Source organism: Nocardioides panacisoli, assembly GCF_019448235.1.
Taxonomy (GTDB): Bacteria; Actinomycetota; Actinomycetes; order Propionibacteriales; family Nocardioidaceae; genus Nocardioides; species Nocardioides panacisoli_A.
Genome location: NZ_CP080409.1, coordinates 1921690 through 2033169, shown reverse-complemented (window position 1 = coordinate 2033169; position 111480 = coordinate 1921690). Strand labels below are relative to the sequence as shown.

The following is a 111480-nucleotide window of genomic DNA, read 5'->3' as shown; positions in this document are numbered from 1 at the left end:
CATCCGTGGCCGCTCGCTGCACGACTCCTTCGTCATCGTCGACGAGGCGCAGTCCCTGGAGCGCAACGTGCTGCTCACGGTGCTCTCCCGGATCGGCGCCAACTCCAAGGTGGTGCTCACCCACGACGTCGCCCAGCGCGACAACCTCCGGGTGGGCCGCCACGACGGTGTCGTGGCCGTGGTGGACAAGCTGAAGGGACACCCGCTGTTCGGCCACGTGACGCTGCACCGCTCGGAGCGCTCGCCGATCGCCGCCCTGGTCACCGAGATGCTGGAGCATTCCGGCGTTTGAGGGCAGCGGGGCCGGACGATGACGTAGGTTGGCCCGATGCTTCGTCGTTCGGCCCCCCTGCTCGCCCTTGCGCTGTTGGCCGCGCTGTTCACGGCGCCGGCCTCGGCCGACCACGCCGGACCGGCACCCGGCCCCACCGCGGCGTACAACACCTACGGGTGGTGGCAGCACGGCTCGCTGCGCTGGCGCGAGGAGTTCCACGGCGCGCTGGGGTCGGACTGGAAGGCCAGCGGTGCCGGCCTGCGCCACGGCGGCAACGTCCGCAACCAGAACGGCATGCTGACCCTCAACACCGGCGACCGGGGCACGGTCCGGGCCACGCTGAAGCGCGGCGGGGCGGCCTACGGCCGGTGGGAGACCAGGCTGCGGCTGCGCCGCTACGGCAACGCCGCCGACAACTACTCCGTGGTCACCGAACTGGTGCCCGAGGTGGGCCGCAACCAGTGGTGCGGAGCCCGCAACGTGGCGCTGGAGAAGTACCGGATCCGGTGGAACGCGGTGCGCACCTACGCCCGCACCCGCAAGGACAACGAGTTCCGCGACAAGCACCCGCTGCGGATCGGCAACGACGAGTGGCACACCTTCGGTGTGGAGATCACTCCCGACCGGATCACCTGGTTCATCGACGCCCACATCGTCGGGATCGAGGAGCGACCCGAGGCCATCTCGGGCACGCCGCTGACCATCCGGTTCAAGATGCAGGCCCAGAACGGCAAGCAGATGAACCGCAGCCGCATGCAGATGGACTGGGTCCGCTCCTGGAACCTCAACGGCACCCGTGGTGAGGCGTCGGAGCCCAACGCCCACGACCGCAACGAGGGGATCAGCACTCCCTCGGCCGGCACGTACCCGTTGGGCCTGCAACTGGGCGGGGGAGCGCTACCACTGAGCCTCACCTCACACCGCGCGGAATCGTGGTTCCGCCCGGCCCCTGCGTAGTGTGCTTGCAGCAGCTAGCACGACCATGTCCCCGACCCCCGGATCCTGATCGCATGTCATCTGCACCGCACCGCAGCTCCCACGGAGCCCGACGGCGCGCGGCGAAGCCTGCCCGGCCGGCCTGGTTGGCCAAGGCGGGCCTGGGCGCCGCCGCTGCCCTGATCACCGGCAGCGCCGTCGGGGTCGGCGTCCTCGGTCAGCCCGGCGCCGGCAGCGTCTCCGGCGACCTCGGCGCCGTGGTGGACCTGCAGGCCGTGGAGACCACGCCCGACGTCGAGCGGCAGGCGGTGGTCTCCCGCAGTGACCGCCGCGAGCCCGCGGACCCGGAGAAGTCGGCCCGACTCGACCCGGGCAAGCCGCAGGCCGAGACCCGCACCGAGTCGCTGGAGGGCTCCGACCCGCGCACGATCGCCCGTGCCCTGATGGGCGACTTCGGCTTCAGCGCCAGCCAGTTCGGCTGCCTCGACAGCTTGTGGCAGAAGGAGTCGGGCTGGAACCCGGCAGCCCGCAACCCGTCCTCGGGTGCCCACGGCATCCCGCAGGCACTGCCCGGCTCGAAGATGGCCTCGGCGGGATCGGACTGGGCGACCAACCCGCGCACCCAGATCACCTGGGGGCTGGGCTACATCCAGGACCGCTACGGCTCGCCGTGCGCGGCGTGGGGCCACAGCCAGCGCGTCAACTGGTACTGAGGCGCACCGATCGGGAGGCGCGGCACGGTGTCTAGGGTGAGGCCATGAACGCGATCATCCAGTTGCTCGGCTTCCTCCTCATCGGCGTGGTCATCGGCTACGTCGCCCGCGTGGTCAAGCCCGGACGCGACAAGCTCGGCTTCAAGCTCACCGCCGTCCTCGGCATGGCCGGGGCACTGGTCGGCGGCGTCGCGGCGAGCCTGATCGGCAAGGGCTCGATCACCGAGCTCAACTTCTGGGGATTCGTGTTCGCCGTCATCGCCGCGATCGCCCTGCTGGCCTTCGCGCCGGTGTTCGCCGGCGACCGGAAGTGAGCGACGTCCTCAGCCCGGCCCGCGTCCCGTCGTGGGGTCGGCGACGTCGTCGCGCGTGAAGGACGGGTAGAGGTAGCGCACCAGCGCGTACGCCGCTGCGCCACCGACGACCTGCATGGCCAGGAACACCGGCACCGATGCCGGGTCGATGCCCGCGAAGGTGTCGGAGAAGATCCGCCCGATCGTGACCGCGGGATTGGCGAACGAGGTGGACGCGGTGAACCAGTAGGCGGCGGCGATGTAGCCACTGACCGCGAACGCCACCGTCTCGGTGCGGCCGGTGCGGATCCCGCCGAAGACGATGAGCGCGAGTCCCAGGGTCGCCACGACCTCGGCCAGCCAGAGCCCGCCGCCGGTCCGGTCGGTGGTCGCGAAGCTGACCGCGTCGAGGTCGAACATCAGGTTGGCCGCCACCGAGCCGGTGATCCCGCCGGCGACCTGGGCCGTCGAGAGCGCCGCCGCCTCGCGCCACGAGATGGCACCCAGTGCCGCCTCGATGCCGGTGATGACGGGGTTGAACGAGGCCGAGACCGGCTGCAGCGTGAGGATCAGCGCCACCAGGATCGCCCCCGTCGCGATGCTGTTCTGCAGCAGCTGCAGGCCGACGTCGTCGGGGGAGAGGCGGGTGGCCATGATCCCGGAGCCGACGACGCCGGCGACCAGGAACGCGGTGCCGACGAACTCGGCGGTCGCCCTGCGCGGCAGGTCCCGCGCCGGGGCGCTCATGCCTGACCCCCGATGAGGGCGCCGAGGTGGGTCAGCACGTCACGGCGTACGGCGTAGTAGACCCAGGTGCCGCGCTTGGTGCGGGTGAGCAGCCCGGCGTCGTGCAGCACCTTGAGGTGGTGGCTGATGGTGGGCTGGGAGAGGTCGAAGGCCTCCAGCAGGTCGCACACGCACGCCTCGGCGTCGGCGTGCGACGCGACGAGCGAGAGCAGTCGCAGTCGGACCGGGTCGGCCAGCGCCTTCATCATCGGCGCGATGGTGCGGGCCTGGTCCGCGGTCAGTGGCGTCGCGACCAGCGGTGCACAGCACGCGACGGTCTCGGTCGGGGTCATCTCCAAAGGCATCGACACGCGTGAATATTGACATAGGTCGATATGGACCGCCACTCGGGGCGGGACGCGGAGCGGTGTCGCTCAGTCGCTGTTGGTCATCGACGCCACGTCGAGGGCGGCGTCGAGCTGCTCCTCGGTGAGCACGCCGCGCTCGACGTAGCCCATCGCGAGCACCGTCTCGCGGATCGTCGCGCCGTCCGCGAGCGCCTGCTTGGCGACCTTCGCGGCCTCCTCGTAGCCGATGTGGGCGTTGAGGGGGGTCACCACCGACGGCGAGGACTGGGCGTAGCGGCGCATGCGCTCCGCATCGGGCTCGATGCCGTCGATGCAGCGCTCGGCCAGGGTGCGCATGCTGGTCGAGAGCAGGCGCACCGACTCCAGCACGTTGCGTGCCATCACCGGCATCGCCACGTTGAGCTCGAAGTTGCCGCTCGCGCCGGCCGCCGTGACGGTCGCGTCGTTGCCCACGACCTGCATGCACGCCATCACGGTCGCCTCGGGCAGCACAGGATTGACCTTGCCCGGCATGATCGAGGAGCCGGGCTGGAGGTCGGGCAGCCGGATCTCGGCCAGACCGGTCGTCGGGCCCGACCCCATCCACCGCAGGTCGTTGCAGATCTTGGTCAGCCCTACCGCGAGCGTCTTCAGCACGCCGCTCAGCTCGACCAGCGAGTCGCGCCCACCCTGGGCCTCGAAGTGGTTGCGGGCCTCGGTGAACTCCTGGCCCGTCGCCTCCCCGAGGGCAGCGATCGCCGCCGGGGCGAACCCGTCGGGGGTGTTGATCCCGGTGCCGACGGCGGTGCCGCCCAGCGGCAGCTCGCGGACCCGGGGGAGGACCCCCTCGAGCCGCTCTGCGGCGTGGCGGACGGTGGCGGCGTACCCGCCGAACTCCTGGCCGAGCATGACCGGCGTCGCGTCCATCAGGTGGGTGCGACCGGACTTCACCAGCCCGGCGAACTCGGTGGCCTTCGCCTCGAGCGAGGTGGCCAGCACGTCCAGTGCCGGGAGGAGGTCGGCGACCACGGCCATCGTGGCGGCGACGTGGATCGCGGTGGGGAAGGTGTCGTTGCTGGACTGGCTGGCGTTGACGTGGTCGTTGGGGTGCGCCTCGACGTCGCCGGCCGCCGCTACCAGGGAGGCGATGACCTCGTTGGCGTTCATGTTCGAGCTCGTGCCCGACCCGGTCTGGAAGACGTCGATGGGGAACTGGTCGTCGTGCTCACCCGCCGCGACGGCCCCCGCGGCGGCGACGATCGCGTCGGCCATCGGACCCTCCAGCACCCCCAGGTCGGCGTTCGCGCGCGCCGCGGCCGCCTTGACGTGGCCGAGTGCGTGGATCAGCGCCGGCTCGATCGGGGTCCCGCTGATGGGGAAGTTCTCCACGGCGCGCTGGGTCTGGGCCCGCCACAGCGCGTCGGCCGGGACGCGGACCTCGCCCATGGAGTCGTGCTCGATGCGGTAGTCGTTCTCACTCACCCTCCCGACGCTACTCGCGCGCCCGTCGCGTGGGCCAGTGACCGTTCCGTGACCAACCCGTGCGGCCCCGGCGGGCCGCCGTTGCCGAAACGTTGTCGATGCGGCGAGGGCCGGGGATGGAGTTCTCGGTGTGATCTGCCTAACGTTCGCGACATGCAACGGAGCATTCGATCGGTCGCTGTCCTCGGGATCGGCACCGTCGGCGAACTCGTCGTCGACATGCTGACGGAATCCGGATTCGACGTCGTCGCGTATGACGCCGCGCCACCTCCGGGAACGGAGGTGAGGCCGCTGGACGTCACCGACGGCGACGCGCTCGCCGAGGCGCTCGGCGCCGTCGACGCGCTGGTGTCCTGCCTGCCGTACGCCCTGAACGTCGCGGTCGCCGAGGCCGCCGCGAAGGTGGGCACCCACTACTTCGACCTCACCGAGGACGTGCCCACCACCAACCGGGTGATGGAACTCGCCGAGCAGCACCCCGGCACGGTCTTCGCGCCGCAGTGCGGCCTCGCGCCCGGCCTGATCGGGATCGTCGGCTCCTCGCTGGCCGCCACCTTCGAGGAGATCCGCTCGGTCGAGCTGCGCGTCGGCGCGCTGCCCCGCCACCCCGCGGGCCTGCTGGGCTACGCCTTCAACTGGTCCCCCGAGGGCGTGGTCAACGAGTACCTCAACGACTGCGAGGTGCTCCGCGGCGGCCGCCGTACGTGGCTGCCGGCGATGTCGGAGACCGAGCGGATCGTGCTCGGCGGCGTCGAGTTCGAGGCCGCCTTGACCTCCGGCGGGCTCGGCACCATGTGCCGCACCCTCGAGGGGCGCGCCCAGCGGCTGGACTACAAGTCGCTGCGCTACCCGGGGCACTTCCAGCAGATGCGGTTCCTCTTCGACGAGCTCGGCCTGCGGTCCGACTTCGACCTCGCCTGCCGACTGCTCACCACCGCCAAGCCGCCGGTCACCCACGACATCGTGTTCTTCTACGCCGCCGTCGACGGCACCCGCGACGGGCGACCCCACCGCGAGGACTTCGTCCGCGGCTACCTGCCGCTCGAGATCGGGGGCCGCACCTGGCGGGCGATCTCGTGGACCACCGCCTGCTCGGTCACCGGCGTCGTGGAGATGGTCGCCGACGGCACCCTGCCGGCGTCTGGTTTCATCCGGCAGGAGGACATCGCATTCGACGACCTGACCGCGACGCGCGCCGGGAAGCGCTTCGCCGTCGAGGGGAGGATCTGACATGACCGCACAGGACGCGCGTACGCCGGCCGCCGTGGCCCGCGGCGCCCTCGAGCGCATCGGGGCGGGCGACCCCTTCACCAGTGACGGCGAGCTCGTCTGCCGCTCACCCATCGACGGCTCCGAGCTGGGACGGTTGCCGGCCCACCGGCCGGTCGACGTCCACGACGCCGTGGCCACCGCCGGTGCGGCGTTCGAGCAGTGGCGCACCACGCCGGCGCCGGTCCGCGGCCAGCTGGTTCGCGAGCTCGGCAACCTGCTGCGCGAGCACAAGGAGGACCTCGGCGCGCTGGTGACCGTCGAGGCCGGCAAGATCCGCTCAGAGGGCCTGGGCGAGGTCCAGGAGATGATCGACATCTGCGACTTCGCCGTCGGGCTGTCCCGCCAGCTCCACGGCCTCACCATCGCCAGCGAGCGGCCCGGCCACCGCATGATGGAGCAGTGGCACCCGCTCGGCGTGGTCGGCGTGATCACCGCCTTCAACTTCCCGGTGGCCGTGTGGTCCTGGAACACCGCCGTCGCGCTGGCGTGCGGTGACCCCGTGGTGTGGAAGCCCTCGGAGAAGTCGCTGCTCACCGCCCTGGCCTGCCAGGCGCTGCTGGAGGAGGCCGCGCGTCGCGTCGACGCCCCGGCCGGGCTCTCCCAGGTGCTGCTCGGCGGCGCCGATGTCGGCGAGGCGCTCGTGGACCACCGCGACGTCGCGCTGCTCTCCGCCACCGGGTCGACCCGGATGGGTCGCCAGGTCGCCCCCCGCGTCGCCGGTCGGCTCGGCCGCTACCTGCTCGAGCTCGGCGGCAACAACGCCGCGATCGTGACCCCGTCGGCCGACCTCGACCTCACGGTCCGCGGCATCGTCTTCTCCGCCGTCGGCACCGCCGGCCAGCGGTGTACGTCGCTGCGCCGCCTGATCGTGCACCACTCCATCCGCGACGAGGTCGTCCAGCGGCTGCGGGCGGCGTACGAGACGTTGCCGATCGGTTCGCCGCTGGAGGAGGGCACGCTCGTCGGTCCGCTGATCGACGAGGCGTCCGCCACGGCGTTCGGAGCCGCACTGGAGGCCGCGCGTGCGGACGGTGGCAAGGTGGTGACCGGCGGCGGGGCGCACGACGGCGTCGCCGGCGACGGGCACTACGTCCAGCCGGCGGTGGTCGACATGCCCGAGCAGACCGAGATCGTCCGCGCCGAGACCTTCGCGCCGATCCTCTACGTGATGGGCTATGACGACCTCGACGAGGCGATCGCGCTGCACAACGGCGTCGAGCAGGGCCTGTCCGCCTCGATCTTCACCCGCGACGTGCGGGAGGCGGAGCGGTTCCTGTCCGCCGCGGGCTCCGACTGCGGCATCAGCAACGTCAACATCGGCCCGTCCGGTGCCGAGATCGGCGGCGCGTTCGGCGGTGAGAAGGCGACCGGCGGTGGCCGGGAGTCCGGCTCGGACGCCTGGAAGGCCTACATGCGCCGCGCGACCAACACGGTCAACTACTCCGACGAGCTGCCGCTGGCACAGGGAGTCGAGTTCGGATGAGGGTCGGCCCGACCGAGTTGCGGGCCCGCTTCGCCCGCAGCCTCTCCGACCTCTACGGCACCGAGGTGCCGGCGTACACGACGCTGGTGGAGGTCAGTGAGGAGGTCAACGCCGAGGTGCTCGAGCGCCTGGGCGAGGAGGCCGAGCGGCTCGGCACCATCGACCGGGTGACCGCCGAGCGTCACGGCGCGATCCGGGTCGGGACCGCCGAGGAGCTGGCCCAGGTGGCGCGGGTCTTCGGGGCGTGCGGCATGCACCCGGTGGGCTTCTACGACCTGCGGGAGGCCACCGTGCCGATCCCGGTCGTCTCGACGGCGTTCCGCCCGACCGAGGTCGACGAGCTCGCGGCCAACCCGTTCCGGGTCTTCACCTCGGTGCTGGTGGCCGACGACCGCCGTTTCTTCGACGAGTCGCTGACCGCGGAGCTGGGGGAGCGACTGGCCGCCCGCGAGCTGTTCGCGCCCGAGCTGCTCGCGCTCGCCGACCGTGCCGAGGCCGAGGGCGGACTCGCCGAGGACGACGCCGACCGCTTCCTCGAGCTCGCCACCGCCGCCTTCGCGCTCTCGCCCGAGCCGATCGACCGGGCGTGGTACGACCGGCTGGAGGAGGTCTCCAGTGTCGCGGCCGACATCGGCGGCGTGACCTCGACCCACATCAACCACCTCACGCCCCGCGTGCTGGACATCGATGAGCTCTACGCCCGGATGACCGACCGCGGCATCACGATGATCGATGCCATCCAGGGCCCGCCGCGGACCGATCGCCCCGACGTGTTGCTGCGCCAGACCTCCTTCCGTGCCCTGGCCGAGCCGCGCACCTTCCGCGAGCCCGACGGCACCCTGGGGGAGGGGGCGCTGCGGGTCCGGTTCGGCGAGGTCGAGGCGCGCGGCGTCGCGCTGACCCCCGCCGGCCGGGCGTTGTACGACGACCACGGGATCGAGGCGTTCCCCGCCACCGAGGCGGAGCTCCACGAGGCCGACCTGGCCTACTACGTGCCCGACGGTGCGGGCGGTCTCCGACCGATCGTGTACGAGGACTTCCTGCCGCGCTCGGCGGCCGGCATCTTCGCCTCCAACCTGGACCGGGAGACGGCGGCCGACGCCGGGCAGGCAGCCGCGACGCGCGACGCGCACTGGATGCGGGAGGCCCTCGGCCGGCCGCTCGCCGACCCCTACGACCTCTACGAGGAGCAGCGCGCGTCCCACCGCTGACCGGCTACCCCGGGGGCAGTGGGACGCCCCGGGCCAGGTGGTCGGTCAACGCGCGCCGGCAGATCGCCTCGGCGGTGCGCAGCAACCGCTCGGTCGGCGAGGCGTCCTGCTGCAGCCGGTCGGTCACCCCGGCCACCAGTGAGGCGACGTCGGCGGCCGGCACCGCGCCGGCGTACTCCGCCGTCAGGCGCGCCCGCAGCGACTCCTCCCCGGTGGACTCACTCGCCGCCGGTGCGGCGAGGGCGCCGTCGGGTGCGAGCGCGCTGCTCGGCGCCGCCCCCGCGACCAGGGTCGCGGCGGTGAGGGCGAGGGCGGCCGCGGCACGCCTGCCGCGGGTGCGCCACGAGGCCGACGGGTGTCGGCGGGTGCGGTGACGGGGCTGGGCGGCCATGTCCGCAGCATGGGCCGCGAACCTGTCCGGACGCCGTGGACCCGCTGTGGGGCGGTCGTCAGCCGACGAGGCCGGCCACGGCGTCGGCGATCGCGGCGTCGTCGCCGTACCCCGTGCGCAGCACTTCCTCACCGCCGTCGTCGAGGACCACGAAGGAGGACTGCTCGGTGATGCCGAAGTGCCGGTAGAGGGCGCCGTCGGGGTCGCTGAGGTGGGTCGGCCCGGGTGCGTCCTCGGCGAAGGAGGCGATCGCGTCGCCGCCGTCGAGTGACCCGACGCCGACGAACGCGACCTGGTCGCCGTACTGCTGCGACAGGTCGGTCACCTCCTCGGCCTGGCCCCGGCACACCGGGCACCACGGAGCCCAGAACCACACCACCACGGGCTGGCCGGCCAGGGAGGCGCCCTCGAAGGAGCGCCCGCCCACGGTGGTCGCCTCGAACTCGAGGACCTCGGGGACCGGCGCCTCGGCCGTCGGCGTGGCGGTCGCCGGCTCCGCGGAGCCTTCGGTGGCCGCATCGTCGTCGGCGGGGGTCGGGTCCTCCGGCGCCGACGGCGTGGCGGAGGCGGTGCTGCTCGCGGTGGGCTCGGCCTCGCCGGAGCAGGCGGCCAGGCCCAGCACGAGGCCGGTCGCGAGGATCGGTCGCGCCAGCGCGCGGAGTGCGGTGCGGGTCATCGGGGTTCCTCGGGGGGTCGTGGTCGGTGCTGCGCGGGGTCGTACTCCGGGTCGTCCGGGTGGTCGCCGCGCACGGCTCGGGCCCCCACCACGCGTACGACCACGAGTACGACGGCCGCGATCGAGATCAGCGCGAGCAGGAGTACGACGGCCTCGCCCGACATCAGCATGTCCATCATGACGATCACATCCTTGCCCCGAGGGTAGGCCGTCGCGGGCGTGGCAGACCCTTACGGTCCGGTGACGCCTCGACCGGGCACCGGGGTCGGCGGCTGTGGGGTGGGGCACAACTGCTTTGCGCCGGTCGGCGTCGTCCCGTATGGTCAACGCGGTTGACACGGTTGATGTTGTCAACCAAATCTGATCCTCCTCCCCGGAAGGGAACCTGCATGCCCGACGCCACCCAGCGTGCCGACCGCCCGTCGCTCGCGGTCATCGCCCTGTGCTTCGGTGGCCTCACTGCGGCGCTGACGCAGACCATGGTCATCCCGATCCAGAGCGACCTGCCCCGGCTGCTGGATGCCGCCGCGGTGGACACCGCCTGGGTGGTGACCATCACCCTGCTCAGCGCGGCCGTCGCGATGCCGATCACCGGACGCATCGCCGACATGATCGGCAAGCAGCGCGTCCTGGTCGCCAGCGCCGTGGTCCTGCTCGTCGGGTCCGTCGTCTGCGCGCTCGCGGACGGGCTCGCGGCCATGCTCGTCGGCCGCAGCCTCCAGGGCGTGGCCATGGGCTTCATCCCCGTCGGCATCGCCCTGCTGCGCGAGATCGTGCCGCCGGACCTGGCGGCCACCGCGATCGCGGCGATGAGCGCCACCCTCGGCGTCGGCGGCGCCATCGGCCTGCCGCTGTCCGCCTGGATCGTCGACGTGGGCGACTGGCACCTGCTGTTCTGGGTCTCCTCGGGTGCGGCCGCCCTGGTGCTGGTCGCGGTGCTCGCGCTCGTGCCGCACGTCCACGACGCCCGACCGGCGCGGTTCGACGTACCCGGCGCCATCGGGCTGGCCGTCGGACTGGTCCTCGCCCTGGTGGGGCTGTCCAAGGCCAGCACCTGGGGCTGGGGCGACGAGCGCACCGTGGGATGCCTCGTCGGCGGCATCCTCGTCCTCGTGGCCTGGGCCTGGCTCGAGCTGCGCACCAGCGAGCCGCTGGTCGACCTGCGCAGCACGGCCCGGCTGCCGGTGCTGCTCACCAACATCGCAGCGGTGGCGATCGGCATGGGCATGATGGCGCAGGCCATCGTCATCCCGCAGCTCCTCCAGATCCCCGAGCAGGCGGGCTACGGGCTCGGCCAGAGCATCCTCGCGACCGGCCTGTGGATGGCGCCCGGTGGCCTGATGATGATGGTCTTCGCCCCCGTGTCGAGCCGCCTCATCACCGGCATCGGCGCCAAGCCGACACTGATGATCGGCGCCACCGTGCTCGGACTCGGGTACGTCGTCGCGCTCGGCCTGATGGGGAGCCCGTGGCAGCTGGTGATCGCGACGCTGGTGATCTCCACCGGCGTGGGCATCGGCTACGCCGCGATGCCGACTCTGATCCTCGACGCGTCCCCGCCGCACGAGGCCGGGTCCGCCGTCGGGGTCAACACGCTGATGCGCTCGCTGGGCACCACGATCGCCTCGGCGCTGATGGCCACGGTGCTCACCAGTTCCACGATGTCGCTGGGACCGGTCGCCGTGCCGACCGAGAGCGCCTTCCGGTGGTGTTTCGTCATCAGTGCGGCCGCAGCGCTGGTCGGGGTGGCCATCGCCGCCACGATCCCGCGGCGGCGTACCGACGTCGACGCCGAGCCGGAGCTGGCCACCGCCGACGCGTGAGGCGGTCGGGCTACTCCTGCGAGCGCACCCGGATGCCGCTCAGCGGCACCGTCACCTCGCCGCCCGGGTCGGTGAAGAAGTCGTTGCCCTTGTCGTCCATGACGATGAAGGCGGGGAAGTCCTCCACCTCGATCTTCCACACCGCCTCCATGCCGAGCTCGGGGTACTCGATGACCTCCTGGCTCTTGATGCAGTCCTGCGCCAACCGGGCGGCGGGACCGCCGATCGAACCGAGGTAGAAGCCGCCGTGGGTGCCGCAGGCCTCGGTGACCTGCTTGGACCGGTTGCCCTTGGCCAGCATCACCATCGACCCGCCGGCCGCCTGGAACTGCTCGACGTAGGAGTCCATCCGGCCGGCGGTCGTGGGTCCGAAGGAGCCCGAGGCCATCCCGTCGGGGGTCTTGGCCGGGCCGGCGTAGTAGACCGGGTGGTCCTTGAGGTAGTCCGGCATCTCCTCGCCGGCGTCGAGGCGCTCCTTGATCTTGGCGTGGGCGATGTCGCGCGCCACGACCAGCGGCCCGGTCAGCGAGAGCCGGGTCTTCACGGGGTGCTGCGACAGCTCGGCGAGGATCTCCGGCATCGGGCGGGTCAGGTCGATCGACACGACCTCGCCACCGGCGATGTCCTCGGCCACGCCGGTGTCGGGCATGTACTGCGCCGGGTCGGTCTCGAGCTGCTCGAGGAACACACCGTCGGCGGTGATCTTCCCCAGGGCCTGGCGGTCGGCCGAGCACGACACCGCGATCGCGACGGGGCAGGACGCGCCGTGGCGGGGGAGCCGCACGACCCGCACGTCGTGGCAGAAGTACTTGCCGCCGAACTGCGCTCCGATGCCGAAGGACTGGGTGAGCTCGAAGACCTGCTCCTCGAGCTCGGTGTCGCGGAATCCGTGGGCACTCATCGAGCCCTCGGTGGGCAGGTCGTCGAGGTAGTGCGCGGAGGCGTACTTGGCGGTCTTCAGCGCGAACTCCGCCGACGTGCCGCCGATGACCACGGCGAGGTGGTACGGCGGGCAGGCGGCGGTGCCCAGGGAGCGGATCTTCTCGTCCAGGTAGTCCAGGATCCGCTCGGGGTTGAGGATCGCCTTGGTCTCCTGGAACAGGAAGGACTTGTTCGCCGACCCGCCGCCCTTGGCCATGAACAGGAACTTGTACCCCGGCGGGGTGTCGGCGTCCCCCGGCGTGGAGTAGAGCTCGACCTGGGCCGGCAGGTTGGAGCCGGTGTTCTTCTCCTCGAACATCGTCAGCGGCGCCATCTGGCTGTAGCGCAGGTTGAGCTGGGTGTAGGCGTCGTACACGCCCTTGCTGATCCACTCGGCGTCGTCGGCACCGGTCAGCACGCCCTCGGACTTCTTGCCCATGACGATCGCGGTGCCGGTGTCCTGGCACATCGGCAGGACGCCGCCGGCGGAGATGTTGACGTTCTTGAGCAGGTCCAGCGCCACGAACCGGTCGTTGCCCGAGGCGTCCGGGTCGTCGATGATCTTCCGGAGCTGCTGGAGGTGGCCCGGGCGCAGGTAGTGGGAGATGTCGTGCATCGCCTCGCGGGTGAGCCGCTGGATCGCCTCGGGACTGACCTGCAGGAAGGTGCGCCCGCCGGGCCCCTCGACCGTCTCGACCCCCTCGGTGGTGAGGAGGCGGTACGGCGTCTCGTCCTCGCCGTTGCTGCCCTTGGTCGGGAGGAGGTCTGCGTATCGGAACTCTGCGTCGGCCACGAATCCGTAGCGTACGCCGCCCGGCCCGGACGGGTGACCGCGCCCGCGGCGGCGGGCATACCGCGACGCCCGGAACCGTTGAGGTGGCATGCACCTCTACGACGCCGTGGTGATCGGGGCCGGCCAGGCCGGCCTCTCCGCGTCGTACCACCTGGGCCGCCTGGGCCTGGACCACGTCGTCCTCGACGCCAACGACGGGCCCGGTGGCGCCTGGCAGCACCGGTGGGACTCGCTGACCATGGACGACGTGCACGGCGTGGCCGACCTCCCCGACGCGCCGGCCCCGGTGCGCTCCGACGCTCGCGCCAACCACGTGCTGCCGGCGTGGTTCGAGCGTTACGAGCGCGACGGGGACCTGCCCGTGGAGCGGCCGGTGCGGGTCGACCGGGTCGAGACCGACGGCGCGCTCCTCGTGGTCGGTGCGGGGGAGCGGCGCTGGACCGCCCGGACCCTGGTCAACGCGACGGGCACGTGGACGCGGCCCTTCGTCCCGTCCTACCCGGGCGCCCGCTCCTTCCGCGGCGAGCAGTGGCACACCGCGCACTACCCGGGTGCGTCGCACTTCGACGGCCGACGGGTGCTCGTCGTGGGTGGCGGTGCGTCGGCGGTGCAGTTCCTCGGCGAGCTCGCGCCGCGGACCGACGTGCTGTGGGTGACGCGCCGCGAGCCCGTGTGGCGTGAGGACTTCGACGCCGACGCCGGCCGTCGCGCCATCACGCGCGTGCACGAGCGGGTACGCCGTGGCCTGCCGCCGGAGAGCATCGCCAGCGTCACCGGCCTGGCGCTGCGCCCGCAGGAGCAGGAGGCGGCCCGGCTCGGGACCTACGACGCCCGGCGGCCGATGTTCTCCCGGATCGAACCCGACGGCGTGCGGTGGGACGACCCCGCGGGCGCAGGGCAGGCGGCATTCGAGCGGGTGGACGCGATCCTGTGGGCGACGGGCTTCCGCCCGGCGATCGGCCACCTGGCGCCGTTGCACCTGCGCAGTGCGGACGGCGGCATCGCGCTGCTCGACGGTGGGCAGGACGTCCAGGCGAGTGTCACAGCCGCGGCCGACCCGCGGGTCCAGCTCGTGGGCTACGGGCCCTCGGCGAGCACGATCGGCGGCAACCGCGCCGGCCGCGCCGCGGCGTTGGCCGTACGCCGCCACCTGCAGGAGCGTGCGACGGGCCGCGCGGCCTGAACCACCGACGCCCACGTGCCGACCCGTCGACCGTCGTCACGCCGTGCGCTACGGTGGCGGTGAACTGCACACCACGGGAGTCCGCGGCAGCGGGCTGAGAGGGAGCTGGAGCCGCTCCGACCGTCACACCTGATCCGGATCATGCCGGCGAAGGGACGGATTCGCGTTGATCGCTCGACTGTTCTGCTTGGTCTCCGACCACGACGACCTCACGCTGCTGCCGGCGCTCGCCGATGCCGGCGTCGACGGCTTCCAGGTGCGCGCCAAGGGCCTCGCAGCGCGGCCGCACCTCACGCTGGTCGAGCAGGTGATGGCGGCCGTCGGTGACCGCGCCCAGGTCGTGGTCAACGACCGCGTCGACATCGCCCTCGCCGCCGGCGCCCACGGGGTCCACCTCGGCGACGACGACCTGCCGGTCGCCGCCGTGCGCCGCGCCGCACCGTCCCTGGTCATCGGTGCCACCTGCCGCGACCGTGCCTCGGTCGGGTCCGCCGCGGTGGACGGGGCCGACTACGCCGGCTTCGGCCCGGTCTTCGCGACCGACTCCAAGGCCGGGTTGCCCGACCCGCTCGGCACCGACGCCGTCGCCACCGCGGCAGGGCTGCTGCCGCTGGTCGCGATCGGCGGCATCACCGCCGGCAACGCACGTCGGGCCCGCGACGCGGGCGCCCACGGCGTCGCCGTCATCGGCGGCATCTGGCGCCCGCCCGACCCCGTCACGGCCGCGAAGGAGCTGGTGACGGAGGTCGCGTGATGCGCGTCCGGATCCTCGGAGCGGGCATCGTCGGCCTCGCCGTGGCCGAGGAGCTCCTGCGGCGTGGCCACGACGTCGTGGTGCACGACCCGTCCCCGGCCACGGGGGCGTCGTACGCCGCCGCGGGGATGCTGAGCCCCGCCGGCGAGCTGTGGCACGGCGAGGGTGAGCTCTTCCGGCTCGGACTCGCCTCGGCGGCACAGTGGCCGGCGTACGCCGAGGCGTTGGGTGTGGCGCTGCAGCGCACCGGCACGGTGCTCGTCGGGCGGGACGCCGCCGACCTGCAGGAGGTCGACCGTCGCGCCGAGCTGCTGCGCGGGGCGGGCGTCGCGGCGGAGTCGCTGACGCGGCGCGAGCTCGTCGCCCGCGAGCCCGGCCTGGGCCGGGTCGCCGGGGGAGTGCTGCTGCCCGAGGACCACAGCGTCGACCCGCGGGAGGTGCTGGCCGCGCTGCGCCGGCGGGTCCCCGTCGAGCAGGTCGAGCCGTCCCCGGTGGTCGAGCCGTCCTCGGTGGTCGAGCCTGTCGAGACCCCGGTCACCGTCGTCGCGACCGGTGCGCGGCTGCCCGCGCCCTTCACCGACCTCGTGCGACCCGTGCGGGGGGAGATCCTGCGCGTGCGCACCGACGACCCGCTGCACGGCACCGTGCGCGGCTGGGCCCACGGCCAGCCGGTCTACGCCGTGCCGCGGCGCGTCCGCGACGGCTGGCAGGAGGTGGCCATCGGCGCCACCTCCGAGGAGCACGGCGGGGACCCCGCACCGCACGTGGAGGGCGTCTTCCGGCTGCTCGAGGCCGCCCGCGCGCTGCTGCCCGGGCTGGACCGCGCCGTGTTCGACGAGGCGATCGCTCGCGACCGACCCGCGACGGCGGACCACCTGCCGCTCGTCGGACCCACCCACCTGCCGGGCGTCGTCCTGGCCGCCGGCCACCACCGTGCCGGCGTCCTGCTGGCACCGCTGACCGCCCGACTGGTGGCCGACCACCTCGAGACCGGAGCCGTCGAACCGGCCCTGGACCCCCGCAGGACCCGGGAAGGAGACACATGAGCACCCCACAGATCACCGTCAACGGAGAGCCCCAGGAGTTCGGCGGCACCGTCGCCGAGCTGCTGGAGCAACGACTGGGCGACGCGCGGCCCACCGGCATCGCGGTCGCGGTCGGGGAGGACGTCGTACGCCGCGACGCGTGGGCCACCCACGTGCTGGCCGCGGGCGACGAGGTCGAGATCGTGATGGCGGTGCAGGGCGGATGAGCAGCCTCACCATCGCCGACCACCCCTTCGACTCCCGGCTGCTGCTCGGGACCGGAGGGCTGCCGAACCTCGCGCTCCTGCCCCAAGTGCTCGACGCCGCGGCGCCGAGCATGGTGACAGTCTCGATGCGCCGCGCCTCGAGCACCCACGACGGAGGCCTCCTCGCCACGCTCCGCTCGGGCGGGGTGCCGGTGCTGCCCAACACGGCCGGTTGCCTGACCGCCCGGGAGGCGGTCCGCACCGCCGAGCTCGGCCGGGAGGCGCTCGGGACCGACTGGGTCAAGCTCGAGGTCATCGGCGACGAGACCTCGCTGCTGCCGGATGCCGTCGAGCTCCTCGACGGAGCAGAGCAGCTCGTGCGGCGCGGCTTCACCGTGCTGCCCTACACCACGGCCGACCCGGTCCTCGCGCGTCGGCTGGTCGACGTGGGCTGCGTGGCCGTCATGCCGCTGGGCTCGCCCATCGGGTCGGGCCTGGGCATCCTCGACCCCCACGCCGTGGCGGCGGTACGGGCCGCGGTGGACGTGCCGGTGGTGCTCGACGCCGGCATCGGCACCGCCAGCGACGCGGCGCAGGCCATGGAGCTGGGCTGCGACGCGGTCCTGGTCGCCAGCTCGGTGACCCGGGCGGCGGACCCGGTCGCGATGGCCCACGCGATGCGGCTCGGCGTCGAGGCGGGGTACGCCGCCCGCACGGCCGGGCGGATCCCGCGGCAGGCCGTCGCCCGCGCCTCCTCCCCGACCCGCGGGCGGATCGCATGATGCCGCCCGTCCTGCTGCTGACCGACCGCTCGCAGCTGCCGTTGGGCCGCAGCCTGCGCGCGACCGTCTCCGCCGCGGTCGCGGCCGGCGTCGACCACGTGGTGCTGCGCGAGCTCGACCTGCCGTGGGAGCAGCGGGCCGGCCTGGCCGAGGAGTTCGTCGACGTCGGCGCCACCGTCATCGCCGCCCACCGGCCGCTGCCGGGATGCGTGGGGGTCCATCTCCCTGCCGAGTCGGCGCCAACTCGGCCCACCAACCCGCCGAGTCGGCGCCAACTCGGCCGAGTTCACGCCGACTCGGCACCGCACGGACGGTCGTGCCACAGCGCGGCCGAGGTCCGTCGCGCTGCCGCGGCCGGGGCGTCGTACGCCACGCTCGGGCCGTTCGCGGCGACCGCCAGCAAGCCGGGCCACGGCCCCCCGCTCCCGCGGGAGGAGTACGCCGACCTCCCCGTGCCGGTGTACGCGCTCGGCGGCGTGGATGCCGACAACGCGGCCGCCGCGGTCGGGGCGGGCGCCCACGGCGTCGCCGTGATGGGCGCGTGGATGCGCGCGTCCGACCCCGCGGCGCTGGTCGCGCGGCTGCGGGAGGTGGTCGCATGAACCCGCCCGTCGTCGTCACGATCGCCGGCACCGACTCGGGTGGTGCCGCGGGCGTCGCCGCGGACCTGGCGACCTTCGCCGCCCACGGCGTGCACGGCGCGTGCGTCATCACCGCGGTCACCGCCCAGGACACCACCGGGGTGCGCGACGTCGAGCCGATGTCGGACGACATGGTCGCCGCGCAGCTCGACGCGGTGCTGGAGGACCTCGACCCGGTCGCCGTCAAGACCGGCATGCTGGCCACGCCGGGCACGGTGCGGCTGGTCGCCGAGCGCTGTGCCGACCGGATCCTTGTCGTGGATCCCGTGGTGGTGGCGACCTCGGGGGCGGTCCTCGCCGACGACGAGGTCGTCCGCGCCTACCGCGACCACCTGCTGCCGGTGGCGACCGTCGCCACACCCAACGCGGACGAGGACGACCTGCTGGGCCGCGCCCACGGCGGCACGGTCATCCGCACCGGCGGCGCCGGCGACGACCGGATCTGCGTGCCCGGCGCCGAGCAGGTCCTCGTGCCCCACCCGGTCGTGGCCACCGACAACGACCACGGCACCGGCTGCACCTACTCCGCCGCCCTCGCCGCCCGGCTCGCCCACGGCGACACCCTCCCGTTGGCGGCCGCTGCCGCGGCGGCGTACGTCGTCGACCAGCTGCGCACCAGCCAGCACTGGACCCTCGGCCGCGGCCGGGGACCGATTGCCCACACCCATCCCCATCACGAGAGGACGCCATGACCCAGACCGCCCGACCCGACACCGACGCCACCACCGCGACGACCGAGGAGGCCAGTCCCTTCCACCGCCCGGTGCATCCCCAGCACCGCCGCGTGCTCCACGGCGACCTCGGGGTGCCCACCACCCGCGTACACCTGACCAACGGCGACACCTTCGACCGCTACACGACCGAGGGGCCGGGGTCCGACCCCGAGGTCGGGCTGCCCCGGCTCCGCGAGGAGTGGATCCTCGCGCGCGGCGACACCGAGACCTACGAGGGGCGCGAGGTCCAGCTGCTCGACAACGGCCGCAAGGCGATCCGTGCCGGCCACGCGGCCGACGAGTGGCGGGGCGAACGCGTGGCCCCGCGTCGCGGGCTGCCGGGAAGCAACGTCTCGCAGCTGCACTACGCACGGCAGGGCATCGTCACCGAGGAGATGGCCTACGTCGCGGTCCGGGAGGGGTGCTCGCCGGAGTTCGTGCGCGACGAGATCGCCGCCGGTCGCGCGATCCTGCCCAACAACCTCAACCACCCCGAGTCCGAGCCGATGGTGATCGGGCGCAACTTCCTGGTCAAGGTCAACGCCAACATCGGCAACTCGGCGGTGACCAGCTCGATCGCGGAGGAGGTGGACAAGCTCACCTGGGCGATCACCTGGGGCACCGACACCTTGATGGACCTCTCGACCGGCGACGACATCCACACCACCCGGGAGTGGATCATCCGCAACTCACCCGTCCCGATCGGCACGGTGCCGATCTACCAGGCGCTGGAGAAGGTGGACGGCGAGGCGGACCGGCTCACCTGGGAGGTCTTCCGCGACACCGTCATCGAGCAGGCCGAGCAAGGCGTGGACTACATGACGATCCACGCCGGGGTGCTGCTGCGCCACGTGCCGCTGACGGCGGACCGCGTGACCGGCATCGTCAGCCGGGGCGGCTCGATCATGGCCGGTTGGTGCCTGGCGCACCACGAGGAGAGCTTCCTCTACACCCACTTCGACGAGCTCTGCGAGATCTTCCAGCGCTACGACGTCGCGTTCTCCCTCGGTGACGGCCTCCGACCCGGCTCCACGGCCGACGCCAACGACGAGGCCCAACTCGCGGAGCTGCGCACCCTGGGCGAGCTGACCCGCCGTGCGTGGAAGTACGACGTGCAGGTGATGGTCGAGGGGCCGGGCCACGTGCCGCTGGACCTGGTCAAGGAGAACGTCGACCTCCAGCAGGACTGGTGCCACGGCGCGCCGTTCTACACCCTCGGCCCGCTCGCCACGGACGTCGCGCCGGGCTATGACCACATCACCTCAGCGATCGGTGCGGCCACCATCGCCTGGCACGGCACGGCCATGCTCTGCTACGTCACCCCCAAGGAGCACCTCGGCCTGCCCAACCGCGACGACGTGAAGACCGGGGTGATCACCTACAAGCTCGCCGCGCACGCCGCCGACGTGGCCAAGGGGCACCCGGGTGCCCGTGACTGGGACGACGAGCTGTCCAAGGCGCGGTTCGAGTTCCGGTGGCACGACCAGTTCGCGCTCAGCCTCGACCCGCACACCGCCGAGGCGTTCCACGACGAGACGCTGCCGGCCGAGGGGGCGAAGACGGCCCACTTCTGCTCGATGTGCGGGCCGAAGTTCTGCTCGATGAGGATCAGCCAGGACATCGCGGACCGGTTCGGCAGCGACTTGGGTGCCGGTCTCGATCCCGAGGCCGGGATGCGGGAGAAGTCACGGGAGTTCATCGAGCTCGGCAAGAGCGTGTACGTCGACCCGTCGGCTGCGGATTAGGTCCCGGCGGTGCGGGGGACGGGTGGGATCGACCCGTCCCCCGCGGCTCACTGCTCCTGTGCGGCGAGCGCCCGCGACTCGGCGTCGGTGAAGAGGCGCGACCGGATCAGGAACCGCACCCCCTCGGGGGCCTCGAGGGAGAAGCCGGCACCGCGTCCCTCGACCACGTCGATCGTGAGGTGGGTGTGGGACCAGTAGCCGAACTGCGAGGCCGACATCCAGACCGGGACGGCCCGGTCCAGGCCGATGTCCAGGTCGCCGAGGTGGACGTCGCAGTCGCCGACCAGGAACTCCCCGTCGGGGTAGCACATCGGTGAGCTGCCGTCGCAGCAGCCGCCGGACTGGTGGAACATCACCGGACCGTGCAGGCCGACCAGGCGGCGGAGCAGGTCCGCCGCCCGGTCGCTGACCGCCACGCGGCTGGTCTCGATGCCCTCCTCGCTCGCTCCCCGCGATGCGCCGTGCTCGGACATCAGAAGAAGCCCAGCGCGTCCGGGGAGTAGGAGACCAGGAGGTTCTTGGTCTGCTGGTAGTGGTCGAGCATCATCTTGTGGTTCTCGCGGCCGATCCCGGACTGCTTGTAGCCACCGAACGCCGCGTGGGCGGGATAGGCGTGGTAGCAGTTCGACCACACGCGCCCGGCCTGGATCTCCCGGCCGGCCCGGTAGAGCTGGGCGTTGTCACGGGTCCACACGCCGGCGCCGAGGCCGTAGAGCGTGTCGTTGGCGATCTTCATCGCGTCGGCCTCGTCGTCGAAGGAGGTCAGTGACACCACGGGACCGAAGATCTCCTCCTGGAAGATCCGCATCGCGTTGTTGCCCTCGAAGACCGTCGGCGCGACGTAGTACCCCTCGGCGAGGTCGCCCTCGAGGACGGTGCGCTCACCGCCGGTGAGCACCTGGGCGCCCTCCTCCTTGCCGATCTGGATGTAGGAGAGGATCTTCTCCAGCTGGTCGTTGCTGGCCTGCGCACCGATCATGGTCGTGTCGTCGAGCGGGTTGCCCTGCTTGATCTGCTCCACCCGTGCCACGGCGTCATGGACGAAGTCGGCGTACATCGACCGCTGCACCAGTGCGCGGGACGGGCAGGTGCAGACCTCGCCCTGGTTGAGCGCGAACATCGCGAAGCCCTCGAGCGCCTTGTCGTAGAACGCGTCCCGCTCGCTGGCGACGGAGTCGAAGAAGATGTTGGGGCTCTTGCCGCCGAGCTCGAGGGTGACCGGGATGATGTTCTGGCTGGCGTACTGCATGATCAGCCGGCCCGTGGTGGTCTCGCCGGTGAAGGCGATCTTGGCGATCCGGCTGGAGGAGGCCAGCGGCTTGCCGGCCTCCACGCCGAAGCCGTTGACGACGTTGAGCACGCCGGCGGGGAGCAGGTCGGCGATGAGCTCGACGACCTTGAGGATCGACCACGGGGTCTGCTCGGCCGGCTTCAGCACGATCGCGTTGCCGGCGGCCAGCGCGGGGGCCAGCTTCCAGGTCGCCATCAGGATCGGGAAGTTCCACGGGATGATCTGGCCGACCACGCCGAGTGGCTCGTGGAAGTGGTAGGCGATGGTGTCGCCGTCGATCTCGGAGATCGATCCCTCCTGGGCGCGCAGGACGCCGGCGAAGTACCGGAAGTGGTCCACGGCCAACGGCAGGTCGGCAGCGAGGGTCTCGCGCACCGGCTTCCCGTTCTCCCAGGTCTCGGCGACGGCGAGGTCGGCGAGGTTCTCCTCGATGCGGTCCGCGATCCTGTTCAGGATCGTGGCGCGGGTGCCGGGGTCGGTGCGGCCCCAGGCCGGCGCGGCGGCGTGGGCGGCGTCGATGGCGGCCTCGACGTCTGCGGCGTTGCCGCGGGCGATCTCGGTGAACGGCTTGCCGTTCACGGGGGAGATGTTCTCGAAATAGGCGCCGCTGGACGGCTCGGTCCACTCACCGCCGATGAAGTGGCCGTAGCGGGGCGCGACGGTCACCGGGCTGTCCGCGGTGCCGGGGGCTGCGTAGATCGTCATGCTGGTCTCCTCAGGCGTAGGTGTGACGACGGTCACGACGCTAGGAGCGGTGACGTTGCAGCGGCGTTGCGCGCGACAGGGCCGTGGGGAGGCGCTCGGGAGGCAACCTAATTGCAACCTTGCGGTGTCATCCTGCCTCGAGGAGGTCCGTTTACATGATGGCAATCAGGGACGCCACCGCGATGCGAGCGGCAGTGGCGGACTCGTGGCACCGCTCGGCGGCGGCCGGGGTGCTGGCGGAGGACTCCTGTGCGCCCGTCACCGTGACCGGTGACCAGTTGCGCGACCTGCGTGATGCCCACCCCCTGGCGCGGGTGTTCCCGCTGCTGGACGACGTGCTCGGCCAGGCAGCGCGCGACTGTGACGCCATCATGGCCGTCTCCGACGAGGTCGGGCAGCTGCTGTGGCTGTGTGGTGCGCCGTCGGCGATGCGCCGCGCCGAGCGGATCGGCTTCGTCGAGGGCAGCAACTGGGACGAGCGACTGGCGGGCACCAACGCCCCCGGACTCGCACTACGCCTCGGGCGGCCCACGAGCATCGTCGCCGCCGAACACTTCCGGCACTCAGTGAAGCAGTGGAGCTGCGCGGCGACGCCGATCCACGACCCCATCGACTCCCGGCTCCTGGGGGTGCTCGACGTGACCGGCGGCGATGCGATCGTCGTCCCGCAGACCATGGGCATGGTGCGCGCCGCCGCCCGGCTCGCGGAGTCGGAGCTCGCGCGCGAGCTCCTCGTGCCCAGCCGACCCGACCCCGGCACCGGTCGTGGGCGGATCGCGGTGGAGTGCCTCGGACGTCACGAGTTGTTGCTCTCCGTCGACGACGGCTGGGGGCAGCGGGGCCAGGTCCGTCTCTCGCCCCGTCACAGTGAGATCTTCCTGCTGCTGGCCAGCGCTCCGCGCGGCCTGTCCGGGGACGAGCTGGCCGTGCTCCTCTACGAGGAGGACGGCGGGTCCTCGACCCTGCGGGCAGAGCTCAAGCGCCTGCGCGACCTGCTCGGTGAGGACCTGCTGGTGTCCCGGCCCTACCGGATCACCGCCGATGTCACCGGCGACTGGCTCGCCGTGGAGGCACAGCTCGCGGCCGGTGACGTGGCCGGCGCGGTGCGGGCCTACCGGGGACCGATGCTGCCGCGCTCGACCGCGCCCGGGGTGACACGGCTCCGTGAGGGGCTCGCGGACCAGCTGCGTTCGGCCGTTCTCCACTCCGCCCAGCCCGACCTGCTCTCCACGTGGACGCGATCGGTGTGGGGTGCCGACGACTACGACATGTGGGTCCGACTGCGCGACCTGCTGCCGACCGGCTCGCCGCTGCTGGCGCTGGCCGAGGGCCAGATCGGTCGGTTGGACCGCGAGATCGGACTGTGAACGAGGCAACGACGGTGACCGAATCCGACACCACGACTCGGAGGTGAGGATGACGACGATGGCGATGTCCGGCACGACCGCCGGGCCCGGGGCGTCGCGTCCCGAGCGCCACGACCCGACAGGGCCGCCGCTGGTCAAGTTCCATGCACCCGAGGTGGTCTTCGGGCCCGACTCGCTCGGGGAGGCCGGGTACGCCGCCGGCCGGCTCGGTGCCCGTCGTCCCTTCGTGGTGACCGACCCCGGCATCGTCGAGGCCGGCTGGGTCGACCAACTGCTCCCGCTGCTCCGTGCGGAGGGGCTGTCACCGGTCGTGTGGACCGATGTCACCCCGAACCCCAAGGACCACGAGATCCACCGCGCGTTCGACCGCTACCGGGAGTCCGAGTGCGACGTGATCGTGGCCATCGGCGGCGGCTCCTGCATCGACGCGGCCAAGGGTGTGGCGGTCCTGTCCGGCAACGGCGGTGACATCCGCAGCTACGCCGGGATCGACCAGGCGACGGCGCCGATCCCGCCGATGCTGATGATCCCGAGCACGTCGGGCACCGGCGCGGACGTGTCGCAGTTCTGCATCGCGACCGACACCGAGCGCCACGTGAAGCTGACCATCATGGGCCGTGCCCTCGTGCCCGACGTGTCGATCACCGATCCACGGCTGCTCACCACGATGCCCGAGGCGCTCAACGCCGCGACCGGGCTGGACGCGCTCACCCACGGCATCGAGTCCTACGTCTCGCTCGCCCACAACCCGCTCGCTGACGCCCACGCGATCACCGCCGTCGGGCTGGTCTGTCGCCACCTGCGCAGCACCATGGACCACCCGGACGCGATCGAGGGACGCTGCGAGATGGCGCAGGCGAGCCTGCAGGCCGGACTGGCGTTCACCAACGCGATCCTCGGTGCCACCCATGCGATGAGCCACCAAGTCGGTGGCCTGCTGGACGCGCCGCACGGCGTGGTCAACGGCGTCCTGCTGCCGCACGTCATCCGCTTCAACGCCCGCGCGACGCCGGAACGGTTCGTCGGTCTCGCCCGGTCGGCGGGCCTGGACGTGGACCGGGTCCCGGGCGAGGAGGCGGCGGACATGCTCGCCGACCACGTCCGCTCGCTCGCCGACGCGGTGGGCGTGCCCACCGGGCTGCGCGAGTTCGGTGTCACCGAGGAGGACCTCGACACCCTCGCCACCACGACGCTCGAGGACGCCTGCCTCACCACCAATCCGCGGCCCGCGGAGCACGCCGACATCAAGGAACTCTTCCGGGAAGCGCTGTGAGCCCGGGGACGTGCCGACGACTCCTCCCTCACCCGGGGGGCGGGTCGTCGTGAGCGCGGCGCCGACTCCTCCCGACCTGGCCGCGCTGACCGGGGTCCGCTCCGGCAAGGAGTCCTACTACCGCGCGTACGTGCGCTCGGACCAGCGCACCCAGCAGGCCGTGCGGGCGATGGACTCCATCTCCCGCGCCCTGGTGCGGACGACCGAGGGTCCACGGGGGCTGCTGGAGGAGGTCGTGCGCGCCGCCGGTGGCCACCTCGCCGCGACCTGGACGCTGCTCGCGCTCAGCGACGGCAACCTGCCCGGGGCCCGCCCCCGGTTCCTGGTGCTGGGGGCGGGGGAGGAGCACCCCGTCGACGACGACGGCGACCTGCCGGCCTTCGTACGCCGCGAGCTCGGCGCCATCCGGGCGGGGCTGTCGGTCCGCACCCGTGAGGACGAGCGGTGGGTCCGGGTCCCGATGACCTTGGAGGGCCACCAGGTCGGGGCCCTGGTGGGGTTGCACGGGCTGGTGGCCGACCCCGAGCCGGGGGACCTGGCGGTCCTGCGGATCCTGGCCAACCAGGCGGCGGTCTCCCTCCACACCTCCGAGCAGTACCAGGCCGGGCTGGCGATGCACCGTCGCGCGCAGCACCTCTACGACGAGGTGCGCGCCGGCGCCCGCGACCTCGCCTCCCGCACCCGGGAGCTGCGCCACGCCGAGCGACGCCTGGTCCTTGCCGAGCAGCGCGAGCTGCTCGATGCCGAGCGGCACCGGATCGCCCGGGAGCTGCACGACTCGGTCACGCACTACGTCCTCTCCGCGGGGATCGAGGTGGAGATCGCTCGGGGCGAGGTCGAGGGGATCCTCGGTGCCGATGCCCGGCTCGTCGACCGACTGGCGAACGCCAAGGGCCTCTCCCAGCAGGCAGTCGACCAGCTGCGGCGGGCGATCTACGCGTTGGACCGAGCCCACAGCGCGACGCGATCGCCGCTGCCCGACCTGTTGCGCGAGATCGCCGAGCAGCACCGTCCTCAGCTCGCCGTGCAGCTGCGCGTGGAGGGCAAGGTCGCCCACCTCACCGCCGACGCCGACCACGAGATCGCGCGTGCCGTCAGCGAGGCGGTCTTCAACGTCGCGATGCACGCCGAGGCACGACGGGTCGTGGTCCGCCTGCGCTACCGCAGTGACGAGCTGCTGGTCTCGGTCGCCGACGACGGCGTGGGCAATCCCCGGGAGCTGAGCAGGATGCTGCGCCTCGCGCGCGGGAACGCGATGGACGGTCACCACCGAGGCCTGGCCAACATCGAGGGTCGGGTCTCCGAGCTCGGTGGCCGGCTCGCCTTCCGCCGCGCTCGGCTCGGCGGGGTGCGTGTGGAGATCCGCGTGCCCCTGCCGCTGCCGGCCTCGCAGTCCTCGATCATCGAGCACCTGACCGAGCCGAGCGCTCCGGAGGAGGCGTCATGACGACGACCCCGGCCGAGCCGTCCGCGGAGATCCTGCGGATCGCCATCGTCGACGACCACGCGATCCTGCGGCAGGGCCTCCGATCGGTCCTGGAGCGGGAGGAGGGGCTCTCGGTCGTCGCCGAGGCGGCGAGCGCCGACGAGGCGTTGGTCATGGTTGCCGAGCAGCAGCCCCACATCGTGCTGCTGGACCTGAAGCTCTCGACCTCCAAGGACCGGGAGGGACTCGAGGTGTGCGCGATGCTCTCCGAGCGCCACCCCGACGTCGCGGTGCTGGTGCTCACGACCTTCCTCGACGAGCAGCTGGTGCTCCGTGCGGTGCGGGCCGGCGCCGCCGGGTACGTCGTCAAGGACGTCGACACCACCGGCCTGGTCCGCGCGATCCGTGACGTGAGTCGTGGCGGCAGCGCCTTCGATCCCCGCTCGGCGGCGGCGATGGTCAAGGGACTCAACGCCCCGCCGCCGGAGCCCCCGACCAAGCTGACCGCACGGGAGCTCGAGGTCCTCGGGCTGCTCGCGGCGGGCATGTCCAACCGGATGATCGGCGAGCGGCTCTTCGTCTCCGAGACGACGGCGAAGTTCCACGTCGGCAACATCCTGCGCAAGCTGGGGGTGACGCGTCGGGCCGAGGCGGTCTACGAGGCCTCCAAGGCCGGCCTGCTCTGAGCGGACCTCAGCGCGCGCCGGCATCGAGCACCAGCCAGCCGCCGTGGTGCTCGTGGACGCGGTGGGGAAGCCCCGTGGCTCGTCCCCAGGCGGCCAGGTCCGCCAGGCTGATGGTGCGCACGTGGCCCCACGTGGTGTCGGCCTCGTCCTCCAGGGGGACGGCGATGACGACGGTGCGGGTGGCGAGCCGGAGGGCCTCGCGCACCACCGCGTCGCCCTGGTCCGGTGACAGGTGCTCCAGCAGGTGCAGGGCGACGACGTTCTCCGCCGCACCGTCGGGCAGCGGGACGTGGGCGGCGTCCGCGGTGAGGGTCTGCAGGTCGGTCCCGAGCCGCGCCGCGACTGCGTCCAGCAGGCGCACGGTGCCCGGCTCGATGTCCACGCCGGTCACCGGCCGCCCGGCGGCGGCGACGCGGAGGGAGAAGAAGCCGAAGCAGCACCCGAGCTCGATCACCGGGCCGGGTGCCAGGAGTCCGGCGGCGTGCTCGTAGACCGGTGCGTAGTCGGCGATGCTGGCATGACCGGCGCCCTCGCCGAGGCCGCGCGTGATCGCGTCGTCGATCAGGGCCACGCTGTTGCGGTAGAAGCGTTCCCAGCCCGCCAGCGGGTCCGGGGCCGAGCTGACCACGACGCCGGTGAAGATCCGCTCGAACAGCTCCTGGCCGCGCAACCAGCCGGGCCCGAAGAGCTCCTGCGCGATCACGCCGCCGAGGCCCTCGTGGACCTCGGTGGGGGCCACCCGGTGCCCGATGCGCACCCGCGACTCGGCGTGGGTCACGTCGAAGTGCGGGGTACGGACCATGCCGAGCGTGCGACGGGGCCGGGTGCCGCCGAGGTCGCGCACCTCCACGAGGTCGTCGACGTAGCCGTCGGCACCGGACGCGAAGGGGTCGACCGTCCCGGGGTCCTCGGTGCGCGGTGGCACCATCACGCGGTCCCGAGGGAGACGGTGGTGTGCTCGAGCCCGGTCAGCGACCGCACGACCTGCACCTTGTCGCAGTGCTCGGCGTACAGCGGCAGGTCGCAGCTGCCCAGGCCCCACGAGTAGCGCGGCTCCGGGGTGAGCCAGACGACCGAGCGCACCCGTCTGGCGATCTCCTCGAACACCTCGGTGCGGGGGTCGTTGCCGTTGCCCCGGCCGTCCCCGAGCACGATGACGGTCGTACGCCGCGTCAGGGCCGAGCCGAACCGCTCGGCGAACTCGGCGAAGGCCGAGCCGTAGTCGGAGTCGGCGTCGACGTCGAGCACGCCGCCCTCCGGCAGTCCCGACATCACCAGTGACAGGGCCTCGGAGATGGGGTGCTCGGCGAAGAGGTCGGTGATCTCGACGAGGTCCTTGACGAAGGCGAAGGTGCGCACGCGTGGGGCGACCGACTGGAGCGAGTGCACCAGGTGCAGCGTGAAGCGCGAGGTCTGCCGCACCGAGAGCGACACGTCGCACAGCACCAGCAGGTGGGGGCGGTCCTCGACCTTGGTGACCGTGACGGGGCGGAACGGGACGCCGTCGTACTTGAGGTTGGTCCGCATCGTCAGGCGGGCGTCGACCGTGCCCTTCCCCGAGACGCGGCGCTTGGGGCGGGGTGCCCCGTGGAGGCTCCGCAGCAGCCGCCGCAGCGTCTCCTCGAGTGCGGCTCGGTCCTGCTCGTCCACGGTCTCGGCCTGCGCGGCCTCGAGCTCACGCAGCTCGAGCTCGTGGTCGGCGGCGAGGAGCTTCTCCAGGTGGTCCTTGAGTCGCTCCGGCAGGCCCTCCAGCCAGGGCCGCAGCGACTCGCGCAGGGCAGCCAGGGACGGGTCCGGGTCGTCCTCCGCCTCCTCGTCCCCGGAGTCCTCGGTGTCCTCGCCCAGCCACGCCAGCAGCGCCATCTCCTGGGCGACGCTCAGCTCGGCATCGAGCTGGAGGCCGGGGTTGCGGGCGATGTCGCCGGGCACGCCGGGATTGTGGATCCGCGACGCCGAGAGCTGCACGCGGGCCAGGTCGTCGGCGCCCGTGGCCTGGTCGGAGAGGACGATCTCGTCGGTCAGGTTGGCCATGTCGAGCCGGTCCGCCTCCTGGTGGAGGTTGTACTGGGTCGCCATGTCCTCACGACGGAAGAAGGAGTGCAGGTCGACCGGCTTGCCGTGGGAGTGCCCCTGCTGCGGCTGGTCGCCGGGGTCATCGGAGAGCGTGAAGTCGGTCAGCTCGCCCTCGTCGGTCAGGTCGTCGTGCTCGTGGCTGTGGCCGTGGTGCTGGTCCTCGACGACGGCACGCAGCCCGAAGAACCGGTCGAAGACCTCGTCGAAGGCGGCCAGGTCCCGCCGGTCCTTGACCATGCTCACCGCCAGGGCGGACCGCAGCACCTCCCGGTCGGCGAGCACCCCCGGCTGCGCAGCGGCGCGCAGCCCGTCGATGACCTCCGCGACGCTCACCCGGACCCCGCGCAGCCGGAGCAGGCGGACGAAGCGGTGCAGTGCGGCCTCCATGCTGCCGCCTCAGAAGGGCCGCTTGCGTGGCTTGCCCGCGGCGAAGGAGCGTCCCCCCTGCCCGGTGGGCACCGACTTCGGTGCCGGGGGGCCGCCCTTGTAGTACGCCTCGTCGTGGCGCCCGGGTTGGTCCTTGGTGCGTCGCCTGGCCACGCCGTCCGCCGACGGGTCGTCCCCCTCGTGGTGGTCGTGCCCGTGCCCATGACCGTGGCCGTGGCCGTGCGCCTCCTCGGGGACGACGGCGTTGGGGTCGACCAGCCGCGGCAACGCGGCGCCGGCGCGGGCGAGGTCCCGCTCGTACTTCACGACCACGCCCAGCGTGTCCGCGAGGACGTCGGCGCGCAGCTCGTTCACGCCGAGCACGGCCAGGGTGCGGGCCCAGTCGATGGTCTCGGAGATGCTCGGTGCCTTGCGCAGGTCCAGGTCCCGGAGGCCGCGCACGACCTCCACCAGGCGCTGCGCGACGCTCTCCTGCAGGCCGGTCTGCTTGGAGTGGACGATGTCCAACTCGCGCTCAGGCGTGGGGTAGTCGAGGAAGAGGTGCAGGCAGCGCCGCTTGAGGGCCGCCGAGAGGTCGCGGGTGTTGTTCGAGGTCAACACGACGTAGGGCAACTGCTCGGCGCGCTTGGTGCCGATCTCCGGGATCGAGATCTGGTACTCCGAGAGCAGCTCGAGCAGCAGGGCCTCCAGCGCCTCGTCGGCCCGGTCCACCTCGTCGACGAGCAGGACCACGGGCTCGTCGCTGTCGATGGCCTGGAGCAGCGGCCGCGGAGCAAGGAACCGCTCGGAGAAGAACACGTCGTCCTGGGCGGCGATGCGCTCGACCGCATCGGCCAGGGTGTCGGTGTCGTCGACGATGTCGTGGATCTTCTCGCGCAGCATCTGGGTGTAGAGCAGCTGCTTGCCGTAGTCCCACTCGTACAGCGCCTTGGACTCGTCCTGGCCCTCGTAGCACTGCAGCCGCAGCAGCTTGCGGCCGGTCACCTCGGCGAGGCTGAGGGCGAGCTGGGTCTTGCCGACGCCCGCGGGTCCCTCGAGCAGCAGCGGCTTGGCCAGCCGTGACTGGAGGAAGACCGTGGTCGCCAGGCGCTGGTCGGCCAGGTACCCGTGCTCGCCGAAACGCGCGAGGACGTCGTCGACGTCGGTGAACTCCTCCGCTGTGGTGTCGACGGTGGGGTCGGGGCTACTCGACATGCAGGCTCCTTGCCGGGAAGGGGTTCGGTGCCGGTGCGGGAAGGACGCGCACCGGCACCGAACGGGGAGGGAGACGTGAGTCGTCTCAGGTGAGCAGGTCGTCCAGGTCGCCGTTCATGCAGTGGTCGACCACCGGACGCACCGTGTCGAAGGTGCACTCCTTGGGGTTGCCCGGCGTGCAGGCGTCGCCCAGGACGTGGTGGGTGATCCGGTCGACGTCGGCGGCGTCGCCCTTGATCTCCTTGGCGTTCTCGTAGAACTTCGTCGGCCCCTGGCCCAGGCGGTTCTTGGAGTAGGAGTCGGCCGTGACGTCGACGAACCGCTCGGTGATGCCGACGTCGCGCAGCAGGCGGATCGACGCCTCGAGCGCGGCCTCGGCGGCCTGCACGTCGGTCATGCCGTGCGTGTCGATCGCCATCGCGCGGGCGATGTCGGCGAATCGCTTGTAGGCCACCGGCATGTTGAACGCCCACACGCGGGGGAGGGCGATGGCGTTGTTGAGCCCGTGGTGGGTGTCGTAGAACGCGCTCACGGCGTGGGAGATCGAGTGGATGATCCCCAGACCGCCGGAGTTGAAGGCCTGGGCGGCGATGTACTGGGCGTACATCATGCCCTCGCGTCCGGGCAGGTCCTGCCCGTTCCACACCGCTGCCCGCAGGTTCGCCGCGGTCAGCTTGATGGCGTGGAGCGCGTTCCCCAGCGAGGGGTCGAAGTTGATCCGCGACACGTAGGGCTCACTGGCGTGGGCGAGTACGTCGAACCCGCACTGCGCGGTGTAGTCGACCGGGCAGTCGTAGTAGAGCACCGGGTCGTCCACGGCGAGCGAGGTGACCGAGGCGTCGTCGAAGGCGACGTACTTGTGCGGGTTGTCGGGATCGGTCGTGGTGTCGGTGATGACGTAGGCCCACGAGGTCTCCGAGCCGGTGCCGGCCGTGGTCGACACCGCGATGTGCGGCGGGTTCTTCGGGTTCTCGGACATGTTGAAGCCCTCGAACTCGTTGATGTTGCGTCCGTCGTGGGCGACCGACACCCGAGCGCCCTTGCACGCGTCGTGCGCCGACCCGCCACCGATCGACACGAACGAGTCGCACTCGTTCTCCTGGTACAGCGCCACCGAGTCCATGACGTTGTAGTCCTTCGGGTTGGACTCGACCTTGTCGTAGACGACGACGTCGAGGCCGTGGTACTTCATCGACTCCACGATGTTGGAGACGATGTCGGTCCCGCGGAGTCCCGTGGTCATGACCAGCGTCTTGCGGAAGCCCAGCTTCAGGGCCTCCGGGCCGATCATCTCCCAGGCGCCGGGACCCATCATGGCCCTCGGGAACGGATGGAACTCCTTGATCGGGAAGGGTTTGAGCAACTCGTCGACCTGCATGGCGCGCATCTCCTCGGGTGGGGGCAGCTGACGCTCGGGACGCTAGGTGACCGGCGTCACAGGGAACAGACGAGGAAATCGAAACCCACCGCCCGGTCGGGGCCCGACCTACCCGTTCCGGTAGGTGTCGCCCGGACGCCGCGGCAGCAGGCAGGTGATCGACCGCGAACGGAGCGCGCCGAGCCACAGTCCGCTGCCGTACGCGAGGTCGTCCAGCCGACGCCCGAGCGGGTGGTACGGGCCGTCGGGGTCGTCGATGCGTGCGGCCACCACGTCGACGACGAGTGCGGTGACCACCGCTCGACGGACGGTGGTGCTCCGCGTCGCCAACAGCGCCGTTGCCGGCCACCAGTGCCGCAGCAGCAGCGCGCTCTGTTGCCGCACCGCCCAGCCGAGCCCCTGCGCCCCGAGCCCGACCGACAGCGTGGTCGTCGTCGAGCTCTCCGGCAGCCGCCGCCGCAGTGACTGCGTGCCGTAGGCGAACCCCGCCAGGGCGACCGGGAGGGACCAGCGGCGCCGCGCCATCACCGCGGCTGCCGCGACCGCGGTCGTCGCGGACATGATCGCCGGCGCGCCCTTGCGGCCGTGGCGGGCCGCGAGGTCCGCGCCGCCGGTGCCGTAGAGCAGCTTGCGGCCCAGCCAGCCGCGCACGGTCGTCCGGGTGTCGTGCCGCGCGACCTCGCCGGGGTCGTAGCGCACCACGTGTCCCCGGTCGACCAGCCGCCACACCAGGTCGACGTCCTCGCCCACTCGCATGTCCTCGCTGAAGCCGTCCCCGAGGAGGTCCACCCGCGCGACCAGGCAGGCGCTGGGGAGCCATCCCACCGCGGCGCCGGGCCGCACCGAGCAGCCCCGGGTGCCCAACGCGAGCGAGGAGTCCTGCTCGTCGAAGCGCTCGAACCACCGTGGCCGTGCGGCGCGGGACCTACTGCGCACCAGTGGTCCCACCAGGGCGACGGACCGGTCGGCGAAGTGCCGGGTCAATCGCAGCAGCGTGGCGGCATCGGTGTGGACGTCGGAGTCGACGAAGGCGACGTAGGGCGTGGTCACAGCACGCAGTCCCGCGTTGCGGGCGGCCGCCGGACCGCGGTTGACCGGGAGCGGGAGCACCTCGGCCCCGTGGGATGCCGCCACCACCGCCACCGCGGCCGGCTCCAACGACCCGTCGTCGACCACGAGCACCCGCAGCGGAGCCAGGTCGGCCAGGGCCCGACCGAGCTGTTCGGGACGGTCCCGCACCGGGACCACCACCGTCAGGTCGCCGGCATCGACCCCGGTGCCGGAGAGCACCGGGTCGGCCAGGTTGCCGTCGACCAGCCGGGCCGCCAAGGCCCCGGAGGGCTCCCCGGTGACGCGCAACCGTGCGCCCTGGACCATGCCGAGTGCGGCGCTGGTCAGTCGCACCGCCCGCATCGGCGAGCCGCCGAGCAGCAGGTCGCCGTCGACGCGGCGTACGTCGGAGCGGATGCGGACCTCGAAGCCGTCGGGGTACCTCGTCGTGCCGCTCACGACGCGAACCCGCCGTCGGCGTGCACCACGTGACCGTTGAGCGCGGCTCCCTCGCGTGAGCAGCACAGCGCCACGGTGGCGGCGATCTCGTCGGGCTCCAGGACCCGCCGCAGCAACTGGTGGGAGGCGAGGTCCGCGACGGTCGTGTCGGGGTAGAGGGCCGCCGTTTGCTCCAGCATCGGCGTCCGGGTCGCGCCGGGGGAGACCGCCACCGCCGTCGTGCCGGTGCCCACGAGGTCGGCAGCCAGGCCGCGCACCAGGCCGACGACGGCGTGCTTGACCATCGTGTAGGCGCCGAGCCCGAACATGCCGCGGGAGCCTGCCGCCGAGGCGATCGCGACGAACCGGCCACGGGAGGGGTCGGGGCCTGCGAGCATCTCTGGGACCGTGGCCGCCGCGGTGTGGAACACCCCTTCGGCATCGACGCGCCACAGCCGGTCGAGCTCGGCCGCCGGGGTCTGCCACAGCGGTGCCCCGCCCCCGACCACGGCCGCTGCCGCCACCACCACGTCCAGGCGCCCCCACTGCTCGATCGCCCGGGCCGCCGCCGAGCGCATCTGGTGCGGGTCGCACACGTCGGCCACGAGCGGCCAGACGTGGTCCAGGCCGGCCGTGAGAGCGGCGAGGTCCGCCTCGCTCGGCATCGCGTACGGCGCTGCGTCGGGACCTGCGCACCGGTCGACGGCCAGTACGTCGTAGCCCTCCGCGTCGAGGCGGCGTACGACGGCTGAGCCGATCCCGCCCGCGGCGCCGGTGACCAGGGCGCTGGGCCGGGTCATCGTGGCCTCACCCCACCGCGATGCCGTCGGGGGCGAGGACGCGGACCGCGACGGCATCGGCCGTCCGCGCGAGGAGTACCGCCCCCTCCGCGGCGCTCGCGCCGGTGGGGTCCCCGAGCACGCCGTTGGCCGACACGGCGGCGACGCCGCCGACGCGCATCCGGGGCAGCAGGTCCGCCAGCGGGTCGCAGTTGCCGGCCTCGGCGAGCTCGAGGCGCACCGACTCCGGGCGCAGGTGCAGCAGCAGTGAGGTCTCGGTCCGCCCGGCGTGGAGGTCCTCGGCACCCACCGCGCAGGGCAGCCATGCGGCGTCGAGTCCCTCGTACCGCAGCTGGTCGACGGCGTCGGCGAGCGCGGGAGCGTTGCCACCGTGGCCGTTGACGAGCACCACGCGTCGCGCCCACGTGCTCGCGGACCGCACCAGCTCCACGACCTGGTGGACCAGGGCGTCGTGGCCGATCGACAGCGTGCCCGCGAAGGACTGGTGCTCCCCGCTGGATCCGAAGGCGAGGGGCGGCGTCACCCACGTCGCCACCCCCTGCGCGGCGAGCCGCTCGGCGACGGCGTCGGCCACGGCGCGGGCGATCACGGTGTCGGTGTCCAGCGGCAGGTGGGGCCCGTGCTGCTCCACCGCGCCCACGGGCACCAGCAGCAGCGAGGCGCGCCGTGCCTCGGGCGACGTGGCGTGCGCCAGCGCGGACATCACACGTCCGCGGTCTCGGGCACGCCCAGGTGGCGGTGGAAGTCGCCGGGGAGGAGCAGCATCTCCGGCGTCAGGTCGCGCACCGACGCCACGCCGAGGCCGCGGAGGGCGGAGTCTATGCCGCCGCCGAGGAGGTCCAGGACGTTCTCGACGCCGGCCTGGCCGTTGGCGGCCAGGCCCCAGAGGTAGGCGCGGCCGATGAGGACGGCCCTGGCACCCAGGGCGAGGGCCTTGACGACGTCGGAGCCGCGGCGTACGCCGCCGTCCATGACGACGTCGACCTGGTGGCCGACGCGGTCGGCGATGGGCTTGACCATGCGGATCGCAGCGGGGGTGCCGTCGAGGTTGTTGCCGCCGTGGTTGGACACCGAGATGCCCGCGACGCCGGCGTCGACGGCGCGGAGGGCGTCGTCGACGCGGCACACGCCCTTGAGGACGAACGGGGCGCCGCCGGAGATCTGGCGCCACTGGTCGGCCATCCAGGCGACGTCGTCCCAGGAGGGGGGCGGGGTGGTCATCCACTCGTAGTAGGCGCCGAAGAAGGTGGGTGCCTCGCCGCCGGGGGGTGCGAGGTTGGGGGCGGTGAGGTCGGGGATCTCGCCGGTGCGGCCGAACTGCCACAGCCAACGGGGCTTGGTGGCCACGCGGGGGGCCATGCGGACCATGGTCTTGAGGTCGACCTTCTCGGGGATCTCGGGGCTGCCCCAGTCACGGCCGATGGAGAAGGACCAGTCCAGGGTGGCGATGAGGCCCTGCGATCCGGCGTCGTGGGCGCGTTGCATGCGTTGGACCATCGTGTCGCGGTCGCCGGTCCAGTACATCTGGAAGAAGGTGGTGGCGCCGGTGGCGGTGACCTCCTCCACGGACTTGGAGGCGAAGTTCGACAGGCCCATGATCGTGCCGCGTGCTGCCGCGGCCCGCGCGACCGCGACCTCGCCGTCGGGGTGCACGGCCTGCACCCCGGTCGGACTGATCAGCACCGGCAGCGAGACCTGCTGTCCCAGCACCGAGGTCGACAGGTCGCGCTCGGCGGGGTGCCCGGCGACGTGTGGCGCGAGCCCGATCTCGGCGAAGGAGGCCTGGTTGTCGTGCACGGTCTGGCCGCGCTCGGATCCCGCGACCAGCGCGCCGTACACCGGCTGCGGGAGCTTCCTGCGGGCGCGTTCCTGGGCGACGGCGACGGACTCGAACCACGGGTTCTGCTTCCAGGGGTTCTCCAGCCACTCCGGCTTGGCCATGTCGGGTCCTCTCCTCAGGGGGTGAAGTCGGCCAGCGGGTCCTCGGCGCACGGCGAGACCGGGGGCCGCAGCCGGGTGGTGCCCAGCGTGAGCATGACGGGCTGGTTGCGGGTCGGGGTGGTGCGGGAGTGGTCCTTGGACGCGGCAGGGACGGCGCGGTCACCGGCCAGGGCGTGTTCGCCGTGGCCCTGCACGCACTCGGGGTCGGGACCGTCCAGGGGCAGGCCGGTGAAGAACTTCGCCGCCATGCAGCCCCCGCGGCAGGAGTCGAAGAACGCACACGAGGAGCAGGCGCCGCCGGTCTGGGGCGAACGGAGCTCGTTGAACAGCGCCGAGTCCTGCCAGACCCGGCCGAAGCCGCCGTCGGTGAGCAGGTTGCCAGCGAGGAACTCGTCGTGGATCGCGAAGGGACACGCGTAGACGTCGCCCACGGGGTCGATCAGGCACACCACCCGGCCCGCACCGCACAGGTTGAGCCCGGGCAGGGACTCACCGAACGCGGCCAGGTGGAAGAAGGAGTCACCGGTCAGCACGTCCTCACCGTGCGCCATCAACCAGTCGTAGAGCTCGCGCTGCTGCTCGGGCAGCGGGTGGAGCTCGTCCCACACGTCCGCACCACGCCCCGAGGGACGCAGCCGCGTCAGCCGCAGCGTCGCACCGTAGGCGTCGGCCAGCGCCTTGAACTCATCGAGCTGGCCGATGTTCTCCCGGGTGCAGACCACCGAGATCTTGGCGTCGGCGAACCCGGCCTGCTGCAGGTTCTCCAACGCCCGCAGCGCCATCTCGTACGAGCCCGGGCCACGGACGTAGTCGTTGACCTCGGCGGTCGCCCCGTCCAGGGAGACCTGCACGTCGACGTAGTCGGTCGCGGCCAGGAACGCCGCACGCTCCGGGGTGATCCGGGCACCGTTGGTGGAGAACTTGACCCCGACCTGGTGGTCGACCGCATACTCCAGCAGCTCCCAGAAGTCGGGCCGGATGGTGGGCTCCCCACCACCGATGTTGACGTAGAAGACCTGCATCCGCTGCAGCTCGTCGATCACGGCCTTGCACTGCTCGGTCGAGAGCTCATCGGGGTCACGACGCCCGGAGCTGGACAGGCAGTGCGCGCACTCCAGGTTGCACGCATAGGTCAGCTCCCACGTCAGACAGATCGGCGCATCCAGGCCGAACTCGAACTGCTCCACCAACGTGCCGCCCACCGGACGGTCGGGTGCGATGGTCATGCTGCCTCCTGGGGGCGGGGTCGGATCATGTCGGTGGCGGCCAGCCCCCGCAACGCCGCGACGTACGCCGCGTGCTGGGAGTCCGGGACGCCGGCGCGGTGCAGCGCCTGGGCCACGTCGGCCGAGTGCTCGAGGGCCCGGACCACCCGCACCAGCTCGGGTCGCTTCAGGAAGGAGAGCTTGCGATTGCCGAAGTGGTAGGCGAGCGCACCGAACGGCTCGGGCCGCAGCGCGACCGACGGTGACAACGTCCAGGGCTCCTCGAGCATCGGGTCCGGCATCAGTACACGCCGCACATGCCGTCGATCGAGACCTCCTCGATGAGGTCCTCCGCGGCGACGTCGGGAGTCTGCGGTGCGTCCTCGGGCTCCATGGGCTGCTCCTTTCGTGGGGGTGTGACCGCCCGCACATTAGTGATCGACGTGGGCGCTGTGCCCCGCCGAACGGAGAGGTTTAGGGCGAGGTTTGCGCCCCGCGCCGATGTCGCGTTCTCCCCACGGGAGCCGGTCTCCGCGACTACGATCCGCCTCGTGCCCCTGCGTCTGGTCGCGACCGACCTGGACGGCACGCTGCTCCGCTCGGACCTCTCGGTGAGTGCACGCACGCGTGCCGCGCTCGATGCTGTCCGGGCGGCGGGGATCCCCGTCGTGCCGGTGACCGCGCGGCAGCCCGAGGGGATGCGGGACGTGGCCGAGGCGACGGGCTTCGACGGCTGGGCGCTGTGCAGCAACGGTGCGCTGGGGATCCACCTCGGCACCGGCGAGGTGCTGTTCGAGTCCGCGATCGCTCCCACCGCGCAACGAGCGCTGGTGACCGCACTGGACGCGGCCGTGCCCGGCCTGGTCTACGCCAGCGTGCGCGACCGCGGGGAGACCTTCCTCGCCGAGCCGGCGTACGCCGCCACCGCCACCTACGCCGACCACAAGCGCGACCCCGAGTCGATGACGACGGGCACCCGCGCGGCCGTGCTGGACCGGCCGAGCCTGAAGTTCATCGTGCGACACCCGGGCATGGACGCCCAGACGCTGTGGGGCCTGGTCGGGCGCCTCGCGGTGCCGGGACTGCACCTCACGCGCTCGGGCGCACCGTTCGTGGAGGTCCAGCCGGAGGGAGCGGACAAGGCCAGCGGATTGACGCGGCTGTGCCGCGAGTGGGGCGTGGCGCAGCAGGACGTCGTCGCGTTCGGTGACGCGCCCAACGACGCCTCGATGCTGGCCTGGGCAGGGCACGCCGTCGCGGTCGCCGGCGCCTGCGAGGAGGTCCTCGCGGTCTCCGACGAGGTCACCGCGGACAACGACGACGACGGGGTGGCCCGGGTGCTGGAGCGACTGCTGGACGGCGCGGATGCGTAGCGTCGGGCGGCCGCGGCCGCGCACGGTCGTCGCGACCGCGTTGGCACTGGCCACCGTCGTGCTCGCCGGCTGCACCGGCGACCCGGGCGAGCCGACGGCGGCACCGGTCGTGCCGTCCGCGACCGCCTCGCCGAGCGCCGCCGCGGAGGACCCGAGCCCGTCCGCCGTCGACGCGCCGGCGCGCCCCGACATCGTCTTCGTGCTGATGGACGACTTCTCCACCGAGCTGCTGCAGACGATGCCGCAGGCCCTGCGGATGCAGCGCGACGGCGCGTCGTACGCCAACGCCTTCGTGGTCGACTCGCTGTGCTGCCCCTCGCGCGCCGCCCTGCTCACCGGTCAGGCGCCGCACCAGACCGGTGTGCTGGTCAACACGCCCAACGACCCCGACACCCCGATCGGCGGGTACGCCGCCTGGCAGGCGAACGGCCTGGAGCACCGCCAGTTCGCACGATCACTGCAGCGGGCCGGCTACACCACCGGATTCATCGGCAAGTTCCTCAACGGCTACAACGTCTCCCACGACGACGGGCAGCTCCGGCTGCCGCCGCCGGTGGCGGGATGGGACGAGTGGCGACCCGTGCTCGCCGGCGGCTACAACGGGTGGGGCTACCGCACCCTGACCAAGGTGCCCGGCTCCGAGATGACCACCCGGTGGCACCCCGTGCCGCCGGAGGCCGAGCCCGAGACCGAGCAGGACCGCAGCTACGTCGGGCACCACATCTCCCGCACCGCCCTGCGGTTCATCCGCGAGCACCGGGACGACGACGCACCGTTCTTCCTCACGGTGTCCACCTACGCGCCGCACGGTGCGGTCAAGCCGCCGCCGGACGTCCCGCTCTTCCCGCCCGCCCTGCGCGACCGTGCCCCGGAGGGCGTCCCGGACGGCGGCAACTGCGGTGCGATCGCGTGCGGTGACCTCACCCTCGCCGACCTCGTCGGGTACGACGACCCGCGGGCCGACAACGCGCCGACCCGGCTCCACCCCGACGGGACCACCGGTCCGGCTCCTGCCTGGCGCACCAACCCGATCCGGATCACCGACGAGCGGGCCGTGCGGTTCCTGCGCGAGCGGGCGCGGATGGTGCAGTCGATCGACCGCATGGTGGGGCGCATCCGGCAGGCGGTCGGCGATGACGCCTACGTCGTGCTCACCTCCGACAACGGCTTCCACCTCGGGCAGCACCGGCTCAACGGCGGCAAGGGCGCGCCGTACGACACCGACAGCCGGGTGCCGCTGCTGGTCGTCGGTCCCGACGTCGCGCCGGGCGAGCGGCAGCAGTTCGTCTCCAACATCGACCTGGCGCCGACGTTCGAGGCGCTCGCCGGCGCACGGACACCGGCATTGCGCAGCGGGACGTCGTTCGTCCCGAGCCTCGCCGACGCCGGGGCACCGGGTGCGCGCTACGCCTTCCTGGAGCACACCTATGCCCGGGTCCGGCCCGGTGAGGTGGACGCGGACGTGCACGTGGGGGGCACGCTCGCGATCATCCCGTCCTACGTCGCGGTCCGCGGCCGGCGCGGGCTGCTGGTCCGCGTCGACCTCGACCCGCGGTGGGACCGGGCCGACCACGCGTGGGAGCTCTACGACTACGAGAGCGGGTACGCCGACCGCAACGTCTTCGCCGAGGCCCACGACGAGCCGTGGGCCCGTGACCTGCGGCGGCGGCTCGAGCGGTGGGACGGCTGCGCGCCGCGAGCCTGCCGCGCGGCGACCCGCTAGGACGGTCCCGCGGTCGGTGCGCTGGGTAGGGTCGTCCGCGTGATCGACCCGGAGTGGTGGCGCACGGCCGTCGTCTACCAGTGCTACCCGCGCTCCTTCGCCGACGGCGACGGGGACGGTGTCGGCGACCTCGCCGGGCTGCGCTCGCGCATCCCGCACCTGGCGCGGCTCGGCGTCGACGCGGTCTGGGTCAACCCGTGGTACCCCTCGCCCCAGCACGACGCCGGGTACGACGTCGCCGACTTCCGCGACATCGATCCGGCCTACGGCACCCTGGCCGACGCCGACGCACTGGTCGCCGAGCTGCACGCGGCCGGCATCCGGCTGCTGCTGGACCTCGTGCCCAACCACGTCTCCCACGAGCATCCGTGGTTCCGGGCCGCGCTGGCCGGGGACCCGGCCATGCGGGCGCGGTTCCACTTCCGTCCCGGTCGCGGCGCATCGGGCGAGCTCCCGCCCAACGACTGGACCAGCCTGTTCGGTGGTCCCGCCTGGACGCGCACGACGGGTGCCGACGGCGTCCCCGGGGAGTGGTACCTGCACCTCTTCGCTCCCGAGCAGCCCGACCTGGCCTGGGACCATCCCGCGGTCGGGGACGAGTTCGACGACGTCCTGCGGTTCTGGTTCGACCGGGGCGTCGACGGCTTCCGGGTCGACGTCGCCCACGGCTTGGTGAAGGCCGACGGCCTTCCCGACGCGGGCGGGACGACGGCGCTGAGCGAACCACACCCCGCCTTCGACCAGGACGGCGTGCACGCGGTCTACCGCCGCTGGCGCCGGATCGCCGACGAGTACGCCGCCCCGCGGGTCTTCGTCGCCGAGGCGTGGGTGCCCAGCAACGAGCGGCTCGCCCACTACGTGCGCGAGGACGAGCTGCACACCGCCTTCCAGTTCGACCTGCTGCTCGCGCCGTTCCGCGCCGACGTGCTGCGGGAGGTCATCGACGACGCGCGGGCCGCGCTCGCCGGCACTGGCTCACCCACGACGTGGGTGCTCTCCAACCACGACGTGGTCCGCCACGTCACGCGCTACGGACGCGCCCAGCCCGAGCGGTCGTTCGCGGACGGGATCATGGAGCGCCAGCGGCGCGGTGAGCCGGTCGACCTCGAGGTGGGACGGCGCCGTGCCCGCGCGGCTGCCCTGCTGACGCTGGCGCTGCCGGGCACGACGTACGTCTACCAGGGCGACGAGCTCGGCCTCCCCGAGGTCGAGGACATCCCCGACGACCGCCGGCTCGACCCCCGCTTCCACAACTCCGGCGGCGCCGACGTCGGCCGGGACGGTTGCCGGGTGCCGCTCCCGTGGCAGGGCGAGGAGCCGCCGTACGGCTTCGGGCCCGGCGCTGCCGCCGCCACCTGGCTGCCCCAACCGAAGGGGTGGGGGCCGCTCACGGTCGCCGCGCAGGAGCACGACGACGCCTCGACGCTGACGCTCTACCGGCGTGCCATCGCGCTGCGACGGCAGTGGTGGGTGGACGCGCCCGACTTGGCCTGGGTGCCGGCGCCCGAGGGCGTGCTGGCCTTCCGTCGTGGCGACCTCGCCTGCTGGCTCAACACCTCGGGAGCCTCCGTCGCGCTGCCCGGCCCGGTCCTGCTCCACTCCGCGGCCGACGCGGGGGAGGCGCTGCCGCCGGACACGGCGGCCTGGGTGCGGCTGCCCGACACCGAGGACCGCTCCGGGCGGTCGTCGTGACCCGACGGGTCAGCCGACCGCGTCCTTCTCCCGCTCCGGGATGCGACCCGCGCGGGACTCGTCGACGGTGAGGTTCGCCCCGGTGGCGGGGTCGAAGAGGTGCATCTGGGAGGTGTCGACCCAGAGCTCGGCCTCGTCGCCGGCAGCGATGGTGCTGTTGCCCGACAGCGACACGACGAGCTCGGTGCGCAGGGACTCGCTGTCGGTGTCCTGGGCGATCTGGGCGATCTGCTCCTCGACCTCGGCCGGCGCCTCGAAGGGCACGAAGGCGTTGATGCTGTCGCCCAACCACTCCACGAACTCGATCGGCGCCCGGAAGGTGCCGCCGCCCTGGCCGCGGGCGACCGCGGCGTCCTCGAAGTGCTCGGGGCGGATGCCGGCGATGAGCAGGCCCCGGCCGTCGGCCTTCGCGGCCCGGTCGGCGGGGATCTCCACGTCGCCGAAGGGCAGCTTCGCCGTGGTGCCCTCGACGGTGACGGGCAGGAAGTTCATCGGCGGGGACCCGATGAAGCTGGCGACGAAGAGGTTGCCGGGGTTCTCGTAGAGCTCCCGCGGCGTCGCGAGCTGCTGCAGGAGGCCCCGCTTGAGGACGGCGACCCGGTCGCCCAGCGTCATCGCCTCGGTCTGGTCGTGGGTGACGTAGATCGTGGTGATGCCCAGCCGCTTCTGCAGGCGGCTGATCTCGCTGCGCATCTGGCCGCGCAGCTTGGCGTCGAGGTTCGACAGCGGCTCGTCGAAGAGGAAGGCGTCGGCCTCGCGCACGATGGCTCGACCCATCGCGACGCGCTGGCGCTGGCCGCCGGAGAGGTTGCCGGGCTTGCGTTCGAGGTGCTCGGTCAGCTCGAGCGTCTCGGCCGCGGCCCGGACCTTGTCATCGACCGTGGCGTCGTCGACCTTCGCCAGCCGCAGCGGGAAGGCGATGTTCTCGAAGACGGTCAGGTGGGGGTAGAGCGCGTAGTTCTGGAACACCATGGCGAGGTTGCGGTCGCGCGGTGCCAGGTCGTTCACGCGCGTGCCGCCGATGACCATGTCGCCGGAGGTGATGTCCTCCAGTCCGACGACCATGCGCAGCAGGGTGGACTTGCCGCACCCCGACGGTCCGACGAGGATCATGAACTCGCCGTCCTGCACGTCGATGCTGACGTCGTTGACGGCCGGGAAGCCGTCGCCGTACCGCTTGACGATGTGGTTCATGTCGATGGTCGCCACGGTGGGCTCACCCCTTCACTGCGCCGGAGGTCAGGCCGGCGACGATCTTGCGCTGGAAAATCAGGACGATGACGATGATCGGGATGGTCGCGAGGACCGCTGCGGCCGCCAGGAGCGACGCCGGTCGGTTGAACGGGTCGGAGCCGACGAAGAAGGCGAGGGACGCCGGGATGGGGCGCGCCGCCTCGGTCGAGGTCAGCGAGATCCCGAAGACGAAGTCGTTCCAGGCGAAGAAGAACGTCAGGATCGCGGCGGTGAAGACACCGGGGGCGGCCAGCGGCACGATCACCTTGCGGAAGGCCTGCCACGACGTGGCGCCGTCGACCTGTGCGGCCTGCTCCAGCTCCCACGGGATCTCGCGGAAGAAGGCCGACAGCGTCCAGATCGCCAACGGCAGCGTGAAGGACATGTAGGGGATGATCAGGCCCGGCCAGGTGTCGTAGATGCCGAACGCGCGCCACATGTCGAACAGCGGACCGACCAGCGACACGACCGGGAACATCGCGATGGCCAGCGAGATCGAGAGCACGAGTCGCTTGCCGCGGAACTCCAGCCGCGCGATGGCGTACGCCGCCAGCGTGGCGACGATGACCGAGAGCAGGGTCGCGATCAGGCTGATCCCGATCGAGTTCAGGATCGCCCGCGGGAAGTAGTCGTACAACGGGTCGGTGAGGACCTTCTCGTAGTTCTCCCAGCCGACGAAGGTGCCCTCGGCGGGCAGGAACCCGGGGTTGCCGGCGGTGATCGACTCCTCCGACTTCAGCGAGAGGGAGATGATCCAGACCACGGGCAGCAGGCACCACGCCAGGATGAGCAGGATGCCGAGGGGGAGTCCGAGCTTCTTCACGGCGGTCATCACCCTTCCTGCCGGGCAGCGGCCAGGTCCACCCGGAACAGCTTGACGATCAGGTAGGCGACCAGCAGGACGGAGAGGAAGAGCAGGACCGAGAGGGCCGAGCCCAGCCCGAGCTGGAACTGTTCGATGGTCTGTCGGTAGGTCAGGAAGCTGATCGAGGCGGTGTCCTGGGCGCCGTTGGTCATCACGAAGATGTTGTCGAAGATGCGGTAGGCGTCCAGCGCCCGGAACAGCACCGCGACCATGATGGCGGCCCGCATGTTGGGCAGGATCACCTTGAACAGCCGCTGCCACCACGTCGCCCCGTCGACCTTGGCCGCCTCGAGCATGTCCTCGCTCACCTGCGCGAGGCCGGCGAGCAGCAGCAGCGACATGAAGGGCGTGGTCTTCCAGATCTCCGAGACGCAGATCGCCACGATCGCCGGCATCGACTCGCCGAACCAGTTGAAGTCGTCGCCGATGAAGGGCAGCCAGCCGTTGACGAAGCCGTTGGTCGAGGAGAACGCGAACTGCCAGGCGAAGCCCGAGACGACGGTGATGATGCCGTAGGGGATCAGGATCGAGGTGCGGACGACGCCTCGGGCGAAGATCACCCGGTGCATCACCATTGCGAACGCGAAGCCGATGACGAGCTCGACCGCGACCGTGAAGACCATGTAGAAGACGGTGATGCCGGTCGTCTGCCAGAACAGGTCGTCGGTGAGCGCGGTCCAGTAGTTCGACAGCCCGACGAAGCTGCGCTCGTCGGGTGCGGTCAGGGAGTAGTCGAACGTCGAGAGCCAGATCGCACGGAGCATCGGGAACGCCGTGACGAGCAGCATCAACACCACGGCCGGCAGCACGAGCCGTCGGCCGAGGCTGTTCTCCGCACGGGTGCGGTCGCTGTCGACGGCGCCGCCGGTCGGCGCGGTGGCGACGTGGGCGCCGGTCACAGCAGCTCCTCCCCGCTCAGCACGGCTCGCAGGAAGTCCGCGGACCGCTGTGGCGTGCGGTCCGGGTCGACCGATGCGGGCGAGTGCCACTGGTCCTGCACCGCGTTGGAGATCAACGGGTAGAACGCGCTCTTGGGGCGTGGGCCGCCGGTGTCCACGCTCGTGCGGTAGAGGTCGATGAGGTCCTCGGGGAACTCGCCGCTGTCGGCGACCTCCTCGTAGGCCTCCTCGGTGGAGGGCATCAGGCCGTTGTTGAGCGCGAGGTCGACCTGCGCCTGGGTCGAGGTGACGCACGCGGCGGCCTCGGCGGCGTGGTCGGGGTGGTCGGAGTAGGCGCCGACACCGATGTGGATGCCACCGATGGGCGGACGCGACTCCTCACCCTCGACCGTGGCGGGGTAGCGCGCCCACCCGAGGTCCTCGAACGCCTGCTCGTCGGCCGGGCCGCCGGGCTGGCCGACGGTGTCGCGGTAGGTCGCGTAGACGAAGGTCCAGTTGACCATGAACTCACCGGGGTCGGTCCACATCGGTCCGAGCACGGTGCCCTCGTTGGAGACCGAGAGGTCGGGCTGGGCGGCGTCGGAGTCCGCGAGGGCCTGGACCACGCCGGCCGCGGCACGACCTGCGTCGGAGTCGAGCTCGACCTCGGCGTCACGACCGGCCTCGGTGTTGCCGACGATCTCGCCGCCGGCGCCCTGGATCAGTGCGTTGAGCCAGACGACGTACCCCTCGTAGCGGTTGGCCTGCACCCCCACACTGCCGCCCTCGGTGGCGGCCGCGTCGATGATCTGCTGCCACGTGACGGGCTGGGTCATGTCGAGCCCGGCCGCCTCGGCCAGCGACTTGCGGTACCAGAGCACCTGGGTGTTGGCCCACTGCGGCAGGGCGTAGACCGTGTCGTCCCAGATGACCGTCTCGGCCGCGCCGGCGAGGTAGCTGCCCTGCCCCTCGACGCTGCCCATGATCTCCTCGGCCGTCTCCTCGGGCACCTCGGCCAGCCACCCGGCGTTGGCGAACTCCGCCACGAAGACCGGGTCGAGGTTCATCAGGTCGGTGGAGGAGTCCTCGGCCGCGAGGCGGCGGGCGAGCTGCACCCGCTGGTCGGTGGCACTGGAGGGAAGCTGCTCCACGGAGATGTCGTACTCGTCGGTGGAGCAGGTGTCGGCGTAGGTCTCGAAGGTGTCGACGCCGTCGGGGTTGACGTACCAGTGGAGCTCCGGCTTGCCCTCGGCGCCGCATGCGGCCAACAGGGCGGTGGACATCCCGAGCGCGGCGAGGGCCGCGATGCGCCCGCGCGCTCGCCTGCTCGGACCTCGCACGGCCGGTGCCGACCGCGATCCCTCCGACCGATTCGCCATCGAATCCTCCCGAAACGAAGGTGTGATCAGTGCCACTTTGTCCCCATGGGAGGGGTTTGTCCAGAGTGGGGAAGGACCTCAGGGCGATCCGGTGCCCGGGCCACCCGTCGCGTCGGTCCGCCACTGCACGTCGGGCGGCCGGTTCGGCAGCACGTGCTCGATGAAGTCGGTCGCGGCCCCGAAGATGTCGACCTCGTACCCGGCCTGCTCCGAGAGCCGCCAGCGGTGCTCCATCACCTCGTGGAAGTACTCCGGCGGGTTCACCTCGGCGCTGCGTTCGGCGGGCACGAGCCCCACCAGCGGGGTGTAGACGGTGGTGAGCCATCGACGTGCCACCGTGGCGCGGTCCAGCGCGCCGAGGTCGTGTGCCGCCGTGAACGCGGCGAGGTCGTTGAGCAGCTTGCGGGCCTGCTCGTCCTCGACGTTGAGGCCGGTGAGCTCGCGCAGCTCGCGTCGGTGGTGCCCGGCCTCGACCGCCTTCGGGGTGATCCGGACCCGCTCGCCGTCGGCCCGGACGTCGAGCTCGTCGACGTCGAAACCCAAGTCGTTGAGCCGCCCCAGGCGTTCCTCGACCCGCCACCACTCGGCGGCATCGAACTCCTCCGCGGCCGTCACCTCCTGCCACAGTGCGCGGTAGCGTTCGGAGAGCAGCTCGACCACGTCGTGGGCCGCGACGTCCGGGTCGAGGTCGCCGGCCGCCTGCAGGTCCAGCAGCTCGGCGAAGACGTTCTCCAGCCCCACCGCCACGTCGTGCTCGCGCATCTGCTCCGACAGCGTCGGGTGCAGCTCGCCGGTCTCGGCGTCGACGAGGAACGCCGCGAAGCCACCGGCGTCGCGACGGAACAGCGCGTTGGACAGCGACACGTCGCCCCAGTGGAACGCGGCCAGGTGCAGGCGGACCAGCAGCACGACCAGCGCGTCGACCAGCAGTGGCAGCTGCTCGCCCTGCATGCCGTGCTGGAACAGCGTCCGGTAGGGCAGCGAGTAGTGCAGGTGGTCGGTGACCAGGGCCGCCGGGAGCTCGGTGCCGTCCTCGGTCCGGCGGCCGGTGACCACGGCGCGGGCCACGACGACGGGTTGCCCGAGCCGCTGCAGCTCCCGCAGCAGGCGGTACTCGCGGAACGCGATGCGCTCGTCGGTCTCCTTGACCGCCAGCATCTGCTGGTCGACCCGGACGATGCGGACGACGTGGCGCGACAGTCCCCGGGCCGCGGGGACGACGTACCGCTCGTCCCACTCGGCCAGCGGCGTCGACCACGGCAGCGTGAACACGCTCCCGTCGCTGCGCGTGGCCACGACATGCAGCGCCATGGCGTCCAACCTACGTCGGACCGGCGCCGGTGGGGACGGGTCGCTACGGAGTCTCCGCGCCCACGGTCCGGCGCGCCCGGTCGGCCGTGCGGCGGATGGTGGCCACGAACGTCTCGTACAGGCCCGCGGGGAGGTCGTGGCCCATGCCCCGGACCAGGACCAGTTCGGCACCGGGGATCGCGGTCGCCGTGGCGCGGCCGCCGGAGACGTGCACCATCTTGTCCGCCCGCCCGTGCACCACGGCGGTGGGCACCGTCAGGGCGCCGAGCGCGTCGGTGCGGTCGGGCTGGCCCAGGATGGCCAGCATCTGGCGCATCACGCCCATGCGGCTCATCCCGCGGTCGAAGGTCTCGCCCGCACGGTCGCGCAGCTCCTGGGCGCTGGTGGGGTAGTCCGGCGAGCCGATGATGCGCCACAGCTTCTCGCTGGACTCGATGTAGCCCTCGCGCTCGCCGCGGGACCACAACAGCGACGGCAGCAGCGCCGGGTGCTGCCAGCCGACGGTCCGCCGGCCCGTGGTGGACATGATCGAGGTGAGCGAGCGCACGCGGTCGGGGTGCTCGAGCGCCACGGTCTGGGCGATCATCCCGCCCATGGAGACGCCGGCGACGTGGGCGCTGGAGATCCCGAGGTGGTCCAGCAGCCCGACGGCGTCGCCCGCGAGGTCGGTCAGGGAGTACGGCGGGGAGCCCGCGGCGCCGAGGAACGCGCGGACCAGGTGGCTGCGGCGTACGCGCTGGTCCATCCGGCTGGACCTGCCGGTGTCGCGGTTGTCGTAGCGCACGACGTAGAAGCCGCGGTCGGCCAGGCGCTCGCAGAGCTCACGCGGCCACCAGGTCATCGGTCCGCCGAGGCCCATGACGAGCAGCAGCGGCTCGTCGTCGGGGGAGCCGAAGGTCTGGTAGCACAGCTCGAGATCGGGTCCGAGGGGGGCGATGAGCTCCTCGGAACCGGCGGTGCCGTCGGTGGTGGACATGGGGGCAGTCAAACAGACCGGGCCGCGTGGGGCGACGCCCGGATTGGCCAGAACCCACCAATCCAGGTTTCAACTGGGTTAACGTCCCGGTATGGCTGACATCCTGGCGCCGTTCCTGCTCCCGGAGGGATTCGAGCGGCCACGCCTGCGGGCACTGACCCACGAAGGCAGCGTGATGTGCGAGGCCGGCCGCCTGGTGCTCCATCGCGGGGCGCGCAAGCGGGCCGACCGGCGCCGGTCCTGGGCCGAGCGTCCGCGGCCGCGCCGCGCCGAGCCGGTGCTGCTGGTGCCGGGCTTCCTCGCCGGGGACTGGACGCTGCGAGCCCTGGCCGCGGAACTGCGCAGCGAGGGATTCCGCACCTACCGCTCGGGCATCCTCGCCAACGTCAGCTGCACCCTGGACGCCGCCGCGCTGGTGGAGGCGCGCCTGGAGTCGATCGTCGAACGCCGCGACGCCCGCGTCCACGTCGTCGGCCACAGCCTCGGAGGCATGATCGCCCGCGGCGTCGCCGTACGCCGTCCCGACCTGGTCGCGGGCGTGGTCACCATGGGCAGCCCGATCATGGCGCCGGCCGCCCACCACAAGGTGCTCACCGGCGGGGTGCACATGCTGGCGACGCTCAGCAGCGTCGGCGTGCCCGGCGTGATGTCGCGCCAGTGCGTCGGCGGAGCGTGCGCGGAGGCGAGCTTCACCGAGGCGCAGACTCCGCTCCCGGCGGGGATCGGGCTGACCAACGTCTACTCCCAGCGCGACGGCATCGTCGACTGGCAGGCCTGCATCGACCCGGCGGGCGAGCCCGTCGAGGTGACCGCGTCCCACATCGGCATGGCGCTGGACCCGCAGGTCGCGCGGGCCGTCACCGCCGCGCTGGTCGGTGCGGGCGAGGTCTCAGTCGAAGTCGATCGCGGAAAAACCGCGTAGCTTCTGCAGCGAGTGCTCCGAGGTGATGGTGCGGATGGTGCCGCTGTGGGAGCGCATGACCAGTGACTGCGTGGTGGCACCGCCGCCGCGGTAGCGCACGCCGCGCAGCAGCTCGCCGTCGGTGATGCCGGTGGCCACGAAGTAGGCGTCGTCGCCGGTCACCAGGTCGTCGGTGAGCAGCACGTGGTCGGGGTCCAGGTTGTGGCCGGCGTCGATGGCCTTCTGGCGCTCGGCGTCGTCCTTGGGCCACAGCCGACCCTGGAGCACGCCGCCCATGCACTTCATGGCGCAGGCGGCGATGATGCCCTCAGGGGTGCCGCCGATGCCCATCAGGATGTCGATGCCGGTGTCGGGACGGGCCGCCATGATCGCGCCGGCGACGTCACCGTCGGTGATGAACTTGATCCGCGCTCCCGTGCTGCGGATCTCCTCGACCATCTGGTCGTGCCGCGGACGGTCCAGCACCACCACGGTCACGTCGGAGGCGTTGCGGCCCTTGGCCTTGGCCACGGCGTGGATGTTGTCCGACACCGAGGCGCGGATGTCCACGACGTCGGCGGCCTCGGGGCCCGTCACGAGCTTCTCCATGTAGAACACCGCCGAGGGGTCGTACATGGTGCCGCGGGGGGAGACCGCCAGCACCGCGACGGCGTTGTTCATGCCCTTGGCGGTGAGCGTGGTGCCGTCGATCGGGTCCACGGCGACGTCGCACTCGGCGCCGGTGCCGTCACCGACGGCCTCGCCGTTGAAGAGCATGGGCGCCTCGTCCTTCTCGCCCTCGCCGATCACCACGGTGCCCCGCATGCCGATGGAGGAGATCATCACCCGCATCGCCTCCACGGCGACCCCGTCGGCGCCGTTCTTCTCTCCCCGGCCGACCCACCGGCCGGCCGCCATGGCGGCGGCCTCGGTGACGCGGACGAGCTCCAGCGCCAGGTTGCGGTCGGGAGCAGTCGGATTCGGGGACTCGGGAACCATGGGAGAACCCTATCCGGGAACGACCGCGTCCCTCATCCGTGCTGCGGGGTCGTGTCGCGCACGGTGGGGATCACGGTCGGTCGCCGTCGCTGTACGCCGCGCAGTCGGGGCAGCGCGACATCAGGGAGTGGCGGCACGTCAGCACGTGGTCGAGGAAGGTCGAGGTGCGCTCGAGCAGGAGCAACTGCGAACGGACCACCTGCTGGTGGGCGCGGATCACTGCCTCCCGCCCGTCCTCGGTCCGGTCCAGGACGCCGCGGATCTGCGCCAGGCTCATCCCGGCCTCCTGGCACTGTCGGACGACGCGGAGACGGGCGAGGCTCTCCTCGTCGTACTCCCGGTAGCCCTGCGGGCTCCGGGCCGGCCGGACCACGCCGACGTCCTCCCAGTGGCGCAGGACATGCGCGTCGATCTCCAGTTGCCGCGCCACCTCACCGATCCGCACCCAGGCATCGTGTCCAGCCCTTGCCTTCAGGTCAACCTGAATCCCTACGTTCATCGCATGCACCGCAACGACGAGCAGTGGCAGACCTTCGACTGGGACGGCCGGGAGATCGCCTGGCGACGGGTCGGGCAGGGACCGCCGCTGGTGCTCTGCCACGGCACTCCGTTCTCCTCCGAGGTCTGGACGGACCTCGTGGCACGGGTGGCTGCCGACCACACCGTCCACCTCTGGGACATGCCCGGCTACGGCCGGTCCTCCAAGGCGGCTCACCACGCCGTCGACCTGGGGGTGCAGGGCAGGGCGTTGGCCGCGCTGCTCGACCACTGGCAGCTGCGGGATCCCGTCGTGGTCGCCCACGACATCGGTGGTGCCACCGCCCTGCGGGCCCACCTGCTCCACGGGTGTGACTACTCCACGCTGGTGCTCGTCGATGCGGTGGTGCTCCGGCCGTGGGGCTCGGACTTCTTCCGCCTGGTCCGGGACCACGCGGAGGTTTTCGCGGCACTGCCCGAGGCCATGCACCGGGGCCTGGTCGAGGCCTACGTCAGGGGAGCGGTCCACGGCTCGCTCGACGATGCGACCCTGGCGGGGATCGTCGACCCGTGGCTCGGCGCCCGGGGACGGGCGGCGTTCTACGCCCAGATCGCCCAGGCCGACGAGCAGTGGACCGTCGAGGTGGAGGACCTGCTGCCGCACGTGCGTTGTCCGACCGCCGTCGTCTGGGGTGCGGAGGATGCCTGGTTGCCCGTCGAGCACGCGCACCGGCTGGCCGCCGCTCTCGGCGCCCCGGCCCCCACGGTCGTGCCCGGTGCCGGGCACCTCGTCCAGGTCGACGCGGTCGACGACCTCGTGCACGCCGTCAGGCACCGGGCCCGACCGCCGCGCGATCGATGATGACCGTCGGATCAGCGGTGCAACCAGTCGATGAGCTCTGGAGGGCCGAGGCCGCCGACCCGATCCTCGTAGCGCGCTCGTTCGTCGGCCGTGAGCAGGGCTTCCCCGTCACCGACCGTGCCGCGCCGGAAGAACGCGGACGGGTCCTTCAACAGCCCGTTCGAAGCCGGCGCCGACTCGGCTGCCCGCGCCCGCATCGACGAGAAGGTGGCTGCGTGGACCAGCGACGGCCAGGCGCCCTCGTCGACAGGGACGTCGAGGATGTCGGCGACGCGACGCATCTCGCTGTCGAGGTCGTTCAGGAGGTCCGCGTAGTGGACCAGGTGGACGTTGGGCGCTCCCTGTCGGGACCAGGCGTCAGTGAGGTGCCACATCACACCCGGAAGGGAGTCCAGGGACTCACGTGGGTCGACGTCGTCGTGGATCCAGCGAAGGAGCCATTCCTTCAACCGTGGGCGCCACGGAGGTGGTTGCGCACCGGTCAGTTGCCAGATTCGTCGACGGTTCAGGTTCTCCCCCTGGTGGTAGAGGGAGACCGCCGCGTCCAGTGGGTGCCGGGCGACCACGATGTAGGTCACCCGGGGATCGAGCGGGATGCCGTCGAGCGGGGTGTGGGTCTTGAGCACGCGCGGCTGGGCCTGCGCCGCGAGACGTGCGCTCACGTCCTCGATCGGCTCGGCGAGCCAGTCGACCCAGGGCGACAGCCGGGCGAGCGCATCGGGGAGTTCGGCCCTGCCCAGTGCGAGCGACAGGCAGATCTGCTGCATCCACGTCGTACCGCTCTTCGAGCGGGTGCTGATCACGACGTCGCCCGGGCGCAGCGAGAGTTCCGACCAACGGGCACTGTCCTCGTCCGGGGACATGTAGCGCACCGGAGGCTCCATGGGAGAACTCTAGGAGGTGGTCCGCACCGCGCCACGGATCACTGCAGCGGCGTCGACCATCGCCGGTCAGCGCTGGCCGCCGGCTGCTTCACGTCTCAGGTCCGGTCCCAGCCCGGTAGGTCGTCACCGCGGTCTCCTTGACCGAGAGCCAGACCTGCTGGCCGGGGGCCAGGGCCAGCTCGCGCACCGCGCCGGGCGTGACGTCGGCGATGAGGTCGACCTCGCCGGCGGTGCGCAGCCGTACGGCGTCCCCGTGCGGCGCCGCACTGCGGACCCGCCCGAGCCAGCAGTTGCGCGCGGACCCGTCGGGCCGCGCGAGCGACACCGCGACCGAGGACGGCGAGAACGCGCGGAAGGTGTCGCCCTCGCGCAGCACGTTGAGCCCCACCAGGCGAGCGACGTGCTCGGTCCGCGGGCGTGCGGCCACCTCGTCGGGCGTCCCGGTCTGCGCGACCCGTCCCTCGTCGAGGACCACGACCCGGGTCGCCAGGGTCAGCGCGTCCAGCGCGTCGTGGGTCACCATCACGGTGACGCCCCCGAACTCCGCGAGGTGGTGGGCCAGCTCGATGCGCAGCGCCGCTGCGACGCCGACGTCCAGCCCGGTGAACGGCTCGTCGAGCAGCAGCAGGTCCGGGTCGGCGGCGAGCGCGCGGGCGATCGCCACCCGCTGTGCCTGGCCGCCCGAGAGCGCACCCGGCCGCCGGTGCGCGAGATCGGCCACCCCCAGTCGCGTGAGCCACTCCTGTGCCAGTGCCCGTGCCTCCGGACGGCGTACGCCGCGACTGCGGGGACCGAACGCGACGTTCTCCACCGCGTCCAGGTGGGGGAAGAGCCGCTGGTCCTGGAAGACCAGACCGATCCGGCGCTCGCGTGCCGGCAGGCCGGTGAGGTCGGTCCCGGCCAGCGTCGCGCTGCCGGCGGCCGGCTGCAGGCCGGCGAGCGCCTGGACCAACGTGGTCTTGCCCGCGCCGTTGGGCCCGACGACGGCGACCACGTCGCCGGGCGCGGCCGTCAGGGCCACGTCGAGCCGGTCGGGCACCTCGAGGCGGGCGTCGAGCGTCACGTCGTCACCAGCCAGCGGTCACGCAGCGCCGCGAGGATGGCCACGGAGATGAGCAGCATCAGCAGGCTCAGCGCCAGCGCGGCGTCGGTGTCGCGCTGGCGCTCGAGGTAGATCAGCGTCGGCATCGTCTGGGTCGCGCCGGGGTAGTTGCCGTTGAAGGTGATGGTGGCGCCGAACTCGCCCAGGGACCGCGCCCACCCCAGCACCAGTCCCGCGGCGATCCCCGGCAGCGCGAGCGGCACCGTCACGCGCCGGAACGTCGTCCACCGGGTGGCGCCGAGGGATGCCGCCGCCGCGTCGTACGCCGCCCCGGCGGCCCGCAGCCCGCCCTCGATGCTGATGACCACGAACGGCAGCGCGATGAAGGTGTGGGCGAGCACGACGCCCCACGCGGTGTAGGGGAACGCGAAGCCGGTGGCCTGCAGCAACGGCTCGCCGAGCACGCCGGTGCGGCCGAACGCGGTGCGCAGGGCGATGCCGGCGACCACCGGCGGCAGCACCATCGGCACGATCACCAGGGCCCGCACCACTCGGCGTCCGCGGAACTCCACGCGCGCCAGCAGCCATGCCAGGGGCAGCCCGAGCACGAAGCAGGCGAGCGTGGCGGCGGTCGAGGTCGTGACCGAGAGCCACAGCGCCTGCTGCACGGTCTCGTCGCCGAGCTGGTCGGCCAGTCGGAGGTAGTCGGTGCGCAGCACGAGGGTCAGCAGTGGCGCGACCAGCACGCCCAGCGCGAGCAGCGCCGGCAGCAGCAGGACCAGGGGTGCCCGACCGAGCGGGTCGGCGCGCCTCATGGCGACCGGAAGCCGGCCTCGCCGAGCACGCGTTGGCCCTCCGGGCCGGTCACGAGCTCGACGAAGTCCTCGGCCAGGTCCGGGTGCTCGGACTGGGCGAGCGGCGCCACGAGGTAGTCGTTGGCGACCGTGTCGGCGTCCGGCACCTCCACGGCGGTGACGGCGTCGCTGGCGGCGCGGGCGTCGGTGGCGTAGACCAGCCCGGCGTCGGCCTCGCCCGAGGTGACCTTCTCCAGGGTGGCCCGTACGTCCTCCTCCAGGCTGGCGGGCTCGGCGTCGACGCCCGCGGCGTCGAGCAGCTCCCGCGAGGCGCGACCGCAGGGCGCCTGGTCGGCGCACCGGACCCACGTCGTCCCGGCGAGCGAGGAGAGGTCGGTGATCCCGGCCGGGTTGCCGGGCGCGGTGGCGATGACCACGACGTTGGTGGCGAACCGCGTGGGTTCTCCGGCGGCGTCGGCGTCGGTCGCGACCCGCATCGCCGCCGGGTCGGCGGTCGCGAGGACGTCGCCCGGAGCGCCGTCGGCCGCCTGCTCGGCGAGGCTGGTGCTGGAGGCGAAGGAGAGCTCGACCTCGACGTCGGGGTGGGCGGCCTCGAAGTCCTCGGCCAGGTCGGTGAAGGCATCGGTCAGCGACGCCGCGGCCAGCACCCGCACGGTCGGTGCGTCGCCGCCGGGCGAGCAGGCGGCGAGGGGGGCCACCAGTGCGAGGACGGTCGCGGCGAGGAGGTGACGGGTCACGGGGTCTCCACCACCACCGCGGTGGACTTCACCGAGGCGATCGCTCGCACGCCCGGCTCGAGGCCGAGCTCGGTGGCGGCCTCGCTGCTCATCAGCGACACGACCCGGTAGGGGCCACAGACCATCTCGATCTGCGCCATCACCCCGTCGGCGACCACGCGGGTCACGATGCCGGTCATCCGGTTGCGCGCGCTGACCGAGCCACCACGGGTGCGGTCGTGCTCGGCGGCGTCGACCAGGGACGCGGCGAGCGCGGCGAGGTCGTCTCCGGCCACCACCGAGCGCCCACGGTCGGTGGTGCTGGGCAGGCGGCCTGCCTCGATCCAGCGCCGCACGGTGTCGTCACTGACGCCGAGCACCTCGGCTGCCTCCGCGATCCGATAGGTCGTCACGGTGGAAGTCTTCCGCACCTGCGGAGCAAAAGCCACATTTGGCCCCGCATCTGCGTGAGTACTTGGGGTGCCGGGGAGGCTCGGGTCGGGGATGGGAGGATGGCGCCACCATGAGCGAGCAGAACGGGAAGCCGGGGCGCTACCAGCGATCGGCCAGCGGGTTGGTGGCCTCGTTGCTGGTCATCGGCGTGCTGGTGCTGCTGGTGGTCTGGCTGATGGGCCTGTTCCGCTCGGCGCCGGAGGTCGAGCCCACGCCCATCGACTACACCGAGGCGATCGGCGCGGCGCAGGACGCGGGGCAGCGTCCCGTCTACCCCTCGTCACTGCCGGGCGGATGGATCGCCACCGGCTTCGAGGTCGACCCCGGGACGGCGAACTCCTACGGGCTCAAGCTGCTCACCGCGGAGGACGACTTCGTGGGCATCAGCCAGGCCGACGAGTCCGCAGGCACCCTCCTGCGGCGCCACGTCGACGAGGACGAGCAGGACATCAGCGACGCTCCCGGCTACGACGCCACGAGGTCGGTGGCCTCGGAGTGGGCGGGCTACACCGACCTCGGCGGCGACACGGCGTACGCCGCCGAGGTGGGCGACACCACCGTGCTCGTCTACGGATCGGCCTCGCCCGAGGAGCTCCAGATCGTGATCGAGAGCCTCACCCGCGAGCAACTGCGGGACTGATCAGTCCTCCTCGGCGTCCGCGTCGAGCACGGCGTCGAGCCGCTCGCGCGCGCCGTCGAGCCACTCCTGGCACCGGGTCGCGAGACGTTCGCCGCGCTCCCACAGCGCCAGGGACTCCTCCAGGGTGATGCCTCCGGTCTCGAGCTGCTGGACCACCTGGACGAGCTCCTCGCGGGCCTCCTCGTAGGTGAGGCCCTGCTCGGCCTCGGTCGCGTCGGTGGGGTCAGTCATCGCTCTCCTCGAGCAGCTCGGCGTGGTCGGTGGTGACGTGCAGGCGGCCGTCGGCGACCCGGACGGTCATGGTCTCGCCGGCGCCGACGTCGGCGACGCTGGTGCGCACGTGGCCCTCGCCGTCCTGCAGCACGGCGTAGCCGCGGCGCAGCGTCTCCAGCGGCGACAGCGCCCGGGCACGCGCGCGGTGGTGGGCGACGTCGTCGGCGGCGCGGTCGAGCCGGTGCCCGAGCGTACGCCGCATCCGCACCCGGTGGTCGTCGAGCTCGGCGAGGCGGTCGTCGACCAGGGAACGGGGGTCGGCCAGCGCCGGCCGGGACCGGAGCGCGTCGAGCCGCTGCTGCTCGCGATCCACCCGGACCTGCACCGCGCGGCGCAGCCGCTGGCGCGCCTGGGTGACGCCCGCGGACTCGTGGACGACGTCGGGGACGATGTGCTTGGCGGCATCGGTCGGCGTGGAGGCGCGCAGGTCGGCCACGAGGTCCAGCAGGGGAGTGTCGGGCTCGTGGCCGATGGCACTCACCACCGGGGTCCGTGCCGCGGAGACGGCGCGGAGGAGGCCCTCGTCGGAGAACGAGAGCAGGTCCTCGAAGGAGCCACCACCGCGCGCGATGACGATGACCTCGACCGACGGGTCGCGGTCGAGGCGCCGGAGCCCTTCGATCACCTCCTCGGCCGACCGCGGGCCCTGCATCGCGGCGTGGACCACCTCGAAGGCGACGCCGGGCCAGCGTCGCGTCGTGTTGTCCAGCACGTCCCGTTCGGCCGCGGAGTTGGGAGCGGTGACCAACCCGATCCGGCCGGGGAGGAAGGGGAGCGGTCGCTTGCGTTCGGCGGCGAAGAGGCCCTCGGCGGCGAGCAGCTGGCGGCGATGTTCGATGCGCGCCATCAGCTCGCCCAGGCCCACGGCCCGGATCTCGCGCGCCTGCAGCGACAGGGTGCCGCGGTTGGCGTAGTAGGACGGCTTGGCGTGCACGACGACGCTGGCGCCGTCCTGGATCGGCGCCGGCAGGCTGTCGTAGTACACCCGCGAGCAGGTGACGGTGACGGAGATGTCGGCGACCGAGTCGCGCAGCGTCAGGAACACCGTCGCCATGCCGGGGCGGCGGTTGACCTGGGCGACCTGGCCCTCGACCCACACGGCGCCGAGCCGGTCGATCCAACCGGAGATGGCGTTGGCGATCGCCCGGACCGGTGCCGGCTTCTCCACGGACGTCTCCAGTGCCACGCCCCGGACCCTAGGGCATGCCCGGGCCCGTAGGCTGCCGCCGTGCGGCTGCGGATCGACCTCGCCTATGACGGCACCGACTTCCACGGGTGGGCCGCCCAGCCCCGACTCCGTACGGTGCAGGGCGAGCTCGAGCCCGCGGTGGCGACGGTGCTGCGGCTGCCCGAGGTGCGGGTGGTGTGCGCGGGGCGCACCGACGCGGGCGTCCATGCCCGCGGCCAGGTCGCGCACTGCGACGTGCCCGACACGGTCGAGGACGACCAGGTCGACAAGCTCACCCGGCGGCTGAACGGCGTACTGCCGGCGGACCTGCGCATCCGCGGCGTACGCCGCGCCCCCGACCACTTCGACGCGCGGTTCGCCGCGCTGTGGCGGCGCTACGCCTACCGCATCGCCGACGGCGCCGCGGCCCTGGACCCGTTGCAGCGCCACCACGTGCTCGCCTGGCCACGACCGCTGGACGTGGCCGCGATGAACGCCGGCGCCGAGACGCTGGTCGGGCTCCACGACTTCGCCTCCTTCTGCAAGCAGCGTCCCGGCGCCACCACGATCCGCACCCTGCAGGAGCTGCGTTGGTCGCGCGACGAGGCAGGGGTGCTGGTGGGCCACGTCCGTGCCGATGCGTTCTGCCACTCCATGGTGCGTGCGCTGGTGGGCTGCCTGGTCGCCATCGGGGAGGGGCGCCGCTCCCCGGAGTGGGCCGCGGAGATCCTGGGGGCGCGACGCCGCGACCCGTCGGTCGCGGTGCTGCACGCCCACGGCCTGACCCTGGAGGAGGTCGCCTACCCGGCCGAAGAGGACCTCGCCGCCCGTGTCACCCAGACCTCCGCCAAGCGTGGCGAGCCGGCACGGGGGAGTCGGTGATGAGCGACCACTACTTCTCCGCCGACCCCACGGCCGAGTTCCGCCGCGTCCCGGTGCGGACGACGGTGTGGGGCCAGGACCTCGACCTGGTGAGTGGGTCCGGCGTGTTCGCCCAGGGGCGCCTGGACAAGGGCACCGAGGTGCTCTTCCGCGCGACCGAGCCGCCCGCTCCGGGGCGCGTGCTGGACCTGGGCTGCGGCTACGGGGTGATCGGACTGGCCGTGGCGCGGGCGGTGCCCGACGCGGCCGTGACCGCGGTCGACGTCAACCAGCGCGCCGTCGCGCTCGCGGCCGAGAACGCCGAGCGGCTCGGGGTCGCCGACCGGTTCACCGCCCGCACACCGGACGCGGTCGACCCGGCGGCGACGTACGACGAGATCTGGTCCAACCCGCCGATCCGCATCGGCAAGCCCGCGCTGCACGAGCTGCTGCTGACCTGGCTGCCGCGGCTCGCGCCCGGCGGACGGGCCGTGATGGTCGTGGGCAAGAACCTCGGTGCCGATTCGTTGCAGCGGTGGCTGACCGAGCAGGGCCACCCCACCGAGCGCCTCGCCAGTGCCAAGGGGTTCCGGGTGCTCGCCAGCCACCGCCGCTGAGGCGCTGCCTACACCGAACGGTCGCGGTCGGCCCAGGCCTCCTGGCGCAGGTCCTTCTTGAGGATCTTGCCGGTGGGGTTGCGCGGCAGCGCCTCGACGACCTCGACCGAACGCGGGCACTTGAAGTGGGCCAGGTGCTCGCGGCAGTGGTCGATGATCTCCTGCTCGGTGGCCTGCTGGCCCTCGTGCAGGGCCACGACCGCCTTGACCGACTCGCCCCAGGTGTCGTCGGGGACGCCGATCACGGCGACCTCCATCACGGCCGGGTGCTCACTGAGGACGCGCTCGACCTCGGGGGAGTACACGTTCTCGCCGCCGGTGATGATCATGTCCTTGAGCCGGTCGGACACGTAGAGGTACCCGTCGGCGTCGAGGTGGCCGATGTCGCCGGTGCGGAACCAGCCGTCCTCGGTGATCACCTCCGCCGTCGCCTCCGGCTTGCCCAGGTAGCCCTTCATCAGCTGCGGTGTGCGCAACCAGATCTCGCCGGACTCTCCGGTCGTGAGCCCCTCGCCGGTGGCCACGTCGACGACGCGCACCTCGCACTCGGGGATCGCCTTGCCCGCCGAGACCAGTCGTTCGGGCCGGTCGCCGGCCACGGCGCTGCGGTGCTCCTCGGGCATCAGGTGGGTGGCGACGCCGGCCACCTCGGTGAGGCCGTAGACCTGGATGAACTCGGTCTCGGGCCATGCCTCCATGGCGGCCCGCAGCAGCGGTGGCGGCATCGGCGCCGCGCCGTAGGTGTAGGTCTTCAGCGCGCCGAAGAGCTTGATCGCGTCCTCGCCGGACTGCAGCACCTGCGCGAGGACCGCGGGCACCAGGAAGGTGCGGTTGGCGCCGGCCATGATCGCGCCGGCCAGCGAGGCGCCGTCGGGGTCGCGGGTCATGACGCTCGGGACGCCGTCGTGGATGCCGAACAGCACGTAGGAGGAGCCGCCCACGTGGAACAGCGGCATCGCGACCATGGACTTGTCGCCCTCGTCGAAACCCCAGCCGTCGTGGGCGTTGACGGTGTGGCTGACCATGTTGCGGTGGGTCAGCATCACGCCCTTGGGGCGGCCGGTGGTGCCAGAGGAGTACATGATCAGGCAGGTGTCGTCCGCCAGGACGTCGGGACCGTCCTCGACCGGCTCGGACCCGGCGAGGAACTCCTCGTACTCGCAGTCGACGCCGTCGGGGGTCACCGCGACGATCCGCTCGACGTGGGGGAGCCGGTCGCGGATCGCCGCCACCGTCGGCAGCAGCTCCTGGCCCACGAAGAGCACGCGTGCGCGGCAGTCGTTGAGGGCGTACTCGACCTCGTCGGCCGAGGAGCGCCAGTTGACGATGGCGTTGGCGGCGCCGATGGAGCCGGCCGCCAGGCTGACCTCGACGCATGCGGGATGGTTCTTGTCCAGGAAGGACACGATGTCGCCGCGGGCGATGTTCATCTCGCGCAGGCCGCCGGCAGCGCGGTGCACGCGGTCGTGCCACTCGCGCCAGGTCCAGGTGCGCCCCAGGTAGGTCATCGCCTCGGCGTCCGGCGTCGCGGCGGCCCAGTGGTTGAGGCGGTCGTCGATGTAGGTCGGCTCCGCCGGGACGGCCGGCGGCCAGTTGGTGTCGATGCTCGAGGTCGTGTGCTGCGCGGCTGGATTCGTCACGGCACCGATTGTGGCCCACGCCACATTCGCGCTCAAGCGTGGGCCGTGCAACGAACGAGCCCGCGGCGACCCCTCTCGGGGGCGCACCGCGGGCTCGGTGGAGTGCGTCGGGTCGCTCAGGCCCAGCGCTTGGAGGCGGGCACGAACTCCAGCCCGCGGTCGCCGGTGTAGATCTGCTTGGGGCGGGCGATCTTCTGCTCCTTGTCCTGCACCAGCTCCTCCCACTGGGCGAGCCAGCCGGGGGTGCGGCCGATCGCGAAGAGGACGGTGAACATCTCCGGCGGGAACTGCAGCGCCTCGTAGATCAGCCCCGAGTAGAAGTCCACGTTCGGGTAGAGCTTGCGCTGGATGAAGTACTCGTCCTCGAGGGCGATCTTCTCCAGCTCCTTGGCGATGTCCAGCAGCGGGTTGGTCACGCCGGTGACCTCGAAGACGTCGTCCGCGGCCTTCTTGATGATCTTCGCGCGCGGGTCGTAGTTCTTGTAGACCCGGTGGCCGAAGCCCATGAGCCGCTCGTTGCCGTTCTTGACGCCCTCGATGAAGGAGGGGATGTTCTCCGTCGAGCCGATGCGGCGCAGCATCCGCAGCACCGACTCGTTGGCGCCGCCGTGCAGCGGGCCGAAGAGCGCACCCACGCCGGAGGCGACCGCGGAGTACGGGTCGACCTGGGAGGAGCCGACCGAGCGCACGGCGTTGGCCGAGCAGTTCTGCTCGTGGTCGGCGTGGAGGATGAACAGCGTGTCGAGTGCCTTCGCGATGCGCGGGTCCGGCTCGTACTTGTACTCGCTCATCTTGAACAGCATCGAGAGGAAGTTCTCGGTGTAGGACAGGTCGTTGTCCGGGTAGACGTACGGCTTGCCCTGCGCGTGACGGAACGACCAGGCGCCCAGGGTGGGCATCTTGGCGATCATCCGCACGATCTGCATGCGACGGTTCTCCGCGTCGCTGATCGTGCGCGACTCGGGGTAGAACGTCGACAGCGCACCGACCGAGGCCATCAGCATCCCCATGGGGTGGGCGTCGTACCGGAAGCCCTGCATGAAGCTCTTCACGTTCTCGTGCACGAACGTGTGGTAGGTGATGTCGTGCTCCCAGGCCTGGTACTGCTCCTGGGTGGGCAGCTCACCGTGGATGAGCAGGTAGGCCACCTCGAGGAAGTTCGAGTGCTCGGCGAGCTGCTCGATCGGGTAGCCCCGGTACTCCAGGATGCCCGCCTCACCGTCGATGTAGGTGACGGCGCTGCGGCAGGAGGCCGTGTTGACGAAGCCGGGATCGTAGGCAGCCAGGCCGGGGCTGTCGTCGTCGGCCTTGATCTGCCCGAGGTCGGCGGCGCGGATGGTGCCGTCGGTGATCGGGAGTTCGTACTCCGCTCCGGTGCGGTTGTCGCGTACGGTCAGAGAGTCAGTCACGCGATTCACCGTAATGGGCGCCCGCACGCGGCGTGAACCCGGTGTCTTGAAGCGTGGCTCCCGGGCGCCGTACCGATTTTGACCGCCCCTCCCGCTGACCGTATTCTTTCCAGTCGCGTCTCCTGCCGTCCTGCGCTCCGTCAGCACGCCGGATCGTGGGGCAGACCCGGACGCCGCAGCCGCCGTGAGGCGCCGCAGGCGTGGCCGGGCAGAGTTCGTCAGAAGGCGCCAGCAGCAAGCTCGGCCACCGCCGTGGTCGAGTCCACGAACGACAGAGAGTGAATCCGACGTGCGCACGTACAACCCCAAGCCGGGTGACATCCAGCGCGACTGGCACGTGATCGACGCATCCGACGTCGTCCTCGGTCGCCTCGCCGTCACCGCGGCCCACCTGCTCCGCGGCAAGCACAAGGCCATCTACGCCCCCAACGCTGACACCGGCGACTACGTCGTCATCGTCAACGCCGAGAAGGTGGCGCTGACCGGCCACAAGCGGCAGGACAAGATGGTCTACCGCCACTCGGGCTACCCCGGTGGTCTCACCGCGACCCCGATCGGGGAGGTCCTGGACTCCGACGCCCGCAAGGCCGTCGAGAAGGCCGTGTGGGGCATGCTCCCGAAGAACAAGCTCGGTCGCCAGATCATCAAGAAGCTGAAGGTCTACAGCGGTCCGACCCACCCGCACCAGGCCCAGCAGGCCACGCCGTTCGAGATCACCCAGATCTCCCAGTGACGACCCGAGGACTTTGACAGACATGGCTGACGCAGTAGAGAACACCGAGGTCGAGGAGACCTACACCGCCGACGAGCAGGGCGTTGCCTACAGCTCCGAGAGCGCCCCGACCGCCGACGACGCCCGCCCGGCGACGATCGCGCCCGCGATCGCGACCGGCCGCCGCAAGAACGCCGTCGCCCGGGTGCGCATCGTGCCCGGCACCGGCAACTGGACCGTCAACGGCCGCACGCTGGAGAGCTACTTCCCCAACAAGTTGCACCAGCAGGTCGTCAACGAGCCCTTCGTGGCGGCGGCACTCGAGGGTCGCTTCGACGTCATCGCCCGCATCCACGGCGGCGGCATCACCGGCCAGGCCGGTGCCCTGCGCCTGGGTGTGGCCCGCGCGCTGAACGCCGTGGACGCCGAGGCCAACCGCCCCGTGCTGAAGAAGGCCGGCCTCCTCACGCGCGACCCCCGTGCGGTGGAGCGCAAGAAGGCCGGGCTCAAGAAGGCCCGCAAGGCCCCGCAGTACTCCAAGCGCTGACCGCGCACGTGCCGCGCATCTTCGGCACCGACGGCGTCCGAGGCCTGGCGAACGGCTCCCTCACCGGGGAGCTGGCGCTGGGCCTCGGCGCCGCTGCGGCGCGCGTCCTCGTCGAGCACGGCGACTACGACGGCCAGCGGCCGTTCGCGGTCGTCGGGCGGGACACCCGGGTCTCGGGGCAGTTCCTGCAGCACGCCGTCATCGGCGGGCTGCTCTCGGCCGGCGTGGACGTCCACGACCTGGGCGTGCTCCCGACCCCCGGCGTCGCCCACCTGACCGACACGTTGGGCGCCGACATCGGGGTGGTCATCTCCGCCTCGCACAACCCGATGCCCGACAACGGCATCAAGTTCCTCTCCCGCGGTGGCGTGAAGCTCGCCGACGCGGTCGAGCGCGAGATCGAGGAGCACCTGGACGGCCACTGGGACCGTCCGACCGGCGCTGCTGTCGGCCGCGCCCGCACCTACGACGCGGCGCAGGCCGACTACGCCGCACACCTGGTGCGCACCATCGACAAGCCGTTGGCCGGCCTCACCGTGGTCCTGGACTGCGCCCACGGCGCGGCCAGCGAGGTCGGGCCGGCCGCCCTGCGCGACGCGGGCGCGACCGTCATCCCCATCGGCGCGGAGCCCGACGGACTCAACATCAACGACGGCTGCGGATCGACCCACATCGCGCAGCTCCAGCGTGCCGTCGTCGAGCACGACGCCGACGCCGGCTTCGCCGTGGACGGCGACGCCGACCGCTGCCTGGCCGTGGACCACCGCGGCGAGTTCGTCGACGGCGACCAGATCATGGCGATCCTCGCCCTCGCGATGCAGGAGAAGGGCGACCTGGTCGACGACACGCTCGTCGCCACCGTGATGAGCAACCTCGGTCTCGTCCTGGCGATGACCGAGGCCGGGATCACCGTACGGCGCGCAGCCGTGGGGGACCGCTACGTGCTCGAGGACATGCGCACCGGCGGCTACGTCCTCGGTGGGGAGCAGTCCGGCCACGTGATCATGCGTGAGCACGCCACGACCGGCGACGGCCTGCTGACGGCGCTGCAGGTGATGCACCGGATGGCGACCACCGGACGGTCCCTGCAGGAGCTGGCGTCGGTCATGACCCGCTTCCCGCAGGTGCTCGTCAACGTCTCCGGCGTCGACAAGGACCGCTGCGACGACCCCGCGCTGGTGGCCGCCGTCGCCGACGCCGAGACCGCGCTCGGGGAGACCGGGCGGGTGCTGCTGCGTCCCTCCGGCACCGAGCCGCTGGTGCGGGTGATGGTCGAGGCGCCCTCGGTCGAGCAGGCGCAGTCGGTGGCCGACGGCCTGGCCGACGTCGTCCGCTCCCGGCTCGCCCTGGACTGACGCACCCGCGCCGGCCGCGGCCGCTGCTCAGGCGAGCTGCTGGTCGAGGAAGCGCACCGTCTTGCGGACGATCTCGTCGGTGCGGTGCCACGGCGAGTGGCCCTCGCGCCCCCACCACCGCTTGCGGCAGGTCGACCCCCGGTGGCGCGTCGTTGCGCACGTCTGGCGGGCGAGGTGGAAGCGCACCACCTTGTCGCGACGACCGTGGAACATCAGCACCGGCGGCGCGTTGCGCGGCACCATCCGGCGGTCGGCAGCACCCCACAGCGACACGACGGCACTGACGGTCGACCGGTAGCGGCGGTGACCGCTCCGACCGGCGTCGAAGGGCCGGTACGCCGCGCGGAGCGCTGCGATCCCGCCCGCGCTGGTGCCGAGGAACGCAATGCGTCGACGGTCCACCTTGAGGGCGCGCGCCTCGCTGCGGAGGAAGCGGACGGCGGCCTGGAGGTCGTGCTGGGCGTCGCGGGCCTCGGGGGAGTGGATCAGGCCCATGCCGCCGCGCGGACGGCGCGGACGGGTCGGGCTCAGGCGGTAGGTCACCGAGGCGGTGACGTAGCCGCGCTCGGCGATGGACTCGGCGAGCGCGCGGATCCGGCGCATCTTGCGGTGGCCGCGGTAGAAGCCACCGCCGTGGGCGAGGATGACGGCCGGACGGCGGGTCCCGCTCTCGGGCGGGAGCCACAGGTCGAGCTCGAGCCGCTGCCGCCTGCCGGTGTGGTCACGGGCGGATCCGTAGACGATGTCGGGACGGTACTCCACGCCCTGTGAGATGCTGGTGGTCACGTCCGTGGCGATCGAGGAATCGACGCCGACGGCCTCCGGGGCCGAGACGGCGACAGGCGCCGCGAGAGCTGCTGCGGTCGACAGGGCGACGGCAAACAACGCTCCCCGCATTTTTGTGATTCGCACGGCGTGTCCTCCAAGTTCTGGGCCGGAGTGAAGCGTAGACTATTAACACCTGTCCCGTCTCTCACTTCCGTCATTTTGGCATCAGTCGTGCGCGCACGACCGACCAGCCCCTGCCGTCACACCGGTCGTGGACCGGGTCAGATCTTGCGCAGGCGGACGTAGCGGACCGAGTGGTCGTCGTCCTTGCGCAGCACCAGCGCCGCGCGGGACCGCGTCGGCAGCACGTTGCGCTCCAGGTTGGGTCCGTTGATGGCGTCCCAGATGCGCTCGGCCTCCGCCACGGCCTCGTCGCGGGAGAGGTCGGCGTACTTGGCGAAGTAGGACTGCGGGTCGCGGAAGGCCGTCTCGCGGAGGCGGAGGAAGCGGTCGACGTACCAGCGTCGGATGTGCTTGGTGGCCGCGTCGACGTAGACGGAGAAGTCGAAGAAGTCCGACAGGCCCAGGCCCGTGGTGCCGTCCTCGCGCGTCCGCGCGGGCTGGAGCACGTTGAGGCCCTCGACGATGACGATGTCGGGCTGCTTGATGAGGACCTTCTCGTCGGTGACGTCGTAGACCAGGTGGGAGTAGACCGGGGCCTCCACCTCCTCCCGGCCGGACTTGATGTCGACCACGAAGCGCAGCAGGGCGCGGCGGTCGTAGGACTCGGGGAAGCCCTTGCGCTGGAGCAGGCCGCGACGCTCGAGCTCGGCGTTGGGGTAGAGGAAGCCGTCGGTGGTCACCAGGGCCACGTTGGGGTGCTCGGGCCAGCGGGCGAGCATCTGCTGCAGCACGCGGGCGGCCGTGGACTTGCCGACCGCGACCGACCCGGCCAACCCGATGACGAACGGCGTGCGGGGCGGCGTCCGGCGGTGCAGGAATTCCTCCTGCTCGCGGTGCAGCCGCGCCGCGGCCTCCACCCGCAGGCTCAGCAGTCGCGAGAGCGGGAGGTAGACCTGCGTCACCTCGTCGAGGTCCAGGGAGTCCCCGAGGCCACGCAGTGCGACGACCTCGTCCTGGGTCAGCGGGCTCTCGGTCTCGGTGGCCAGCGCCGCCCACGTCGCACGGTCCAGCTTGAGGTACGGCGAGGTCTCCCGCGGGGCCTCGGCAGGCGTACCGGGAGCGCCCTCCGCTGACGTCATGGCGGGGATTCTTCCAGTTCGGCCGTGGCGATGAGCCCGTGCCCCACAGGAGAAGTAGGCTGCAGGACCATGTGCGGGATCGTCGGCTACGCCGGGCCTCAGTCGGCAACGGATGTCGTCGTCAACGGGCTGCGACGCCTGGAGTATCGCGGATACGACTCCGCGGGCGTCGCGGTCGTGGTGGACGGCAACCTCGGATTCGCGAAGCGATCGGGCAAGCTCGCCAACCTGGAGAAGGCGCTCGACGAGAGCGCCCTGCCGGTCGGCAACGTCGGGATCGGTCACACCCGATGGGCGACCCACGGGCCGCCGACCGACGCCAACGCCCACCCCCACCTCGGGGCGGAGGGCCGCGTGGCGCTGGTCCACAACGGGATCATCGAGAACTTCGCCCAGCTCCGCCTGGAGCTCGAGGACGACGGTCACGACCTGGTCAGCGACACCGACACCGAGGTCGCCGCGCACCTCCTGGAGCGCGAGGTGGCCGGAGGTGCCGCGCTCCCCGCCGCGATGCAGGCGGTCTGCCGCCGCCTCGAGGGCGCCTTCACGCTGGTCGCCGTGGACCGGGAGCACCCCGGCACCGTGGTCGCCGCGCGCCGCAACTCGCCGCTGGTCGTCGGCATCGGCGACGGGGAGAACTTCCTCGGCTCCGACGTCGCCGCCTTCATCGAGCACACCCGCGAGGCGCTCGAGCTCGGCCAGGACCAGGTCGTCGTCCTCACCCCCGAGGAGGTGACCGTCACCGACTTCCAGGGGACGCCCGTCGAGGCCCGCCGCTTCCACGTCGACTGGGACCTCTCGGCGGCGGAGAAGGACGGCCACGACTGGTTCATGCGCAAGGAGATCTTCGAGCAGCCACGGGCCGTGGCCGACTCCCTCATCGGGCGTCGCGGGGTCGACGGGCGCCTCCAGTTGGACGAGATGCGGCTGGACGACAGCGAGATCCGCGACATCGACAAGATGATCATCATCGCCTGCGGCACCTCCTTCTACGCCGGTCTCGTGGCGAAGTACGCCATCGAGCACTGGACCCGCACCCCGGTGGAGGTCGAGCTCGCCTCGGAGTTCCGCTACCGCGACCCGATCGTGGACGCCGGCACCCTCGTGGTGGCGATCAGCCAGTCGGGGGAGACCGCGGACACGCTGCAGGCGATCCGCCACGCCCGCGACCAGCGCGCCAAGGTGCTGGCGATCTGCAACACCAACGGGTCCTCGATCCCGCGCGAGTCCGACGCGGTGATCTACACCCACGCAGGCCCCGAGATCGGTGTCGCCTCCACCAAGGGCTTCCTCACGCAGCTGATCGCCTGCTACCTGCTCGCGCTCTACGTGGCCCAGGCCAAGGGCACCCGGTTCGGCGACGAGATCGACCAGATCATGGCCGAGCTCGAGCAGATGCCCGACCACATCGCCACCGTGCTCGAGCGGGCCGACGCCGTCTACGACCTGGCCAGCGCGCACGTCGACACCCGCTCGGTGCTGTTCCTCGGGCGTCACGCCGGCTACCCGGTCGCGCTGGAAGGTGCGTTGAAGCTCAAGGAGCTGGCCTACCTCCACGCCGAGGGCTTCGCCGCGGGCGAGCTCAAGCACGGCCCGATCGCGCTGATCGAGGAAGGCCTGCCCGTGCTGTGCGTCGTGCCGCCACGGGGCCGCGACCAGCTCCACGACAAGATGATCAGCGGCATCCAGGAGGTGCGAGCACGCGGCGCCCGCACCATCTGCCTGGTCGAGTCCGACGACGAGACCATCCGCCCCTACGCCGACGAGCTGGTGCTGCTGCCCAAGGTGCCGGTGCTGCTGCAGCCGCTGGTCGCGGTCGTGCCGCTGCAGCTGTTCGCCTGCGAGCTGGCCACGGTGCTCGGCCACGACGTCGACCAGCCGCGCAACCTGGCGAAGTCCGTCACCGTCGAGTGAAGGCCGAGTGATGGCCGTCGTCGGGATCGGCATCGACGTCGCGGACCTGGACCGGTTCCGGGAGTCCACCGAGCGGACGCCGAGCCTGGCGGCGCGGCTCCTGACCCCGGCCGAGTGCTCCCTGTCGCTGGAGTCCCAGGCGGCCCGGTTCGCCGCCAAGGAGGCGCTCGCCAAGGCGCTGGGGGCACCCGGCGGGCTCGCCTGGCACGACGCCGAGGTCCACTGCACCGAGGCGGGGCAGCCCTACTTCGAGGTGCGGGGCACCGTCGCCGCACGTGCCCACGAGCTGGGCGTGCAGCGCCTGCACCTCTCGCTCTCCCACGACGGTGGGGTGGCGACCGCGATGGTGGTCGCCGAGGACTAGACGGACCAGGCACAGGCCGGGAGGACCCATGCTGCACGCCCACGACGTCGCGGCGGTGCGCGCCGCGGAGGACGACCTGCTCGCACGCCTGCCCGAGGGCGCCCTGATGGACCGTGCCGCCACGGGTCTCGCCCACGCGGTGGTGGACTTCCTCGGCGGCGCCTACGGCCGTCGGGTGCTGCTGCTGGTGGGCTCGGGTGACAACGGCGGCGACGCGCTGTACGCCGGCGCCCGACTCGCGCGCCGCGGCGCCCTGGTCGAGGCGTGGCTGTTCTCCGAGCGCGCCCACGCCGGGGGGCTGTCAGCCCTGCGTGCTGCCGGCGGCCGGGTCCGGGACCGGGCGCCCGCCACGCTCCGCGACGACTGGCACGTGGTCATCGACGGGATCGTCGGCATCGGCGGCCGCGGTGGCCTGCGCGAGGATGCCGCGAGCGCCGTCGAGGCCGTGGCCGGGATCCCGGTGGTGGCCGTGGACACGCCCAGCGGCGTCGACGTCGACACCGGTGAGGTCAGTGGTCCCCACGTCGTCGCCGACCTCACCGTCACCTTCGGCACCCACAAGCCCTGTCACCTCGCGGACCCGGCGGCGTGGGCGTGCGGTGCCGTGCAGCTGGTCGACCTCGGCCTGGACCTGCCTGCGCCGGACGTCGAGGCCCTGCAACCGTCCGACGTCGCCGCGCTCGTCCCGCGCCCGGCCCCGGACGCCCACAAGTACACCCGCGGCGTCGTCGGCGTCCGCGCCGGCTCCGACCTCTACCCGGGCGCCGCCCTGCTCAGTGTCGCGGGCGCGGCCACCGGGCTGGCCGGCATGGTGCGCTACGTCGGACCGGAGGTCGTCGCCGACCGCGTCCGTGGCGCACACCCCGAAGTCGTCGGCAACGGCCGGGTCCAGGCCTGGGTCGTCGGATCCGGCAGTGCCGGGACGGCCGGCACCGCACTGGAGGAGGCCTGCGAGGACGGGGTGCCGCTCGTCGTGGACGCCGACGCCCTCGAGCACGCCCACCGGGTGCGCGGGACGGCCGCCGTCCTCACGCCGCACGCCGGGGAGCTCGCCCGACTGCTGGAGGAGTCCCGCGAGGCGATCGAGGCGCGACCGCTGCACCACGCGCGCCGGGCCGCGCGCGAGCTGGACGCCGTGGTGCTGCTCAAGGGGCGGCGTACGGTCACGGCGGCGCCGGACGGCGCCACCCGCGTCACCCTCGCCGGGACGCCCTGGTTGGGCACGGCCGGCGCCGGTGACGTGCTCGGCGGCCTCATCGGTGCCCTGCTCGCCGGCGGTCTCGCGCCCTACGACGCGGCGTCGGTCGGGTCGTGGCTGCACGGCGCCGCAGCGACGGCGGCGTCGGGCGGTGGCCCGCTGGTGGCCAGCGACGTCGCGCGCGCCGTGCCTGCGGTGCTGCGCGCCCTGCCGTGACAGGATCGCCGGGTGGACCAGCGAGCTGAGCGCGCCGAGATCGTCGTCGACGCGGCGGCGATCCGCGCCAACGCGCGCCTGCTGCGCGCGACTGCGGGCGTGCCGCTGATCGCGGTGGTGAAGGCCGACGGCTACGGCCACGGCATGGTGCCCGCGGCCCGGGCCGCCCGCGAGGGCGGAGCGGACTGGATCGCCACCGCCACCCAGGACGAGGCCCTCGCGCTGCGGGCGGCCGGTGACACCGGGCCGCTGTTGTGCTGGCTCGCGGTGCCGGGGGAGGACTACGCCGACGCCGTCGCCGCCGGGATCGACGTGACGGCGTACTCGGTCGAGCAACTGGACGCGATCGCCGCCGGCGTGACCGACACGCCCGCACGGGTGCAGCTCAAGGTCGACACCGGCCTGTGGCGCGGTGGCGCCGTGCCCGCGGACTGGCCGCGGCTGTTCGAGCGGGCCCGTGAGGGCGAGCGCGCGGGCCTGTGGCGCATCACCGGGATCTGGTCCCACTTCGCCTGCAGCGACGAGCCGGACCATCCCGCCAACGACCAGCAGCAGGCGGTCTTCGACGACGCGCTGTCCGCCGCCGCGGCCGCCGGGCTCGACCCGGAGGTGCGCCACCTCGCCAACTCCGCCGCGACCCTGCTGCGCCCCGGTGCGCGCTACGACGCCGTGCGCTGCGGCATCGCGCTCTACGGCCAGGACCCCGCGCCGGGCCACACCGCCGACATCGGGCTGCGCCCGGCCATGACCGTGCGGACCCACCTCGCGATGGTCAAGCACCTGCAACCGGGGGCGTCGGTGTCCTACGGGCACACCTGGACCGCCGACCGGCCGACGACGGTCGGCCTCGTGCCGCTGGGCTACGGCGACGGCGTGCCCCGGCACGCCTCCAACCTCGCCACGGTGGGCGTCGCCGGCAAGCGGCGTCCCATCCGGGGCCGGGTGTGCATGGACCAGTTCGTGGTCGACCTCGACGGCGACGACGTCGCCCCCGGCACCGAGGTCGTCCTCTTCGGCGAGCCCGACGCCGGTACGCCGACCGCCCAGGACTGGGCGGCGGCCATCGACACGATCAACTACGAGATCGTCACCCGCATCGGCGGCACCCGCGTGCCGCGGCGCTGGATCGACACCGACGGTGCGCACGACACGCACCACACCGAGAGCGAGGAGAGCTGATGGGCCGGCGCGGCAGGATCCTGGGATCGATCGCGGCGGGCCTGGGCGTCGCGGCCGCCGGCACCACGGTCGGCGTGCTGCGCCAGCGACGCTCCATCGGCCGCCGGGCGGGGGAGGACGTCACCTTCGGAGCGCTGCGCGCCGAGCCGCGCACGGTCGTCGCCGATGACGGCGTACCGCTCCACGTGGAGGTCGACGAGGTGGACGCCGCGTTCAACGGGGTCCGGTCCGCCTGGCGCGGCAACGGCACCACGCCGCCGGTGACCGTGGTGTTCGTCCACGGCTTCTGCCTCAACCTGGACTGCTGGCACTTCCAGCGCGCCGCCTACCGGGACCTGGTGCGCACCGTCTACTACGACCAGCGGTCCCACGGCCGGTCGGGACGCTCCGATCGCGCCCACGCCACCATCGACCAGCTCGGCGCGGACCTGCGGGCCGTCATCGACGCCACCGCGCCCGAGGGGCCGGTGGTCCTGGTCGGCCACTCCATGGGCGGCATGTCGATCGTGGCCTTCGCCGAGCAGTACCCGGAGCTGATCGGCGACCGGATCGTCGGAGTCGGCCTCATCAGCACCACCGCGGGCGGTCTCGACCCGGCGCGACTGCTCGTGCCGCTGGTGCCTGCCCACCTGACGGCAACGCCGGCACGACGCGCGATGTCGGCGCTGCGGCGCGGGCACCGGGCGATCGACCTCGCCCGCCGCGTCGGCGCGAGCTTGGCGACCGTCGCGGTGGACCGGTTCGCCTTCGGCGCCGGGGTGCCCGAGCGCTACGTCGAGTTCGTCGACGACATGCTGGCGGCGACGCCCTTCGAGGTCGTGGCGGAGTTCTTCGGCCACTTCCAGACGTTGGACAAGTTCGACGTCGTCGACGTGCTCTCCCGGGTCCCGACCACCATCGTGTGCGGCACCGCGGACCGGGTCACCTCCATCGGGCACTCCCGCAAGCTGCAGTCACGCATCGAGGGCTCCCGGCTGACCGAGTGCGAGGGCGCCGGCCACCTGGTGATCCTCGAGCAGCACGACCGGGTCAACGCCGAGCTGGACCAGCTCATCACGGCCGCCACCACCGCCACGTCGCCGCGATGAGCGCCGACCTGCACATCCGGCCGGTCGGGCCGGAGGACGCCGACACCGTCCTGGCGGTCATCCGCGCCGCCTTCGAGGACCGCCCGACGCTGACCCCGCCCACCGACGCCCTGGGGGAGACGGCCGCCACGGTCGGCCGCCGCCTCGAGCGCGGCGGGGGCCTGGTGGCCCACCGCGGGGAAGACGCCGTCGGCACGGTGCTCCTCGACCCCGAGGGCGAGACCTGCTACCTGCGCCGGTTCGGCGTCGTGCCGGACGCGCAGGACCGCGGCGTCGCCCGGGTGCTCGCCGCCGCGGCGCTGGACGCGGCCGCCGCCCTCGACGGCGTCGACCGGGTCGCCGTGCTCGCCCGGGAGGAGCTGCCCGCGACGCTGCGGTTCTGGCGCCGGCAGGGCTTCGGCGAGACCTACCGCGACGCGCCGTACGTCGAGATGGTGCGCGCGCTGCCGCGTCGCGTCACCGTGCCCACGGCCGAGGACATGCGCGACCTCGCGCACCGCACCGCTGCGGTGCTGCGCGCCGGCGACGTGCTGGTGCTCAGCGGCGACCTCGGCGCCGGCAAGACGACCTTCACCCAGGGTCTCGGTGCCGCGCTCGGGGTGCGGGGCGACGTCACCTCCCCCACGTTCGTGATCGCCCGGGTGCACCCCTCGCTCACCGACGGGCCGGCGCTGGTGCACGTGGACGCCTACCGGCTCCACGACGGCGTGGAGCTCGACGACCTCGACCTCGACGCGGAGCTGGACGACGCCGTCACCGTGGTCGAGTGGGGCGAGGGCCTGGCCGAGGTGCTCAGCGACTCACCGCTGGAGATCCGGATCCACCGCAGCGCCGCGGCGCCCGACGGCGACGACCCGCGCACCGTCGAGATCGACCCGTGCGGCGCGCGCTGGCTCGGTGCGGACCTCCCCGGCGCACCGTGATGCCCTAACCTCGACGGCGTGCTGCTCGCCTTCGACACCTCCTCGCCCACGGTGACGGCTGCGCTGCACGACGGCACCGACGTGGTGGCCGAGGAGGTCTCGCAGCAGCCGATGAAGCACGGCGAGCAGCTCATGCCGACCATCCAGCGGGTGCTGGACGCCGTCGGCGTGGTGCCGCGCGACCTCACCGCCCTCGCCGTCGGTGTCGGGCCCGGTCCCTTCACCGGCCTGCGGGTCGGCCTGGTGACGGCGCGGACGCTGGCCCACACCCTCGACGTCCCGGTGTACGGCGTCTGCTCGCTCGACGTGCTCGCCGTGCAGGCGATCGACACCGGTGCGGTGCCGGAGGAGTTCGTCGTGGCGACCGACGCCCGGCGGCGGGAGGTGTACGTCGCCACCTACGCCGACGGCGTACGCACCGGCGGGCCGGAGGTCCGCAAGCCCGTCGACGTGGCCACGCAGGCGCCGGTCGTGGGGGAGGGCGCCACGCTCTATCCCGACCAGTTCCCCGACGGCCGCGAGCCGCTGCGGCCCAGCGCCGGGTGGCTGGCGCGCACCGTCGCCGAGGAGCGCGCGCCGCTCACCGACCCCGAGCCGCTCTACCTCCGCCGGCCCGACACGGCCGCGCCGCGGCCGCCCAAGCAGGTGTCGTGAACCTCGCGGTCCGTGCGGCCAGCGGCGGCGACGTCGAACCGGTCGCCGCCCTGGAGGAGCACGCGTTCCCGGTCAGTGCGTGGTCCCGGGCGATGGTCACCGACGGAGTGGCCGGCGGGTGGCCGACGACCCGGTTCCGTGTCGCCGAGCACGAGGACGGCGTCGTGGGCTACATCGCCGTCAGCGTGGTCGACGACGTCGCCGAGCTGCAGCGGATCGTGGTGCAGCCCGGTGACCGTCGGCTCGGCATCGGCAGCGCCCTGCTCGAGGACGCGATCGGGCTGGCCGTGCCCGACGGGGCCCGGCGGATGCTGTTGGAGGTCCGTGAGGACAACGACCAGGGTCGGGGGTTCTACGACGCGCAGGGGTTCGTCGAGATCGCGCGACGGCCGCGCTACTACCGCGACGGGGTCACCGCCCTCGTCCTGGAGCGAGGACTGGAGAATGACGGCGATGACTGACGGACCGCTCGTGCTCGGCATCGAGACCTCGTGCGACGAGACCGGTGTCGGGATCGTGCGCGGCAACACGCTGCTCGCCGACGCCGTGGCGAGCAGCGTCGAGGAGCACGCCCGGTTCGGCGGGGTGGTGCCAGAGGTGGCGAGTCGCGCCCATCTCGAGGCGATGGTGCCGACGATCGAGCGCGCCTGCGACAGCGCCGGCGTGCGCCTCCACGAGGTCGACGCGGTCGCCGTCACCAGCGGCCCGGGACTGGCGGGTGCGCTGCTGGTCGGGGTCGCCGCGGCGAAGGCCCTCGCGTTCGGCCTGGGCAAGCCGCTCTACGGCGTCAACCACCTGGCGGCGCACGTGGCGGTCGACCAGCTCGAGCACGGTCCGTTGCCCGAGCCCTGCCTGGCGCTGCTGGTCTCCGGCGGCCACTCCAGCCTGCTGCGGGTCGCCGACGTGAGCGGCGACGTGGACCCGATGGGCGCCACCATCGACGACGCGGCGGGCGAGGCGTTCGACAAGGTGGCCCGGGTGCTCGGTCTGCCGTTCCCCGGTGGGCCTCACATCGACAAGGCGGCCCGCGAGGGCGACACCGTCGCGATCGACTTCCCGCGCGGACTCACGAGCCGGCGCGACCTGGAGCGGCACCGCTTCGACTTCTCCTTCTCCGGCCTCAAGACCGCGGTCGCGCGCTGGGTCGAGGCGAAGGAACGCAGCGGCGAGTCGGTGCCGGTCGCCGACGTGGCCGCGTCCTTCCAGGAGGCCGTGTGCGACGTGCTGGTCCGCAAGGCGCTCGATGCCGCCTCCAGCGAGGGCATCGACGACCTGCTGATCGGCGGCGGCGTCGCCGCCAACTCCCGGCTGCGCGCGATGGCGGAGTCGCGTGCGGAGGGCCTCGGCATCCGGGTGCGCGTGCCGCGTCCGGGACTGTGCACCGACAACGGCGCGATGGTCGCCGCCCTGGGCTCGGAGATGGTCACCCGCGGGCGTACGCCGTCCGCCTTCGACCTGCCGGCCGACTCCAGCCTGCCGGTCACCGACGTCCTCGCCTGATCGACCGCCACCGCGCATGCCGCTGGCCCCGCTCGTGGGCGGGGTGTGGCGGCGGGGTCATCGTCGGTGGGTCTGCCGGTGGTCGAGCCTGTCGAGGGTGCGGGTGCCGTGGTGGTCGACGAGGTACTGGTGGCCGTGGGGGCTGGTCCAGAGGTACTGGCCGGGGTCGAGGACGGTGTAGCCCCACGTGGAGTGGGTCTTCGCTCGATGGTGACTTCGACAGATTGGGACCAGGTTGCAGGGGCATGTCGAGCCACCCGCGGCGTGGGGTGTGGCGTGGTCGAGGTCGCAACGCGTGGCGCGGCGTTGGCAGTGGGGGAAGGCACAGTGGGGGTCGCGGAGCTGCACGTGGCGGCGGTGGCGGTCGGGGATCTCGTAGGCCTCAACGGGCTCGTGGCCGGTCAGGTCGATGACGGGGCGGACGATGACGGTGGTGCCCGGGGTGCCGCACCAGTCGCGGACCTGTTCGGTGGTGATCGGGGTCCGGGTGTTGCCCAACCGTCCGACTCCGTCGGTGGTCGAGCCCGCCCCGGTGAGGGCGGTGTCGGTGAGGTGGACGTGCAGGTCGACGGTGCGGCGGCTCGTCGTGGTGGTGGTCCGGTTCTTGGTGGTCGAGCCGCGCTCGTGAGGGACGAGCGATCGCGTGTCGAGACCCAGGGACTGATCGCCCCGAGCGAGGTCGCCGGCGGCCATGGAGCGGCGTACGCCGCGTGAGGCATCACAGCCCAGGTCGGCGAGCTCTCGGGCGCGGTCGCTGATCGCGGCGTCCAGGTCGAGGGCGTCGGCGGTGTCGAGGATCCCGTCGACGGCGACGGTGCCGGAGATGTCGGCGTCGCGGGTGTGGACGTCGAACCGGCGCCCGTCGGCGGCCTCCCTGCGTCGCTGCTCGGCGGCGGTGGGGTCGAACCGGGCCAGTGCTTCCTCGACGAGCCGGTCGACCTGGGCGAAGGTGCAGGTGGCCGCGAACGTGGCCAGGTGCCGGTCCACGTGGGCGGCGGCGTCGGATGGGAGGAGTCGGGTTCCTTCGGCGATCCTGAGCGCTCGCCACACCGGCACCCGTCCCGCGAGCACGGCCTGCCAGATCGAGGGCAGCCGGTAGGCGGTCTCGAGGACCTTCCCCACATGGTCCCGCCCACCCACGGTCGAGCGGCCGAGGACGGCGCACAGCTCCATCAGCGCGAACTCGCTGACGAGCGGGGCGCCCTCACCGGCGATCGGGACGCCGGTGTCGACGTACCCATCACTGATCGTGGCCGCGTCCGCCGACTCCTGGACGGTGTTGAGTCCGGCCCAGGCCACGATGTGACGTGCCGAGGCGATCTCGGCGTCGCGCTTGGCCTGCTCCTGCTCACGCAGCGCAACCAACAACTCCGCGGTGGAGTCGGAAGGCGTCGGCTGCGTGGACATGGGTTCAGTAGATCACCGGCCACCGACATCTCGACCCCACACCAAAGGGGCCTGTGGACGAGTCCCGAGCAGCGAGTTGCGCCGACGGGTCAGCGGCGCACCACGGTGAACGGATTGTCCATGTCCTCGCCGGGAACCGGGCCCGCCACTTGCGTGACGCTGCCGTCGGGGGCCAGGGTCAGCAGGCGCCAGACGCGGTCGTCGTAGTCGTAGGCATCGATCAGCAGGCGCGACTCATCGACCCAGGCAGTCCGCATCACCGTGGTGTCGTCGTACCTGGCGAGCTCTGTTCCGGTGGCGGCGTCGAGGATTGCCGCCCTCCCGGGGCCGATGCCATCGAGATAGCTGGGTAGGCCGAGGACGTACTCGCCTCCCGGTGCGATGCCGGCAAAGGTGTGCTCGCACCCACGAACACGGCGGTCATCCCCGGTGATGTCGAAGATCGAGCCGCACGAGGAGTCGTCGGAGACCTCCTCGGTCAGGGTCAGGAGACCAGCACGGGCGTCGTTGTAGGTCGGCCGACCGCCCAGCGGCGGCTCGACGGTCCCCGGCCCGGCCGTGTACGCCGCGTGCTTGGTGTAGATGGTGCACTCGGTGGGACCTGCACTGCAGTCGCCGGTCACGGCGATCACAGGGCTCCCCACCGCCCGGCCGCGCTCCACGCCCACGGTCCTCCGGCCATCCTCCCAGCGGACCATGATCTCGCCGTCGCCGTCGGTCCACGCCAGGGTCGTGCCCTCCTCGTTGACCGCGATGCTCCCGGTCTGGACGGCAAAGGACTCCACGACCGTGCCGTCCTCGGTGATGACGTCCGCGATCGAGTTGTCACCGTCCCACCGCAGCGCGACCAATCGGTTGTCCCAGATCACGGCCTCGTTGTAGCCCTCGTCGGGCACGTCCACGGTGCTGCCGTCGGCGCGGTGCCAGGTGCCCTCGGCGAGGTAGGTCGGTTCCGCGGGCTCGACGACCGCGGTCTCACCGGGCGTCGTCGGGTCCTCGGCCGGGCCGGGGCCGCTGCGGTCCTCGGTGCCGGGCAGGCCGGCCAGCAGTGCGACCGGTACGACGATCGCGGCAGCGGCCAGCACCCCGCCGGCGGCGGTGGCGCGGCGGCGACGCCTGATGGAGCGGGCGGTGTCCCGGACGTCGCGCAGGTCCAGTGGTGCCTCGTGGAGGTCGCGCACCCGGGCATCGAAGTCGCGGCTCATGGCCGACTCCCAGGGATCGTGGTCGCTCATCGGTCGTCCTCCTCGTGACCGGGGTGGAGGTGGGCGGGCACGCGCTCGCGCAGTGTCGCCATCGCCCGGCTGCACTGGGACTTCACGGTGCCCACCGAGATGCCGAGGACGTCGGCGACCTCGGGTTCGCTCAGCTGTTCGTAGTAGCGCAGCACCACCACGGCGCGCGCCCGCTCCGGCAGTGACTGCACCACCTGCCACAGCTCGTCGTGGGTGCCGTCGAAGGCGTCGTCGTGGTGCGGCGCGGTCTCGGGCACCTGTTCGGTGGTGACCTCGCGTCGTTTCCAGGCACGGCGCCACAGCGAGTTCAGCTCGTTGACCATGATCCGGCGTACGTAGGCGTCGGTCGCACCCTTGTCGCGGACCCTGCCCCAGGCCAGGTAGAGCTTGGCCAGCGAGGTCTGCAGCAGGTCCTCGGCCTCGGCGCGCTCGCCGGTGAGGAGGTACGCCGTCCGCAGCAGCGCCGGCTGGCGTGCGGCCAGGTAGTCGGCGAACTCCGCGTCGCGCTCGGCGGCGCGCTGCCGCCGGCTCATCGGCGTCCTCCCGGTGCGTGGTCCATGCTCTCCAGACGCACTCCGGGCGCCAACGGTTGCAACGGTCCCGCCACGAGTTCGGCGCGGCCGCCCGAGGTGCGCCAGCGAGGCGCCCACCGGGGCCGACGAACCCTTGCCATGTCCCCTAGGTTGGCACCATGCAACAGGTCAACGCAGTTGTCGCCCGCGCGAAGGGCGCTCCGGTCGAAGTGGTCCAGATCAACGTCCCCGACCCGGGGCCGGGGGAGGCCGTGGTGAAGGTGCAGTCCTGCGGGGTGTGCCACACCGACCTCCACTACCGCGAGGGCGGGATCAACGACGAGTTCCCCTTCCTCCTCGGGCACGAGGCGGCCGGTGTCGTGGAGGCGGTCGGCGACGACGTGACCGACGTGGCGCCCGGCGACTTCGTGGTGCTCAACTGGCGCGCGGTGTGCGGTGAGTGCCGCGCCTGCAAGCGCGGTGACCTGAAGTACTGCTTCGCCACCCACAACGCCACCCAGAAGATGACGCTGGTCGAGGACGGTGCCGAGCTCTCGCCCGCGCTGGGCATCGGGGCGTTCGCCGAGAAGACGCTCGTGGCTGCCGGTCAGTGCACCAAGGTCGACCCCTCGGCCCGTCCCGCGGCCGTGGGGCTGCTGGGTTGTGGCGTCATGGCCGGCATCGGGTCCGCGATCAACACCGGGGCGCTGACGCGGGGCAAGTCCGCGGCCGTCATCGGCTGCGGCGGCGTGGGCGTCGCCGCGATCGCCGGCGCCGCGCTCGCCGGTGCCAGCCCGATCATCGCCGTCGACATCGACCCTCAGAAGCTGGAGACGGCGAAGCAGATGGGCGCCACGCACACCATCGACTCCTCGGCGACCGACCCGGTCCCCGAGATCGCCCGCATCTGTGCGGAGACCTACGAGGGCGCCGAGGGCGCCGACGTGGTCATCGAGGCCGTCGGCCGTCCGGAGACGTGGCAGCAGGCGTTCTACGCGCGCGACCTGGCCGGCGTACTCGTGCTTGTCGGGGTGCCGACCCCGGACATGAAGGTGCCGGACCTGCCGCTGATCGACGTCTTCGGCCGTGGTGGCGCCCTGAAGTCGAGCTGGTACGGCGACTGCCTGCCCAGCCGTGACTTCCCGATGCTGGTCGACCTCTACCAGCAGGGCCGCCTGGACCTGGACTCGTTCGTGACCGAGGAGATCGGCATCGGCGACGTCGAGGCGGCGTTCGACAAGATGCACGAGGGTTCGGTGCTGCGTTCGGTGGTGGTCCTGTGAGCGAAGCGAGAGACCGCGGCGCCGCTGAGCGCGAGCACACGCGGAAACGCAGCGATCGAACTGCGAGCGAACGGAAGGAGATCTGATGGCGGCCCGCATCGACCACGCCGAGATCAGCGGCACCTTCAGCCTGGACGGGGAGACCCACCAGGTCGACAACAACGCCTGGGTGGTCGGCGACGACGTCGAGTGCGTCGTCATCGACACCCCGCACTCGGTGGAGGACATCCTCGAACTGGTGGGGGATCGCACGATCAAGGCGATCCTGCTGACTCACGCGCACGACGACCACTGCCGGGTGGCGCCGGAGCTGCGCGAGCGGGTGAGCTCGCCGATCCTGCTCCACCCCGACGAGCGTCCGCTGTGGGAGCTCACCCACCCCGACCAGCTGTGGGACGTCGACCTCGCCGACGGTCAGCGCATCGCGGTCGCCGGGATCACGCTGATCGCGTTGCACACCCCCGGGCACGCACCCGGTGGCGTGTGCTTCCACGCTCCCGAGCTGGGCTGCGTCTTCACCGGTGACACGCTCTTCCAGGGCGGCCCGGGCGCGACGGGGCGCTCCTACTCCGACCTGCCCACCCTCGAGGCCTCGATCCGGGCGCAGCTCTTCGACCTGCCCGAGGACACCGTGGTGCACACCGGCCACGGGCCCGACACCACGATCGGTGCCGAGATCGAGGCCCTCGGCCGCTGACCGGCCTCAGAACGGCTCGACAAGCAGGCAGGTGCCGCGGCCGGCGACCCGGGTGAGGACCAGGGTCGCCGCCGCGTCACCGGTCAGGTCGAGCCGCTTGCGCAGCTGCTCGGGTACGACGTCCACGCCCCGCTTCTTGATCTCCACCCGGCCGATGCCGCGCTCGCGCAGGGCGGCCTTGAGCTGCTTCTCGCGGTAGGGCAGCTCCTCGACCACGCGGTAGCCGCGGGCGAACGGCGTACGGAAGGCGCTGTCGGAGGTGACCCAGGCGATGTGGGGGTCGACCAGCCCGCCGTCGACGCCGGCCGCGACCGCGGTCACCAGGCCGGCGCGGATCACGGCGCCGTCGGGCTCGTAGAGGTGCGCACCGACCTCGCGGACCTCCGCGCCAGGGTCGTCCTCCTCGGTCAGCGTCGCCAGGCCGCCGTCGCGCACCACGGTGGCGCGACGTGCGCAGGTCGCGGTGCGGCCGGCCCACAGGGCGGCCTCCTTCACCTCGCCGCCGTCGCTGACCCATTCGGCCTCGACGCCGTCGGGCACCAGGTCGTGGGGGATGCCCGGTGCCACCTTCACGCAGGCGTCGCGGGCCAGCAGGGTCTCGACCCACGTCCACGGCGGCGTCCAGTCCTCGGGGCGGAAGCTCCGTCCGGCCCCGGTGCGTCGTGCCGGGTCGGCGAACGCGATGTCGAAGGCGGTGTGGTCGATCGCGGTGGCGTCGGCGACCTGGACGGCGCCGGGGAGCTCCAGCGCGGCGAGGTTGGCCTCGGCGACCGCGACCCGCACCGGGTCCTGGTCGACCCCGGCGACGACGACGCCGGCGCGTGCCGCGGCGAGCAGGTCGCCGCCGATGCCGCAGCCGAGGTCGACGAGGGTGCGCGTGCCGAAGGCCTGGAGCCGGGCGGCGCGGTGCGTGGCGACGGTGTGGCGCGTGGCCTGCTCGAGTCCGTCGGGGGTGAAGTACATCCGCTGGGCGTCCGGGCCGAACTTCGCCACCGCCCGCTCCCGCAGGTCGAGCTGGGTGAGCGCTGCCGCCACCACGGCCGGGTCGGCTTCGCGGCGCAGCCGGGACTGCACCGACAGCTCGTCCCCGTCCGCGCGGAGGTCGGCGGCACGGGCCAGCAGTGCCTGCCCGTCGTCGGTGAGCAGGGCTCGGAAGCTGTCGAGATCCACGCGCCGATCGTGTCAGACGCCGGAACCGGACCGGCTCTGGCACTCGTTGGGGGTGAGTGCTAGTTTCTGCATTGGCACTCTCCAGTGGAGTGTGCCAGTGCTTGCGACGAGTGCGGCACCCGCGACGGCGTACTCCAGCAGGCCCAGACCTCGGAGGGCTCGCCCTCCACCCGTTGCTGGAACACACAGCGAGAACATCCCAAGAAAGGGGAGGTTGATCCCGTGTCGATCAACATCAAGCCGCTCGAGGACCGGATCGTCGTCAAGACCCTCGAGGCGGAGGAGACCACCGCCTCCGGTCTGGTCATTCCCGACACCGCCAAGGAGAAGCCGCAGGAGGGCGAGGTCCTCGCCGTCGGCCCCGGCCGTGTCGACGACAACGGCAACCGCGTGCCCGTCGACGTCGCCGAGGGCGACAAGGTCATCTACAGCAAGTTCGGTGGCACCGAGGTCAAGTACGCCGGCGAGGAGTACCTCATCCTCTCCGCCCGCGACGTCCTCGCCGTCATCTCCTGACGTACCCGGCATCCCGGCTGGCGGCATTGCGCCGTGCCAGCCGGGCGCCGGGCACGTCAGAACTCGATCCCTTCACAAGGAGCAGTGAATGCCCAAGATTCTGGAGTTCGACGAGGGTGCCCGCCGCGCGCTGGAGCGCGGTGTCGACGCCCTTGCCAACGCCGTCAAGGTGACGCTCGGCCCCAAGGGCCGCTACGTCGTCCTCGACAAGCAGTGGGGCGCCCCGACCATCACCAACGACGGTGTCACCGTGGCTCGCGACGTCGAGCTCGACGACCCGTTCGAGGACCTCGGCGCGCAGCTCACCAAGGAAGTCGCCACCAAGACCAACGACGTCGCTGGTGACGGCACCACGACCGCGACCGTGCTCGCCCAGGCGATGGTCCACCAGGGCCTGCGTGCCGTGGCGGCCGGCGCCAACCCGATGGCCCTCAAGCGGGGCATGGACGCCGCCGCCGAGAAGGTCAGCGACTCCCTGCTCGAGGCCGCGAACCCGGTCCACACCAAGGAGGAGATGGCGTCGGTCGGCACCATCTCCAGCCGTGACGAGCGCATCGGCGCCCTGCTCGCCGAGGCCTTCGACAAGGTCGGCAAGGACGGTGTCATCACCGTCGAGGAGTCCAGCACCATGGGCACCGAGCTCGACTTCACCGAGGGCATGCAGTTCGACAAGGGCTACCTGTCGGCGTACTTCGTGACCGACACCGAGCGGATGGAGGCCGTCCTCGACGACCCCTACATCCTGCTGCACCAGGGCAAGATCTCCTCGATCCAGGAGTTCGTGCCGCTGCTGGAGAAGGTCATGCAGGCCGGCAAGCCGCTCTTCATCCTCGCCGAGGACGTCGAGGGCGAGGCCCTGTCCACGCTCGTGGTCAACAAGATCAAGGGCACCTTCAATGCCGTGGCGGTCAAGAGCCCCGCGTTCGGTGACCGCCGCAAGGCGATGATGCAGGACATCGCCACGCTGACCGGTGGTCAGGTCATCGCGCCGGAGGTCGGCCTCTCGCTGGAGAGCGCCGGGCTCGAGGTGCTCGGCCAGGCCCGCCGCGTCGTGGTCACCAAGGACAACACCACGATCGTGGACGGCAACGGCGACGCGACCGAGGTCGAGGGCCGGGTCAACCAGATCAAGGCCGAGATCGAGAACTCCGACTCCGACTGGGATCGCGAGAAGCTCCAGGAGCGCCTCGCCAAGCTCGCCGGCGGTGTCTGCGTGATCCAGGTCGGTGCCGCCACCGAGGTGGAGCTGAAGGAGAAGAAGCACCGCATCGAGGACGCCGTCTCGGCGACCCGCGCGGCCATCGAGGAGGGCATCGTGCCCGGCGGTGGCTCCGCGCTGATCCACGCCGCCGCGGTGCTCGAGGACGACCTCGGCTACACCGGTGACGAGGCCATCGGCGTGCGGGTGGTCCGCAAGGCGGTCGACGAGCCGCTGCGCTGGATCGCCGAGAACGGTGGCGAGAACGGCTACGTCATCACGACCAAGGTCCGCGAGCTCGGCGTCGGCAACGGCTACAACGCCGCCACCGGCGAGTACGGCGACCTGGTCGCCCAGGGCGTGCTGGACCCGGTCAAGGTGACGCGTTCGGCTCTGGTCAACGCCACCTCGATCGCGGCGATGCTGCTGACGACCGAGACGCTGGTCGTCGACAAGCCCGAAGAGGAGCAGGCCCCGGCCGGCGCCGGCCACGGGCACGGGCACGGCCACTGAGCCGTCCCACTCCGTCACGAACGGCCCCGCTCCGACCGGAGCGGGGCCGTTCGTCGTTGCGGGGTCAGTCCGTGCAGGGCAGCGGCGGGCGCTCGACGTCGCGGCGCAGGAAGACCTCCTTGTCCTCCCCGCACGTGGCGTGCAGCTCGTAGCGGTCACCGACCGCCTCCGCGATCCGGCGGCCGCCGTCCTCGCTCCACGTCCCGACGTACCACCACTGCACGAACCAGACCGGGGCGTCGGGCCCGGCCAGCACCTCGCCGAGCTCGCGGTACTCCGGGTCCAGCGTGCGCATCGGGAGGCTCCACAGGTGGCGGTAGGGCGTGGTCGTCCCCGCGGCGTACGCCACCTCGGCGTGGCCGCCGAAGACCACCATGGTGTCGCCCGGGTCGGCGGCGGCGCCGATCGTGCGGCCGAGCCGCTCGCCGTCCGCGGGCACGGCGCCCCAGTCCGCCGACACCGTCCAGCCGACGAAGCCCACGACGGTCGAGCCGACCGCGACCGCCACGATGGCCCGGGTCTTCGTCCCGGTGCGACCGCCGTGCCGCAGGCTGAGCAGTGCCAGCGCCATGCCGACGGTCGGCACGAGGGGGAACAGGTAGTCGCGCCAGTAGCTGCCCCCGCCGACGAGTCCACCGAGCTGGACCACGACCATGGCGGCGGTCGCCGCCGTCACTCCCGGGTCGGCGCGCCAGGCCCGCGGCAGCTGCACCGCGAGGCCGACCAGCACGGCCGCGATGCCCGAGCCCACCGCGACCACCAGCAGCATCCGCAGTCGTTGGTACGTCGCGCCGTGGTCACCGTCCTCCAGCACCCGCGAGGCCTCGGCCCGGAAGCCGTAGACGGTGTGCCACAGGGTGCCGAGGTCGACACCTGCCGCGACTGTCCATGCCACGAGCGCGACCACGGGTGCCGCGGCGCCGACGGCCAGGCCCGCCAGCGCGGCCGTCCCGTCACGGCGTGGCAGCCCGCCGCGGAAGGAACGGACGACCACCAGGACGCCGGCGAAGACCAGGCCGCCGACCAGGTTCTGCTTCATGCCGACCGCGAGCATGCCGGCGCAGCCCGCGGCCACGCTCCACGCCACCGGGTGGGTCGTGTGGGTGGCGGTGGCGCGCAACGACGCCCACAGGCAGCCCGCCAGCAGCGGGAGGGCGAGGAGCTCGCCGTTGACCGAGACGGGGTCGATGAACGGTGTCGTCACCAGTGCGGCCACGACCACCGCGCTCCAGCGGGCAGCTGACGGGCCGGCCACCGAGCGAGCGGCAGCGGCGACCAGGACCACGGTGAGGGCGGCACCGAGCGCGCCGAGCAGGCGCACGGCCCACACCGGCCCGACGAGGTCGGCGACCCGGAACACGGCGATCAGCAGCGGCGTACGGTCCACGAAGTGGGGGCCGTAGACGCTGTCCGGCGCCGGGTCCCAGGTGCGGGCGACGATGGTGAACCCGGCCTCGTCGGAGGTGACCGGACCGGCCAGTCCGGGCAGCCGCAGCGCCAGTGCCGCCACGGCGGCGACGGGCACCACCCAGCGCCGGAGGTCGCCTCGCTGCATGGCGCCACCCTCTCAGGTGTCTGCGCCCCACGTTCTGACATCGCCGAAACGGTCATGACCCCTCCCGGCAACACGACGCCACGAGGCTGGCGCCATGCTCTGGAGGATCCGCGTCACGCTGCCCGACCGGCCGGGCACGCTGGCCGCGCTCGCGCGCGAGTGCGGCGCCGCCGGGGTCAACATCCTGACCGTGCAGGTCTTCACACCCGCCTCGGGCACGGTGACCGACGAGCTCGTCGTCCGGTCGCCGGAGGCATGGGCCGAGGAGGACTTCGCACCGCTGGTCGCCGCCGCCGGCGGCACCTTCGGCGTCGCGCTGCCCTGCTCCGAGGCCGCGGTCGTCGACCAACCCACCCGCTACGTCGACGCGGCCCGCGCCGTACTGGCGCAGCCGGCGTCGTTCCCCGAGGTCGTGGCGCGCCTCTTCGACGCCGACACCGAGCCGGCCGACCGGGCCGAGGACGTCATGGAGCTCGCGGTCGGCCCCGCGGTCGTGCAGGTGCGGCGGAGTACGCCCTTCACCGCGACCGAGCACGCGCGCGGCGCGGCCATGGCGCAACTGGTCACCGAGGTCATCGAACGGGTCCGGCCCCCGGAGCCGACGGCGGCGCCCGGCGAGCTCGCGCCGGAGTACGTCGCCTCCGAGGGCACCGTCACGGCGCTCGTCGCGGGTGCCGTGGTCGGCCGTGCGAGCGTCACGCCGGGCGCCGAGGAGGACGCTGCCTGGCAGGTCGACCTCTGGGTCGACGACCGCTGGCAGCGCCGCGGCATCGGACGGCGACTCCTCGCCGACGTCGTCCGCATCGCCCGCACCCGCGACGTCGCCGAGGTGGTGCTGACGGCCCCGGCCACGAGCCGTGCCGTGTTGCCCGTCGTGCTCTCGGCGGGCCTCCGCGGACGCATCCGGATGTCGGGGGACAGCCTCGTGGTCCGCATCCCCCTTGCCGATGTGAAGGCGCCCGCGGTGCGGTCCTAGACTCGCTGCATGGACGTGCCTGAGGTACCCGAGAAGTTCGCCGCGGTCGGTCTCACCTACGACGACGTCCTGCTCCTGCCGGGGCACTCGGACCTGGTGCCGGACGACATCGACACCAGCACCCGGCTCACCCGCGACATCGTCATCAAGTCGCCGGTGGTCAGCGCCGCGATGGACACCGTGACCGAGTCCCGCATGGCCATCGCGATGGCTCGGCAGGGCGGGATCGGCATCCTCCACCGCAACCTGTCCATCCAGGAGCAGGCCTACCAGGTCGACCTGGTCAAGCGCACCCAGACCGGCATCATCTCCAACCCGGTCACCATTGGACCGGAGGCGACGCTGGAGGAGCTGGACCACAAGTGCGGGCAGTACCGCGTGTCCGGCCTCCCCGTCGTCGACACCGACAACCGCCTGCTGGGCATCTGCACCAACCGCGACCTGCGGTTCACCCCCGTCGCGGAGTGGGCCACGACCAAGGTCGACGAGGTCATGACGCCGATGCCGCTGGTCACCGGCCCCGTCGGCATCGACCGCGACGACGCGACCACGCTGCTGCGCCGCCACAAGCGCGAGCGGCTTCCGCTGGTCGACGAGGAGGGCCGCCTCGGCGGACTCATCACGGTCAAGGACTTCGTGAAGTCCGAGCAGTTCCCGCTCGCCTCCAAGGACGAGCACGGCCGGCTCATGGTCGGCGCCGCCGTCGGCTACTTCGGTGACGCCTGGGACCGCGCCACGACCCTGGTCGAGGCCGGCGTGGACGTGCTGGTCGCCGACACCGCCCACGGCCACGTGACGCTGCTGCTGGACATGGTCAAGCGGCTCAAGTCCGACCCCGCCACCCGGCACGTGCAGGTCATCGGCGGCAACGTCGCGACCCGCGAGGGCGCCCAGGCCTTCATCGACGCCGGCGCGGACGCGATCAAGGTCGGGTTCGGCCCCGGCTCGATCTGCACCACCCGCGTCGTCACCGGCTGCGGCGTCCCCCAGATCACTGCGGTGCACGAGGCCTCCCTGGCCGCCGCGCCGGCCGGCGTACCCGTCATCGCCGACGGCGGACTGCAGCAGTCCGGTGACATCGCCAAGGCGATCGTGGCCGGCGCCTCGTCGGTGATGATCGGCTCCATGCTGGCCGGTTGCGAGGAGGCCCCGGGCGACGTCGTGTTCCACCAGGGCAAGCAGTTCAAGGCCTACCGGGGGATGGGCTCGATGGGCGCCATGTCCAGCCGCGGCAAGAAGTCCTACTCCAAGGACCGCTACTTCCAGGCCGAGGTCACCAGCGACGACCAGATCGTCCCGGAGGGCGTGGAGGGCCAGGTGCCCTACAAGGGTCCGCTCGCCGGTGTCGCCCACCAGCTCATCGGCGGCCTGAGCCAGTCGATGTTCTACGTCGGCGCACAGACCATCCCCGAGCTGCAGGAGAAGGGCCGCTTCGTGCGGATCACCTCGGCGTCGTTGAAGGAGTCGCACCCGCACGACATCGAGATGATCATCGAGGCGCCCAACTACCACCGGTGAGGGCGGCCGATACGCTGTCCGGCGTGACGGACATCGAGATCGGCCGAGCCAAGCGTGCCCGCCGCGCGTACTCCTTCGACGACGTCGCGATCGTGCCCTCGCGGCGCACGCGCGACCCCGAGGAGGTGAGCGTCGACTGGCAGATCGACGCCTACCGCTTCGAGATGCCGATCCTGGCGGCGCCGATGGACTCGGTGATGTCGCCGCAGACCGCCATCGCCTTCGGCAAGCACGGCGGCCTGGGCGTGCTCAACCTCGAGGGCATCTGGACCCGGTACGACGACCCCGAGCCGCTGCTGGCCGAGCTCGCCGAGCTCCGGGGCGAGGACGCCACCCGCAAGCTCCAGGAGATCTACACCGAGCCGATCAAGCCCGAGCTGATCACCGAGCGCGTGCGTGAGGTGCGCGAGTCCGGGGTGACGGTCGCCGCGTCGCTGTCGCCGCAGCGCACCAAGGAGTTCGCCGGCACGGTGGTCGACGCGGGCGTGGACATGTTCGTCATCCGCGGCACGACCGTCTCGGCCGAGCACGTCAGCAGCCAGGCCGAGCCGCTGAACCTGAAGCAGTTCATCTACGAGCTCGACGTGCCCGTCATCGTGGGCGGCTGCGCCACCCACCAGGCGGCGCTCCACCTGATGCGCACCGGTGCGGCCGGCGTACTCGTCGGCTTCGGCGGGGGAGCGGCCCACACCACCCGCAAGGTGCTCGGCGTCGCGGTCCCGATGGCATCGGCGGTGGCCGACGTGGCCGCCGCGCGTCGTGACTACCTCGACGAGTCCGGTGGCCGCTACGTGCACGTCATCGCCGACGGCTCCATCGGCCGCTCGGGCGACGTCTCCAAGGCAATCGCCTGCGGCGCCGACGCGGTGATGGTGGGGTCGCCGTTCGCCCGCGCCACCGACGTGCCGGGCCGCGGCTTCCACTGGGGCGCCGAGGCCCACCACCCCGAGCTGCCGCGCGGCGAGCGCGTCCAGTTCGAGCCGGTCGGCACCCTGGAGCAGATCCTGTTCGGCCCCTCCAGCGTCGCCGACGGCACGATGAACCTCGTCGGTGCGCTGCGGCGGTCGATGGCGACCACCGGCTACACCGAGCTCAAGGAATTCCAGCGCGTCGAGGTCGTCGTCGAGTAGGCCCGCCTCGACGCGCCGGGTCGCGGTCAGCCGAGGAGCTGGCGGACGTCGGACGTCAGCTTCTCGTCACGGTGGTTGCTCATGGTCCCGACGGTAGGGGTGGCCATCAAGGCCGAGCGCCCACCAGTCGCAGCGTCAGGTCGGCGTACCAGTCGGCGATGCGGTCGGGGTCCCAGTGGCCGTCCTCGCGGTACCAGCGGGCGATGTCGATGCCCAGGGACAGGATCGCGGTCGTGACGACGCCGGTGTCGGGGACGTCGAAGGCACCCTCGGTGGCGCCCGCCTCGACCACGGTGCGGACCTCGTCCTCGATGGCGAGGCGGATGCGGAGGACCTCCTCGTGGTGCTCGGGGGAGAGGGCGCCGAGCTCGTAGTTCACGATGCGGGCCAGCGTGTGCTCCACGGCGTGGTTGCGGGCGAAGGCGCGCGCGATCTCCCGCAGGCGTGCCGTGGGGTCGGTGGCCGCCCGCGCGGCGTCGCGGACCAGGTCGAGGAAGTGCTGGTGCCCGATGCGGCAGATGGCGAAGAGGAGATCCTCCTTGGAGCGGTGGTGCACGTAGAGCGCCGCCGGGCTCATCCCGGCCGCACCCGCGATGTCCCGGGTCGTGGTGCCGTGGAACCCCTTGGCGGCGAACTCCGCGGTCGCCGCGTCGAGCAGGCGCGCCCGGGTGGCGTCGGAGCGGGACGACGCCGACGGGCCCGGTGAGCGGGACGACATTGCGGATCCGGTCATGGTGACGCTAGCCTGCCGCTAAGCGAGCGCTTAGTCAATCTGTGAGGAGAGCCACCATGTCCGAGAGGTTCGCGGGCTCGACCGCGATCGTGACCGGGGCCAGTCGTGGCATCGGCCTCGCCATCGCCCAGCGCCTGGTCGACGACGGGGCACGCGTGGTCATCACCGGCCGCAAGCCCGACGCCCTCGCGGAGGCCGTGGCCGAGCTCGGTGGCGAGGAGCGCGCCCTCGGCATCGCCGGCCACGCCGACGACCCCGCCCACCAGGACGAGGTCATCGCGACCGCGATCGAGACCTTCGGCAGCGCCGACCTGCTGGTCAACAACACCGGCATCAATCCCGCCTACGGCCCGCTGACCGAGCTGGACCTCGACGCCGCCCGCAAGATCGTCGACGTCAACTGCATCGCGGCCCTGTCGTGGGTGCAGAAGCTCCACCGCGCCTGGCTCGCCGACCACGGCGGATCGATCGTCAACGTCGCCTCCGTGGGCGGCCTCAAGCCCGCCCCGAACATCGGCTTCTACGGCGCCAGCAAGGCGATGCTCATCCACCTCACCGAGGAGCTCGCCGTCGAGCTCGGGCCCGACGTGCGCGTCAACGCCGTGGCGCCGGCGGTGGTCAAGACCAAGTTCGCCACCGCGCTCTACGAGGGGCGCGAGGACCAGGTCTCGGCCGCCTACCCGCTCAAGCGGCTCGGGGTCCCCGACGACATCGGCAGTGTGGTCGCCTTCCTGCTCAGCGGCGACGCCGCGTGGCTCACCGGCCAGACCCTCGTCATCGACGGAGGCCTGACCCTCACCGGGGGCGTGTGATGGACCTGCACGGCAAGGGCGTCGTCGTCACCGGCGCCGGCCGCGGCATCGGCCGGGCCCTGGCCGCCCGCATGGCCGCCGACGGCGCCCGCGTCGTCGTCAACGACCTCGACCCCGCGGCCACGCGCGCCGTCGCCGAGGAGATCGGTGCCACCGCGGTGCCCGGCGACGCTGCCTCCGTCGACGGCGTGAGCGCGCTCGTCGAGGCCGCCCGCGAGGAACTCGGCGCCGTCGACGTGTGGTTCGGCAACGCCGGCATCGACCGGGGCCAGGGGCTCGACGCCGCGGAGGAGGACTGGGCGGCGGCCCACGAGGTCAACGTGATGGCCCACGTGCGGACCGCTCGCCTCCTGGTCCCCGACTGGGTGGAGCGTGGCGAGGGGCGCTACGTCGTCACCGCCTCGGCCGCGGGCCTGCTGACCATGCTCGGGGCGCCGGCGTACTCGGTCACCAAGCACGGCGCGGTGGCCTTCGCCGAGTGGCTCTCGGCGACCTACCGCCACCACGGCGTGGTCGTCCAGGCGATCTGCCCCCAGGGCGTGCGGACGCAGATGCTCAGCAACGCAGGCCCGCTGCAGGAGGTGCTCAGCCGCGACACCGCGCTGGACCCCGAGGACGTCGCGACCGCCGCCCGGCAGGCGCTCGACGGCGAGGAGTTCCTCGTCCTGCCGCACCCCGAGGTCGCCGACTACTACGCCGGCCGGGCCGCCGCCACCGACCGATGGCTGGGTGGCATGAACCGACTGTGGCAACGACTGGAGGATCAGCTGTGAGTGATCAGGAACGGACCGACCCGCCCGGCGTCGACCTCGAACGGCTGCGCCCCTGGTTCGCCGACCACGTCAGTGGTGCCCACGGCGACGCCCTGGCCGCATCGCTGATCACCGGTGGCAAGTCGAACCTGACCTATCGCGTCACCGACGGCGCCCGGGAGTGGATCCTGCGGCGTCCGCCGCTGGGCCACGTGCTGGCCACCGCACACGACATGGGGCGGGAGTACCGCGTCATGTCGGCACTGGCCGACACCGCGGTCCCCGTGCCGACGACGTACGGCTTCTGCGACGACCCGGACGTGCTGGGCGCCGACTTCTACGTGATGGAGGCCGTCGAGGGCACGCCGTACCGGCTGGCCGAGGAGCTGCGCCCCCTCGGCGCCGACCGGGTCCGCACCATGTCGACCGCACTGGTCGACACCATGGTCGACCTGCACCACGTCGACCCGACCGCGGTCGGGCTGTCCGACTTCGGTCGTCCCGAAGGGTTCCTGACCCGGCAGGTCGCCCGGTGGCAGAAGCAGCTCGCCGCCTCGCACTCGCGTGACCTGCCCGACGCCGAACGTCTCCATGCCCGCCTGGAGGCGCTCGCGCCCGACGTCGACGCGACCGCAGTGCCGGGCATCGTCCACGGCGACTACCGGCTCGACAACGTCCTGGTCGATTCCGAGGACCGCCTGCGTGCCGTGCTGGACTGGGAGATGGCGACGGTCGGCGACCCGGTCACCGACCTGGCGCTGATGCTGCTCTACGGCCGCCTGGCCGAGCACGCGGACGAGAACGTCGTCGCGGACGCGACGAAGGCGCCCGGGTTCCTCTCCGAGGCCGAGATCATCGCCCGCTACGACGAGCGCAGCGATCGCGACCTGAGCCACCTCGGCTTCTACCTCGGCCTCGCGGCGTTCAAGCTCGCCGCGATCCTCGAGGGCATCCACTACCGCTACATCCACGGCCAGACCGTCGGGCCGGGCTTCGACAGCATCGGCGACGCGATCCACCCGCTGCTCGCCGCCGGCCTCACCGCACTCAAGGAGAGTTGACACTGATGGACTTCGCGCACGACGACAGGACCGAGGAGCTGCGCACCAGCCTGCTGCAGTTCATGGACGACCACGTCCACCCGGCTGAGCCGGTCTTCGCCGAGCAGATTGCCGCACTGGAGGACCGCTGGGCCTGGGACTCGGTGCCGGTGCTGGCCGAGCTCCGGGCAGAGGCCCGCAGCCGCGGCCTCTGGAACGCCTTCCTGCCCGGCGACCAGGGCGCCGGCCTGACCAACCTGCAGTACGCACCGCTGGCCGAGATCACGGGCCGGTCGGGAGAGCTGGCGCCGGCCGCACTCAACTGCGCGGCGCCCGACACCGGCAACATGGAGGTGCTGTCGATGTTCGGCACCGACGAGCAGCGCCGCCGGTGGCTCGAGCCGCTCCTGGCCGGTGAGATCCGCAGCGCGTTCGCGATGACCGAGCCCGACGTCGCCTCCTCCGACGCGACCAACATCTCCACCCAGATCGTGCGTGACGGCGACGAGTACGTCCTCAACGGGCGCAAGTGGTGGATCACCGGGGCGATGAACCCCAACTGCGAGATCTTCATCGTCATGGGCAAGACCGACCCGGATGCCGACCGCCACCGTCAGCAGTCGATGATCCTGGTGCCGCGGGACACCCCGGGCCTGGAGGTCAAGCGCGGCATGGAGGTCTTCGGCTACGACGACCACGAGCACGGCGGCCACGCCGAGCTGGTCTTCAACGACGTCCGCGTCCCGGCGACCAACCTGATCGGCGAGGAGGGTGGCGGATTCGGCGTGGCCCAGGCCCGCCTCGGTCCCGGTCGGATCCACCACTGCATGCGCTCCATCGGTGTCGCCGAGCGCGCCATCGAGCTCATGTGCGAGCGGGCCGAGGGCCGGGTCGCCTTCGGTCGCCCGATCGCCGACCAGGGCGTGGTGCGCGGCTGGATCGCCGAGTCGCGCGTCAAGCTCGAGCAGCTGCGGCTGCTGGTGCTCAAGACCGCGTGGCTGATGGACACCGTGGGCAACAAGGGCGCGCACACCGAGATCCAGGCCATCAAGATCGCCACCCCGGAGACGGTCCAGTGGATCCTGGACAAGGCGATCCAGGTGCACGGCGCCGGTGGCCTGTCGCAGGACTTCCCACTGGCACGGTCCTACGCCGGCATCCGCACCCTGCGGTTCGCCGACGGTCCGGACGAGGTCCACAAGAACTCGCTGGCCAAGAACGAGATGCGGCGGCAGGCCTCGCAGCGGGGTGCCTGATGGCCGCGTCGAGCGACCTCGCGGCACGGGTCGGTGAGTTCCTCGCCGAGCACGACCCGGCGGCCACCGACCCGCAGGAGTGGCTCGACGCGCGGTACGACGCCGGCCTGGCCTGGGTGCACTTCCCCGAGGGCCACGGTGGCCTCGGGCTGCCCCAGGAGGCACAGTCGGAGGTGAACCGGCTGTTCGCCGAGGCGGGTGCGCCGGACAACCGGTCGACCACCAACGGCATCGGCCTCGGCATGGCCGCACCGACGATCCTGGCCTTCGGCACCGAGGAGCAGAAGCAGCGGTTCCTGAAGCCGCTGTGGACCGGGCGGGAGATCTGGTGCCAGCTCTTCAGTGAGCCCGGTGCCGGGTCCGACCTCGCCGCGATCGGCACCCGCGCGGTCCGCGACGGCGACGCCTGGGTGGTCAACGGGCAGAAGGTGTGGACCTCCGGTGCCCACAACGCCAGCCGCGCCATCCTCGTCGCACGCACCGATCCCGACGTCCCCAAGCACGGGGGCCTGACCTACTTCCTGTGCGACATGACCGATCCGGGCGTCGAGGTGCGGCCGCTGCGCCAGATCACCGGCGAGGCCGAGTTCAACGAGGTGTTCCTCACCGACGTCCGCATCCCCGACGCCGACCGCCTCGGTGCCGAGGGGGAGGGGTGGAAGGTCGCCAACGCCACGCTCAACAACGAGCGGGTCGCCATCGGCGGTCGCGCGATGCCGCGCGAGAGCGGCATGGTCGGCGTGGTCGCGCAGACGTGGCGTGACCATCCCGAGCGGCGTACGCCGGAGCTCCACGACCGTCTGATGCGGCTGTGGGTCGAGTCCGAGGTGGCGCGGCTGACCGGGTCGCGGCTGCGCCAGAAGCTCGCCCAGGGGCAGCCCGGGCCCGAGGGGGCCGCGATGAAGCTCTCCTTCGCACGCCTCGCCCAGCAGCTCAGCGGCCTGGAGTTGGAGCTGCTCGGCGAGGAGGGTCTGCGCTACTCCAGCGAGCCGGGCTGGGAGATGGTGCGGCCCGACGTCGTCGACTTCACCGGCCGCGACGCGGTCTATCGCTACCTGCGCGCGAAGGGCAACTCGATCGAGGGCGGGACGTCGGAGATCCTGCGCAACGTCGTCGCCGAGCGGGTCCTCGGATTGCCGGCGGAACGGCGAGAGGACAAGGACATCCCGTGGAAGGAGCTGCCGAAGTGACCGAGCTGAACCTGCTCGCCACCGACCTGGAGGACGACCTGCGCGCTGCGGTGCGTGACTTCCTCGCCGATCGGTGCGGCACCGCTGCCGTCACTGCGCTCTACGACGGTGACCGGTCCCTGGTCGCCACGGTGCAGCGGGGGATCGCCACCGAGCTGGGCCTCGCCGGGCTGCTCGTGCCCGAGGAGCGCGGCGGCACCGGCGCGACTGCGGTCGAGGCCGCCGTCGTCCTGGAGGAGCTGGGTCGGGCGGTCGCGCCGACGCCGTTCCTCACCAGTGCCGTCATCGCCACGACGGTCCTGGGACACAGCACGCACGACCTGGTGGACGCCCTGGCCGTGGGGGAGAGCACCGCTGCGCTGCTGGTGCCGCTGTCGACCGCGCCCCGCGCGCCGTTGCCGTCGGTGGCCCGTGAGGACGCAGGGCTGCGGGGATCGGTGACCAGCGTCGCCGGGGTGCTCGAGTCCGACCGGCTGCTCGTGCCCGTCGCGGCCGACGGTGGGATCGACCTCCACCTCGTCGCGACCGCGGACGCCACGGTGACGCCGGTGGTCTCGCTGGACATGACGCGCCAGCTCGCCGACGTCGAGCTGGACGGGGTGCACGGCGAACTGGTGCTCACCGACGCCGAGGCGTCGATCCGCGCCGGTCTCCGGGCGGGAGCGGCACTGCTCGCCTCCGAGCAGCTCGGGGTCGCCCGTTGGTGCCTGGAGGCGACGCTCGCCCACCTGAAGGAGCGGCGCCAGTTCGGCCGGGTCGTCGGCGGCTTCCAGGCCCTCAAGCACCGTCTCGCCGACCTGTACGCGTCGGTGGAGTCCGCGGCCGCCGCCGCACGGTACGCCGCCGCTGCCCTCGCGGCCGAGGACGCCGATGCCGATGTCGCGACCGCGCTGGCACAGGCCTACTGCAGCGACGTCGCCGTGACCGCAGCGGAGGAGGCGGTGCAGCTCCACGGTGGTGTCGGGATGACCTGGGAGCACCCGGCGCACCTCTACCTCAAGCGTGCGAAGGCCGACCAGATCGCGCTCGGGACGCCCGGCGCCCACCGCGCCGCGCTCGCGGGGATGGTCGACCTGCCGGCCTGATCGCGGGCATGTGGCATTGTTTGGCCGGCCCGATTGCTCCCCCCAGACACAACCGGACCGGCCAACGCCGTTGATTGTCGCAAGTTCGGACAGCGCTGTCCACAATTTCGCCCCAGGAGTCAGGAATCGTCCTGTTCATCCCACCGATCTAAGGTGCTTCAGTGTCACCCGACCAGAAACGATCGAAGTTCGACATCCGTCGGGAGGCGACTCGGCGCTCTCTCCTCGCGCTCGGTTTCGAGCGCTTTCCCACCAAGGGGTATGCAGCCACCAGTATCGAGGACATCCTGCGCGACAGCGGCCACGGTCGCGGCGGCTTCTACTTCCACTTCGCCAACAAGGAGGAGTTCTTCCTCGCGGTGCAGGACTACCGCGACGAGGTCCGTGGGGAGTGGTGGGAAGTCGTCCGCGACCCCGCCCTCATCACCATCGAGGAGGTCGTCGCAGCGACCTTCGCCCGACTCGCAGGGGTCGTGCCCACCCCGAACCCGTGGGGACTGCTGCTGGCGGAGTTCTGGCAGTCGGTGAAGCACAACGAGCACCACGTCGCGGCCATCCGGACCTTCTACCAGGGCTGGCAGAGGGAGCTGGTCCGGTTCTGTGAGGAGCTGGCTGCTCGCGGCTTCCTGCGCACCGACATCCCGCCCACGGCGTGCGCGGAGATCCTGCACGCCGTGGTCGAGGGCCACGAGATCCACGCGCAGGTCTACGCGGTGGACATCGGGGGCATGGTCGACACGGTCGTCCGGTTGCTGCGTCCGTGATCGCCAACCATTGACAACCTAGAACTTGTTCTAGGAATCTGGTCGTCCCTCGACGATCAGGAGGTCGGCCGTGTCCGACGCCCCGCCCCCGGCAGACCTCGCACTGCAGCGCACGAGCCGCGACGCCGACGGCGTACGCGTGGCGCTCGAGGAGTGGCTCGCCGGCGTGCTCCCGCCGGGTGCCGGCCCTCGCGTGACCCTGCACGAGGGCGTCGACAGCAACGGGATGTCCAGTGAGACCGTCGTCCTCGACGTGGCGTGGCTGCACGACGGCGCGCCCCGGGTGGGGGAGTACGTCGTCCGCGTCGCGCCCGCCGCCGCGGACGTCCCGGTCTTCCCCGACTACCGGCTCGACGACCAGTACGACGCGATGCGGCTCGCGCGCGAGCTCACCGACGTGCCCGTGCCGCGGGTGCGCTGGCTCGAGCCGACCGGCGACGTCCTCGGCACGCCGTTCTTCTTCATGGACCGGGTGCCCGGGCGGGTCCCACCCGATGTCCTGCCCTACACCTTCGGCGACAACTGGTTCGCCGACGCGACCGCCGTGAACCGGGGACGACTGCAACGCGCCACGGTCGAGGTCATCGCCCGACTGCACGGGATCCCCGAGGCGCCGGAGCGGTTCGCCTTCCTCGACCCGGCGAGGGGCGGACACGACGGGGACACCGTCCTGGCGCGCAACCTCGCGCGGACCCGTGCGTGGTACGAGTTCGGCGCGCAGGGGCTCGGCCGCTCCCCACTGGTCGAGCGCGGACTCGCCTGGCTGGCGGCCAACGAGCCCGCGACCGACGCGCCCGTGCTGTGCTGGGGGGACGCGCGGATCGGCAACGTCCTCTACGACGGGTTCGAGCCCGCGGCCGTCCTCGACTGGGAGATGGCCACGCTCGGGCCACGGGAGATGGACCTCGCCTGGCTGGTCTTCGCCCACCGGGTCTTCGACGAGATCGCGACCGCGCTGGGACTGCCCGGGCTGCCCGACGTGCTGCGGCCCGACGACGTGGTGGCGGCGTACGCCGACCGGACCGGTGTCACCGTCGGCGACCTCACCTGGCACCAGGTGCACGCCGCGGTGCAGTGGTGCTGCGTCTTCCTCCGCACCAGCGTGCGGCAGGTGCACTTCGGCGAGATCGAGCAGCCCGAGGACGTGGAGAGCGTCTACCACCACCGGCCGCTCGTGGAGCGGCTGCTCGAGGAGGTGGGCGCCTGATGGGCGTCTACGACGCGATCGGTCCCACCGACGAGTACCCGGTCCACCAGGCGGCCGCGCCGATCGCCCGCCCGGTCCACACCGACACCAACTTCTACGACCGGTGCTACCTCAACGCCCACGACCGCACCGGCGACCTCTTCCTCGTCACCGGCATGGGGTTCTACCCCAATCTCGGCACCAAGGACGCCTTCGTCCTGCTACGGCGCGGTGCGGAGCAGACGGCGGTGCACCTCTCCGATGCGCTCGACCCCGGCGAGGACCTGCTCGCACAGCGGGTCGGCGGCTACCGGGTCGAGGTCCTCGAGCCGTTGCGGCGGGTGCGCATCGTGCTGGAGGAGACCGAGGGCGTGGCGCTGGACCTCACCTGGACCGGGGCCTTCCCGGTGCTGCAGGAACAGCGCCACCTGCTGCTGCAGGGCTCGCGCACCACCCTGGACGCCCAGCGCTTCGCCCAGGTGGGCAACTGGGCCGGCACCATCCTCGTCGACGGCGAGGAGCTCTCCGTCGACGAGGACACCTGGTGCGGCACCCGTGACCGGTCCTGGGGCATCCGGCCGGTCGGCGAGGCGCCGGCGCCGGGACGTCCGGCGGCGCCGGAGTTCGGCGGCATGTGGTGGGTCTACGTGCCGCTCCAGTTCGAGGACTTCGCCGTCGTGGTGATCATCCAGGAGGAGCCCGACGGCCACCGCAGTCTCAATGACTGCCACCGGGTGTTCGCCGACGGGCGCGTGGAGCAGCTTGGCTGGCCCCGCGTCGACGTCCGCTACCGGCCCGGCACCCGCACCCCGACCGGAGCGACGCTGCACTGCACCCTGCCCGACGGCGAGCCGTTCACGGTCGAGGTGGAGTGCCGGCTGGACGTGCCGCTGCACGTCGGTGGCGGCTACGGCGGCGACCCGGACTGGACCCACGGCACCTGGCGGGGTGCGGGATTCACCGAACGCCGCACCTACGACCTGACCCACCCCGACGTCGCGGGCCGGTTGATGTTCGGCGTGACCGACCACGTGGCCCGCGCGACGGCGTACGGCGCCGGGCTGGCGGGTGCCGAGGGCTGGGGGATGTTCGAGCACGGCCCGCTGGGCCGCCACGACCCCAGCGGCTTCGCCGACTGGTTCGACACTTCCGGAGGAACACCATGAACCTGGACCGCGAGACCTTCTACATCGACGGCACGTGGGCGGCCCCCGCGACCGACGCCGTGCTCGAGGTCGTCTCTCCGCACAGCGAGGAGGTCGTCGCCCGGGTGCCGGCGGGGTCGCGGGCCGACATCGACACCGCGGTCGCCGCCGCTCGTCGCGCCTTCGACGAGGGGCCCTGGCCACGGATGACGCCGGAGGAGCGGATCGAGGTGGTCGCGACCTTCTCCGCGCTGTATGCCGCCCGGTTGGGCGACATGGCCGAGGTGATCTCGACCGAGATGGGCAGCCCGATCACGTTCAGCAACCTCGCGCAGTCGCCGGCGCCGTGGATGCAGGTCGAGGCGTTCCTGGGCATCGCGCGGGGGTTCCCCTGGGAGGCGACGCGGCCCGGTGCCCTCGGCGGGGACGTCCTGGTGCGCCACGAGCCGGTGGGGGTCGTCGCGGCGATCCCGCCGTGGAACGTGCCGCAGTTCACCGTGATGTCGAAGGTGGTCCCTGCGCTGCTCGCGGGCTGCACGGTCGTGGTGAAGCCGGCGCCGGAGAGCCCGCTGGACTGCTACCTGATGGCCGAGCTCTTCGCCGAGGCCGGACTGCCGCCCGGCGTGGTCAACTTCGTCGCGGCGGGTCGGGAGGTGGGGGAGCGCCTGGTCGCCCACCCGGGCGTGGACAAGGTGGCCTTCACCGGTTCGACCGCCGCAGGGCGCCGTATCGGTGCGGTCTGCGGTGAGCAGCTCAAGCGCTGCTCGCTCGAGCTCGGCGGCAAGTCGGCAGCGATCGTGCTGGACGATGCCGACCTCGACGCGGTCGTGGAGGGGCTGAAGTTCGTCGGGTTCATGAACTCCGGCCAGGCCTGCGTCGCGCAGACGCGGGTCCTGGTCAGCCGCTCCCGCCACGACGAGGTCGCCGACGCGCTGGGCGAGATGGCCGCCGCGCTGGTCGTGGGCGATCCGCTCGAGGAGGCCACCGAGATCGGACCGATGGTCGCGCAACGCCAGCAGGAGCGGGTGCGGGGCTACATCGGCACCGGGCAGTCCGAGGGGGCCCGGCTGGTGGCCGGCGGTGACGGGATGCCCGAGGGTCTCGACCGGGGCTGGTACGTCCGCCCGACGGTCTTCGCCGGCGTCGACAACGGCATGCGCATCGCGCGGGAGGAGATCTTCGGGCCGGTGTTGTCGGTGATCGGCTACGACGACGTCGAGGACGCCGTACGGATCGCCAACGACTCCGACTACGGGCTCGCCGGCACCGTGTGGACCGCCGACCAGGACGCCGGCCTCGACGTCGCCCGCCGGGTCCGGACCGGCACCTACGGCGTGAACACCTACACGATGGACTTCGCTGCCCCGTTCGGCGGCTTCAAGGCCTCGGGCATCGGGCGCGAGTTCGGTCCCGAGGGGCTGGCGCAGTACACCGAGCTCAAGTCGGTCTACCTCACCGTGCCCGACCTGGGCTGACCCGTCGGTGGTGCGGGTGGGCCGCGCTACTGGGCGAACGGGTCGGGCAGGGCTCCGGGGAGCCGGGCGAGGAGCTCCCGCGCCCGGGCGGCGTGCTTGTGCTCCACGAGGATCTCGTACTTCGTGGCCACGACCTGGGTGACGGAGGAGAAGTCGCGCTGGCCGCGGGTGAAGGCGTAGCCGATCAGTGCCCACACCAGGCCGAAGGTGGCGCCGATGAAGGCCGTGCTCAGCAGCACCTGCCAGGTGCTGGAGGTGGTGAAGAGCGCGAAGATCAGGCCGACGAAGATGCCGAGCCACAGGCCCGAGACGATGCCGCCGACGGCGACCCTGCCCCAGTTGAGCCGTCCGGTGATGCGCTCGATGCGCTTGAGGTCGGTGCCGACGATCATCAGGTGCTCGACCGGGAACTCCTCGTCGGAGAGGAAGTCGACGCTCTTCTGTGCCGCTGCGTAGTCGTCGTAGACGGCGAGCGACTGCGGGAACTCCAGCGTCAGGGGCGAGCCGGGGCGTGCGCCCGGGGTCGACATGCTCATGCCGCCCAGTATGCCCGAGTCGTCGGCACCCGGACCGGCGTCGAGGATCCTGTCGTGGCCGCCGATCTTGGCGATCGACACACTTGACATCGCGAATCTTTGTGTAAACCACCACAATTGCTACCGATGGGTAGTCCGGGTGACTGCGCTCACCTACGCTGGGAGGATGAGCGCTTCCGATCCCACCTCCGGCGGTCCCCTCCTCGACGGTCCGCACGACCCCGAGCACGACCCGACCGCGTCGTACGCCCTGGAGCCGGAGTACGTCGAGCGGCTCACCAGTCGCATCCTCGCCACCACCGGCGAGACGAAGGTCGCCGAGTCGCCGATGAACGGCGCCCCGCTGGCCCACATCCCGCAGTCCAGCGCCGCCGACGTCGAGGAGGCGTTCCGCCGGGCGCGCGCCGCGCAGGCGGTGTGGGCCCGCACGCCGCTGGACCAGCGTGCGGAGGCCCTGATGCGGCTGCACGACATCGTGCTCGACCGTCAGGACGAGATCCTGGACCTGATCCAGCTCGAGTCCGGCAAGGCGCGCAAGCACGCCTTCGACGAGCCGCTGCACATCGCGCTCACGGCCCGCTACTACGGCCGCACCGCCCACCAGCACCTCGACACCGAGCGCAAGGCCGGCATCGTGCCCGGCCTGACCCGCGTCGAGGTCAACCGCATCCCCAAGGGCGTCGTCGGCATCATCTCGCCGTGGAACTACCCCTTCACCATGGCCCTGTGCGACGGCCTGCCCGCCCTGCTCGCCGGCAACGCGGTCGTCACCAAGCCCGACGCCCAGACCATGCTCTCCGCGCTGCTCGGTGCGCAGATGCTGGAGGAGGCCGGCTTCCCGCGCGACCTGTGGCAGGTCGTCGCCGGCCCCGGTCGTGAGCTCGGTACGCCGATCATCGACCGGTCCGACTACATCTGCTTCACCGGCTCCACCGCGACCGGCAAGATCATCGCCAAGCAGTGCGCCGAGCACCTCATCGGCTGCTCGCTCGAGCTCGGCGGCAAGAACCCGATCCTGGTGCTGCGCGACGCCGACATCGAGAAGGCCGCCGAGGGCGCCGTCCGGGCCTGCTTCTCCAACGCCGGCCAGCTCTGCGTCTCCACCGAGCGCATGTTCGTCGCCGACCAGGTCTACGACCGGTTCATGGAGCGCTTCGTCGCCCGCATCGAGGCGATGACGCTGGGCGCCTCGACCGAGTGGGGCGTGGACATGGGCACGCTGATCTCGGCCGACCAGCTCGAGACCGTCACCGCCCACGTCGAGGACGCCAAGGACAAGGGCGTGCGCGTGCTGACCGGCGGCTCGCCGCGGCCCGACCTCGCGCCGTACTTCTTCGAGCCCACCGTGCTCGAGGGCGTCAACCCGGAGATGACCTGCTTCGGCACCGAGACCTTCGGCCCCGTCGTGTCGGTCTACCGCTTCCACGACGAGGCGGACGCCATCGCCCGCGCCAACGAGGGCGAGTACGGCCTCAACGGCTCGATCTACAGCCAGGACGGTGACCGCGCCCGCGCGATCGCCAAGCAGATCAAGTGCGGCACGGTGAACATCAACGAGGCCTTCGGCGCCACGTTCGCCAGCATCGACGTCCCGATGGGCGGCATGCGCGAGTCGGGCATGGGGCGCCGCCAGGGCAGCGAGGGCATCCTGCGCTACACCGAGCCGCAGTCGGTCGGCACCCAGCGCGGCATCCGCTTCGCGCCGATGTTCGGGATGTCCGATGAGGCCTACGCCAAGCTGATGACCGCCAACATGCGCCTGATGAAGAAACTGGGGCGTGCCTGATGGGCGAGCACTTCGACCACGACGTCCTCATCATCGGGTCCGGCTTCGGCGGGTCCGTCTCGGCGCTGCGGCTGACCGAGAAGGGCTACCGCGTCGCCGTGCTCGAGGCCGGTGCCCGCTTCGCCGACGACGACTTCCCAGAGACCTCGTGGGACCTGAAGAAGTACCTCTATGCCCCGGACGTCGGCTGCTACGGCATCCAGCGCGTGGACATGATCTCGGACTGCATGATCCTCGCCGGTGCCGGCGTGGGCGGCGGGTCGCTGGTCTACGCCAACACCCTCTACGAGCCGCTGCCCGCGTTCTACCGCGACCCCTCGTGGGCGCACATCACCGACTGGCGCTCCGAGCTCGCGCCGTACTACGACCAGGCCAAGCGCATGCTCGGCGTCGTCGAGTACGCCGGCATGACCCCCTCGGACGAGATCATGAAGTCCGTCGCCGACGACATGGGCGTGGGTGACACCTTCCATCCGACCCCCGTCGGCGTGTTCTTCGGCGGCCCGGACCAGCGTCCTGGCGAGGAGGTCGCTGACCCGTTCTTCGGCGGGGCCGGCCCACGACGCAACCCCTGCCACAACTGCGGCGAGTGCATGACGGGCTGCCGCCACAACGCCAAGAACACCCTGGTCAAGAACTACCTCTACCTGGCCGAGCAGCAGGGCGCGGTGGTGCACCCGCTCACGACGGTGACCCGGGTCCGCCCCCTGGCCGGCGGCGGCTACCGCGTCGACGCCCGGTGGACCAAGGCCAAGCTCTCGCGTGGCACCGCGGTCACCAGCTTCACCGCCGAGCAGGTGATCTTCTCCGCGGCCGCCCTGGGCACCCAGAAGCTGCTGCACAAGCTCAAGGCCACCGGCGACCTCCCCGAGATCTCCGACCGCCTGGGCTACCTGACCCGGACCAACTCCGAGTCCATCCTCGGCGCGATCGGTCCCTCCGGTGCCGACGTGGACTACACCGAGGGCGTGGCGATCACCTCCTCGTGGCACCCCGACGAGCACACCCACATCGAGCCGGTGCGCTACGGCAAGGGCAGCAACGCGATGTCGCTGATCCAGACCGTGCTGACCGACGGCGACGGGCCGGGCCCCCGCTGGAAGACCTGGTTGAAGGAGCTGTGGCACCAGCGTCGCCGCGTCCGCGACCTGTACGACGTCAAGCACTGGTCCGAGCGCGTGGTGATCGCGCTGGTGATGCAGTCGCTGGACAACTCCATCACCACCTACCCGCGCAAGATCGCGGGCAAGTGGTTCCTGTTCTCTCGTCAGGGACACGGCAAGCCCAATCCGACGTGGATCCCGGCCGCCAACGAGGCGATCCGCCGGATCGCGGACAAGATGGGCGGCGACGCGCTGGCCGGGGGCTCGGTGGGGGAGCCGTTCAACCGGCCGCTGACCGCCCACTTCATCGGTGGCTGCACCATCGGCGAGACCCCCGAGACGGGGGTCATCGACGGCTACCAGCGGATGCACAACTATCCCGGCCTGCACGTGGTCGACGGCTCGGCCATCTCGGCCAACCTGGGCGTCAACCCGTCGCTGACGATCACGGCCCAGGCCGAGCGGGCGATGGCCTACTGGCCCAACAAGGGTGAGGCGGATCCCCGCCCGGCGCCGGGGGCGGCGTACGAGCGGATCGAGCCGGTCGCACCCGCCTCACCGGCGGTCCCGCAGGACGCTCCCGCGGCGCTGCGGCTGCCCATCGTCGAGGTCAGCTGACCGCTCCGTCGGGCACTGGTGCCACATCGTCCGGATTTGCTCGACACGGCACGTAACCCGCTCAGTCATGGCTCGTTGGTGCCAGTGAAGGGCCCGGGGATCACAGCTCCCTCCCGAGAACCGGGCCCCGTCCAGGCACTGTCCAGCAGTGGCGTGGACAACCAGGGCCCGACCACCCTCCCTCCCCGGTCGGGCCCTGGTGCGTTTCTCCGCCCCGGGCCGGTGCCCACGCCGCGTCGAGGACCCCGCTGCCCGCTCGATAGGCTGCGGCCATGACGGCGCCCGACACTGTGTCCACCCCCACCGGACACGACCTGGTCCTGGTGGTCGACTTCGGGGCGCAGTACGCCCAGCTGATCGCGCGACGCGTCCGCGAGGCACGGGTCTACTCCGAGATCGTGCCCCACACCATGCCGGTCGCCGAGATGCTGGCGAAGGAGCCGAAGGCGATCGTGCTGTCCGGTGGCCCCTCCTCGGTGTACGCCGACGGCGCCCCGGGCATCGATCCCGCTCTCTTCGACGCCGGCACTCCCGTCTTCGGCATGTGCTACGGCTTCCAGTTGATGGCCCGGGGGCTCGGCGGGGAGGTCTCCGCCACCGGCGCGCGGGAGTACGGCCGCACCGCGGTCCGGGTGGGTGAGCCCGGCACGCTGCTGGCCGACATCCCGGCCGAGCACACGGTCTGGATGTCCCACGGGGACTCCGTCACGGCGGCGCCCGCGGGGTTCGACGTACTGGCCGCCACCGACGTGACGCCGGTCGCGGCGTTCGAGTCGACCGAGCGGCGGATGGCGGGCGTGCAGTGGCACCCCGAGGTGCTGCACACCGAGCACGGCCAGCAGGTGCTGGAGCACTTCCTGCACCACATCGCCGGCTGCCGGCCGACCTGGACGATGGTCAACATCGTCGAGGAGCAGGTGGCCGCGATCCGGGCGCAGATCGGCGACCGCGGCCACGCGATCTGCGGCCTGTCCGGCGGCGTGGACTCGGCGGTGGCCGCGGCGCTGGTGCAGCGTGCGATCGGTGACCGGCTCACCTGTGTCTACGTCGACCACGGCCTGATGCGGCAGGGCGAGTCCGAGCAGGTCGAGCGGGACTTCGTCGCCGCGACCGGCGCGGACCTGCGCATGGTCGACGCCGAGAAGCAGTTCCTGGACGCGCTGGAGGGTGTGAGCGACCCGGAGCAGAAGCGCAAGATCATCGGGCGCGAGTTCATCCGCACCTTCGAGGCCGCCGAGGCCGACGTCCTGGCGGGTTCGGTGACCGGGGAGGGCGCGGAGAAGGTGGCCTTCCTGGTGCAGGGCACGCTCTACCCGGACGTGGTGGAGTCCGGTGGCGGTGCCGGCACCTCCAACATCAAGTCCCACCACAACGTCGGTGGCCTCCCCGACGACCTGGAGTTCGAGCTGGTCGAGCCGCTGCGGACCCTGTTCAAGGACGAGGTGCGCCTGGTGGGGGAGCAGTTGGGCCTGCCGCCGGAGATCGTGTGGCGCCACCCGTTCCCCGGCCCGGGGCTGGGCATCCGCATCGTCGGTGAGGTCACGCGCGAGCGCTTGGACATCCTGCGGGCCGCCGACGCCATCGCCCGCGACGAGCTCACCCACGCCGGCCTGGACCGTGTCATCTGGCAGTTTCCCGTGGTGCTGCTCGCCGACGTCCACTCGGTCGGCGTGCAGGGCGACGGCCGCACGTATGGCCACCCGATCGTGCTGCGGCCGGTGACCAGCGAGGACGCGATGACCGCCGACTGGGCGCGGGTGCCCTACGACGTGCTCGAGCGCATCTCGACCCGGATCACCAACGAGGTGGCCGAGGTCAACCGGGTGGCGGTGGACATCACGTCCAAGCCCCCCGGCACCATCGAGTGGGAGTGACGAGAGCGAGGGACGAGCGGGTCGTCACCTCCCGCTCAGTCCGACGCGAGTGGGAGTGACGAGAGCGAGGGACGAGCGGGTCGTCACGGGCCGTTGGTCGAGCCTGTCGAGACCCGGTGCGGCGCCTACTTCTCCTCGTCGGGCATGACGTGGACGGCGGCCTCCTCGGCGCTCGCGGCGGCGCCGTCGACGCCGACGTCGTGGCCGAAGACGTCGCTGTCCTCGTCCTCGCCGATGCGGCCCGCCCGCTGGTCGCCGGCCTCGGGTGCGAGGTCGCCGTCCTCGGGCGGGGCGAGGTCGTCCTCGCCCACCTCGACGTCGGGCTCCTCCTGGTCCAGGCGCTGGTCGATCGTCTCGCGGTGCTCCTCCTCCCACGGCGTGGTGCCGTAGTGCTGGGACTCGGAGTAGTGGTCCGGGGGCGAGTAGCCCCGGTCGAGCGTGTCGTCCACGTCTTCGTTGATCAGGGTGTCCGCGGGCGTCAGCTGGTCCTCGTCGTCGACGCTGTAGTCGCCCTCGATCTCGGAGTCGCCGGTCATCGCACCTCCTGCGTCGGGGTCCTCCCAACCTAGCGCGCATCGCCTATGGTGCGGGGGTGGAACATGTTCCAGATGTCGTCCCGGGGGACACGATGAGCCGGACCGAGTCACTGCTGCGCATCACCGCGGCGTACGCCGTCGCACTGGGCGTGGCGACGGCGTGGCTGCTGGCGGGCCCTGACACCGCATGGGTGTGGCTGGACGCGCTGGTGGCCGACGTGCTCGCCACCGTCGTGGTCTTCGTGGCGAGCCGGATGCACCACAACTCCAGCTTCTACGACGCCTACTGGAGCGTCCTGCCGCCGTACCTGGTGGCGTACTGGTGGTGGGCCGGACCGCGTGACCTCGCCGACCCGTGGGCCTGGCTGCTGTTCGTGGTCGTGGGCTTCTGGGCGGTGCGGTTGACGGCCAACTGGGTGCGGACCTTCCCGGGGATGCACCACGAGGACTGGCGCTACCCGATGCTGCGCGAGCAGGCCGGGCGCTGGGAGCTGGTGGTGGACTTCGTCGCGATCCACCTCTTCCCGACGCTGCAGGTCTTCCTGGCCGCGGTGCCGGCGTACCTGCTGCTGTCGCGGGACGGTCGGCCGATCGGCCTGTTGGCCGGCATCGGGGCCCTGGTCGGCGTCGCCGCCGTCGCGCTGGAATGGGCGGCGGATCGCCAGATGAAGGAGTTCGTCGCCACTCGGCAGCCGGGGGAGTCGATGGACCGCGGGCTGTGGGCCTGGTCGCGGCATCCGAACTACTTCGGTGAGATCAGCTTCTGGTTCGCGGTGGCGGTCTTCGGCATGGCTGCCTCGCCCGAGGACGCCTGGTGGGTGCTGGCCGGCACGGTGGCGATGGTGGCGATGTTCCTGGGCGCCAGCATCCCGATGATGGAGAAGCGAAGCCTCGAGCGACGCCCCAGCTACCAGGACGTGATCGACCGGGTCCCGCGCCTGTTGCCGCAGCGGCCACGCCGGGCGGGCTGATGGCGCGCCCCCGGGTGGTGATCGCCGGACTCGGCGACAGCGGCCTGCTGACCGCGATCCACCTCGCCCGTCACGCCGACGTGGTCGGTGTCTCCACCAAGCCCGGGCTGGTCAGCGGGCAAGAGCTCGGCCTGCGGCTCGCGCACCCGGAGCGGTGGGCCCGGGACTACTGGATGGACTTCGCGCAGTACCGCCGCCTCGACCGCGTCCGCACGGTGCACGCCGCGGCCACCGGGGTGGACCGGGACGCGCGTCGACTGGCGCTGCGTCGTGCCGACGGCACGTGGGGCGAGGAGCCCTACGACGTCCTCGTGCTCGCGCCCGGCGTCACCAACGGCTTCTGGCGTCGTCCCCACCTCCAGCACGATGGCGAGGTCGCCGATGAGCTCGCCGCGGCCCACGACCGCTTCGCCGACGCGGGTCGCATCGTCGTGGTCGGCGGCGGCGCGGCCGCGGTCGGGAGTGCGGCCCACCTGGCCCTGCGCTGGCCCGAGGCCGAGGTGTCGCTGCACTTCCCCGGCGATCGTCCGCTCGCACACCACCACCCCCGCGTCTGGCGGCACGTACGCCGCCGCCTCCGCGACCGCGGCGTCGACCTCCACGGTGGCCACCGGGCCGACCTGCCCGCGGACCTCACGCGCATCACGACCGGCCCGGTCCACTGGACCACGGGCCAGCCGCCGACCCCGGCAGACGCCGTCCTGTGGGCGGTGGGACGAGTCACCCCGAACACCGACTGGCTGCCGGCCGAGCTCCTCGATGACCACGGCTTCGTGCGGGTGGCACCGACGCTGCAGTCACCGGTGGACCCGGCGATCTTCGCCATCGGCGACGCGGCCGCCACCGACCCGCTGCGCTCCTCGGCACGCAACCGCGCCGACCGGCTGCTCGCCCGCAACGTGCGGGCCCACCTGCGCGGACGAGCGCTGCGCGAGTTCACCCCGGCCCGGTCCCGCTGGGGCTCGGTCCTCGGACCACAGCCGGACGGCCTGCAGGTCTTCGCCCCCTCGGGGCACCCGTTCCGCTTCCCGGCGTGGAGCGTGGACCGGGTGCTGCAGCCGTGGATCGTGCGTCGCGGGATCTACCGGGGCGTCCGCAGCTCCTGATACGCCTCGAGGGCGGACTCGCGCTCCGCCTTGTGGTCCACGATCGGTTCCGGGTAACCCTCCGGCACTCCGGTCGACAGCGTCCACGGCGTGTGCACGGCGCGACCCTCGACGTCGGCGAGCTCGGGCACCCACCGGCGCACGTAGTGACCGTCCGGATCGAACTTCTCGCCCTGCTTGGTCGGGTTGAAGATCCGGAAGTACGGCGCCGCATCCAACCCCGAGCCGCCGACCCACTGCCAGTTGAGCTGGTTGCTGGCGAGATCACCGTCGACCAGGTGCCGCATGAAGTGTCGGGCGCCCCAGGTCCACTCGATCTTCAGGTCCTTGACGAGGAACGAGGCCACGACCATCCGGGCCCGGTTGTGCATCAGTCCGGTCGCGAGCAGCTCCCGCATCGCCGCGTCGACCACCGGGAACCCGGTGCGACCCTCGCACCACGCCTCGAAGCGGGCCTTGCGCTTGTTGCCGGTCACGTAGGGCATCCGGGCGTACTCGGGCTTGAGGTATTCCCGCGCGGCGTGGGGCCAGGCCCACAGCGCGGCGGCGTAGAACTCCCGCCACGCGATCTCGCTGCGCAGCGAGGCGTCGTCGGGGCCGAGATCGGCGAGCAGTGTGCGCGGATGGATCGCGCCCCACCGCAGGTAGGGCGACATGCCGGAGGTGGACTGCTTGCCCAACTGGTCGCGCTCGTCGTCGTAGTGCTCGCGCTCGTCGAGGAAGTCGCGCCACCGCTGCAGCGCCGCCTCCTCGCCGGCCTCGGGCAGGTCGGCGTCGCCCTGCGGTTCCTTCGGCAGATCCTCGCTCCGCACGCTGCGCCACGTCACCTGCGAGGGATCGCTCTCGGCCGGGGCACGCCACCCGTGCTCGGCCCAGGCGCGGCTGAACGGGGTGAAGACCTTGTAGGTCTCTCCCTGCTGGGTGGTCACCCGGCCGGGGGAGACGGCGTACGGCGACCCGGTCGCCACCAGCGGCACGTCCTCGCCGAGCGCGTCCCGCACGCGGTCGTCCCGAGCGTGTCCGTAGGGCCCGAAGTCCTCGCTGATGTGGACCGCGCAGGCGCCCGCCTCCTCGACGACCGCCGCAACGACCTCCTCGGGCCGGCCCCGGCGCACGACCAAGCCCGGGCCGTGCTCGCGCAGGTCGGTGTCCAGCGCGCGCAGCGACTGCAGCAGGAACTGCTGTCGCGGCACGCCGGCCGGTGTCCAGAGGGCGTCGTCGAGGACGAAGAGCGGCACCACGTCGCCCTGCTCGGCGGCGGCGAGCAGGGCAGGGTGGTCGCCCAGGCGCAGGTCCCGGCGGAACCACATCACGGTGGTCGGCATCAGTCG

Annotated in this window: 111 protein-coding genes and 1 riboswitch (2 of these 112 cut by a window edge); of the genes, 62 read left to right on the top strand and 49 right to left on the bottom strand. The window is 72.1% G+C overall.

The window, feature by feature from the left end; translation table 11 throughout:
* The 4 genes in view from KUV85_RS09925 to KUV85_RS09910 are tightly spaced (at most 53 nt apart) and all read left to right on the top strand, a layout consistent with a single transcriptional unit that may run on beyond the window.
* Positions 1 to 292 carry the 3' end of a PhoH family protein gene (locus KUV85_RS09925; protein ID WP_219959732.1) on the top strand. 1052 nt of this gene lie to the left of the window's left edge, so only the last 292 of its 1344 coding nucleotides appear in the window; its start codon lies off the left edge, out of view; its stop codon occupies positions 290 to 292.
* A gap of 36 nt (positions 293 to 328) precedes the next feature.
* Positions 329 to 1231, top strand: coding sequence for a hypothetical protein (locus KUV85_RS09920; protein WP_219959731.1), 903 nt, complete (start codon positions 329 to 331; stop codon positions 1229 to 1231).
* 53 nt (positions 1232 to 1284) lie between these two features.
* A complete protein-coding gene (locus KUV85_RS09915; protein WP_219959730.1) occupies positions 1285 to 1923 on the top strand; it encodes a transglycosylase SLT domain-containing protein in 639 nt (212 codons plus the stop codon).
* Positions 1924 to 1967: 44 nt separating this feature from the next.
* On the top strand, positions 1968 to 2237 hold the full coding sequence (locus tag KUV85_RS09910) for a GlsB/YeaQ/YmgE family stress response membrane protein (RefSeq protein WP_219959729.1): 270 nt from the start codon (positions 1968 to 1970) through the stop codon (positions 2235 to 2237).
* A gap of 9 nt (positions 2238 to 2246) precedes the next feature.
* On the opposite strand, the gene KUV85_RS09905 is transcribed toward KUV85_RS09910, so the two are convergent.
* The 3 genes from KUV85_RS09905 to KUV85_RS09895 all read right to left on the bottom strand — a co-directional run bounded on the left by KUV85_RS09905 (position 2247) and on the right by KUV85_RS09895 (position 4771).
* Positions 2247 to 2963 carry an aquaporin gene (locus KUV85_RS09905; RefSeq protein ID WP_219959728.1) on the bottom strand — a complete coding sequence of 239 codons (717 nt, stop codon included), beginning with the start codon at positions 2961 to 2963 and terminating at the stop codon, positions 2247 to 2249.
* Positions 2960 to 3307: an ArsR/SmtB family transcription factor gene (locus KUV85_RS09900; protein WP_237690274.1), complete on the bottom strand. Its 348-nt coding sequence runs from the start codon at positions 3305 to 3307 to the stop codon at positions 2960 to 2962. Before KUV85_RS09900 ends, KUV85_RS09905 begins: the two co-directional genes overlap by 4 nt.
* A 69-nt stretch (positions 3308 to 3376) precedes the next feature.
* A complete protein-coding gene (locus tag KUV85_RS09895; RefSeq protein WP_237690124.1) occupies positions 3377 to 4771 on the bottom strand; it encodes a class II fumarate hydratase in 1395 nt (464 codons plus the stop codon).
* Between the two features lie 153 nt (positions 4772 to 4924).
* On the opposite strand from KUV85_RS09895, the gene KUV85_RS09890 reads away from it, so the two are divergent.
* The 3 genes from KUV85_RS09890 to KUV85_RS09880 are packed head-to-tail and all read left to right on the top strand — an operon-like array spanning position 4925 to position 8737.
* A complete protein-coding gene (locus tag KUV85_RS09890; protein ID WP_219959726.1) occupies positions 4925 to 6001 on the top strand; it encodes a saccharopine dehydrogenase family protein in 1077 nt (358 codons plus the stop codon).
* 1 nt (position 6002) lies between these two features.
* A complete protein-coding gene (locus KUV85_RS09885; RefSeq protein ID WP_219959725.1) occupies positions 6003 to 7526 on the top strand; it encodes an L-piperidine-6-carboxylate dehydrogenase in 1524 nt (507 codons plus the stop codon).
* Complete coding sequence (locus KUV85_RS09880; protein WP_219959724.1) at positions 7523 to 8737, top strand: 2-oxoadipate dioxygenase/decarboxylase; 1215 nt, start codon at positions 7523 to 7525, stop codon at positions 8735 to 8737. The genes KUV85_RS09885 and KUV85_RS09880 overlap by 4 nt, the downstream gene beginning before the upstream one ends.
* A 4-nt stretch (positions 8738 to 8741) precedes the next feature.
* Here the strand turns inward: KUV85_RS09880 and KUV85_RS09875 are convergent, their stop codons facing one another.
* From KUV85_RS09875 to KUV85_RS09865, 3 genes are read right to left on the bottom strand one after another with little or no spacing between them, the layout of a single operon-like run.
* The gene (locus KUV85_RS09875; protein WP_219959723.1) at positions 8742 to 9128 is read right to left on the bottom strand and encodes a hypothetical protein; all 387 of its coding nucleotides are present in this window, start codon (positions 9126 to 9128) and stop codon (positions 8742 to 8744) included.
* Positions 9129 to 9186: 58 nt separating this feature from the next.
* Entirely contained in the window at positions 9187 to 9804 is a 618-nt protein-coding gene (locus KUV85_RS09870; RefSeq protein ID WP_219959722.1) for a redoxin family protein, read from the bottom strand.
* On the bottom strand, positions 9801 to 9983 hold the full coding sequence (locus tag KUV85_RS09865) for a hypothetical protein (protein ID WP_219959721.1): 183 nt from the start codon (positions 9981 to 9983) through the stop codon (positions 9801 to 9803). The genes KUV85_RS09870 and KUV85_RS09865 overlap by 4 nt, the downstream gene beginning before the upstream one ends.
* A 210-nt stretch (positions 9984 to 10193) precedes the next feature.
* Between KUV85_RS09865 and KUV85_RS09860 the strand changes: the two genes are divergently transcribed.
* A complete protein-coding gene (locus KUV85_RS09860; RefSeq protein ID WP_219959720.1) occupies positions 10194 to 11627 on the top strand; it encodes an MFS transporter in 1434 nt (477 codons plus the stop codon).
* Positions 11628 to 11637: 10 nt separating this feature from the next.
* On the opposite strand, the gene KUV85_RS09855 is transcribed toward KUV85_RS09860, so the two are convergent.
* A complete protein-coding gene (locus KUV85_RS09855) occupies positions 11638 to 13341 on the bottom strand; it encodes a fumarate hydratase (RefSeq protein ID WP_237690123.1) in 1704 nt (567 codons plus the stop codon).
* An 88-nt stretch (positions 13342 to 13429) separates the two neighbouring features.
* Here KUV85_RS09855 and KUV85_RS09850 point away from each other — a divergent pair, with 88 nt between their 5' ends.
* The 8 genes from KUV85_RS09850 to thiC all read left to right on the top strand — a co-directional run bounded on the left by KUV85_RS09850 (position 13430) and on the right by thiC (position 20390).
* On the top strand, positions 13430 to 14524 hold the full coding sequence (locus KUV85_RS09850) for an NAD(P)-binding domain-containing protein (RefSeq protein ID WP_219959718.1): 1095 nt from the start codon (positions 13430 to 13432) through the stop codon (positions 14522 to 14524).
* 63 nt (positions 14525 to 14587) lie between these two features.
* A riboswitch (TPP riboswitch) is annotated at positions 14588 to 14697 on the top strand.
* Entirely contained in the window at positions 14691 to 15278 is a 588-nt protein-coding gene (locus KUV85_RS09845) for a thiamine phosphate synthase (RefSeq protein ID WP_219959717.1), read from the top strand. (Overlaps the previous riboswitch by 7 nt.)
* On the top strand, positions 15278 to 16324 hold the full coding sequence (locus tag KUV85_RS09840; RefSeq protein WP_219959716.1) for an FAD-dependent oxidoreductase: 1047 nt from the start codon (positions 15278 to 15280) through the stop codon (positions 16322 to 16324). The genes KUV85_RS09845 and KUV85_RS09840 overlap by 1 nt, the downstream gene beginning before the upstream one ends.
* Positions 16321 to 16530, top strand: a complete 210-nt coding sequence (thiS, locus tag KUV85_RS09835; protein WP_219959715.1) for a sulfur carrier protein ThiS — start codon at positions 16321 to 16323, stop codon at positions 16528 to 16530. The genes KUV85_RS09840 and thiS overlap by 4 nt, the downstream gene beginning before the upstream one ends.
* The gene (locus KUV85_RS09830) at positions 16527 to 17291 is read left to right on the top strand and encodes a thiazole synthase (RefSeq protein ID WP_219959714.1); all 765 of its coding nucleotides are present in this window, start codon (positions 16527 to 16529) and stop codon (positions 17289 to 17291) included. Before thiS ends, KUV85_RS09830 begins: the two co-directional genes overlap by 4 nt.
* Complete coding sequence (locus KUV85_RS09825) at positions 17288 to 17893, top strand: thiamine phosphate synthase (protein WP_219959713.1); 606 nt, start codon at positions 17288 to 17290, stop codon at positions 17891 to 17893. Before KUV85_RS09830 ends, KUV85_RS09825 begins: the two co-directional genes overlap by 4 nt.
* Positions 17890 to 18624, top strand: a complete 735-nt coding sequence (gene thiD / locus KUV85_RS09820) for a bifunctional hydroxymethylpyrimidine kinase/phosphomethylpyrimidine kinase (RefSeq protein ID WP_219959712.1) — start codon at positions 17890 to 17892, stop codon at positions 18622 to 18624. The genes KUV85_RS09825 and thiD overlap by 4 nt, the downstream gene beginning before the upstream one ends.
* Positions 18621 to 20390 carry a phosphomethylpyrimidine synthase ThiC gene (gene thiC, locus KUV85_RS09815; RefSeq protein ID WP_219959711.1) on the top strand — a complete coding sequence of 590 codons (1770 nt, stop codon included), beginning with the start codon at positions 18621 to 18623 and terminating at the stop codon, positions 20388 to 20390. The genes thiD and thiC overlap by 4 nt, the downstream gene beginning before the upstream one ends.
* A gap of 47 nt (positions 20391 to 20437) precedes the next feature.
* On the opposite strand, the gene KUV85_RS09810 is transcribed toward thiC, so the two are convergent.
* Together KUV85_RS09810 and exaC are read right to left on the bottom strand one after the other, a co-directional pair.
* The gene (locus KUV85_RS09810) at positions 20438 to 20863 is read right to left on the bottom strand and encodes a DUF779 domain-containing protein (RefSeq protein WP_219959710.1); all 426 of its coding nucleotides are present in this window, start codon (positions 20861 to 20863) and stop codon (positions 20438 to 20440) included.
* Positions 20863 to 22386, bottom strand: coding sequence for an acetaldehyde dehydrogenase ExaC (gene exaC, locus KUV85_RS09805; RefSeq protein ID WP_219959709.1), 1524 nt, complete (start codon positions 22384 to 22386; stop codon positions 20863 to 20865). Before exaC ends, KUV85_RS09810 begins: the two co-directional genes overlap by 1 nt.
* Before the next feature lie 155 nt (positions 22387 to 22541).
* On the opposite strand from exaC, the gene KUV85_RS09800 reads away from it, so the two are divergent.
* The 4 genes from KUV85_RS09800 to KUV85_RS09785 are packed head-to-tail and all read left to right on the top strand — an operon-like array spanning position 22542 to position 27138.
* Positions 22542 to 23753 carry a helix-turn-helix domain-containing protein gene (locus tag KUV85_RS09800; protein WP_219959708.1) on the top strand — a complete coding sequence of 404 codons (1212 nt, stop codon included), beginning with the start codon at positions 22542 to 22544 and terminating at the stop codon, positions 23751 to 23753.
* Between the two features lie 58 nt (positions 23754 to 23811).
* Positions 23812 to 25026 carry an iron-containing alcohol dehydrogenase gene (locus tag KUV85_RS09795; RefSeq protein ID WP_219959707.1) on the top strand — a complete coding sequence of 405 codons (1215 nt, stop codon included), beginning with the start codon at positions 23812 to 23814 and terminating at the stop codon, positions 25024 to 25026.
* A 49-nt stretch (positions 25027 to 25075) separates the two neighbouring features.
* Entirely contained in the window at positions 25076 to 26473 is a 1398-nt protein-coding gene (locus tag KUV85_RS09790; protein WP_219959706.1) for a MadS family sensor histidine kinase, read from the top strand.
* Positions 26470 to 27138 (top strand): MadR family response regulator transcription factor, encoded by a 669-nt coding sequence (locus tag KUV85_RS09785; protein ID WP_219959705.1) that lies wholly within the window; start codon positions 26470 to 26472, stop codon positions 27136 to 27138. The genes KUV85_RS09790 and KUV85_RS09785 overlap by 4 nt, the downstream gene beginning before the upstream one ends.
* 7 nt (positions 27139 to 27145) lie before the next feature.
* Here KUV85_RS09785 and mftM read toward each other — a convergent pair whose 3' ends face one another.
* The 11 genes from mftM to mftA all read right to left on the bottom strand — a co-directional run bounded on the left by mftM (position 27146) and on the right by mftA (position 37998).
* Positions 27146 to 28066, bottom strand: coding sequence for a mycofactocin oligosaccharide methyltransferase MftM (gene mftM, locus KUV85_RS09780; RefSeq protein ID WP_219959704.1), 921 nt, complete (start codon positions 28064 to 28066; stop codon positions 27146 to 27148).
* Complete coding sequence (locus KUV85_RS09775) at positions 28066 to 29598, bottom strand: VWA domain-containing protein (protein ID WP_219959703.1); 1533 nt, start codon at positions 29596 to 29598, stop codon at positions 28066 to 28068. Before KUV85_RS09775 ends, mftM begins: the two co-directional genes overlap by 1 nt.
* Positions 29599 to 29607: 9 nt before the next feature.
* Positions 29608 to 30792: an AAA family ATPase gene (locus KUV85_RS09770; protein WP_219959702.1), complete on the bottom strand. Its 1185-nt coding sequence runs from the start codon at positions 30790 to 30792 to the stop codon at positions 29608 to 29610.
* Positions 30793 to 30877: 85 nt separating this feature from the next.
* The gene (mdo, locus tag KUV85_RS09765) at positions 30878 to 32170 is read right to left on the bottom strand and encodes an NDMA-dependent methanol dehydrogenase (RefSeq protein WP_219959701.1); all 1293 of its coding nucleotides are present in this window, start codon (positions 32168 to 32170) and stop codon (positions 30878 to 30880) included.
* A gap of 108 nt (positions 32171 to 32278) precedes the next feature.
* Entirely contained in the window at positions 32279 to 33679 is a 1401-nt protein-coding gene (mftF, locus tag KUV85_RS09760; protein ID WP_219959700.1) for a mycofactocin biosynthesis glycosyltransferase MftF, read from the bottom strand.
* A complete protein-coding gene (locus KUV85_RS09755) occupies positions 33676 to 34458 on the bottom strand; it encodes a mycofactocin-coupled SDR family oxidoreductase (protein WP_219959699.1) in 783 nt (260 codons plus the stop codon). The genes mftF and KUV85_RS09755 overlap by 4 nt, the downstream gene beginning before the upstream one ends.
* 7 nt (positions 34459 to 34465) lie before the next feature.
* The gene (gene mftE / locus KUV85_RS09750; RefSeq protein WP_219959698.1) at positions 34466 to 35161 is read right to left on the bottom strand and encodes a mycofactocin biosynthesis peptidyl-dipeptidase MftE; all 696 of its coding nucleotides are present in this window, start codon (positions 35159 to 35161) and stop codon (positions 34466 to 34468) included.
* The gene (mftD, locus tag KUV85_RS09745) at positions 35161 to 36399 is read right to left on the bottom strand and encodes a pre-mycofactocin synthase MftD (protein ID WP_219959697.1); all 1239 of its coding nucleotides are present in this window, start codon (positions 36397 to 36399) and stop codon (positions 35161 to 35163) included. The genes mftE and mftD overlap by 1 nt, the downstream gene beginning before the upstream one ends.
* Before the next feature lie 14 nt (positions 36400 to 36413).
* Positions 36414 to 37625 carry a mycofactocin radical SAM maturase gene (mftC, locus tag KUV85_RS09740; RefSeq protein WP_219959696.1) on the bottom strand — a complete coding sequence of 404 codons (1212 nt, stop codon included), beginning with the start codon at positions 37623 to 37625 and terminating at the stop codon, positions 36414 to 36416.
* A complete protein-coding gene (mftB, locus tag KUV85_RS09735; RefSeq protein ID WP_219959695.1) occupies positions 37622 to 37906 on the bottom strand; it encodes a mycofactocin biosynthesis chaperone MftB in 285 nt (94 codons plus the stop codon). The genes mftC and mftB overlap by 4 nt, the downstream gene beginning before the upstream one ends.
* Positions 37906 to 37998, bottom strand: coding sequence for a mycofactocin precursor MftA (mftA, locus tag KUV85_RS09730; protein WP_219959694.1), 93 nt, complete (start codon positions 37996 to 37998; stop codon positions 37906 to 37908). Before mftA ends, mftB begins: the two co-directional genes overlap by 1 nt.
* Before the next feature lie 157 nt (positions 37999 to 38155).
* On the opposite strand from mftA, the gene KUV85_RS09725 reads away from it, so the two are divergent.
* The 3 genes from KUV85_RS09725 to KUV85_RS09715 are packed head-to-tail and all read left to right on the top strand — an operon-like array spanning position 38156 to position 42392.
* Complete coding sequence (locus KUV85_RS09725) at positions 38156 to 38977, top strand: HAD family hydrolase (RefSeq protein WP_219959693.1); 822 nt, start codon at positions 38156 to 38158, stop codon at positions 38975 to 38977.
* Positions 38970 to 40700: a sulfatase-like hydrolase/transferase gene (locus tag KUV85_RS09720; protein WP_219959692.1), complete on the top strand. Its 1731-nt coding sequence runs from the start codon at positions 38970 to 38972 to the stop codon at positions 40698 to 40700. Before KUV85_RS09725 ends, KUV85_RS09720 begins: the two co-directional genes overlap by 8 nt.
* A gap of 39 nt (positions 40701 to 40739) precedes the next feature.
* Positions 40740 to 42392: a glycoside hydrolase family 13 protein gene (locus tag KUV85_RS09715; protein ID WP_219959691.1), complete on the top strand. Its 1653-nt coding sequence runs from the start codon at positions 40740 to 40742 to the stop codon at positions 42390 to 42392.
* A 9-nt stretch (positions 42393 to 42401) separates the two neighbouring features.
* Here KUV85_RS09715 and KUV85_RS09710 read toward each other — a convergent pair whose 3' ends face one another.
* The 6 genes from KUV85_RS09710 to KUV85_RS09685 form a co-directional block, all read right to left on the bottom strand.
* A complete protein-coding gene (locus KUV85_RS09710) occupies positions 42402 to 43601 on the bottom strand; it encodes an ABC transporter ATP-binding protein (protein ID WP_219959690.1) in 1200 nt (399 codons plus the stop codon).
* Between the two features lie 7 nt (positions 43602 to 43608).
* A complete protein-coding gene (locus KUV85_RS09705) occupies positions 43609 to 44457 on the bottom strand; it encodes a carbohydrate ABC transporter permease (RefSeq protein ID WP_219959689.1) in 849 nt (282 codons plus the stop codon).
* Complete coding sequence (locus KUV85_RS09700; protein WP_219959688.1) at positions 44457 to 45389, bottom strand: carbohydrate ABC transporter permease; 933 nt, start codon at positions 45387 to 45389, stop codon at positions 44457 to 44459. The genes KUV85_RS09705 and KUV85_RS09700 overlap by 1 nt, the downstream gene beginning before the upstream one ends.
* Positions 45386 to 46651 carry an extracellular solute-binding protein gene (locus tag KUV85_RS09695; protein WP_219959687.1) on the bottom strand — a complete coding sequence of 422 codons (1266 nt, stop codon included), beginning with the start codon at positions 46649 to 46651 and terminating at the stop codon, positions 45386 to 45388. The genes KUV85_RS09700 and KUV85_RS09695 overlap by 4 nt, the downstream gene beginning before the upstream one ends.
* A gap of 174 nt (positions 46652 to 46825) precedes the next feature.
* Positions 46826 to 48058 (bottom strand): DUF4032 domain-containing protein, encoded by a 1233-nt coding sequence (locus tag KUV85_RS09690; RefSeq protein WP_219959686.1) that lies wholly within the window; start codon positions 48056 to 48058, stop codon positions 46826 to 46828.
* 43 nt (positions 48059 to 48101) lie between these two features.
* Entirely contained in the window at positions 48102 to 49034 is a 933-nt protein-coding gene (locus KUV85_RS09685) for an alpha/beta fold hydrolase (protein ID WP_219959685.1), read from the bottom strand.
* A 91-nt stretch (positions 49035 to 49125) separates the two neighbouring features.
* Between KUV85_RS09685 and KUV85_RS09680 the strand changes: the two genes are divergently transcribed.
* Positions 49126 to 49956, top strand: a complete 831-nt coding sequence (locus tag KUV85_RS09680) for an esterase/lipase family protein (RefSeq protein WP_219959684.1) — start codon at positions 49126 to 49128, stop codon at positions 49954 to 49956.
* Here the strand turns inward: KUV85_RS09680 and glpX are convergent.
* Positions 49924 to 50934, bottom strand: a complete 1011-nt coding sequence (gene glpX, locus KUV85_RS09675; protein WP_219959683.1) for a class II fructose-bisphosphatase — start codon at positions 50932 to 50934, stop codon at positions 49924 to 49926. The genes KUV85_RS09680 and glpX overlap by 33 nt on opposite strands.
* A 70-nt stretch (positions 50935 to 51004) precedes the next feature.
* Positions 51005 to 51379, bottom strand: coding sequence for a MerR family transcriptional regulator (locus tag KUV85_RS09670; RefSeq protein WP_219959682.1), 375 nt, complete (start codon positions 51377 to 51379; stop codon positions 51005 to 51007).
* A 57-nt stretch (positions 51380 to 51436) separates the two neighbouring features.
* On the opposite strand from KUV85_RS09670, the gene KUV85_RS09665 reads away from it, so the two are divergent.
* Entirely contained in the window at positions 51437 to 52273 is an 837-nt protein-coding gene (locus KUV85_RS09665) for an alpha/beta fold hydrolase (protein ID WP_219959681.1), read from the top strand.
* A gap of 11 nt (positions 52274 to 52284) precedes the next feature.
* Here KUV85_RS09665 and KUV85_RS09660 read toward each other — a convergent pair whose 3' ends face one another.
* The 5 genes from KUV85_RS09660 to KUV85_RS09640 form a co-directional block, all read right to left on the bottom strand.
* On the bottom strand, positions 52285 to 53157 hold the full coding sequence (locus KUV85_RS09660) for a sulfotransferase domain-containing protein (protein WP_219959680.1): 873 nt from the start codon (positions 53155 to 53157) through the stop codon (positions 52285 to 52287).
* Between the two features lie 88 nt (positions 53158 to 53245).
* Positions 53246 to 54220, bottom strand: a complete 975-nt coding sequence (locus KUV85_RS09655) for an ABC transporter ATP-binding protein (RefSeq protein ID WP_219959679.1) — start codon at positions 54218 to 54220, stop codon at positions 53246 to 53248.
* Positions 54217 to 55014, bottom strand: coding sequence for an ABC transporter permease (locus KUV85_RS09650; protein WP_219959678.1), 798 nt, complete (start codon positions 55012 to 55014; stop codon positions 54217 to 54219). The genes KUV85_RS09655 and KUV85_RS09650 overlap by 4 nt, the downstream gene beginning before the upstream one ends.
* Positions 55011 to 55751: a molybdate ABC transporter substrate-binding protein gene (gene modA, locus KUV85_RS09645; RefSeq protein WP_219959677.1), complete on the bottom strand. Its 741-nt coding sequence runs from the start codon at positions 55749 to 55751 to the stop codon at positions 55011 to 55013. Before modA ends, KUV85_RS09650 begins: the two co-directional genes overlap by 4 nt.
* Positions 55748 to 56143, bottom strand: coding sequence for a TOBE domain-containing protein (locus tag KUV85_RS09640; RefSeq protein ID WP_219959676.1), 396 nt, complete (start codon positions 56141 to 56143; stop codon positions 55748 to 55750). Before KUV85_RS09640 ends, modA begins: the two co-directional genes overlap by 4 nt.
* A 110-nt stretch (positions 56144 to 56253) precedes the next feature.
* On the opposite strand from KUV85_RS09640, the gene KUV85_RS09635 reads away from it, so the two are divergent.
* A complete protein-coding gene (locus KUV85_RS09635) occupies positions 56254 to 56823 on the top strand; it encodes a DUF4245 family protein (protein WP_219959675.1) in 570 nt (189 codons plus the stop codon).
* Here the strand turns inward: KUV85_RS09635 and KUV85_RS09630 are convergent, their stop codons facing one another.
* On the bottom strand, positions 56824 to 57054 hold the full coding sequence (locus KUV85_RS09630) for an exodeoxyribonuclease VII small subunit (RefSeq protein WP_219959674.1): 231 nt from the start codon (positions 57052 to 57054) through the stop codon (positions 56824 to 56826). It lies immediately after the preceding gene.
* Positions 57047 to 58282, bottom strand: coding sequence for an exodeoxyribonuclease VII large subunit (xseA, locus tag KUV85_RS09625; protein ID WP_219959673.1), 1236 nt, complete (start codon positions 58280 to 58282; stop codon positions 57047 to 57049). Before xseA ends, KUV85_RS09630 begins: the two co-directional genes overlap by 8 nt.
* A 42-nt stretch (positions 58283 to 58324) precedes the next feature.
* On the opposite strand from xseA, the gene truA reads away from it, so the two are divergent.
* Positions 58325 to 59146, top strand: coding sequence for a tRNA pseudouridine(38-40) synthase TruA (gene truA, locus KUV85_RS09620; RefSeq protein ID WP_219959672.1), 822 nt, complete (start codon positions 58325 to 58327; stop codon positions 59144 to 59146).
* Positions 59146 to 59742, top strand: coding sequence for a class I SAM-dependent methyltransferase (locus KUV85_RS09615; RefSeq protein ID WP_219959671.1), 597 nt, complete (start codon positions 59146 to 59148; stop codon positions 59740 to 59742). The genes truA and KUV85_RS09615 overlap by 1 nt, the downstream gene beginning before the upstream one ends.
* 8 nt (positions 59743 to 59750) lie before the next feature.
* Here KUV85_RS09615 and KUV85_RS09610 read toward each other — a convergent pair whose 3' ends face one another.
* Together KUV85_RS09610 and KUV85_RS09605 are read right to left on the bottom strand one after the other, a co-directional pair.
* Positions 59751 to 61382 carry a long-chain-fatty-acid--CoA ligase gene (locus KUV85_RS09610; protein ID WP_219959670.1) on the bottom strand — a complete coding sequence of 544 codons (1632 nt, stop codon included), beginning with the start codon at positions 61380 to 61382 and terminating at the stop codon, positions 59751 to 59753.
* Between the two features lie 116 nt (positions 61383 to 61498).
* Complete coding sequence (locus KUV85_RS09605; protein ID WP_237690122.1) at positions 61499 to 62791, bottom strand: citrate synthase; 1293 nt, start codon at positions 62789 to 62791, stop codon at positions 61499 to 61501.
* A 289-nt stretch (positions 62792 to 63080) separates the two neighbouring features.
* On the opposite strand from KUV85_RS09605, the gene rplM reads away from it, so the two are divergent.
* From rplM to glmM, 3 genes are read left to right on the top strand one after another with little or no spacing between them, the layout of a single operon-like run.
* The gene (gene rplM / locus KUV85_RS09600; RefSeq protein WP_219959668.1) at positions 63081 to 63524 is read left to right on the top strand and encodes a 50S ribosomal protein L13; all 444 of its coding nucleotides are present in this window, start codon (positions 63081 to 63083) and stop codon (positions 63522 to 63524) included.
* Positions 63525 to 63537: 13 nt separating this feature from the next.
* On the top strand, positions 63538 to 64050 hold the full coding sequence (rpsI, locus tag KUV85_RS09595) for a 30S ribosomal protein S9 (protein ID WP_237690121.1): 513 nt from the start codon (positions 63538 to 63540) through the stop codon (positions 64048 to 64050).
* A gap of 8 nt (positions 64051 to 64058) precedes the next feature.
* Positions 64059 to 65405 (top strand): phosphoglucosamine mutase, encoded by a 1347-nt coding sequence (gene glmM, locus KUV85_RS09590; RefSeq protein ID WP_219959666.1) that lies wholly within the window; start codon positions 64059 to 64061, stop codon positions 65403 to 65405.
* Between the two features lie 27 nt (positions 65406 to 65432).
* On the opposite strand, the gene KUV85_RS09585 is transcribed toward glmM, so the two are convergent.
* Both KUV85_RS09585 and coaA read right to left on the bottom strand, forming a co-directional pair.
* Positions 65433 to 66191, bottom strand: coding sequence for an alpha/beta hydrolase (locus tag KUV85_RS09585; RefSeq protein ID WP_219959665.1), 759 nt, complete (start codon positions 66189 to 66191; stop codon positions 65433 to 65435).
* Positions 66192 to 66454: 263 nt separating this feature from the next.
* Entirely contained in the window at positions 66455 to 67435 is a 981-nt protein-coding gene (gene coaA / locus KUV85_RS09580) for a type I pantothenate kinase (RefSeq protein ID WP_219959664.1), read from the bottom strand.
* 69 nt (positions 67436 to 67504) lie between these two features.
* Here coaA and glmS point away from each other — a divergent pair, with 69 nt between their 5' ends.
* Genes glmS through tsaD form a run of 9 tightly spaced genes read left to right on the top strand, consistent with a single transcriptional unit; the run spans position 67505 to position 76471 of the window.
* Positions 67505 to 69349, top strand: coding sequence for a glutamine--fructose-6-phosphate transaminase (isomerizing) (gene glmS / locus KUV85_RS09575; protein WP_219959663.1), 1845 nt, complete (start codon positions 67505 to 67507; stop codon positions 69347 to 69349).
* Positions 69350 to 69359: 10 nt separating this feature from the next.
* On the top strand, positions 69360 to 69713 hold the full coding sequence (locus tag KUV85_RS09570; RefSeq protein ID WP_219959662.1) for a holo-ACP synthase: 354 nt from the start codon (positions 69360 to 69362) through the stop codon (positions 69711 to 69713).
* A gap of 28 nt (positions 69714 to 69741) precedes the next feature.
* Positions 69742 to 71127 carry an NAD(P)H-hydrate dehydratase gene (locus KUV85_RS09565; protein WP_219959661.1) on the top strand — a complete coding sequence of 462 codons (1386 nt, stop codon included), beginning with the start codon at positions 69742 to 69744 and terminating at the stop codon, positions 71125 to 71127.
* 12 nt (positions 71128 to 71139) lie between these two features.
* Complete coding sequence (gene alr, locus KUV85_RS09560) at positions 71140 to 72306, top strand: alanine racemase (protein ID WP_219959660.1); 1167 nt, start codon at positions 71140 to 71142, stop codon at positions 72304 to 72306.
* Positions 72306 to 73394 (top strand): alpha/beta fold hydrolase, encoded by a 1089-nt coding sequence (locus KUV85_RS09555; RefSeq protein ID WP_219959659.1) that lies wholly within the window; start codon positions 72306 to 72308, stop codon positions 73392 to 73394. Before alr ends, KUV85_RS09555 begins: the two co-directional genes overlap by 1 nt.
* Positions 73391 to 74317, top strand: a complete 927-nt coding sequence (tsaE, locus tag KUV85_RS09550; RefSeq protein WP_219959658.1) for a tRNA (adenosine(37)-N6)-threonylcarbamoyltransferase complex ATPase subunit type 1 TsaE — start codon at positions 73391 to 73393, stop codon at positions 74315 to 74317. The genes KUV85_RS09555 and tsaE overlap by 4 nt, the downstream gene beginning before the upstream one ends.
* A gap of 18 nt (positions 74318 to 74335) precedes the next feature.
* Positions 74336 to 74971, top strand: a complete 636-nt coding sequence (tsaB, locus tag KUV85_RS09545) for a tRNA (adenosine(37)-N6)-threonylcarbamoyltransferase complex dimerization subunit type 1 TsaB (protein ID WP_219959657.1) — start codon at positions 74336 to 74338, stop codon at positions 74969 to 74971.
* Positions 74968 to 75432 (top strand): ribosomal protein S18-alanine N-acetyltransferase, encoded by a 465-nt coding sequence (gene rimI / locus KUV85_RS09540; RefSeq protein ID WP_219959656.1) that lies wholly within the window; start codon positions 74968 to 74970, stop codon positions 75430 to 75432. The genes tsaB and rimI overlap by 4 nt, the downstream gene beginning before the upstream one ends.
* Positions 75425 to 76471, top strand: coding sequence for a tRNA (adenosine(37)-N6)-threonylcarbamoyltransferase complex transferase subunit TsaD (tsaD, locus tag KUV85_RS09535; RefSeq protein ID WP_219959655.1), 1047 nt, complete (start codon positions 75425 to 75427; stop codon positions 76469 to 76471). Before rimI ends, tsaD begins: the two co-directional genes overlap by 8 nt.
* A gap of 57 nt (positions 76472 to 76528) precedes the next feature.
* On the opposite strand, the gene KUV85_RS09530 is transcribed toward tsaD, so the two are convergent.
* From KUV85_RS09530 to KUV85_RS09520, 3 genes are all read right to left on the bottom strand, one after another.
* Positions 76529 to 77878: an HNH endonuclease signature motif containing protein gene (locus KUV85_RS09530; protein ID WP_219959654.1), complete on the bottom strand. Its 1350-nt coding sequence runs from the start codon at positions 77876 to 77878 to the stop codon at positions 76529 to 76531.
* An 89-nt stretch (positions 77879 to 77967) separates the two neighbouring features.
* The gene (locus KUV85_RS09525; RefSeq protein WP_219959653.1) at positions 77968 to 79113 is read right to left on the bottom strand and encodes a hypothetical protein; all 1146 of its coding nucleotides are present in this window, start codon (positions 79111 to 79113) and stop codon (positions 77968 to 77970) included.
* On the bottom strand, positions 79110 to 79646 hold the full coding sequence (locus tag KUV85_RS09520; RefSeq protein ID WP_219959652.1) for a SigE family RNA polymerase sigma factor: 537 nt from the start codon (positions 79644 to 79646) through the stop codon (positions 79110 to 79112). The genes KUV85_RS09525 and KUV85_RS09520 overlap by 4 nt, the downstream gene beginning before the upstream one ends.
* 158 nt (positions 79647 to 79804) lie before the next feature.
* On the opposite strand from KUV85_RS09520, the gene KUV85_RS09515 reads away from it, so the two are divergent.
* Positions 79805 to 80908 carry an S-(hydroxymethyl)mycothiol dehydrogenase gene (locus tag KUV85_RS09515; protein WP_219959651.1) on the top strand — a complete coding sequence of 368 codons (1104 nt, stop codon included), beginning with the start codon at positions 79805 to 79807 and terminating at the stop codon, positions 80906 to 80908.
* A gap of 85 nt (positions 80909 to 80993) precedes the next feature.
* On the top strand, positions 80994 to 81605 hold the full coding sequence (locus KUV85_RS09510; RefSeq protein WP_219959650.1) for an MBL fold metallo-hydrolase: 612 nt from the start codon (positions 80994 to 80996) through the stop codon (positions 81603 to 81605).
* A gap of 6 nt (positions 81606 to 81611) precedes the next feature.
* Here the strand turns inward: KUV85_RS09510 and KUV85_RS09505 are convergent, their stop codons facing one another.
* Positions 81612 to 82775 (bottom strand): THUMP-like domain-containing protein, encoded by a 1164-nt coding sequence (locus KUV85_RS09505; RefSeq protein WP_219959649.1) that lies wholly within the window; start codon positions 82773 to 82775, stop codon positions 81612 to 81614.
* Positions 82776 to 82997: 222 nt separating this feature from the next.
* Between KUV85_RS09505 and groES the strand changes: the two genes are divergently transcribed.
* Positions 82998 to 83291 carry a co-chaperone GroES gene (groES, locus tag KUV85_RS09500; protein ID WP_219959648.1) on the top strand — a complete coding sequence of 98 codons (294 nt, stop codon included), beginning with the start codon at positions 82998 to 83000 and terminating at the stop codon, positions 83289 to 83291.
* An 88-nt stretch (positions 83292 to 83379) separates the two neighbouring features.
* Positions 83380 to 85002, top strand: coding sequence for a chaperonin GroEL (gene groL, locus KUV85_RS09495; protein ID WP_219959647.1), 1623 nt, complete (start codon positions 83380 to 83382; stop codon positions 85000 to 85002).
* A gap of 64 nt (positions 85003 to 85066) precedes the next feature.
* Here the strand turns inward: groL and KUV85_RS09490 are convergent, their stop codons facing one another.
* On the bottom strand, positions 85067 to 86557 hold the full coding sequence (locus KUV85_RS09490) for an ArnT family glycosyltransferase (RefSeq protein WP_219959646.1): 1491 nt from the start codon (positions 86555 to 86557) through the stop codon (positions 85067 to 85069).
* Between the two features lie 94 nt (positions 86558 to 86651).
* On the opposite strand from KUV85_RS09490, the gene KUV85_RS09485 reads away from it, so the two are divergent.
* Genes KUV85_RS09485 through KUV85_RS09475 form a run of 3 tightly spaced genes read left to right on the top strand, consistent with a single transcriptional unit; the run spans position 86652 to position 90181 of the window.
* Positions 86652 to 87533, top strand: coding sequence for a GNAT family N-acetyltransferase (locus KUV85_RS09485; protein ID WP_219962887.1), 882 nt, complete (start codon positions 86652 to 86654; stop codon positions 87531 to 87533).
* A 9-nt stretch (positions 87534 to 87542) separates the two neighbouring features.
* Positions 87543 to 89051 carry an IMP dehydrogenase gene (guaB, locus tag KUV85_RS09480; RefSeq protein WP_219959645.1) on the top strand — a complete coding sequence of 503 codons (1509 nt, stop codon included), beginning with the start codon at positions 87543 to 87545 and terminating at the stop codon, positions 89049 to 89051.
* Between the two features lie 23 nt (positions 89052 to 89074).
* Entirely contained in the window at positions 89075 to 90181 is a 1107-nt protein-coding gene (locus KUV85_RS09475; RefSeq protein WP_219959644.1) for a GuaB3 family IMP dehydrogenase-related protein, read from the top strand.
* A gap of 106 nt (positions 90182 to 90287) precedes the next feature.
* Here KUV85_RS09475 and KUV85_RS09470 read toward each other — a convergent pair whose 3' ends face one another.
* Complete coding sequence (locus tag KUV85_RS09470) at positions 90288 to 90914, bottom strand: TetR/AcrR family transcriptional regulator (protein ID WP_219959643.1); 627 nt, start codon at positions 90912 to 90914, stop codon at positions 90288 to 90290.
* A 56-nt stretch (positions 90915 to 90970) separates the two neighbouring features.
* Between KUV85_RS09470 and KUV85_RS09465 the strand changes: the two genes are divergently transcribed.
* The 10 genes from KUV85_RS09465 to KUV85_RS09420 all read left to right on the top strand — a co-directional run bounded on the left by KUV85_RS09465 (position 90971) and on the right by KUV85_RS09420 (position 101619).
* Complete coding sequence (locus KUV85_RS09465) at positions 90971 to 91726, top strand: SDR family oxidoreductase (RefSeq protein ID WP_219959642.1); 756 nt, start codon at positions 90971 to 90973, stop codon at positions 91724 to 91726.
* The gene (locus tag KUV85_RS09460; RefSeq protein ID WP_219959641.1) at positions 91726 to 92499 is read left to right on the top strand and encodes an SDR family oxidoreductase; all 774 of its coding nucleotides are present in this window, start codon (positions 91726 to 91728) and stop codon (positions 92497 to 92499) included. Before KUV85_RS09465 ends, KUV85_RS09460 begins: the two co-directional genes overlap by 1 nt.
* Positions 92496 to 93539: a phosphotransferase family protein gene (locus KUV85_RS09455; protein WP_219959640.1), complete on the top strand. Its 1044-nt coding sequence runs from the start codon at positions 92496 to 92498 to the stop codon at positions 93537 to 93539. The genes KUV85_RS09460 and KUV85_RS09455 overlap by 4 nt, the downstream gene beginning before the upstream one ends.
* Before the next feature lie 5 nt (positions 93540 to 93544).
* A complete protein-coding gene (locus tag KUV85_RS09450; RefSeq protein WP_219959639.1) occupies positions 93545 to 94774 on the top strand; it encodes an acyl-CoA dehydrogenase family protein in 1230 nt (409 codons plus the stop codon).
* Positions 94774 to 95964 (top strand): acyl-CoA dehydrogenase family protein, encoded by a 1191-nt coding sequence (locus tag KUV85_RS09445; protein ID WP_219959638.1) that lies wholly within the window; start codon positions 94774 to 94776, stop codon positions 95962 to 95964. The genes KUV85_RS09450 and KUV85_RS09445 overlap by 1 nt, the downstream gene beginning before the upstream one ends.
* A complete protein-coding gene (locus KUV85_RS09440) occupies positions 95961 to 97049 on the top strand; it encodes an acyl-CoA dehydrogenase family protein (RefSeq protein ID WP_219959637.1) in 1089 nt (362 codons plus the stop codon). Before KUV85_RS09445 ends, KUV85_RS09440 begins: the two co-directional genes overlap by 4 nt.
* A 161-nt stretch (positions 97050 to 97210) precedes the next feature.
* The gene (locus KUV85_RS09435) at positions 97211 to 97813 is read left to right on the top strand and encodes a TetR/AcrR family transcriptional regulator (RefSeq protein ID WP_219959636.1); all 603 of its coding nucleotides are present in this window, start codon (positions 97211 to 97213) and stop codon (positions 97811 to 97813) included.
* A gap of 70 nt (positions 97814 to 97883) precedes the next feature.
* On the top strand, positions 97884 to 99020 hold the full coding sequence (locus KUV85_RS09430; RefSeq protein ID WP_219959635.1) for a phosphotransferase family protein: 1137 nt from the start codon (positions 97884 to 97886) through the stop codon (positions 99018 to 99020).
* Positions 99020 to 100165: a hypothetical protein gene (locus KUV85_RS09425; RefSeq protein WP_219959634.1), complete on the top strand. Its 1146-nt coding sequence runs from the start codon at positions 99020 to 99022 to the stop codon at positions 100163 to 100165. The genes KUV85_RS09430 and KUV85_RS09425 overlap by 1 nt, the downstream gene beginning before the upstream one ends.
* Positions 100162 to 101619, top strand: a complete 1458-nt coding sequence (locus tag KUV85_RS09420; protein WP_219959633.1) for an aldehyde dehydrogenase — start codon at positions 100162 to 100164, stop codon at positions 101617 to 101619. Before KUV85_RS09425 ends, KUV85_RS09420 begins: the two co-directional genes overlap by 4 nt.
* A gap of 26 nt (positions 101620 to 101645) precedes the next feature.
* Here KUV85_RS09420 and KUV85_RS09415 read toward each other — a convergent pair whose 3' ends face one another.
* The gene (locus KUV85_RS09415) at positions 101646 to 102149 is read right to left on the bottom strand and encodes a general stress protein (protein ID WP_425299403.1); all 504 of its coding nucleotides are present in this window, start codon (positions 102147 to 102149) and stop codon (positions 101646 to 101648) included.
* A gap of 172 nt (positions 102150 to 102321) precedes the next feature.
* On the opposite strand from KUV85_RS09415, the gene KUV85_RS09410 reads away from it, so the two are divergent.
* From KUV85_RS09410 to guaA, 3 genes are all read left to right on the top strand, one after another.
* Positions 102322 to 103941: a succinic semialdehyde dehydrogenase gene (locus KUV85_RS09410; protein ID WP_219959631.1), complete on the top strand. Its 1620-nt coding sequence runs from the start codon at positions 102322 to 102324 to the stop codon at positions 103939 to 103941.
* Positions 103941 to 105662, top strand: coding sequence for a GMC oxidoreductase (locus KUV85_RS09405; protein WP_219959630.1), 1722 nt, complete (start codon positions 103941 to 103943; stop codon positions 105660 to 105662). The genes KUV85_RS09410 and KUV85_RS09405 overlap by 1 nt, the downstream gene beginning before the upstream one ends.
* Positions 105663 to 105934: 272 nt before the next feature.
* Entirely contained in the window at positions 105935 to 107536 is a 1602-nt protein-coding gene (guaA, locus tag KUV85_RS09400; RefSeq protein WP_219959629.1) for a glutamine-hydrolyzing GMP synthase, read from the top strand.
* Positions 107537 to 107661: 125 nt separating this feature from the next.
* Here guaA and KUV85_RS09395 read toward each other — a convergent pair whose 3' ends face one another.
* The gene (locus KUV85_RS09395; protein WP_219959628.1) at positions 107662 to 108072 is read right to left on the bottom strand and encodes a DUF5709 domain-containing protein; all 411 of its coding nucleotides are present in this window, start codon (positions 108070 to 108072) and stop codon (positions 107662 to 107664) included.
* 92 nt (positions 108073 to 108164) lie between these two features.
* On the opposite strand from KUV85_RS09395, the gene KUV85_RS09390 reads away from it, so the two are divergent.
* Both KUV85_RS09390 and KUV85_RS09385 read left to right on the top strand, forming a co-directional pair.
* Positions 108165 to 109043 carry a DUF1295 domain-containing protein gene (locus KUV85_RS09390; RefSeq protein WP_219959627.1) on the top strand — a complete coding sequence of 293 codons (879 nt, stop codon included), beginning with the start codon at positions 108165 to 108167 and terminating at the stop codon, positions 109041 to 109043.
* Positions 109043 to 110149: an FAD-dependent oxidoreductase gene (locus KUV85_RS09385; RefSeq protein ID WP_219959626.1), complete on the top strand. Its 1107-nt coding sequence runs from the start codon at positions 109043 to 109045 to the stop codon at positions 110147 to 110149. Before KUV85_RS09390 ends, KUV85_RS09385 begins: the two co-directional genes overlap by 1 nt.
* Here the strand turns inward: KUV85_RS09385 and KUV85_RS09380 are convergent.
* Positions 110125 to 111474 (bottom strand): cryptochrome/photolyase family protein, encoded by a 1350-nt coding sequence (locus KUV85_RS09380; RefSeq protein WP_219959625.1) that lies wholly within the window; start codon positions 111472 to 111474, stop codon positions 110125 to 110127. The genes KUV85_RS09385 and KUV85_RS09380 overlap by 25 nt on opposite strands.
* On the bottom strand, positions 111474 to 111480 hold the 3' end of the coding sequence (locus tag KUV85_RS09375; RefSeq protein WP_219959624.1) for a bifunctional FO biosynthesis protein CofGH. Its footprint extends 2633 nt past the window's final position; 7 of the gene's 2640 nt are visible here — the last part of the coding sequence; its start codon lies off the right edge, out of view; it ends in the stop codon at positions 111474 to 111476. Before KUV85_RS09375 ends, KUV85_RS09380 begins: the two co-directional genes overlap by 1 nt.

What these genes read in the sequence shown, in the direction of transcription:
- KUV85_RS09755 (WP_219959699.1), bottom strand. Translation starts at nt 34,458, where the DNA reads ATGACCCGGCCCAGCGCCCTGGTCACCGGCGCCGCGGGCGGGATCGGC.
- guaB (WP_219959645.1), top strand. Translation starts at nt 87,543, where the DNA reads ATGGACGTGCCTGAGGTACCCGAGAAGTTCGCCGCGGTCGGTCTCACC.
- KUV85_RS09865 (WP_219959721.1), bottom strand. Translation starts at nt 9,983, where the DNA reads ATGATGGACATGCTGATGTCGGGCGAGGCCGTCGTACTCCTGCTCGCG.
- KUV85_RS09470 (WP_219959643.1), bottom strand. Translation starts at nt 90,914, where the DNA reads ATGACCGGATCCGCAATGTCGTCCCGCTCACCGGGCCCGTCGGCGTCG.
- KUV85_RS09810 (WP_219959710.1), bottom strand. Translation starts at nt 20,863, where the DNA reads ATGTCCGAGCACGGCGCATCGCGGGGAGCGAGCGAGGAGGGCATCGAG.
- thiD (WP_219959712.1), top strand. Translation starts at nt 17,890, where the DNA reads ATGAACCCGCCCGTCGTCGTCACGATCGCCGGCACCGACTCGGGTGGT.
- KUV85_RS09770 (WP_219959702.1), bottom strand. Translation starts at nt 30,792, where the DNA reads ATGTCGAGTAGCCCCGACCCCACCGTCGACACCACAGCGGAGGAGTTC.
- KUV85_RS09465 (WP_219959642.1), top strand. Translation starts at nt 90,971, where the DNA reads ATGTCCGAGAGGTTCGCGGGCTCGACCGCGATCGTGACCGGGGCCAGT.
- KUV85_RS09405 (WP_219959630.1), top strand. Translation starts at nt 103,941, where the DNA reads ATGGGCGAGCACTTCGACCACGACGTCCTCATCATCGGGTCCGGCTTC.
- KUV85_RS09870 (WP_219959722.1), bottom strand. Translation starts at nt 9,804, where the DNA reads ATGACCCGCACCGCACTCCGCGCGCTGGCGCGACCGATCCTCGCGACC.
- KUV85_RS09685 (WP_219959685.1), bottom strand. Translation starts at nt 49,034, where the DNA reads ATGTCCACCACCGACGGCACCGCCGGTTCCGAGGAGCTCATCGCCCCC.
- KUV85_RS09915 (WP_219959730.1), top strand. Translation starts at nt 1,285, where the DNA reads ATGTCATCTGCACCGCACCGCAGCTCCCACGGAGCCCGACGGCGCGCG.
- KUV85_RS09415 (WP_425299403.1), bottom strand. Translation starts at nt 102,149, where the DNA reads ATGTCGACCCCGGGCGCACGCCCCGGCTCGCCCCTGACGCTGGAGTTC.
- KUV85_RS09695 (WP_219959687.1), bottom strand. Translation starts at nt 46,651, where the DNA reads ATGTCCACCGCCCTGTTGGCCGCATGCGGCGCCGAGGGCAAGCCGGAG.
- KUV85_RS09830 (WP_219959714.1), top strand. Translation starts at nt 16,527, where the DNA reads ATGAGCAGCCTCACCATCGCCGACCACCCCTTCGACTCCCGGCTGCTG.
- groL (WP_219959647.1), top strand. Translation starts at nt 83,380, where the DNA reads ATGCCCAAGATTCTGGAGTTCGACGAGGGTGCCCGCCGCGCGCTGGAG.
- mftD (WP_219959697.1), bottom strand. Translation starts at nt 36,399, where the DNA reads ATGGCCAAGCCGGAGTGGCTGGAGAACCCCTGGAAGCAGAACCCGTGG.
- KUV85_RS09840 (WP_219959716.1), top strand. Translation starts at nt 15,278, where the DNA reads ATGCGCGTCCGGATCCTCGGAGCGGGCATCGTCGGCCTCGCCGTGGCC.
- KUV85_RS09795 (WP_219959707.1), top strand. Translation starts at nt 23,812, where the DNA reads ATGGCGATGTCCGGCACGACCGCCGGGCCCGGGGCGTCGCGTCCCGAG.
- KUV85_RS09460 (WP_219959641.1), top strand. Translation starts at nt 91,726, where the DNA reads ATGGACCTGCACGGCAAGGGCGTCGTCGTCACCGGCGCCGGCCGCGGC.
- KUV85_RS09890 (WP_219959726.1), top strand. Translation starts at nt 4,925, where the DNA reads ATGCAACGGAGCATTCGATCGGTCGCTGTCCTCGGGATCGGCACCGTC.
- thiC (WP_219959711.1), top strand. Translation starts at nt 18,621, where the DNA reads ATGACCCAGACCGCCCGACCCGACACCGACGCCACCACCGCGACGACC.
- KUV85_RS09515 (WP_219959651.1), top strand. Translation starts at nt 79,805, where the DNA reads ATGCAACAGGTCAACGCAGTTGTCGCCCGCGCGAAGGGCGCTCCGGTC.
- KUV85_RS09530 (WP_219959654.1), bottom strand. Translation starts at nt 77,878, where the DNA reads ATGTCCACGCAGCCGACGCCTTCCGACTCCACCGCGGAGTTGTTGGTT.
- KUV85_RS09875 (WP_219959723.1), bottom strand. Translation starts at nt 9,128, where the DNA reads ATGGCCGCCCAGCCCCGTCACCGCACCCGCCGACACCCGTCGGCCTCG.
- KUV85_RS09635 (WP_219959675.1), top strand. Translation starts at nt 56,254, where the DNA reads ATGAGCGAGCAGAACGGGAAGCCGGGGCGCTACCAGCGATCGGCCAGC.
- KUV85_RS09665 (WP_219959681.1), top strand. Translation starts at nt 51,437, where the DNA reads ATGCACCGCAACGACGAGCAGTGGCAGACCTTCGACTGGGACGGCCGG.
- glmS (WP_219959663.1), top strand. Translation starts at nt 67,505, where the DNA reads ATGTGCGGGATCGTCGGCTACGCCGGGCCTCAGTCGGCAACGGATGTC.
- KUV85_RS09705 (WP_219959689.1), bottom strand. Translation starts at nt 44,457, where the DNA reads ATGACCGCCGTGAAGAAGCTCGGACTCCCCCTCGGCATCCTGCTCATC.
- KUV85_RS09570 (WP_219959662.1), top strand. Translation starts at nt 69,360, where the DNA reads ATGGCCGTCGTCGGGATCGGCATCGACGTCGCGGACCTGGACCGGTTC.
- KUV85_RS09900 (WP_237690274.1), bottom strand. Translation starts at nt 3,307, where the DNA reads ATGCCTTTGGAGATGACCCCGACCGAGACCGTCGCGTGCTGTGCACCG.
- coaA (WP_219959664.1), bottom strand. Translation starts at nt 67,435, where the DNA reads ATGACGTCAGCGGAGGGCGCTCCCGGTACGCCTGCCGAGGCCCCGCGG.
- mftB (WP_219959695.1), bottom strand. Translation starts at nt 37,906, where the DNA reads ATGCCGGACCCGATGCTCGAGGAGCCCTGGACGTTGTCACCGTCGGTC.
- KUV85_RS09800 (WP_219959708.1), top strand. Translation starts at nt 22,542, where the DNA reads ATGATGGCAATCAGGGACGCCACCGCGATGCGAGCGGCAGTGGCGGAC.
- mftM (WP_219959704.1), bottom strand. Translation starts at nt 28,066, where the DNA reads ATGGTGCCACCGCGCACCGAGGACCCCGGGACGGTCGACCCCTTCGCG.
- KUV85_RS09390 (WP_219959627.1), top strand. Translation starts at nt 108,165, where the DNA reads ATGAGCCGGACCGAGTCACTGCTGCGCATCACCGCGGCGTACGCCGTC.
- KUV85_RS09615 (WP_219959671.1), top strand. Translation starts at nt 59,146, where the DNA reads ATGAGCGACCACTACTTCTCCGCCGACCCCACGGCCGAGTTCCGCCGC.
- KUV85_RS09860 (WP_219959720.1), top strand. Translation starts at nt 10,194, where the DNA reads ATGCCCGACGCCACCCAGCGTGCCGACCGCCCGTCGCTCGCGGTCATC.
- KUV85_RS09885 (WP_219959725.1), top strand. Translation starts at nt 6,003, where the DNA reads ATGACCGCACAGGACGCGCGTACGCCGGCCGCCGTGGCCCGCGGCGCC.
- KUV85_RS09410 (WP_219959631.1), top strand. Translation starts at nt 102,322, where the DNA reads ATGAGCGCTTCCGATCCCACCTCCGGCGGTCCCCTCCTCGACGGTCCG.
- glpX (WP_219959683.1), bottom strand. Translation starts at nt 50,934, where the DNA reads ATGGTTCCCGAGTCCCCGAATCCGACTGCTCCCGACCGCAACCTGGCG.
- KUV85_RS09385 (WP_219959626.1), top strand. Translation starts at nt 109,043, where the DNA reads ATGGCGCGCCCCCGGGTGGTGATCGCCGGACTCGGCGACAGCGGCCTG.
- KUV85_RS09450 (WP_219959639.1), top strand. Translation starts at nt 93,545, where the DNA reads ATGGACTTCGCGCACGACGACAGGACCGAGGAGCTGCGCACCAGCCTG.
- guaA (WP_219959629.1), top strand. Translation starts at nt 105,935, where the DNA reads ATGACGGCGCCCGACACTGTGTCCACCCCCACCGGACACGACCTGGTC.
- KUV85_RS09565 (WP_219959661.1), top strand. Translation starts at nt 69,742, where the DNA reads ATGCTGCACGCCCACGACGTCGCGGCGGTGCGCGCCGCGGAGGACGAC.
- exaC (WP_219959709.1), bottom strand. Translation starts at nt 22,386, where the DNA reads ATGACGATCTACGCAGCCCCCGGCACCGCGGACAGCCCGGTGACCGTC.
- thiS (WP_219959715.1), top strand. Translation starts at nt 16,321, where the DNA reads ATGAGCACCCCACAGATCACCGTCAACGGAGAGCCCCAGGAGTTCGGC.
- mftC (WP_219959696.1), bottom strand. Translation starts at nt 37,625, where the DNA reads ATGACCATCGCACCCGACCGTCCGGTGGGCGGCACGTTGGTGGAGCAG.
- KUV85_RS09525 (WP_219959653.1), bottom strand. Translation starts at nt 79,113, where the DNA reads ATGAGCGACCACGATCCCTGGGAGTCGGCCATGAGCCGCGACTTCGAT.
- KUV85_RS09690 (WP_219959686.1), bottom strand. Translation starts at nt 48,058, where the DNA reads ATGGCGCTGCATGTCGTGGCCACGCGCAGCGACGGGAGCGTGTTCACG.
- KUV85_RS09420 (WP_219959633.1), top strand. Translation starts at nt 100,162, where the DNA reads ATGAACCTGGACCGCGAGACCTTCTACATCGACGGCACGTGGGCGGCC.
- KUV85_RS09775 (WP_219959703.1), bottom strand. Translation starts at nt 29,598, where the DNA reads ATGGAGGCCGCACTGCACCGCTTCGTCCGCCTGCTCCGGCTGCGCGGG.
- KUV85_RS09660 (WP_219959680.1), bottom strand. Translation starts at nt 53,157, where the DNA reads ATGGAGCCTCCGGTGCGCTACATGTCCCCGGACGAGGACAGTGCCCGT.
- KUV85_RS09490 (WP_219959646.1), bottom strand. Translation starts at nt 86,557, where the DNA reads ATGCAGCGAGGCGACCTCCGGCGCTGGGTGGTGCCCGTCGCCGCCGTG.
- KUV85_RS09380 (WP_219959625.1), bottom strand. Translation starts at nt 111,474, where the DNA reads ATGCCGACCACCGTGATGTGGTTCCGCCGGGACCTGCGCCTGGGCGAC.
- KUV85_RS09630 (WP_219959674.1), bottom strand. Translation starts at nt 57,054, where the DNA reads ATGACTGACCCCACCGACGCGACCGAGGCCGAGCAGGGCCTCACCTAC.
- KUV85_RS09905 (WP_219959728.1), bottom strand. Translation starts at nt 2,963, where the DNA reads ATGAGCGCCCCGGCGCGGGACCTGCCGCGCAGGGCGACCGCCGAGTTC.
- KUV85_RS09555 (WP_219959659.1), top strand. Translation starts at nt 72,306, where the DNA reads ATGGGCCGGCGCGGCAGGATCCTGGGATCGATCGCGGCGGGCCTGGGC.
- KUV85_RS09425 (WP_219959634.1), top strand. Translation starts at nt 99,020, where the DNA reads ATGGGCGTCTACGACGCGATCGGTCCCACCGACGAGTACCCGGTCCAC.
- KUV85_RS09680 (WP_219959684.1), top strand. Translation starts at nt 49,126, where the DNA reads ATGGCTGACATCCTGGCGCCGTTCCTGCTCCCGGAGGGATTCGAGCGG.
- KUV85_RS09850 (WP_219959718.1), top strand. Translation starts at nt 13,430, where the DNA reads ATGCACCTCTACGACGCCGTGGTGATCGGGGCCGGCCAGGCCGGCCTC.
- KUV85_RS09825 (WP_219959713.1), top strand. Translation starts at nt 17,288, where the DNA reads ATGATGCCGCCCGTCCTGCTGCTGACCGACCGCTCGCAGCTGCCGTTG.
- tsaE (WP_219959658.1), top strand. Translation starts at nt 73,391, where the DNA reads ATGAGCGCCGACCTGCACATCCGGCCGGTCGGGCCGGAGGACGCCGAC.
- KUV85_RS09485 (WP_219962887.1), top strand. Translation starts at nt 86,652, where the DNA reads ATGCTCTGGAGGATCCGCGTCACGCTGCCCGACCGGCCGGGCACGCTG.
- KUV85_RS09510 (WP_219959650.1), top strand. Translation starts at nt 80,994, where the DNA reads ATGGCGGCCCGCATCGACCACGCCGAGATCAGCGGCACCTTCAGCCTG.
- mdo (WP_219959701.1), bottom strand. Translation starts at nt 32,170, where the DNA reads ATGCAGGTCGACGAGTTGCTCAAACCCTTCCCGATCAAGGAGTTCCAT.
- KUV85_RS09650 (WP_219959678.1), bottom strand. Translation starts at nt 55,014, where the DNA reads ATGAGGCGCGCCGACCCGCTCGGTCGGGCACCCCTGGTCCTGCTGCTG.
- KUV85_RS09395 (WP_219959628.1), bottom strand. Translation starts at nt 108,072, where the DNA reads ATGACCGGCGACTCCGAGATCGAGGGCGACTACAGCGTCGACGACGAG.
- KUV85_RS09445 (WP_219959638.1), top strand. Translation starts at nt 94,774, where the DNA reads ATGGCCGCGTCGAGCGACCTCGCGGCACGGGTCGGTGAGTTCCTCGCC.
- KUV85_RS09520 (WP_219959652.1), bottom strand. Translation starts at nt 79,646, where the DNA reads ATGAGCCGGCGGCAGCGCGCCGCCGAGCGCGACGCGGAGTTCGCCGAC.
- KUV85_RS09785 (WP_219959705.1), top strand. Translation starts at nt 26,470, where the DNA reads ATGACGACGACCCCGGCCGAGCCGTCCGCGGAGATCCTGCGGATCGCC.
- KUV85_RS09910 (WP_219959729.1), top strand. Translation starts at nt 1,968, where the DNA reads ATGAACGCGATCATCCAGTTGCTCGGCTTCCTCCTCATCGGCGTGGTC.
- KUV85_RS09880 (WP_219959724.1), top strand. Translation starts at nt 7,523, where the DNA reads ATGAGGGTCGGCCCGACCGAGTTGCGGGCCCGCTTCGCCCGCAGCCTC.
- tsaD (WP_219959655.1), top strand. Translation starts at nt 75,425, where the DNA reads ATGACTGACGGACCGCTCGTGCTCGGCATCGAGACCTCGTGCGACGAG.
- mftE (WP_219959698.1), bottom strand. Translation starts at nt 35,161, where the DNA reads ATGTCCGCGCTGGCGCACGCCACGTCGCCCGAGGCACGGCGCGCCTCG.
- KUV85_RS09720 (WP_219959692.1), top strand. Translation starts at nt 38,970, where the DNA reads ATGCGTAGCGTCGGGCGGCCGCGGCCGCGCACGGTCGTCGCGACCGCG.
- KUV85_RS09920 (WP_219959731.1), top strand. Translation starts at nt 329, where the DNA reads ATGCTTCGTCGTTCGGCCCCCCTGCTCGCCCTTGCGCTGTTGGCCGCG.
- mftA (WP_219959694.1), bottom strand. Translation starts at nt 37,998, where the DNA reads ATGGAGCCCGAGGACGCACCGCAGACTCCCGACGTCGCCGCGGAGGAC.